Raw genomic sequence first — 115,343 nt, 5'->3', positions numbered from 1 at the left:
GACTGCTGGCTGCGGATAATGTCGACGATGGCGTACACGGTCGACTGCTTCAGGCGCGCATCAAGCGGCAGCGCGATCTGGTCCACCTCGTCCATCAGGCCGCCGAACACCGAACCCTGGCCGCAGCCGGTGGTGACCACCTTCTTCGCGGTGCGTTCCTCGACGTCCTGGATGCCGTGGCGCGTGGTCACCGCCACCGCGTCGACCGACCAGTCGACCTGGATCGAGACCACGTCTTCCAGTCTGCGCACCAGGCGCTGGTTGCGCAGGTAGCCCAGGGTCAGCGCCTCCGGCGCGCCGCCCAGCGTCATCAGGGTGACGATCTCGCGCTTGTCGACGTACACCGTGAGCGGACGCTCGGCCGGGATCGCGATCGTCGAATGGCGCCCACGCTCGTCGACCGCCAGCACCTCCTGGGTCAGCCTGGCGTGCGCGGCCGACATGCGCGGCCGGTAAGGGGCGGCGTGCGCTGCTGCGGGAGAGACGTCACACGGGTTCATATTGTTAATTGTGCCACGCTTGGGGTTGGATGGCGCGTTCCCCTGAAGCGCCTGCTCAGCGGCGCCGCTTCTTCCAGTTGTAATCAGGCCCGGTGACGTCGACGCCGGGATGGCCGACCACGTCCGGATGCTCCGAACACATGGTCACGAAGCGCACGCCCTCGCCGCCGCGCTGGCGCTTGCGCAGCGCTTCCATGAAGCCCATCGCCTCCACCATCGCGGAGGTGTCGAACTGCTGCGCGTGCGGCGCGGCGCCGCCCTCGTCATCCAGCTCGGTCCAGTACACCATATACATTGCTTTCTCCCACTATGGTTCGGTTCACGATGGCGACGATTGTCGCCGCTTTGCCGCCGGTTTGGCGCACATGCAGCGGTTCGGAGCAGATAAATGCAGTTAAAGCCGGTTGAGTACCAGAAGGACCCGGAATATCCACAGTAAGTAGGACTTGTCCGAAAAACCAGTTTTATGTGGCCCACTTCACATAAGCAGCCGCAGCAGGCCATTAGGCTGCACCTGTGTTCATAACGCAGGTACAGCCTCATGAATATCCGTCAAGACTCCCAATCGGCCAACTCGCCGAATCCAGCATCCGACCTCGCACTCTGGGGCGGACTCGAATGCACCGTCAACCGGGTACGCGACAATTACTTCAGCCAGATGGACCGCAACGGCCACGCCGAGCGCCTGCAGGACATCGAACGCTTCGCCTCGCTCGGCATCCAGGCGATCCGCTATCCGGTGCTCTGGGAGCGCACCGCCCCCGATGGCGTCGACAAGGCCGACTGGTCGTGGTCCGACGAACGCCTGCCCGCCCTGCGCGCACTCGGGGTCAACCCGATCGTCGGCCTGGTCCACCACGGCAGCGGCCCGCGCCACACCAGCCTGGTCGACGAACAATTCCCCGAACTGCTGGCCGAGTACGCCGGCGCGGTGGCGGCCCGTTATCCCTGGGTCGAGTACTACACCCCGGTCAACGAGATCTGCACCACGGCGCGCTTCTCGGGCCTGAACGGGGTCTGGTATCCGCACGGCGACAGCGAAGCCACCTTCATCCGCGCCCTGCTCACCCAGTGCAAGGCGACCGTGCTGTCGATGCGCGCTATCCGGGCGGTCAACCCGGACGCCAAACTGGTCCAGACCGACGACCTGTCGAAGACCTACGGCACGCCCGAGATGGAAGAGATCAGCGGCTTCTTCAACGAGCGCCGCTGGCTGGCCTGGGATCTGCTGTGCGGGATGGTCGACGATGAACACAAGCTGTGGAACTACCTGCGCGAATCCGGCGCCACCGAGGACGAACTGCGCTGGTTCTGCGACAACCCCTGCCCGCCCGACGTGATGGGCGTGAACTACTACGTCACCAGCGAACGCTGGCTCGATCATCGGCCGGAGCGCTATCCGGAATCGCGCCGCCACGTGTACCGCGGCGTGCAGCACGCCGACATCGAGGCGCCGCGCGCGCTAGCCACGCCGACCCCGGGCATCGCGCCGCTGCTGGTCGAGACCTGGGAACGCTACGGCCTGCCGATCGCGATCACCGAAGCCCACATCGACGCCAACCGCGAAGACCAGCTGCGCTGGCTGGTCGAGATCTGGAACGCGGCGCTCAAGGCGCGCCAGCAGGGCGCCGACGTGCGCGCCGTCACCGTCTGGGCGCTGCTTGGCTCGTTCGACTGGAACTGCCTGGTGACCGAATGCCGCGGCTATTACGAACCTGGGCCGTTCGACGTTCGTGGCGCAGTGTTGGGCAATGCGCCGCGCCCGACCGCGGTGGCGACCCTGATGCGCGAGCTGGCCAGCAAGCGCCCGCTCAGCAACCCGGTGCTGCAGGGCGAAGGCTGGTGGCGCCGTCCGGGACGCTTCCTGTGCAAACCGGTGGCGACCCGCACTGCGGTGGCCGACCTCGCCGTGCGCAGCCAGTTCAAGTCGACCCACGTGCAGCCGATCCTGATCAGCGGCGCCAGCGGCACCCTGGGTTCGGCCTTCAAGCGCATCTGCGAAAAGCGCAACCTGGCCTGCCACGTGCTGACGCGCCAGGAGATGGACATCACCGACCCGGCCTCGGTGGAAGCGGCGATCGTGCGCTTCAAGCCGTGGGCCATCATCAATGCCGGCGGCTACGTGCGGGTGGACGAGGCCGAGGGTGACGAAGAGCGCTGCATGCGCGAGAACACGCTGGGGCCGACCGTGCTGGCGCTGGCCTGCATCCGCCACGCGCTGCGCTTCATGACCTTCTCGACCGACCTGGTGTTCGACGGCGCCAAGGACACGCCGTACCTGGAATCGGACCCGGTCAATCCGCTCGGCGCCTACGGCCGCAGCAAGCTCGAAGCCGAGCAGCGCGTGCTGGAAGCCGACCCGCAGGCGCTGGTGATCCGCACCAGTTCCTTCTTCGGGCCGTGGGACCAGCACAACTTCGTGACCCAGGCGCTGAACACGCTCGACATCGGCCAGCCGTTCCAGGCCGCGGGCGACGTGATGGTGTCGCCGACCTACGTGCCGGACCTGGTCAACGTCTCGCTCGACCTTCTGATCGACCGCGAGCGCGGCATCTGGCACCTGGCCAATGCCGACGCGGTGAGCTGGGCCGAGCTGGCGCGCCGCGCCTGCGCGGCGGCCGGGGTGTCGAGCGAGCGGCTGGAGGAAGTGTCTGCCGAATCGTTCGGCTACACGGCGCAGCGGCCGGCGTACAGCGCGCTGGGCAGCGAACGGGCGATGCTGCTGCCGCCGCTGGACGATGCGCTCAAGCGCTACGTGCTGGCGGTGCAGGAACAAGCCAACGAGGCAGGGAGCGAGCAGCCGGGAGAAGCGGCGCATTACGCCAGCTGATTGTTGCAGGAAGATTGTCTGTGATTGCCGCGCATGCCATCAAGCTGCGCGGCTTTTTTGCTTGCGTGCCGGCCGTCGGCTGGGAAAATCTTCGTTGGCTGATGAACGTCATCCCCGCGAAGGCGGGGATCCAAGTTCGTCGTTCAGCCGCTACGATTTGCGCTGGCGGTGCGGTGAACAACTTGGATTCCCGCCTTCGCGGGAATGACGTGCATAAGTTGCAGGTGCAAGGGGCGGACGACGAAGCGCATGGAGCGCATGGAGCGCGTGGAGCGCAGCGTTATTTGCTCTCGGCCGCGAACTGCAGGCGGTACAGGTTCGCATACATCCCGCCCCGCTCCAGCAGCTCGTCATGCGTCCCCTGTTCCATCACCTGCCCCGCCTCCATCACCACGATGCGGTCGGCCCGTTCGATGGTCGACAGGCGGTGCGCGATCACGATCGTGGTGCGCCCCGCCATCAGGGTGTCCAGCGCCGCCTGCACCGCGCGCTCGCTCTCGTTGTCCAGCGCCGACGTGGCTTCGTCCAGGATCAAGAGCGGCGCGTCCTTGTAGATCGCGCGCGCGATCGCCACGCGCTGGCGCTGGCCGCCCGACAGGCGCGAGCCGTTCTCGCCGATGCGGGTGTCGATGCCGTCCGGCAGGCGCGCCACGACGTCCATCAGGTGCGCGGCCTTGATCGCCGCGCCCAGGCGTTCGTAGTCGATCTTTTCCATGCCGTAGGCGATGTTCGCCGCCAGCGTGTCGTCGAACAGCACCACGTTCTGGCTCACCATCGCCAGCTGGCCGCGCAGGCTGGCCAAGGCGATGTCGTGATATGGCACGCCGTCGAGCAGCAGCCGCCCGGCTTCCGGATCGTAGAAGCGCGTCACCAGGTTCACGAACGTCGACTTGCCGCCGCCCGACACCCCCACCAGCGCCACCGTCTGCCCCGGCTGCACGTCGAGCGAGACGTTGTCGAGCGCGGTCGACGCCGCATTCGGATAGCGGAAGGTCACGTTCTCGAGCACCAGGTGGCCGCGCGCGCGGCCCAGGTCGCGGGTGCCGGTGTCGCGTTCCGGCTCGGCGTCGGTCAGGCCGAACACGGTTTCGGCGGCGGCGATCCCGCGCTGCATCGGGCCGTTCACCTCGGCCAGCGACTTCAGGGGCGTGAGCAGCATCAGCATCATGGTCACGAACTGGGTGAATTCGCCGACCGTCATGTCGGCCTGGATCGCCAGCACGATCACCAGGGAAAGCGCCAGCGAGGTGGCGATCTGGGTCACCGGCGTGGTGGCGGCGAAGGCCACCGTCATGCGCTGCGAAAAGCCGCGCAGCGCTTCGCTGCGCTGGTGGAAGCGCTGGCGTTCATACGCTTCGCCCGAGAACACGCGGATCACCTGGTGGCCGCGCGCGGCTTCTTCCACCACGCCGGTCATCTCGGCGGTGACGCGCTGGCTTTCGCGGTTCAGGTTGCGCAGGCGCTTGGTGGTCGTGCGCACGATCACGGCGGTGAGCGGCACCACGATGATCGCGACCAGGGTCAGCTTCCAGTTCAGGTACAGCAAGGTGCCCAGCAGGCCGATCACCACCAGCACGTCGCGCACGCAGGCCACGAACACCGACTGGATCATGTCCACCACCTGGCGCACGTCGTTGACCACGGTGTTGATGATCTTGCCCGTCGATTCATCCTGGTAGCGCGCCACCGGCAGGCGCAGCACGCGCTCGAAGGCCATGGCGCGCAGGTCGTTCAATACGCGCGACAGCACCCAGTTGTTGAAATAGGCGGTGGCGAAGGTGCCGATGCCGCGTAGGATGAAGATCGAAACCAGGATCAGCGGGATCCACCACAGGCTGAAGTCGACCTGCTCCTCGAAACCTTTATCCAGCAGCAGCTGCAGCGCCTTGCCCAGCAGCGGCTGGGTGGCGGCGGTGAGCGCCATCGCCAGCAGCGCCATCCAGGCGCGCGACTGGTACGGTTTGATGATCGCCAGCAGGCGTTTGACGATGACGTTGGTTTCCACGTTCTTGCCTTCGTTGGTTCAGTTCCGCGCCCACGCGCGCAGGCGCGCGGCGACTTGTTGCGGCGTGATCGACGCCATGCAGGTGCAGGTCGCCGCATCCTTGCAGCCGGCGCATTCCCGGCTGGCGCACAGCACTTCGGCGCGCGTGCCGAGCGGGCCCCAGCGGCCCGGATCCAGCGGTTTGATCGGCGGGAACAGGCCGAGGGTGCGAGTGCCCACTGCGGCCGACAAGTGCAGCGGCCCGGTGCTGCTCGCCACCAGGCCGTCGCAGGCGCCGATCAGGGCCAGCAGCCCGTCCAGATCGAGCTTGCCGCACACGTTCTCCACGTTCGGCAGCGAGAGCAAGTCCGGCGCCTGCTGCGCGATCAAGCTGCCTTCGGCCGCACTGCCGGTGACGAACAGGCGAATCTCCGGATCGGCCTGCAGTTCGCGCGCCAGCGCGGTGAAATGCGCAAGTGGCCACTCACGCCCGCTGCCGTTCGACTTCGGATGCAGGATGATGTGGCGCCGCCCGTCCTGCAGCAGCGCGTCGACCGCCGGCCGGCGCGGGGCTTCGAGGCCGTACAGGGCCGGCATCTCGTCCAGCTGCGGCACGTGCCCGATGCCCAGGGGTTTGAGCAGCAAGAAGTTCAGCTGCGCCTCGTGCAGGTTCGACTTGACGCGGCTGAAATGGGCCAGCCGGTTGCAGGTGAGCCAGTGGTACAGGCGGTGGCTGGTGCCGACCCGCTCGGGCACGCGCGCGCGTTTCGCCGCCTTGGCCAGTGCGCGGTTGGGGAAGGCGAAGATCACGGCGTCGTAGCCGCTGGCTGCGAAAAACGCTTCCGGCTCGCCTGCTTCCTCGATCGTGATCACGCGGTCGAGGAAGCGCGAATGGCGCATCGCCGGCGCCACGTAGGCGCGGCACAGCAGGTCGATGCGCGCCTGCGGGAAGCGCGTCTTCAGGTAGCCGGCCAGCGGCAGCGTCAGGACGACGTCGCCGATATTGTCGGTACGGCAGATCAGGATGCGGTCAGGTGGTCGCATGGCGTTCGTGCGAAGAAATGGAGGTGGCCGCCGCCGGCGTCTTCGCCGCCAGGCAGAAGCCGGTCAGGATGCAGATCGTGGTGGCATAGAAGGCCTTGGTCAGCATCAGCCAGAACATCACGTCGGTCAGGCCGAACACGATGAAGCAGATCACCAGCAGCAGCCCGGCCAGCGCCGGGGCGGCCGCCGCCGGCGGGCCGTGGCGCAGGGTGCGCATGAAGAACGCGAACGGCGCGCCGTAGATCAGCAGCAGGAAGCTCAGGTCGAGCAGGCCGCCGGTGGCCAGCGTGTTGAGCACGTCGTTGTGCGGGGTGCTGTAGATCAGCGCCAGCGACTTCTGGAGCCGCCCTTCGCGCTCGAGCGCCTGCAGTTCGTCGTGGAATTCGTCGCGGCCGACGCCAACCAGCGGGTGCTCGGCGATCATCATCGCCGACGCCTTCCACAGTTCGAGGCGGATGCCGACGTTGGTGCTGGCGTCGTTCAGGCTGTAATAGCGCTCGATGTCGGACACGGCGTCGGCCATCCTGCCGGCCACGCCGGTCTGCGGCACCAGGTAGGCGCCGACGCAGGCCGCCAGCACCAGGCCGACCGTGACCCGGATCGTCTTGCCGTGCATGTGGCTGCCGTATTTCAGCATCGGCCACAGCGCCACCAGCAGGCCAAGCCAGGCGCCGCGCGAGCCGGAGAACAGCGAGGCCAGCGCACCGCACAAGAGTCCCACCAGCGGCAGCCAGGCCAGGCGCGTGTTGCGCAATTCGTTGAGCGCGCAGAACGACATCACACCCATCGCCACCGCGATGTCGCCGAAGCTGATCGCATGGTGGGTGGCGCCCACCGCGCGGTCCTCGCCCAGCACGAACCACTGGTAGCCGCCGATCAGCGCCGCGCCGATGGTGCCCAGGCACAGGCCGATCCAGAACATGCGGATACTGGGTCGCAGCAAGCCGACGAAGCCGATGCAGCCGAGCGCGAACAGCAGCCGCGACGGCCCGTCGAGGGTGCCGGCGGAATCGCGGAACCACAGCATGCGCAGCACGCTCAGCAGGAAATAGCCGCCGAAGGCCAGCGCGATCCAGCGGATCTCGCGCGCGTGCGCGGCATAGAACGACGCCAGGCCGCGCCGCACCAGGAAGACCAGCGACAGCAGCACGATCAGCAGCGTCAGGTGCACGGCAAAGCTGGTGGTCAGGACCGCCGCGGGGAACAGCAGCATCAGCCAGCTCGCGGCCTGGTTGGCGCGGCCGATTGCGGGTGCAGGCACGGGCGCGGGCACGGGCACGGGCAATTCCGTCGTTATTGTTTCTGTCATTGAGTGAGCAACCGCGCTTGCCGCGTGTCGTGAAGTCAGGATTATAGTCGATGGCCCGCGCGGGCCGGACGCTGCGGCGCGAATGGCGCAGGCGGGAGCCGGGCCAGACGGCAGGCGCGCTGCCGCCGGGACACGACGATGACGGCCTGGCGCCGCGTGGCCCAGGCGGGAGGCGAAACCGGGAAGGCGAAGCGAATGGCGCGGTCAAGGAGACCGCGCCGGGGAACGGCGGATCAGGCCGCGATGAAATCGGCGGCGACAGGCTGCGCCACGCCCACCACCTGCACCGACGCCTGATCCTGCGGCACGCCGGCCCATGGAATGAATTCCATGCCGTCCGAAGTGCTGGCCAGGACCTGGGCCTTGTTTTCCACGCTGTCGCTGAATTCGAGCATGATCTGTTCGCGGCTCGAATCGTCGACCCGGGTCATCCAGTAGGCAAAGCCGTCGGCATCCGGCGCGCGGTTCAGCACGTTCTGGTACAGGCGCTCGAGGAACACCACGTCGCTCGGATTCTCGCCGTATTTCTGGTCGAATTCCGGCTGCCAGGTGAACTCGTGGGCGATCTGCTGCATCGAGGTGCCGTTGTCGAGACGATCCATCCAGTAACCCAGGCCGAACGCCTCGGGATCGCGCCCGAGCGCGGCCCGGTACAGGCGGAAGATCGAGGCCGCGCCTTCGTCGATCGCCTGCCAGCCATCGCTGAACTGCAAGCGCTCGACGTCGTACAGGCCGGTGACGCTGCCGTCGCTGTTGGTGATCGCATAGCCCCAGCTATCCTTGGCGATGGCGTAGTCGGCGCGCTCGCCCTGGAACACGGCGATGTCGATGCCCTTGCCGCCGCTGATGGCCAGGTTGCCCGCTTCCATGTTGAACGTGTCGGCGCCATCGGTGCCGATCCGGTCCATGGCGCTGTCCACCGTCAGCTGGATCTCGCGCACGCCGCTGGTGGCATTGCCGGCCGCATCCACCGACGCGGCATAGACCGTGTAGGCGCCGTCGGGCAGCGGTTTCGAATTGAGCTGCCAGGTACCGTCGGCGCGCACTTGCGCAGTGCCGATCTGGATGAAGTCGCCGTCGCGGTACAGTTCGATCCTGGTGCCGGCTTCGCCAGTGCCGTAGAACACCGGCATGTTGCCGCCTTCGCTCAGCGAGACGCGGACCGTGGGCGCCGACGGCGCGATCGAGTCGATATTGAATTTCACGACATTGCTGGCCGCCGAGACGTTGCCGGCCTCGTCAATGACCAGCGCACTGGCACTGTAGCCCATGCCGTCTTTCAGCGCGGCAGGCATCTTGGCGTTCCACATGCCGTTGGCGTCGGTCTTCACGGTGGCCACGATGCGGCCGTCGACGAACACCTGGACCGTCGAATTCAGTTCCGCGGAGCCGTAAATCGTCGGCACGTTGCCGCTCACGTAATCGTTGGCGTTCAGCGTCATTCCCACCACGGCCGGCGCCGGCGCAGTGGTGTCGACCACATTCGCGCGCTCCACGCTCATGTCGGCGAATTGCAGCACGTCGATATTGCGCAGGGTGGTCGTGCCTTGCACTGCATTCGATACCGCCAGGGCGCCGTCGGCCAGGTTGTTGATGGCATATGCGCTGCGCACCCCGTTGAATACGGCCGTGTCCCGGCCCGCTCCTCCGTCGATCATGTCTTTTCCTCCATTGCCTTGTAAAGTATCGTTGAATTCGGTGCCGATCAGTTCGTCATCCCCGCTGGTGCCGGTGAAGTAACGCCCTCCGGTGTTGCTGTTGATGCCAAGCTCGCCACGCAGGCCGTCGCCGCCGTACAGCCAGTTCAGCGCCGCGATGTCGTACGGGCTGTAGGTACTGTAAGGGCCGCCTTTGTGGGTGTACGACATCAGGGTGTTGCCGGTGTGATCCTCGTTGCGGTCCAGCGTGATTTGCGTTTCGCCATTTGCCTCGTAAAACGGATGCTTCAGGCCCAGCGCGTGGCCCAGCTCGTGCAGCAGCGTCTCGTAGCCGCTGCGTCCCGGCGTCAGATCTTGGGTGAGTGCACGGAACTCGACATTGTCCAGATAGACATAGGCGTTCGCGCTATAGCTGCTCAGGTTGTTGCCGTAGCTGCCGTAGTTGGCGCGCCAGCTCGCCAGGCCGACCGTGTTGTAGCCCTCGATATCGATGTTCGCCAGGTGAATCTGGGCCGCCGTGCCATTCGTGGTTTCCTGGAAAACGATGCCGGTGACCTGCTTCAGGTAGTCGAACGCGGTGCGCGTCGCCGCCTGCTGGGAAAACGAAAACATCTCTTGGCCCGTCACTCTCTCCTCGTTACCCGACGCCGTCGAAAAGGTGTAATACAGGACGTTCCCATAGGGATTGGTCAGGTAATTCCAATCCGGCCCCTTGTCCAACAGGGCGTCGATATGGTTCAGGCCCGATAACGGGGTAGTGGTGATGTCGGAAACGGTTGCCATTGCTGATGAGGGGGATTGCCGAAGAGAAAATGTTTTGAATAAAACGCTAATGAACAAGTATTTCTTGCTCGACAGTTCTAGTCAAATACGATTTTCAATCGTGCGCACCTCTTGCAAGCCCATCAAGGCTTGGACGCAACATTTTGTGAGAATGTTGTCGAGGTGATCAGAAACCGTGGCCGGCATTCCGTGTTGGACGGTGTGGCCCGCCTGCGACAGGGCGCCGCAGCGACGGCTGCGGCAAGACCGGCGTGCTGCCGGGCGCGCGAAAACAAGCCTGCTTGCTGGGGCTCAAGCACGGCTTGGCAAGCGAACATGGCGGATCAGGAACGGACGCGCCGGATCATGTGAGCATTGCGTTTTCGCTGTTTTGAGCCGCCATGCCAGAACCCACCCGCCCCTTGCGCGACCCGAGGCCCAACCTGGACGGATCACTGACGACCCATTCGGTCGCCACGCCGGTCGCCTTCAGGATACGAGGCGCCGTGTACGTCGGATCCCGGCGGGTCATTCCGGTGATGTTTGTTCCGGGAATGATGGGGACCAACCTGCGCGTGCGGCGCGATGTCGCGCTGCCTGAAAACCATCCGCTCGAGCCGGGCGAGGCCGCCTGGCGTCCGCCAAACGGCGACTACGACTCCTGGCATTACGCGGACCTCTGGAAAGAACGCAGTCCTGCGGTGCGCCAGATGATCCTTCACCCCGACCTGGTAGAAGTGGACGATGGCGGCGAACTCGATATCGACGCTTGCCGGCTGCATCCGGACGACATGCGCGAGCGCGGCTGGGGACAACTGTTCAACGGCGCTTACGGTCATTTGTTATATGAGCTGCAAAGCCACCTCGACCTGACGTTCCGCCACGACGCACTGGGAAAACGCCACGTGCGCAGCTACTGGAAAGACGTGATGCTGGCGATGCAGGGCGACACGCTGGCGCGCTGGGGCGTGCGCTCGGTCGCGCCGCTGACCGAAGCGGAACTGGAACGGTTCGCGCGCTACCAGTATCCGATTTATTGTTTCGGCTACAACTGGCTGCGATCGTGCGGCGAATCGGCGCAGCTGCTGCAGCGGCGGATAGAAACCATCATCGCCTGGTGGCAGGCGCGCAAGCACCAGTGCAGCAAGGTCATCCTGGTGACGCATTCGATGGGCGGGCTGGTCGCGCGCGCCTGCGCCAAGCGTATCCCCGACAAGATCGCCGGCGTAGTGCACGGCATGATGCCTGCGCTGGGAGCGCCGCTGGCTTATCGGCGCCTGGCGTGCGGAACCGAGTGCGACAACCCGGCGAATGGAATGCTCGATAACTACCGGGCCGGCAAGTTCGCCGATATCAGCGGCCGCACGACAGAGGAAACGACGCCGGTGCTGGCTGCATCGGTGGGTGCACTTGAACTGTTGCCGAATCATCTTTATCCGCGGCCGTGGCTGCATATCGGCGTAAAACATCGTTCCGGGTCAAAGGAAATATTGACCGAATATCTCCAGTTTCCAGGCGAAGCCGCGCCGAATCCCTACGATTTTTATCGAGACATGAAATCGTGGTATCGGCTCATCAATCCGGCATTGGTCGATCCCGCAAGGCTTTACGAGTCAAAGAAAAAAGATGCTCGCGCCGTTGTCAATGATGCCCTTTTGACTGCCGAGCACTTTCATCGCTGGCTCGGCGATTATTATCATCCAACGACTTTTGCTTATTATGGGCATGACCAAGAGCGACCGGCTTATAGCCATATCCATTGGTCTGCCCGGGTCCATCAGACCTCGACATCAGTTTCACTTACATCGCACGGCATTCAACGTGCGGGATATCTCGTGCACGATGCTGACGGCACACGGACGGTGGAAGTCGATGGCATGCACATCCTGAGTTTCTCAGTAGCGCCCCAGGATGCGAGTGGCGACGACACAGTGTCGCATCAGTCCGGCGCGGCTCCGGCAGGCAAGATCAAGCAATTATTCGCGGTGCGAGGGCACCGGCATCAAGACAGCTTCCGTGAACGCGATGCGCTGCTACTCACGCGCTATTGCATCGTCAAGATCGTCCAGGAGCTGGAACGGCATGAACCAAAAAAATGAAAGCGGCACGCGTTTTGTCGGCATCGTGGCCTTGGTATTGGGCCTGTCTATTGTCTACGCTTGGGGAAACAATGTGATGGATCGTTTCAAAGTCGCACGCCTGACCGACCCGATGCGTCCAGTCTGTGTCGGCCGTTATGTCATCGACCTGCCGGACAAGATGAAAGTCACTTATCGCAGTGTATTCCTGAATGGTTTCTGGATTTCCAACCGGCGCGAGTCGGAGTCAGCGTTTCATGCACGCGTGGCGCAGCGCGAGGCACAGATCAACGCGGAACAAAACACATCCGGGCTCGCAAGTATGGAAAAAGTCTCGACAGTCGATACCAATGGATTTACCGGAAAGACGTTCATATTTGGCCGAAAGTTCGGCTACTATTTCGAGGGACCGCTCCGGGTGGATTATTCCAATGTGGCAGCTGAAGCGTATGTTCACTCCCAAGGCATCAGCTTCAACATCATCACCGATGGCTACGACCCGGACCAGGTGCATGGCATCCACGAAGTCATCGCCCGCTTGCGCCTGATCGAACCCGGCACCCTCCCCACCACGCCCGGCTTCTGCCTCGGCCCCGCCATGTTCATCGACCCGATTCCCGCCGACTGGACCGAAGGCGTCGGCGTCTACGCAGGCTTCCCGGAGCATCCGGATCTGGCGCTATCGTTCTACACCCGGGCTGGACTGATCAACACGAACGGCGACCCGGGACGCCTGGCCCGCCACCAGCGCGTCTATGACGAGATGCCGCTGTGGCGAAAGGCGTTGACGCGGCGAATACGCCTGGGCGCGCGCGCCATCAATGGCGTGCAAGGCGAAGAAGTCATCCAGGTAAAAGGCGGCGCCGGCCACACCCACGTCTATTTCTTCGACTGGGAGCGCCTGGCCGACCCGCAGGACGTGATGCAACCGCAGATGCACCTCGAAATATCGACCGGCCATCGCCGCGACGGCCGCCGCAAGCCGGCCCCCAGCTTCCTGGGCGAACCAGCGCTGCTCGACCTGTGGCACACGATCTCGTCCTCGGTCCGGGTACGCCCGACCGCCGCGCCGGCATCGGCGCCATGACGGCCGGTGCGATGAGGACGATCAGTACTCGACCGCCACGTCCTTCGCCCCCAGCGTCAGCTCGAGCGCCTGCTTGAGCGTGTCCGACGGCGCCACCCGCCAGTCGTCGCCCAGCTGCATGATGAACGGGATGCCGTTCTTCTCCAGGCGCAGGCTGACCGGCATGCCGTCCTGCAGGCGGTGCGGCTGCAGCACCTCGGCGATCTTCGCCGGGCTCACCGTGGTGGCGAGGTCCATCTCCAGCTTGTGGCCATACTGGATGCGCGAAGCGGCGATGTCGAACACCTTCTCGGCGGTGATGCGCAGGCCGCCGTTGAAGCGGTCTTCCGACACCTTGCCGACCACCAGCAGGAATTCGTCTTCCTTGAGCGCGTGCTTGTTGGCCTCGGCCACCTCGCTATAGATCGTCACCTCGACCACGCCGGTCTTGTCGTCCAGCGCCACGATCAGGATCTTGCCGCGCTGGGTCATCTGGGTGCGCACGCCGGTGATCACGCCGCACAGCATGCGCGGGTCGCGCGACGGTTCCAGGTCCTTCAGTTTGGTCTTGGCGAAGCGCCGCACCTCGCCCGCGTACGAATCGAACATGTGGCCCGACAGGTAGTAGCCGAGCGCGATCTTCTCTTCCGACAGCTTCTGGCGGTCGGTCCACGGGGTCGCCTTGACGTACTCGGGCGGCGCCACCAGGTCCGAATCGTCGCCGCCGAACAGGCTGACCTGGTTGGCGGCGGCGGCGGCCTGGCCGGCCGCTTCCATCGCGAACGCGACCGAGGCCAGCAGAATCGCGCGGTCGACGCCGAAGCAGTCCATGGCGCCGGCGCGGATCAGGCTCTCGATGGTGCGGCGGTTGATCTGCTTGCGGTCGACGCGCTTGCAGAAGTCGAACAGGTCCTTGAACTTGCCGCCGTCAAGCCGCGCCGCGATGATGGCCTCGATCGCGCCCTGCCCCGCGCCCTTCACGCCACCCAGGCCGTAGCGGATCTGGCTCACCTGCTTGCCGGTCTTCGAGCGCGGCTCGCCTTCCGGGGTGAAGCGGAACTGCGATTCGTTGACGTCCGGCGGCAGAATCGTGAGCTTGCAGACTTCTTTCGCATCCTCGACCAGGATCTTGATCTTCTCGGTGTCTTCCATCGCCAGCGACATGTTGGCTGCCATGAACGCGGCGGTATGGTGCACCTTCAGGTAGGCGGTGTGGTACGACAGCAGCGCGTAGGCGGCCGCGTGCGACTTGTTGAAGCCGTAGCCCGCGAACTTTTCCATCAGGTCGAAGATCTCGTCGGCCTTCTCGGTCGACAGGCCGTCCTTGGCGGCGCCGGCGCGGAAGATCTCGCGGTGCTCGGCCATCTCTTCGGCCTTCTTCTTGCCCATCGCGCGGCGCAGCATGTCGGCGCCACCCAGCGAGTAGCCGCCCACGATCTGCGCCATCTGCATCACCTGCTCCTGGTAGACCATGATGCCGTAGGTCTCGGACAGGATCGACTCGGTGCGCGGATCGGGATAGTCGAACTTCTCGCCGTGCTTGCGCTTGCAGAAGTCGGGAATCAGGTCCATCGGGCCCGGGCGGTACAAGGCCACCAGCGCAATGATGTCCTCGAAGCGGTCGGGGCGCGCGTCCTTGAGCATGCCCTGCATGCCGCGCGATTCCAGCTGGAAGATCGCGACCGTCTTGGCCTCGGACAGCAGCTTGTACGACGCGCGGTCGTCCAGCGGCAGCGTCTCCAGGTTGAAGCCGGCGTCCTGCGGGTCGAGCGCGCGGATGTAGTTGACGGCGCGGTCGAGGATGGTCAGCGTGGTCAGGCCCAAAAAGTCGAACTTGACCAGGCCCACGGCCTCCACGTCGTCCTTGTCGTACTGCGACACCACGCCGGCGTCGCCGCCCTGGGTGTACAGCGGGCAGAAGTCGGTGAGTTTACCCGGCGCGATCAAGACGCCGCCGGCGTGCATGCCGATGCCGCGCGTGATGCCCTCGACCTGCTGCGCCAGGTCCAGCAGCTGTTTCACTTCTTCCTCGTTCTCGAGGCGTTCCTTGAGCAGCGGTTCTTCCTCGATCGCCTCGGCGATCGACACCGGCTTGCCCGGCTTGAACGGGATCAGCTTGGAGATGCCGTCGCAGAAGTTGTAGCCGAAATCGAGCACGCGGCCGACGTCGCGGATCGCGCCCTTGGCCGCCATGGTGCCGAAGGTGGCGATCTGCGACACCGCGTCGCGGCCGTACAGGTCCTTCACGTGCTGGATGACGAGTTCTCGCTTTTCCTGGCAGAAGTCGATGTCGAAGTCGGGCATCGAGACGCGTTCCGGATTCAGGAAACGCTCGAACAGCAGGTTGTATTTCAGCGGATCGAGGTCGGTGATCTTCAGCGCGTACGCGACCAGCGAGCCGGCGCCCGAGCCGCGGCCCGGGCCGATCGGCACGCCGTTGTTCTTGCCCCACTGGATAAACTCCGCCACGATCAGGAAGTAGCCCGGGAACTTCATCTTGATGATGGTGTTGTTCTCGAATTCCAGCCGTGCCTCGTAGCGCGGGCGCTCGGCTTCGCGCTTGGCCGGGTCCGGGAACAGCTGCAGCAGGCGCTCTTCCAGGCCCTTCTTGGTTTCGGCGACCAGGAACTCGTCGATGGTCATGCCCGGGGTCGGGAAGTTCGGCAGCTGCGGTTTACCGAGCGTCAGGGTGACGTTGCAGCGCTTGGCGATTTCGACCGAGTTGGCAAGCGCGCCCGGCAGGTCCTTGAACAGCTCCGCCATCTCGGCCTGCGACTTGAAGCACATGTTCTCGTTGAAGCGGCGCACGCGCTTGGCGTTGGCCAGCATCTCGCCTTCGGCGATACAGACGCGCGCTTCGTGGGCGATGAATTCGTGCTTTTCCAGGAACTGCACCGGGTGCGTGGCCACCACCGGCAGCCCGAGGCGGCCGGCCAGCGCCACCGAGTGGCGCACCTGCTGCTCCTGGTTCGGCTGGCCGGCGCGCTGGATCTCGATGTAGAAGTGGCCCGGGAAGATGCGCGCCCAGCGCTCGGCGTTGGCCTCGGCTTTCGGCAGGTCGCCGTTCTCGATCGCCTGGCCGACGTCGCCGAAGTGGGCGCCCGACAGCACGATCAGGGCGTTGTCCTGCGGTTCGTCCGGGTGCAGGGTCGACCTTGATGTGGCCAGCGCTTCGAGCCACTCGACGCGCAGCTCGGCGCGGCCTTTGTACTGGTTGGTGAGCCAGGCGCGCGCCAGCAGGTCGCACAGCTGCAGGTAGCCGGTGTGGTTCTTGGCCAGGATCAGCAGGCGGTGCGGCTTGTCGCGGTTGTCGTCGTTGGTGATCCAGGCATCGACCCCGACGATCGGCTTGACGCCCTTGCCGCGCGCCGCTTTATAGAAGCGCACCAGGCAGAAGGTATTGGCCAGGTCGGTCACGGCCAGCGCCGGCTGGTTGTCCTTGACCGCCGCCTTGACCAGGTCGTCGATGCGGACCAGGCCGTCGACGATGGAGTATTCGGAGTGGACGCGCAGGTGGGTGAAGGTCGGGGAAGTCATCCCGATATTTTACCTCGGCAGGCGCGCCGGCGGAGATTGGCACTGTCGTCATTACGCGACTTGGACACGATGCAAACGTGCCCCGGAGGCGGGCTGCGCGCCGGTTTCCCGGCCCTTGAAACCGCCGGGCTGGCGCAGGGTCTTATAATGCCGCTCACCGTATTCAACCGACCTGTTGCGCATGCCTACCCGTCCGTCTCACCAATTGCTGCTTGCCGTCCTGAGCGCGCCGGCCAACCTCCCGGACGGGTCAGCGCGCGCGCCGCATGTGCACATGGTCATGTTGCCGCCGGCGCAGCCGGATGGCGCACCAGCCCCCGCCCCGGCCGCGCCGCGCGCCGCGTCGCCGCTGCGCGCGCTGGCCCGGCCGCTGCTGTTGGCGGCGCGTCCCGTGCTGCGCAGTCCGCGCGTACGCCAGCTGGCGCTGCGCATCCTCAAGCGCTTCCCGACGCTGTACCAACGCGCCTACCGGATGGTGATGGCGTCCGGCAGCGCCGCGCCGGCCGCCGCCCGGGCCGGGGCCGACCACGTCGCCGCACTGTCGCCGCGCGCCAACGCCATCCTGCGCGCCCTGCGCACGCTGGACCGTGCAGAGCCCCGCGCCGACGGCAAACCGCGCCTGGCCTTCGTCGCACCGCTGCCGCCGCAGCGCAGCGGCATCGCCACCTACTCCACCGAACTGCTGATGGAGCTGACGGCGCATGCCGACATCGAGCTGGTCGCGGCCCAGGACGAGGTGCGCATGCCCCCCAGCCTGGCCCACCTGCCGCTGCGCAGCGCGGCCTGGTTCGACGAACATGGCGCCGGCTACGACCAGGTGCTCTACCAGCTCGGCAACAGCCCGCTGCACAGCCACATGTTCGCGTTAATGGCGCGCCATCCGGGCGTGGTGGTGCTGCACGACTTCTTCCTCGGCGGCGCGCTGGTGCACGCGCAGATGAGCGGCGCCGCGCCGCACGCGTGGCGCGAAGCGCTGTTCCACTCGCACGGCTACCTGGCAGTGCGCGCCAGCGAAGCGGCCGCCGCCAGCGGCCGGGGGCAGGTGCACAAGGACTGGCCGGCCAGCCTGCCGGTGCTCGAAGGCGCGACCCGCACCATCGTCCACTCGCAGCATGCGCGCCGGCTGGCGGCCGACTGGTACGGGCCGGGCGCAACCGGCCGCATCGACGTGATCCCGCACCCGCGCACGCCCCCCGAGACGCTGGACCGCGCCGCAGCGCGCGCGGCGCTCGGCATCGCACCTGATTGCTTTTTGGTGTGCAGCTTCGGCTTCGTCGCGCCGCATAAACTGACCCACGAACTGCTGCAGGCCTGGACCGATTCGAACCTGCACCGCGAGCGCGATTGCGCGCTGGTGCTGGTCGGCGCCAACCACGACAGCCCGTACGGCATGGAAGTCGAGGCGCTGATCCGCCGCGCCAGTCCGAACGCCAACATCCGCATCGCCGGCTGGACCGACGACGACACCTATCGCCAGTACCTGCAGGCGGCCGACGTCGGCGTCCAGCTGCGCACCAATGCCCAGGGCGAAAGCTCGGGCGCGGTGCTCGACTGCATGAACTACGGCCTGGCCACGATCGTCAACGCCAACGGCTCGATGGCCGAGTTCCCCGACGACGCGGTGTGGCGCCTGGCGGACGCGTTCGCGGTGGCCGAGCTGACGGCGGCGCTGGAACAACTGCGGCGCGATCCGGAACGGCGCCGGTTGTTGGGCCAACACGCGGTGGCGCTGCTCGACGCGTCGTTCCGCCCGGCCAAGTGCGCGCGCCAGTACCTGGACACGCTGACGCAGGCGCGCGCCGACACCGCTGCGCGCCACGCGGCCTGGCGCGCAGCGCTGGCGCGGGCGGCGCCGCAGGACGAAGCGGCGTTGCAGCGCCTGGCCGCCACGCTGGCCGACGCCGAAGCGGCGCGCCAGCCCGGCACGCGGCGCCAGCTGCTGGTCGACGTCAGCGAGTGCGTCCGGCCCGGCGCCGCGTTCGATGCGCTGACGGCGGCCCAGCTGCGCGAACTGCTGGCGCAGGACAGCGCCGGCCTGCGCGTGGAGCCGGTGTATCTCGACACCACCGCTGACCCGCCGCGCTACCGTCAGGGGCGCAACGCGGCCGGACGCCTGCTGGGCCTGGGCTGGCCCGTGCAGGACGAGCCGGTGCTCGACGTGCATGCCGGCGACATCTTTTACGCGCCGGATGCGGCCGCGCCCGCGCTGGCCGCGGCAGCGCAAGCCGGCCTGCTGGCCGCCTGGCGCGCGCGCGGCGTGACGGTCAACCTGCTGGTGCGCGCGCCGGGCGACGCCGAGGCCGCGCGCACCATCGGCGCCGATCGCCTGCTGTGCGGGTCGGATGCGGTGGCGCGCGCGCTGCAGCAACAGGCATGAAGCGGGGTTTGCCGTTTTACGACAGCATCGCCTGTGAATTGTCGCGAACGTGCCTGCAAGTGACGGTCAGCCGCCGCGGCTGACTTATAATATCGCCCTGTCTTTTCTCCAGCCTTTGCAAGGCCACACGACCATGTCTTCCGAAATCCAATACGTCAACATCGCCGCCTATAAATTCATCACGCTCGACAACCTGGAAGAATTGCGCCCGCAATACCAGGACCTGTGCAACGAGCTGGGTCTGAAGGGCACCGTGCTGCTGACGCCGGAAGGCATCAATATGTTCCTGTCGGGTACGCGCGAGCACATCGACCAATACCTGGCCTGGGTGCGCAGCGACGCCCGCCTGGCCGACCTGGAATGGAAAGAAAGCCTGTCGAACGAACAGTCGCACAAGCGCATGCTGGTCAAGATCAAGAAAGAGATCATCACCATGCGCATGCCGCTGATCAAGCCGGAACTCGGCCGCGCCCCGGTGGTCGAAGCGCGCACGCTCAAGCGCTGGCTCGACCAGGGCCATGACGACGACGGCGTCGAGGTGGTCATGATGGAAACCCGCAATGCCTTCGAAGTCGATGTCGGCACCTTCAACAACACGCTCGACTACCGCATCGACAAGTTCACCGAGTTCCCGGCGGTCGCCGCCCAGCACAAGGACGAGCTGGCCGGCAAGACCGTAGTCACCTTCTGCACCGGCGGCATCCGCTGCGAGAAAGCCGCGATCCACATGAAGGAAATCGGCTACGACCGCGTGTTCCAGCTCGAAGGCGGCATCCTCAAGTATTTCGAGGAAGTCGGGGGCGACCACTACTCGGGCGACTGCTTCGTGTTCGACTACCGCACCGCACTCAATCCGAAGCTGGAACCGACCGAGACCGCCCAGTGCTTCGCCTGCCGCGCCGTGGTGACGCCGCGCCAGCAGCTCTCGCCCGACTACGTGGTGGGCGTGTCGTGCCCGCATTGCGCGGGCAAGGGTACCAATGGCGCCGGCCATCCGGAAAACAGCGGCGTCGCCGCCGGCTGATTCCCGGGATCCAATGACAATGCCCCGGGCTGCTCACGCGGCCCGGGGCATTTTTTCATCCTCGGATACGGGGCGCTGCCCTGCCCCGTCAATCCTGACCGACCAGCAGCCTGCGCAAACGCGTGAACAAGCCGGCCGACGGCAGCGCCGGCTGCGGCAGCGGCTCTTGCGACTCTTGCAGCGACTGCGGCGCGGCCGCGGCCACCGGCTCGACGCGTGGCTCGCGATACTGCGCACCGGCTTCGAACAGCATCAGGCCGAGCGCGCGCTGGTCACCGCTGCCGTCGGCGCCGCCAGGCACGAAGGTCGGCGACAGCAGATCGATGCGGTACAGCTTGCCGGCCTCGAAGTTCAACGCCAGCTCCGCCGTGCTCACTTCGTTCTGCGTTGCGTGGAAGGTCACGCGCTGCACGACCTCCGAAACCCGGTTGCTGCCCCGGTCGAGTTCGCGCAGTTCGACCGTCAGCGGCGACGAGGAATCGTGCACGCTCAGATACCGCAGCGACAGGGTATTGGCGCTGTGGCGCGCCAGGAAATACATCCAGCCCTGGCCATTTGACCAGCGGCCGCCGATGCCGTTTGCTTCCGGCTCGAATGGGTACCAGCCGCGGCCGAACTTGTCGATGCGCGCAGCCTCGGCGCCGGCCGCTTCCGGGTCGAACACGAACATATTGCCCTGGCAGCGCCGGCACACTTCGGTCTGCATCGAATCCTTGGCGATCGCCTGGCGCTCCGGGCTGCGCAGCAGTTCGACCACCGAGGTGTCACGCAGGTTGGGCAGCTTCATCTCGCCTTCGTAGTCCAGGCAGCACAGCGACAGCTGGCCGTCGGCGAGCATCGAGACGTTGTGCGCCATCGAGCAGTCCAGCGCTTCCTCGCGCTCTTCGACATAGACGATCGATTCCTTCGGCAAGAACGTCTTCATGAACGATTCTTCCTTGGTCCACAGGCCGAAGTTCTTGAACCGGATGAAGCAGTTGGGGGCGAACATATAGCCCCAGAACTGGTCTTCGGTCAGGTCGGGTGCATTCTCCGGCACGTCGGCACGGGTCGCGGCCAGATGGTTGCGGGCAATCTGTTCTCCGTACTTGTCCAGGGAGCGCGCCTGCTCGGCGGCATACTGCTCCGGGAATTCCTCGCGCAGTTGCGCCGAGAACGCTTCGAACCGGTCCAGCATGCCGCGGATGAACGCGTCCTTGTCTTCGGATGCGAACGGATCCCACATATCGAGCTCGACGTCGGACTGGATGGTGGAATCGGCGCGCATGTTCGAGGTCGACGTCACGTGCACTTCGACGCGCGACTGGCTGCCGTTCGCGAACTTCTCGCGCAGCGCCGGGAAGATGCGGTCGAAATATTCTTCGTAGCTCAGCTTGTCGTAGCCGCGCAGGCGCTTGTACGAATCTTCGGTCGGCGTTTGCAGGCTGAGCACCAGCGCGACGTTATCGTGCTGGAAGATCGACTGCGCGCGCTGCTGGTCCAGGATCGAGATATTGCTGATCAGGTAAACCTCGATGCCGTACTGCTCGCACAGGTCGATGTATTTGTAGACCTTCTTGTTCAACAAGGGCTCGCCCAGGACATTGAACTGGATCGGCCGCTTGATGTCCAGGTCGCGCACCTGTTCGATGAAACGCACCGCCAGTTCGTCGTCGGCATTGGTGCGTTCTTTTTTCAGGTAGTCGGACGGACAGAAGGTGCAATGCATATTGCAGTGATTGGTCAGCTCCAGGAAAAATACGTCTGGCTGAATGATCCAGTCATTTACCGGCGCCGGCTTTTGTTCCGTCGTTGGCAGGGGCGTATCCTTACGCGGCGTCTCGGGATGGATTGGTATGTGGATCATGTAGGAGCGGATATCGTCGGCGGTGAACCCGAAAATTATACCAGCGGTATGCACCCGCCACGGCGCATCGCCGACGGCCGATGACGCGCCGCGGCCTGGAATCAAAGCGCCCGCCGTGCCAGTACGAGCGCGAGAAATGACATGCGCGCTCCATTAAAACAAACACCCCGGCCGCGCGATGCGGCCAGGGCGTTTATCGAGGACAACAATCGATTCAGCGCGCCACGCCCAATGCCTGCAGCAGCGGCAGGCGCGCTTCGGCGAATTTGGCGGCCTGCTTGCCGAGTTCTTCCAGTTGATGCGCCGGCGAATCGACCGGCTTGCCTTCAATCAGAATGCGCTGGTTCTGCGATTCCAGCAGCGCCGACGCAAACCTGGCCCATTCCTGCGGCTCGCTGCTTCCACCTTCCCTCGCCAGCAGGAACAGCTGCTCCAGGCGCGGCACCAGCACGCCGCCGCCGGTCACCGGCGAGGCCAGGTAATTCATGTCGGTGGAATAGCGCGCCTGGCGGCACAGCCGCGCATTGATGGCGTCGGTTTCCGGACGCGCCTTGCGGATCGCCTGTTCGTCCTGCACCGGGAAGATGGTCCCGTTGCCGGCCAGGATGATCAGCGCCTGCAGGATCTGGCTGATGGTGACGCCATGTCCAACCACGGCGCGCTCGATGTCGCTGACGTAGTGCGGCTGGTAGTCGCTCAAGGCGTCGAGGATGGGGCGGTAGACCTCCTCTTTCAGGTCGGCCTCCAGCAGCATGCCCTTGGCTTTCAGCACCACCTTGTCGAGCGGCGTGCCCAGCACGACCTGCTGCGCGCGCAGGCGCTCGGTCTGTTCCAGCGGGGTCAGGCGGCGCGCGCCGCGGATCCAGTAGTCACGCCGGAACCGCTGGTTCACCATGAAATCCTTGGCCGTCTCGCGGAACCCCTTGTCGGGAATCTCGTTGAGCAGTTTGACCTGGTCGCCGCTCAGGTTCAGGGCGTCGACGTGATCGAGGTAATGCGCCGATCCGGCAAAGCTGAGCTTGAGCGACTCCATCCAGTCGGCCATTTGCGAGAACGGCATCGGCATCCAGTCGCGATTGAAATACTCATGCGCCAGGTAGTTGCTTGGGTGGCTGCTCAGGCGCTTCAGGTGTTCGGTAACGGCCGGATTGGCGCGCCCGTACAGCGCACCGCTGTCGAGCACCTTGCCCGCGAATTCGAGCGAGGCCGCGATCCGCTTGCCGGTATCCAGGCCCGGCACCGCCAGGGTGTCGCTGAATCCGGTCAGCAGGTCGCGCAGCGGCGCCAGCGCCGCCCAGCCCGGCTGGGTGTTATAGCTGATGTAGAGCACCCCGCCGACCTTGAGTTTGCGCCGGATGAATTCGGCGATCACGGCGCGGTTGGCGTCCGAAATCCAGCTCCAGATGCCATGCAGGCTGATGAAATCGAAATCCGGCAGGTCGCTGCGGTTGCAGAAGGCATCGAATGCATCGTCGAAGATGCGCGCCGCCCGCGCCGGGTCGCCGGCCAGCTCTTTCGCAAACGCGGCCTGGGTCGGATTGAAGTCGGTGCCGAACCATTCGGTGGAAGAGGCAGCGCCATGGATGTTGATGCTCAGGCCCTGGCCGAACCCCAGTTCACAGGCAGTCCCGATTTCGGGGTAAGCGTAGCCGGCGTTCAGCAGCGCCAGCCGGGTGCGTAGGGGATTCAGTTCAGCGTAGTACCCGTATGTGTATTCCACATCCGTCATGTAACCGTCAGACCAAGCTTGCATGGCAATTCCTGTTCGTGTGAATAAATCAGTTCGTGCGGCAGATAGGTGCAACTGCAAACTTTATCATTTATTCATCGGGAATTTTGCTTGATCGCTAATTTTTCCGGTTCGGCGCTGCCATGAAAAACGGGCGCTGCAAGCGCCCGTCGAACCTTTTCGGCAACCGATCCGGTCAGCGGAAGTAAGCGGCGACTTCGCGCACAGCCTGCTCGTCGAGAGTGCCTGCATCCGCGCGCAGGCGCAGCAGGGCCAGCAGATAGCTGTAGCGGGCCTGGGCCAGGTCGCGCTGGCTGGTGTACAGCTGCTGTTGGGCGTTGAGCAGGTCGAGGTTAATGCGCACGCCGCCGGCGACGCTCTTCTCGGTCGCGACCATCAATTCCTTGCCCGAATCGACCGCCCGTTCCAGCGCATTGATCTTGGCCACGCTGTTGAGCACCAGGTCATACGACTTGCGCAGCTCGACCATGATGCGGTCGCTCTGGTAATCGAGCTCGGCGCGCGAACGTTCGAGATTCGCGGCCGCCTGGCGCGTGGTCGCGCTGATGGCGCCACCCTGGTAGATCGGGATGTTTACCTGCACGCCGACGGTGCGGTTGATCGAATCCTGGCGGTAGTTGGTCAGCGACGCCGCGTCGTCGCGGCTGTAGCCGGCGACCAAGTCGACCGTCGGGAAGTGCCCCGCCTTGTCGCGCTTGACCTGCAGGCGCGCGTTCTCGATCGCCAGCCGGCCCGCGGCCAGCAGCGGATTGCGCTCCTGCGCGATGGCGCGCCAGTCTTCGAACGATTTCAGCGGCAGATCCTGGAAGCGGAATTCGGTGCCGAGCTGGTCGAGCGTGCCCGGGTCCATGCCGATGATGCCGGCCAGCGTGTTGCGCATCGCCACTGCATTGTTCTGCGCCTCGACCAGTTGCGCTTCGGCCAGGTCCAGGCGCGCCTTGGTCTCGAGCATGTCGGTCTTGGTGCCCTCGCCTTTTTCGAACAGGCGGTTGTTGACCTTCATCTGCTCCATATACATGTCGCGCTGCACGCGCGAGAGCTCGACCTGGTCTTCGGCGAACAGGGCGTCGGCGTAGGCGCCGACCACGCGGATGATCACGTCGTTGGTATCGGACTCGAATTTCTTCGCGCCCTGCGCGGTTTGCACCTTGCCCTGGCGGTAGCGGAAGATCGCGTCCAGGTTCAGGATCGGCTGCTGCACCTGGATCGCCGACGAACGGCTGATGTAGCGCGGATACTCCAGCACCCTGTTGCCTGCCAGGTTGCAGCAGGTATTCGTATCGGCGATGTTGCGGTTGGCCCGGTAGCTGGCCGAGACCCGCGGCAGCAGCGCCGAACGTCCGAGAATCGCGTTTTCCTTGACCGACTCGTTCTCGTAATAGTTCATGCGATACTGAGGATCGTTCTTCAATGCCGCCTCATAGGCCTGCTGCAGGCTGACTGCGGCCGCATTGCCGGCGGCGAGCGCCAGCAATGAGGCAAGCAACAGTCCGCTGCAGCGCAGGACGCCCGGCTTTTTGATCGCTTGCGCCATGGTCAGTCCTCGCTCAACGACGAATGGCTGCGGTCCATCAGCGGCTTGAGCAGGTAGCTCATCATCGTGCGTTCGCCGGTCTTGACGAACATATCGACCGGCATGCCGGGACGGATGGTCATGTTGTGCTGGGCGATCATCTTCGCGCCTTCCGGCGACACCTTCACGCGCACGTGGTAGTACGGGGCGCCGGTGCGCTCGTCGACGCTGCGGTCGGCGGACACGGTTTCGACCACGCCCGGGATGTGCGGGGTCCGGTTGGCGTTGAATGCCGAGAAGATCAGCTCGGTCGGCAGGCCGTCGTAGATTTTGTCGACCAGGTTGACCGGCAGTTGGCCCTCGACGATCAGCGGATCGTCGGTCGGCACGATGTCCATCATCTTGAAGCCGGGCTGGACTACGCCGCCATTGGTGAACACGGCCAGGCCGACCACGGTGCCGCTGACCGGCGCCTTGACGTCGACATTGGACAGCTCGAACTGCTGGGCGCTCATGCGCGCGCCCTGGGCGCCGGCTTCGCGCTGGGTGTCGGCCAGGGTGGTGCGCACTTCCTTCTGGTATTCCTGAGTGCGCTGCGCCTTGCGCAGCGTCAGTTCCATTACCTGGCGCTGGGCGCGGCCGATACTGCCGATGTCCTCGGAGATCTCGCCCTGCAGCTGGGCATAGGTGCGCTCCAGGTCGAGCAGGCGGTTGCGCGCCACGTAGCCTTCCTTGGCCAGGTCGCGCATGCCGTCCAGCTGCTCTTTCAGAAAGCCTACCTGCGCCTTCTTGCTGTCGCGTGCTTCTTGCAAACCCTGGATCTGCACTTTCAGGCCGGCGATGTTTTCGTCGACACCGCCCAGCTCGCTCTGCAGCGATGCCTGGCGCGACGCCAGCAGCTGGTTTTGCAGTGCCATCATCTCGGCCACGCGCGCGTCGCCGGCATGGTCCGTCAACTCTTTCGGGAAGCGGATCGTCTTCTGGCCGGTCAGTTCGGCCATCAGGCGCGCTTCGGTGGCACGCGCGGTCAGGAATTGCGCTTCGGTGATGTCGTAACCGGCCTTGGCGGTGATCGGATTCATGCGCACCAGGACCTGTCCGGCCTTCACGGTGTCGCCATCCTTGACCAGGATTTCCTGGATCGTGCCGCCGGTCTGGTGCTGGACGCTCTTGCGGTTCGATTCCTTGGCCACGGTGCCCGACATCGGCACGCCCTTGTCGAGCGGCGCGAACGAGGCCCAGATCAGGAACCCGACCACGCCGAACAGCACGATCAGCCAGCCGATGCGCGCGTAAGAGCGCGCATCGGTATTCACGGTCAGCGGCGTGACGTCATGGCTGATGACTTCGCTGGCCGCATCCTTTTTTTCAATCAGCTTCATTACTTGCTTCCTTGTTCGGTCGTTGCCGCCATCGAGGCTGCCGCTTGCGCCTGCAACTGCGCCTGGCGCGCCTGCTGGGCTGCCTGCTGTTGTGCCTGGGCCTGCGCCTGTGCTTTCTGGTTCGCTTCCTGGAGCGCGGCCATCACCTGCTCGGTCGGACCGAACGCCTGGGCCACGCCATCGCGCAGCAGCAGCAATTTATTGGTGGCGCCGATGATGCTGGTGCGGTGCGTGATCAAGACTACGGTGCGGCCGCGGCGGCGCATGTCAAGCACGGCCTGGACCAGTGCATGTTCGCCCACTTCGTCGAGGTTCGAATTCGGTTCGTCGAGCACCATCAGGGCCGGGTCGCCATACATGGCGCGGGCCAGGCCCAGGCGCTGCTTCTGGCCGCCGGACAGGCCGGCACCGCCATCGCCCAGCGGCGTATCGTAGCCCTTCGGCAGGTGCAGGATCATGTCGTGCACGCCGGCGCGCTTGGCGGCCTCGACCACCTTCTCGGCATCGACTTCGCCGAAACGGGCGATGTTGTCGCTGACGGTGCCGCCGAACAGTTCGACGTCCTGCGGCAGGTAGCCGATGCTCGGGCCGAGTTCGCCCTTGTTCCAGCTGTAGATGTCGGCGCCGTCCAGGCGCACCTTGCCGCCGGCGGCCGGCCACACGCCGACCAGCAGGCGCGCCAGGGTCGACTTGCCGGAACCGGAAGGACCGATCACGCCCAGCGCGTCGCCAGGCACGATGCCGAACGACAGGCCGCGCAGCACGGCCTGGGTCGCGCCTGGCGGCGCCGCGGTCACGCTCTCGACGGTAACGGTGCCCTGTGGTTTCGGCAGTTCCATGCCGGCGCTGCGCTCCGGGTTGTCGTTGAGCAGTTTCGACAGACGGTCGTGGGCGCTGCGGGTGCTGCTCCACGACTTCCAGACGGCGATGACCTGCTGCACCGGAGCCAGTGCGCGGCCGATCAGGATCGATGCGGCGATCATCATGCCCGGGGTAATCCGGCCTTCGATCGCCAGCAGCGCGCCCAGGCCGAGCACCAGCGAGGTCAGTGAAGTCTGGAAGAACTTGGTGATAGAACTGATGACGCCGGCCTTCTGGCTGGCGGCGGCCTGCAGGTTGAGGAAACGGCTGTGCAGCTTGAACCAGCGGCTCATCAGGTTGGGCAGCATGCCCATCGATTCGATGACTTCGGCGTTGCGCAGGTTGTTGGTCGCAAGGTTGCCGGCGGCCAGCGACATGGTGTTGGCTTCGCCCAGCGGGCCGCGCGTGACGCGCTCGTTGATCACGGCCAGGATGATGAGGACGATCGTGCCGCACAGCGCGAACAGGCCGAGCCACGGCTCGAAGTAGAAGATCACCGCCAGGTAGAACGGGAACCACGGCGCGTCGAAGAACGCGAACAGTGCGTTACCGGTCAGGAACTGGCGCAGGTTGGTCAGGTCGGCCAACGCCTGCCCGGCATTGCCACCGGCTTTCTTGAGGTTCTGCTCGAACGCGGCGGTGTACACACGCTTGTTGAGCAGCATGTCGAACTTCGCGCCCACGCGCACCAGCACGAAGCTACGCATCATCTCCAGCGAAGACATCAAGAGATAGGCGCCGAGCATCATCAGCGTCAGCATCAACAGGGTGAATTCGTTGCGGCTTGCCAGCACGCGGTCGTAGACCTGCAGCATGTACAGGGAAGGGACCAGTGCCAGCAGGTTCGTGATGGCGCTGAAGACGCCGATGGTGATGAACGTGCTTTTGAAACCGCGCAGGGCTACCGCGATTTCACCCTTGGATTCAGTTAGTTTATTGAGCATTTTAGGCCGTCAAGGAGAAGGTGCTTGACCAACGGATTTTGTCCAGCATCAAGCAGAGCGGACATTATCGCCTAAAAACATAGAAAAATGTGACGAGCATCACATTTTGAATCAAGTTTCGTTGCGGTTCTGCATGGTACAGGCATGCTCAACGAGAAAAGGCCATGCTGTACAGCATGGCCTTCGGGACATCGTCGATCCTGGAGGGGCGTTACGTTATCCATTCGCGCCGAAACTCAGCCGGGGTGTTTTCCGCATTCGACAGCGCTGCAGAAGTTGGACTTGCCGCTCCATGAAACCATGTGATCGCTCACCTGGCGAAACTGGGATGCCACTTTTACATCGCGATGTACGGGAAAAACCCTGGCTCAGGGAGCCAGGGTTTGGGTATCGCAACCCCTTGCCGAGGCAAGGGGCATCTCCTGTGACGGAAATTAAGCTGCGTTCAGTGCCGAGACCAGCAGGTCCAGGTCGACAGCGGTACCGGTCAGCTTGATGACGACGTCATCGTTGCCCAGACCGTTTGCACCGGTGTCAGCGTAGATGTAAGTGTTGCCATCGTACTGGAACACAACGTGGTCAGCGGTGGTGCTCTGACCCAGGTTGGTCAGAACCAGACCGAAGGTGGTGCCCGTGACGTTCGCTGCCTTGGTGAAGGATGCGCCGTCAACCAGACCGCTGATCGAGATGCTGTCCGACGCCTCAGTATCCAGCAAACCAGCAGCGTCCTTAACCAGGCTGAAGCCTTCGATGGTGTCCATCTTCGCGTAGGTCGACGAAGTCGCGCTGAAGTTGATGACGTCGTGGCTAGCACCCAGCTTGATGGTTTCAGCAACGTTCGCGCTGGTGGTGTAGGTCAGGCCAGTGGTCACGTCCGAACCGCCGAAGGCAGCTTTGCCAGTCAGGCCGGTAGCATCAATGGTTGCCAGGGAACCGGTTGCACCGTTGACGACAACAGCGTTGCCGTTACCGGTCAGGGTCAGCGAGGTCAGGTTGCCCAGGTTGGTGGTCGCGCCGTCTTCGTCAGTAGCTTCGCTGGTGGTCAAGGTAAAGGTAGCGACTGCATCTTCCGTTGCGGTGTTGCTGGTGCGCTCGAAGACACTGTTGGTCAGGTTGACGGTCGCCGACTTCACGTCGCCGGTCAGCTCTGCGAACGTCGCGATACCATCCGTGTTCGAAGTAGCAGGGGTAGCTTTCACGTTCAGGGTGATCGAATCAGCGCGCGCGGTGACGGTCGCGTTGACTTGCTCGGTGCCTTCCTCTTCGCCTTCGCCAGCCTGAGCAGCAGTACCGCCAGTCACGTCGACGGTCAGCTTGCCAGCGTAGGTTGCATTAGCCGTTTCGGTAGCAGCAACATAGCCAGCAGCGGTCACGTCGACATCGCCAGCAGCGACCACGTTTTGCACGTCAGCCACTTTGGTGACGGTGCCGCCAGCAGCCGAGAACGAGAAGGTGCTGAATTGGTTCAGAACAGCTGCATCGACGCCGGTCACCAGGTTAGCGAACTTCAAGGTTTCGACGTTGGTCACGGTTGCCTTCAGGATCTCCAGATCCGAAGCAGCGATGGTGCTGTTGACGATCGAGAGGGTATCCTTGCCTTCGCCGCCGTTGACGATGTCGGTGGTGGTCAGCGCGCGGTTGAAAGTGATGGTGTCATCGCCTGCGCCAGCGTTGATGTTGACCTTCACGGCATCAGCAGCGACAGTGATCTTGTCGTTACCAGCACCCGAGTTGACGGTTGCGGTTTTACCAGCAGTCGTCAGACCAACAGTGAAGGTGTCATTGCCGGAACCGGTGGTGATGGTTTCGACAGCGGTGTAATTAACCGGCGCTTCAGCAGTGCCGCCATTTGCAATGGTAACGCCAGCAGTCGAACCCGAAGCGTCGATGGTTTTGAGCGAAGTAGCTTCCGACGATGCGTTGATGGTGGTTGCACCGGTCGCATTGATCTTCAGAGTTTCGACCAAGCCAGCAGCGGTGACGGTCGCAGCGCCACTACCGTTGATGGTAACGGTCTTGACTGCAGCACCACCCAGAGCAATAGCAGCGTTGCCGGTACCAGCAGCGTTGGAAGCGCCATTCAGCTGAACGGTTGCCGAAGTTGCGGTGCCGAAGTTGCCGGTGACGGCTGCTTCGGTTTTGCCCTGCACGCCCAGCGTCTTGCCGGCCAGGCCGTTGACGGTTGCGGTTGCACCGGTGGCGCCGACCAGATTGATGGTGGTCGAACCAGCGAAGTACGACGCATCAACAACTGCCAGAGTCGAAGGGGCATCGTCAACACCAGCTGCACCGATGTTGCTCACGCCGGTGATGTTGATGATTTCAACGTTCTTGACGGTTGCGGTGCTTGGCAGGACGGAACCTGCTTTGCCAACGATCAGGTTCAGGGTGTCGATGCCAGCGCCGCCGTCGATCACGTCGCCCGAGTTCAGGGTGCTCGTGCCGTTGTTGTCAGCAGCCGCATCAGCGCGAACCAGTGCGGTGATGGTGTCGTTAGCGTTGGTGCCAACGATGTTGTCAACGCCTTCGGTCAGGACCAGGTTCGAGATCGGCGCCGAACCGGTCACGATGCTGCTGATGGTCGAGTTGATGGTAGCTTGGTAAGCGGTGACGTTGGTCGACGAGTTCACGCCGCTCAGCAGGCCACGGCCGGCTGCAGCTGCTGCTTCGCCCGAGTAGGCGTTCAGTTCAGCTGGGGTGTCCAGGGCGGTGGTGAAGGCGGTAGCGACTGCAACCTTGTTGTTCACGGCTTGTGCATCCAGCAGGCCTTGAGCGGTGGTGTTGGTCAGCGCGCCCTGGGTGATGGCGGCAGCGGCGTTAGCCATGGTCACGGCGCCCGAGGTGATGGCTTCGACCCAGTAGTTGAAGCCTGGCAGGTCGGCTGGGCGGCCCAGGACGTTTTCGTAGATCGCGGCGACGAATTTCGAGATGCCGACTTGGGTGGTGTCGGTGCCGTACAGGGCGATCGACTCTTCCGAGCTGCTGAAGGTGTTCACCAGACGCGACAGGGCGGTGGTGCCGGCGCCGTCAGCCTGCACGGCAGCTTGCACTTCGGCGAAGGTCTTCGGTGCGCCCATTGCGTCGAGCTGGGCCGAGAAATTCTGCAGGCCATAGTAGTCAGCCGGACGGCCGAAGTACGAGATGTACAGTTGTTGGACTACGGCGGTGTAATCTTGAGCTGCCATGATGTTTGAATCCTTTAAAGATTGTGGTTGAGTCTGCTGCTGGACAGTACAGTAGGCAATGTCCAGACGGCTATTGCAGAACTGCGAAGTATATTGCCAGATCACGAAATTAGCGTTGTGACGGCCATCACAAAACAGAAGTTTTTTACTCTCTTAATACAACTTTTTTACAAATTCTTTCAAATAATCACCGACTTTTGATGCAAATCTTTCTAAATTCAGCGCCCCCACAACGTGGCGCCGCTGATTACGACACCGGGGTTTGCATAGTTTTTAAAGATATATCCTGCCTGGTCGGCTTTCGCGCCGCCGAGATAACCGCGGATGATCGTCTCCGAGCGATTGTCTTCGTAAAGCATGCCTTTATCTGTAATGACACCGCTACCGGCGACACCGGCACGATCGCCATCGGCATTCACCGTCAGTGACGTGGCAAACGTTCGTTTCGCGAAATCCATATTCAGCTGGCCCGATTCGATTGTCGCGAAACGCTCACCATCCGAATTGGTCATGATTGCTTCGCCGCTCATCAATTTGAATGCCGCATTGCCTTCTTTCGGCATGACCAGCGCCGAATTACTCAAGCGCGTAATCGCATAAGGCCCGTAATAAGTAGCGATATCGACGTCGGCGTCGCCAATGCGTCCGGTCGCCGGAGCGCGGTTGAGCACTGCCTGCCAGCGACCCCAGAACACTTCCGGCACGGCGGGAACGGCCGCGATCGGCGGCTCGACGACCACATCAGGCGGCGGCTTGATGCCCGGATTCGTCACAGGCGGCAGCACCGGCACCGGTGTGGTCACCGGCGGCGGGGTGACAGGGCGCACGTTGCCGAGCGCCTGTTCCGAGCGCTGTGGATCCAGGTTCACCTGCGCCATCGGTACCGCCGGCGCCGCGGGCTTGACCGCCGGCTCGTCGCTACGCGGCTTTTCGGCCTGGTCGGGCGCCAGCGCGGGATTGGCCAGCAATTGCGGCATCGTGCTGCCGCGTTCCACTTGCAGCAGCATGCCGCCCTGGCCCGCGAACAACTCACGCGCATCGCGCCCTTCGCACGGACCGGTCCCGGTCGCGGAGCAATTGGCGCCGAAGCCACTCATCACCACGCCGCCCGACAGCACGGTCACGCGGGTGGTCTGCTGGTCGGTGAAGACCGTGAAGTCGGTGCCGCGCACGCCGATTGCCGCGACTGGCGTGTTGAAGCGGAAATTCTGGCGCGCCTGCTTGACGCCCTGCCCCGAGATCGTGCGGGCGACGCCGCGCACCAGCTCGAGCTTGACCTGGGTTTTGGAAGGATCCTTGTCGTCGATCGCATACGCCACGATGCGCGCCGTGCTGTTCGGACGCAGGATCAGGAAGCCGCTGTCCACCGTCTTGACATAGACATAACCGTCGGCCCCGGTGGACAGCTCGTCGCCCTCCTCCACCGCGGCGTCCTGGACGGCAGCGTGGCGGCCGAGCTGGGCCTGTCCGGTGACAAATACAACACGGCCGGCCTCCGCCGCCAGTGCGCCAGTCGACGCCAATAGCAGTGCGGCAGCCGCAGCGATTTTTTTGAACATACAATCCTCCATCCCTAGCATTGTCCGGGCTCAACAGATAAAATCTGTGATACCCGTCACAATTTACAATTCTTACACCTGTGCTCGCTACCGGCAAAATATTTCTTCTTGCAAATACAACCGGTACAATCCAGCCTTTCATTTCTCCCACACTTCCGGCCCCTCGTCCGCCCCGATGACCATCTCCAGCCTCTTGCGCACCAAGCTGCGCGATCCTGCCGCGCTGCGCGGCGTGATCGCCCTCGTCGCGCTCGTCATGGCTGGCTGGCTGCAGTGGCAAGGTGGAAGCATCCCAACCACCGCCCCCGACGAGTGGCTGCGCGACCGCCTGATCCAGTTGCAGGCTAGCGACACACCGGAACAACGGGTGCTGGTGATCGACATCGATGAAAGCAGCGTGGCGCAGATTCCCTGGCCATGGCCGCGTGCACGCATCGCCGACCTGGTCGAGCTGGCGCTGGCCGACGGCGCCAGCGGCGTCGCGCTCGACATCCTGATGGAAAAACCGGCCGATGCCGACGGCGACGTGCGCCTGGCGATGCTGGCCAGCCACGGCCCGCTGGTGCTGGCGCAAATGTTCGACTACCTGCACGCCGAGGCGCCGCTGGCGAGCGGACGCCTGGTCGGCGGTACGCCTGCCAACGGCGCCGGCGCCGCGCTGGCGGCGCGCGGCTACCTGGCCAACCACGGCGGCCTGGCCCAGGGCCGCTACGCCGGCAATATCGGCGTGCTGCCGGATTCCGACGGCACCTTGCGCCGCCTGCCCATGTTCACCAGCTACCAGGGCCGAGTCTATCCTACGCTCGCGCTCGCCTTACTTCAGTGTTGCGGCAGCGCGACAGGCGCATTGCCCCCTGTACGCGCGGTCGAGCGTGTGCCGTATGTGCGCGACTGGAGCGCCTACGAGGTGGTCAAGGCGGCCGACCTGCTGGCCGGCCGCATGCCGGCCGGCATGGCGCGCGGCCGGCTGGTGCTGATCGGCTCGTCGTCGCTGAGCATCGGCGACCGCGTGTCGACGCCGCTGGGCGCGTCCAGCGCCGGCTTGCTGGTCCATGCCTCGATGCTGACCTCGCTGCTTGACCGCCAGCAGGGCCTGGCGCCGGCGCCGCTGCCGGGCAAGGCGATCGCCTTCGGCTTCGTGCTGGCGGTGGTGCTGCTGACCGCCTATACGCTGCCGCGCATGTCGGCCGCCGCCAACGCGCTGCTGCTGGGCGCCAGCGCCCTGCTGTGGCTGGCCATCGCCTGGCTGCTGGCGCCGCGCGATCCGGACTTCGCGCCGGCCGCGCCGCTGCTGTGCTGCCTGTACCTGCTGGCGGTGGCGGTGCCGTTCCAGTGGGAGCTGGCGCAGCGCCGCTCGCGCCAGCTGCTCGGCACGTTGCGCCAGTACGTGGCTGGCGAGGTGGTGGACGAACTGCTGCGCAGCGACCTGAAGGATCCGCTGGCGCCGCGGCGCCTGGAAGTGACGACGCTGGTCGCCGACATGCAGGGCTATACCAGCCAGGTCGAGGCGCTGTCGCTGGAAGAAGCGTCGCGCCTGACCACCGAATTCCTGGAATGCCTGACGCGCCCGGTGCTGGCGCATCGCGGAACGCTCGACAAATACACCGGCGACGGCCTGGTGGCGTTCTGGGGCGCGCCGCTGCCGAACGCCGATCATGCCGACCTGGCGCTGGACGCGGCCGCGCGCATCCTGCACGAAGTGGCGCAGTTCTCGGCCCTGCGCGTGGCCGGCGGCCTGCCGCCGCTGCGCGTGCGCATCGGCATCGAGAGCGGGGTGGCGATGGCCGGCGACTACGGCACCGCCGCGCGCAGCATCTATACGGCGGTGGGCGACAGCGTGAATACGGCGGCGCGTCTGGAGCAGGCCGCGCGCGACTATCCGCACGACGTCATCATCGGCGAAGGCACCGCCGCGCTCACCCGGCGCCACCGCCTGCTGCTGCTGGACGAACGCCAGCTGCGCGGCAAGGGCCGCCCGACCCGCATCTATACCCTGGAGCGCAGCGCATGATGCGCCGGATCGTGGGCGCCGCGCTGGTCGCGGCAGGCTGGTCTTGCCAGGCGCTGGCGCAGGACGGCGTCGTGGCGACGTTGGCGGCGCCGGCGGTGGTCTCTACCGCCGTCGCGCCCGACAGCGCGCCGGGCCAGCAGGAAGAACTGTACCGCGAAGCATTGCGCGCGCTGGCCGAGGGCCGCCTCGAGGAAGCCGCCGCCATGCTGCAGCGCGTGATCGCCGCCGAACCGCGCCATGCCGGCGCCTGGCTCGACCTGGCGATCAGCCAGTGCGAGCTCGGCAATACGGCCGAGGCGGAACGTTTGTTTACCGGCCTGCAGCAGCGCTTCACCCTGCCGTCCGCGATTGCGGAAACGATCGCGCGCTACCGCGCCACCGGCTGCGGCCGGCCGGCGCCGCGCCAGGGCGGCGCCTGGCTGCTGGCGGCGACGCGCGGCCACGACGACAACGTCAACCAGGGCGCCAACGACCCGCGCTTCACCATCGGCACCGGCAGCGCCCAGACCGAATACGAGCTCGACCCGTCTTTCCTGCCGCAACAGGACAGCTTCAGCCAGCTGGCCGGTTCCTACGTGCGGCCGCTCGGCAGCGGCGGCAGCAGCGCCGTGGTCCAGGCCTACTCGCGCTGGCACGACACCCAGCGCAGCCAGGACACGGTGTCGCTGCTGGGCGCAGTCGAGCACACCTGGAAACCGGGCGGCTGGCGCCTGCGCGGCACCGCCGCGCTCGGCTACGTGACGCTGGACCGCACGCTCTACCAGCGCCAGCAGCAATTGCAGCTGCGCGCGACACCGTCGTGGAAGATGCCCGACAAGACCGAGTTCACGCTGTTGGGCAACCTCAGCCGCATGGAATATCCGACCCGCCCGGCCTATGACGGAACGATGGTCGAAGTCGGCGGCATCTTCGGCTACCGCGGCAAGCGCAACCTGACGCAGGCAACGCTGACGGGCATGCGCGACGACAGCCGCGATGGCCGCCCGGGAGGCGACCGCAATGGCTGGTTCGGCAGCCTGCAATGGTATGGCGAGGTGGCCAGCCGGCTGACGCTGGAAGGCGGCCTCACCTGGCAGCACTGGCGCAGCAAACAGCTGTACTCGCCCGGGCTGATCGAGACCCGGCGGCGCCAGGACACGGCGGCGCTGCGCTCGGCCGTCAACTGGCAATTACGGCCGCACTATGTTGCGGTGCTGGAATGGCGCGCCACACTCAACCGCGAGAATATCTCGCTGTTCCAATATAATAGCCATGCCCTGCAGCTGAGTTTGCGCTGGGATAATTTCTAACGCCAGGATTGGTGTACAAGCATTAGGCCGATATGTCCTGGGAATTGATCGTCTTCGTGGCGGCCGCTGGTGCGGTCGTCCTCGGATGCCTGCTGCCGGCACGCTGGCTTCCGCTGCTTCCGCATGACAAGTTGCTGCACTTCGTTGCATTCGCGGGACTGAGCACGCTCGCGCTGCTCATCGAGCCCGCCTGGGCCGGCCGCGTGCTGTGGCTGCTGGGTTTGCTGCTGGCCGGACTGGCCATCGAAATCCTGCAAAAACTGGTCCCCGGACGCAGTTTTTGCTGGCGCGACATGGGTGCGAATACCGCCGGCATCGCTGCCGCCACGCTGGTATTCGGGCTGATACAGGTGATTTGAGATACGCATGACATCCTCGACCAAACGCAAGAACGACCTCGAGAAAGAGCTCGCGCCCAGTCCCCTGGTACCGGACCCGGCTGCCGTGGCGGCCAACGAACCGGCCGCCCAGGAGCATGAGGTACAGATTCACCTGCGCAAGATTCCGCTGCTGGCCAACCTCAGCGAGGAAGACATGCAGCGGGTCAAGGCCAACCTGCGCATCCGCGAATACGCCAAACGCGACGTGGTGCTGCAGAAAGGCGCGCCCGGCGACAGCCTGCTGTTCCTGCTGAGCGGCTCGCTGCAGGTGATCGACGTCACCGAGGATGGGCGCGCGATTGGCCTGCGCATGCTGCAGCCGGGCGACTTCTTCGGCGAGATCGCCGTGATCAACGGCTCGATCCGTTCCGCTTCGGTGGTGGCGCTGACCCCGGTGCTGGTTGCCCTGCTGCCGCGCGCCATCGCGCTGCACATGTTTACCCACTCGCCGTCGGTGGCCAACCAGATGCTGCGCTTCCTGGCCGAGAAAGTGCAGCGCGATTCCGAATTCCGCGCCCTGCTCAGCATCCACAACACCTCGCGCCGCATCTTCACTTTCCTCAACCTGCTCAAGGAGCAGAAAGAAGGCGGCACCCAAGTGGTGGAAAACCTGCCGACCCACCAGGACATCGCCAACATGATCAATACCAGCCGCGAGACCGTCACCCGTGCGCTGCTGGCGCTGGTACAGCAGGGCATCATCGAAAAAGGCACACACCGCATCACCATCATCAAGCCGGACGAGCTGCAAAAGCTTATCCAAGGCAATAGCTGATCGACCGTAGCGGCGTTGGAACGGCCCGGGATGTCGCTCCCGAAACGGGCTGAAAATTACCGCCATGCAACAAGTAACAATTGGTAAGCGGTAAATTCCTAAACGTCATCATGTTATAATCGGCAACTTATTTTTCGGGTATTTTCCGAACAGGAACGCGCTCTGCGTTCCGATTCCCGATGTCATGATCAAGCTCCAACACCTATGATTTCCCGTTCCATGCTGGGCGGCGTATGGCGCTACCGCGGATTCATCGCCGGCAGCGTGCGCCGCGAATTCCAGGCCAAGTACCGCAACTCCCTGCTCGGCGCCGCCTGGACGGTGCTCAATCCGCTGGCCATGATCGTGGTCTATACCGTGATTTTCTCGCAGGTGATGGGTAATCGCCTGCCCGGCGGCACCGGCCAGTTTGCCTACAGCATCTACCTGTGCGCCGGCGTGCTGACCTGGGGCCTGTTCGCCGAGATCACCACCCGCGGCCAGAACGTGTTCCTCGAGAACGCCAACCTGATCAAGAAGCTGCAGTTCCCGCGCATCTGTCTGCCGATCGTGGTGGTGCTCAATGCGCTGGTCAATTTCGCCATCATCTTCGGCCTGTTCCTGGTGTTCCTGGTCGCCACCGGCGCCTTCCCGGGTTGGAGCTTCCTGGCCTTCCTGCCGGTGCTGGCGATCCAGATCCTGTTCTCGATCGGCCTGGCCATGGTGCTGGGCGTGCTCAACGTGTTCTTCCGCGACGTCGGCCAGTTCTTCACGATCCTGCTGCAATTCTGGTTCTGGTTCACCCCGGTGGTGTATCCAATAACCGCGCTGCCGGTCGAATTCCGGTCCTGGCTGGCGTGGAATCCGATGGCATCGGTGGTCCAGGCCTACCAGGGCATCTTGCTGCGCGGCGAACTGCCGCACTGGCAAAGCCTGATTCCGGTGAGCGTGCTGGCAGTGCTGCTGTGCGCGCTGGGGATGCAGCTGTTCCGCAAGCGCGCGGGTGAAATGGTGGATGAACTGTAATGGGCACGATCGACGTCAGCAACCTGGGCAAGGCCTATAAGCAATACGGTAACCGCTGGAGCCGCCTGGCAGAATGGATCATGCCGGGCAACAAGCCACGCCACAAGCTCAAGTGGGTACTCACCGACATCAACTTCCGCCTCAGTCCGGGCGACGCGGTCGGCATCATCGGCATCAACGGCGCCGGCAAGAGCACCCTGCTCAAGCTGATCACCGGCACCGCCCAGCCGACCACGGGCAGCGTCACCATCAGCGGGCGCGTCGCCGCCCTGCTCGAACTGGGCATGGGTTTCCATCCCGATTTCACCGGCCGCCAGAACGTGTTCATGGCCGGCCAGCTGCTCGGCCTGGGGGTCGACGAGATCGCCGAGCTGATGCCGCAGATCGAGTCGTTCGCCGAGATCGGCGACTACATCGACCAGCCGGTGCGGGTGTATTCGTCGGGCATGCAGATGCGCCTGGCGTTCAGCGTGGCCACCGTGCGCCGCCCGGACGTGTTGATCGTCGACGAGGCGCTGTCGGTGGGCGACGCCTATTTCCAGCACAAGAGTTTCGACCGCATCCGCCAGTTCCGCAAGCAGGGCACCACCCTGCTGATCGTCAGCCACGACCGCGCCGCCATGCAGTCGATCTGCGACCGCGCCATCCTGCTCGACGCCGGACGCCTGGCGATGCAGGGCACGCCCGAAGAAGTGATGGACTACTACAACGCCCTGATCGCCGAGCGCGAAGGCAGCACCGTGGAACAGGTGCGCACCGCCGAGGGCCGGGTCCAGACCACGTCCGGCAACGGCATGGCGCGGGTGCTCGAGGTGGCGCTGGAAAACGAGCACGGCCAGGTGATGGAAGTGATGAACGTGGGCGTGCCGGCCACCCTGCGGGTACGGGTCCAGGCCTATGCCGACCTGCCGCGCCTGGTGATGGGCTACATGATCAAGGACCGCCTGGGACACCAGATCTTCGGCACCAACACCCACCACCTGCAGCAGGCGATCACCGACGTGCGCGCCGGCGAGATCATCGAATATTACTTCCGCTTCCCGCTCAACCTGGGGCCGGGCAGCTATTCGATCACCACCGCCCTGACCAGCACCGAAACCCACCTGGGCGACAACTACGAATGGCGCGACCTGGTGGCGATCTTCGAGGTCCTGAACCTGACCCGCCTTCCCTTCCTCGGCACCAGCTGGCTGGAACCGCAACTGGAGATTCGGCGATGAGCCAAACATCGTTCTACCGCGCCTTCGAAGACCGCTACCGCGGTTCGCGCGAGACCATCAAGGAGCGCCTGCGCGCCTACGCCCCGTTCACCGCGCCGCTATTGCAGGCCGGCGCCCCCGCCCGCGCGCTCGATCTCGGCTGCGGACGCGGCGAATGGCTCGAGCTGCTGGGCGAGCAGGGCTTCGAAGCCCAGGGCGTGGACCTGGACGACGGCATGCTGGCCGCCTGCCGCGAGCGCGGCCTGGCGGCGCGCCACCAGGACGCCCTGGCCGCGCTGCGCGAGCAACCCGAAGGCAGCCTGGCGCTGGTGTCGGCGTTCCACCTGGTCGAGCACCTGCCGTTCGAACTGGTGCAGGACCTGATCGCCGACGCCCTGCGCGCGCTGCGCCCGGGCGGCCTGCTGATCATGGAAACGCCGAACCCGGAAAACCTCACCGTCGGCGCCACCAGCTTCTACCGCGATCCGACCCACGTGCGCCCGCTGCCGCCCGACCTGCTCGGCTTCGCCGCCGACCACGCCGGCTTCGCGCGCCAGCGCATCGTGCGCCTGCAGGAAGAAGCGCAGCTGCATACCGACGCGCCGCTGGGCGTGATCAACGTGCTGGAAGGGGTCAGCCCCGACTATGCGGTGGTGGCGCAAAAGACTGCTGCGGCCGAAACGCTGGCGCCGTTCGACGCCCCGTTCGACGCCGCCTGGGGCATCACCCTGGGCCGGCTGGCGCAGCGCTACGAAGACCAGCGCGCCGGGCAGCACGCCGAGATCCACCACATCCTGGCGCGCCTGGCGCGCCGCGACGAAGAGCTGGCGCAGGCAAGCGATATCCGGCTGGCGCAACTCGAACGCGCGCTGCACGAGCAGCGTGAAGCGCATGCGGCGCACCAGGAACTGCACGAGCAGCACCGGCGCCTGGCCGCCGAGCAGGAAGCGCGCATCGTGCGCGCCGAAGCGCATGCGGCCGAGATGTCGCAGCGCGTGGTCGACCTGCTCTCCAGCAGTTCGTGGCGCGTCACCGAACCGCTGCGGCGCGCGGCGACCTTGTACTACCGGGTGCGCAGCGCCCAGCGCGAAGGCCGCCTGGCCAGCGGCGCCAAGGCGCGCGCCAAGCGCCTGGTGCGGCGCGCCGGCGGCGCCGTGCTGCGCCGCCCGGGCCTGAAGCGCCTGGCGCGCGCCGCGCTGCGCCGGGTGCCGGCGCTGGAAGCGCGCCTGTACGCGCTGATGCTCGAGCGCGAAGCGGCGCCGGTGGTGCTGCAGGAACAAACGGGCGAGCTGTCGCCGCGCGCGGCGCGGGTGTACCGCCAACTGAAACAGGAACAAGCAAGGAAGACCCATGCGGATAGTGATTGACCTCCAGGGCGCGCAGTCGGAAAGCCGCTTCCGCGGCATCGGCCGCTATTCGCTGGCGCTGGCGCTGGGCGTGGCGCGCAACGCCGGCCGGCACGAAGTCTGGCTGCTGCTCAACGGCGCGCTGGGCGGCGCCATCGACGACCTGCGCCAGGCCTTCGCCGGCCTGGTGCCGCCGGAGCGCATCCGCGTGTTCGACGGCGCCGGCCACAGCGCCGAAGCGTATGCCGGCAACAGCCCGCGCGCGCGCGCCGGCGAACTGCTGCGCGAATACGCGCTGGCCCAGCTGCGTCCGGACGCGGTGCTGGTCACCAGCCTGTTCGAAGGCTTCGTCGACGACAGCCTGGTCTCGATCGGGCGCTTCGCCGACGGCGCCGGCACCGCGGCGGTGCTGTACGACCTGATTCCGTTCCTGAATCCGGAACAATACCTGCGCGACCCCGAACAGCGCGCCTACTACGAGCGCAAGGTCGCCTCGCTGCGCCGCGCCGGCCTGCTGCTGGCGATCTCGGACTATTCGCGCCAGGAAGCGATCGATGCGCTCGGCCTGGAGCCGGGGCGCGTGGTCTCGATCTCGACCGCCGTGGACGACAGCTTCTGCCCCGCTCCGGCCGAGATGACGGCCCAGCAGCGCGCCGAGCGCGAGGCGCACGTCGCCGCACTGCGCGCGCGCTTCGGCATCACCCGCGCCGCGCTGATGTGCGCGCCGGGCGGGTTCGATTCGCGCAAGAACATCGACGGCCTGGTGGCCGCCTACAGCATGCTGCCGGCGGCGCAGCGCGCGGCGCACCAGCTGGTCATCGCCGGCAAGGCCAACGACGCCGAGCGCCAGCGCCTGGCCGACCTGGCGCGGCGCCACGGCCTGGGGCCGGACGAACTGGTGTTCACCGGCTACGTCAGCGACGCCGACCTGATCGACCTGTACCGCGAAGCGGCGCTGTTCGTGTTCCCCTCGCTGCACGAAGGCTTCGGCCTGCCGGTGCTGGAAGCGATGGCCTGCGGCGCGCTGGTGATCGGCGCCGACAGCACCAGCATCCCGGAAGTGATCGGCAACCCGGAAGCCATGTTCGACGCGCGCGACCCGGGCGCGATCGCGGCCAAGATCGGCCAGGTGCTGGGCGACCCGGCGCTGCAGGCGCGCCTGCGCGAACACAACCTGGTCCAGCGCCGCAAGTTCAGCTGGGACGAAAGCGCGCGCCGCGCGCTGGCGGCGCTGGAAGCGCATGCCGCCGGCAACGCCCGGGATCCGGAACCGCAACTGGGACCGGAATGTGCGTCCAATGCCGGCGCCCGTCCGCGCATCGCCTTCCTGTCGCCGCTGCCGCCGGAACGCACCGGCATCGCCGACTACGCGGTGCGCGTGCTGCCCACGCTGCTGCCCTGGTTCGACGTCGAACTGGTCACCGACCAGGCCGAGGTGGCGCTGCCGCCGGAGCTGGCGCAGCTGCCGCGGCGGCCGCTGTCCTGGCTCGACGCCCACCCGCACTACTATCGCAACATCGTCTACCAGTTCGGCAACAGCCCGTTCCACAGCCACATGCTGGCGCTGCTGCAGCGCCATCCGGGCGTGGTGGTGTTGCACGACTACTTCCTGAGCAGCATGCTGGCCTACGAACAGGCCAGCGGCGCGATGCCGGGCGTCTGGACCCAGGCGCTGCTGCATTCGCACGGCTATGGCGCGGTGCAGGCCAGCCTGGGCGCGGACGGCATGGAGCGCGCCAAGCAGGACTACCCGTCCAACCTCGAGATCCTGCAGGACGCCAGCCACGTGATCGTGCACTCCGAGTATGCGCGCAGCCTGGCGCGCGACTGGATCGGGCCGGACGCCGGCGCCGACTGGAGCCAGGCGCAACTGCCGCGCGCGGTGCCGGAAGTGAACGACCGCGCCGCGGCGCGCCGCGCGCTGGGCATCGCCGACGACGAATTCGTGGTGTGTAACTTCGGCTTCGTGGCGCCGACCAAGCATTGCCTGGAGCTGCTCGACGCCTGGCTGGCCTCGTCGCTGCACCACGACCGCCGCTGCCGCCTGGTGTTCGTCGGCGAAAACCACGGCGGCGACTACGGCCGCCGGATCACCGACACCATCGCCGCCGCCGGCGCCCAGACCCGCGTGACGATCTCGGGCTGGACCTCGGACGAGGATTATTTCCGCTACGTGCAGGCGGCCGACATCGGCGTGCAGCTGCGCACCGGTTCGCGCGGCGAGACCTCGGGCACGGTGCTCGACTGCATGATCTACGGCCTGCCGGTGATCATCAACGCCAACGGCGCGATGGCCGAATTCCCGCACGACGCGGTGTGGATGCTGCCCGACGCGTTCGCGCGCGCGCAACTGGTCGAGGCGCTGGAAACGCTGCGCGGCGACGATGCGCGCCGGCTGGCGCTGGGCGCCGCCGGCTTCGCCCTGATGCGCCACCGCAACAGCCCGGAGCGCGTGGGCCGCATGTACAAGGAAGCGCTCGACCTGGCCGCGCGCAAGGACCGCAGCGGCCGCCAGGCCGTGCTGGGCGCCCTGCTCGACACCCCGGGCCTGGAGCGCGACGACGCCATGCTGCAGCGGCTGGCGCGCAGCGTGGCGCGCGCGCCCGATCCGCTGCAGCCGCGCCAGCTGCTGCTGGACGTCAGCACCATCGCCCGCAACGACCTCAAGACCGGCATCGAACGGGTGGTGCGCAAGCAGCTGCTGGAACTGCTCCAGCTGCGCGGCGCCGGCTACCGGATCGAGCCGGTGCGCTTCAGCGACGAAGGCGGCCAGCCGCATTACCGCTATGCGCGCAACTATTGCGCGCGCCTGCTCGGGATCGACGCCGTGCTGCAGGGCCCCGACCCGGTGGTCGACGTCCAGGCCGGCGACATCTTCTATTGCGCCGAGCTGTCGCCGCAGGTGGTGCTGGAATCGACCCGCGCGGGCCTGTACGCGGCCTGGCGCGCGCGCGGCGTGTCGATCAACTTCACGGTGCACGACCTGCTGCCGGTGCTGCGCCCGGAATTCTTCCCGCCGCACGCCGACCGCAGCCACGCGGCCTGGCTCGAATGCGTGGCCGCCGAGGCCGACCGCCTGATCTGCGTCTCGCGCGCGGTGCGCGACGACCTGGCCGCATGGCTGGCGGCGCACAACGTGGCGCGCCGTCCCGGCCAGCTGCTCACCGCCCTGCATTCGGGCGCCGATCTGGAAGTCAAGGCCACCGCCTCGGCAGCGGCGGCGCCGTCGGCGCTGGCGCAGCAGCTGGCGGCGCGTCCGACCTTCTTGATGGTCGGCACCATCGAGCCGCGCAAGGGCCACCTGCAGGCGCTGGAAGCGTTCGAGCAGCTGTGGGCCGACGGGCTCGACGCCAACCTGGTGATCGTCGGCCGCGAAGGCTGGACCCAGCTGGCCGACGCCGAGCGCCGCACCCTGCCGCGCATCGTCGCGCGCCTGCGCGCCAGCCCGGAACTGGGCCGCCGTTTGCTGTGGCTGGAAGGCCTGGACGACGACGCCCTGCAGCAGGTGTACCAGTCCAGCAGCTGCCTGCTGTTCCCGAGCGAAGGCGAAGGCTTCGGCCTGCCGCTGATCGAAGCGGCCCAGTACGGCCTGCCGCTGCTGGCGCGCGACATCCCGGTGTTCCGCGAAGTGGCCGGCGCCGGCGCCCATTATTTCTCCGGCCTGGACGGCGCCTCACTGGCCGGCGCGGTGCGCGAGTGGCTGGCGCTGCACGCCGAGGGCCGCCATCCGTCGTCGCAGGCGATGACCTGGATGACCTGGCAGGAACAGGCGCGCGCGCTGCTGGCGCTGCTGTCGGCGCCGCATGCTGCAGCTACGGCTACGGCGGCGGCGGAGCGCGGGCAATGACGCGCCAGGTCCCGCTCGACGCGCTGGGGCAGCCGGCGGCGCCCCCGGCGCGGCGCCCGGCGCCGGCCTGGTTCGCGCCCGACGGTTGGCCCGGCCTGCTGCTGGCCGCCCTGCTCGGACTCGGCTACGCCTGGTGGCTGTACTCCGGCGCCCTGCTGCGCGGCGATGCGCCGTTCTGGTGGCGCGACAACGCCGACATCACCCAGTACATCGCCGGCTTCAACGCCTTCGTCCACGAACCGTGGCACTGGCCGCTGCTGCGCCTGGATTCGCTCAACACGCCGGACGGCACCCTCGCCACCTTCCTCGACACCGCGCCGCTGTATGCGGCGCTGCTCAAGCTGTTCTACCCGGGCGCCGGCTACTGGAATCCGTACGGCTTCTGGATCGGGCTGTGCTTCACGCTGCAGGGCGTGGGCGCCTGGTGGATCTGCCGCGAAGCGCGCCTGCGCAGCTGGGCCGCGCTGGCGGCGCTGGCGCTGCTGCTGGCCAGCTTCCCGGCGCTGACCTTCCGCATCTCGCACACCAGCCTGATGTCGCAATGGATGCTGCTGTTCGCGCTCGCCATCTACGTGCGCGGCACGCGCCGCGGGCGCATCGCCACCGGCGCATGGATGGCGCTGCTGGTGTGCGGCTTCTACGTCAACATCTACCTGTTCGTGATGGCCTCGGCGATCTTTGGCGCCGACATCCTGCGCGATGTCAGGCGCGCCCCGGCCGGCCGCGCGGCGGCCCTGCGCGCGCTGCGCGCGCCGCTGGCGGTGTATGGACTGCTGTTCGCCACCATGTGGATCACCATGCTGCCGCTGCCCAACGGCGCCGGCGGGCGCGACTGGGGCTTCGGCTACTACTCGATGAACCTGCTGGCGCCGCTGCACGGCGGCCTGCTGCTGCAGTTCCCGCATCCGATCGCGCATGACGGCCAGGGCGAAGGCTACAACTACCTGGGCGTGTTCGTGCTGGCGCTGGCCGGCTGCGCGCTGGCGCTGCGCCGGCGTCACGACCCCGGTTTCTGGCGCCGCCACCGCGCGCTGCTGGGAGTGCTGGTGGCGCTGACGCTGTACGCGCTGTCGAACACGGTCCACCTCGGCAACGCCCAGCTGTTCACCCTGCACCTGCCGTCGGCGCTGGACGGCCTGACCTCGACCTTCCGCTCGTCCGGCCGCTTCTTCTGGCCGGTGGGCTACGCGGTGGTCGTGTTCGGCGTGCTCGGCGCCAGCCGCTACCTGCGCGCCGGCCCGGCGGCGGCGCTGCTGGCGGCCGTCGTGGTGCTGCAGTTCTGGGACCTGCGCGAACACAATGCGCGGGTGCGCGCCACCGTGGCGCAGGCCGGCGGCCATGCGATCGACCCGGCGCGCTGGAACGCCTTCCTCGGCCCCGGGGTCAAGGCGCTGCACCACTATCCGCCGTTCCGCTGCGGCCAGACCGCCGCCTCCAAGGCGCTGCTGCCGGTGATGGCCTACGCGGTGCAGCACGGTTATCCGCTCTCGACCGGCTACGTCGCGCGCGCCTCCAAGCCGTGCGACAACTACGGCGCCGAGATCGCGCGCCTGCCGGCCAGCACCGCCGTCTCGTTCGAGAAGCAGGCCTTCCCGCAGCAGGCCGACGCCGAACGCCTGATGGGCGCCGGCGCGGTCTGCAGCGACATGGACATCGTGTTCCTGTGCCGCCGCGGCACGCCGCCGGCGCCATGAACGTGCGCGCGGCACTGGCGCCGGCGCGGCCGGCGCATTCTTCGCATGCGGCAAATGCGCCGGCGGCGGCGCGCGACGACGCCCTGGACGGCATGCGCGCCGCCGCCACCCTGCTGGTGATCCTGATCCACGTCGGCGCCCAGGGCTTCGGCCGCCTGGGCGAGCGCCACTGGTGGGCGGTCAACGCCTGGGAAAGCATGGCGCGGGTGTCGGTGCCGCTGTTCTTCATGCTCACCGGCGCCCTGCTGCTGGCGCGCAGCCACACCGTGACGTCGCTCGGACGCCGCATCTGGCGCGTCGCGCTGCCGCTGGCGGCGTGGTCGGTGCTGTACCTGCTGTGGTTCCGCCACGCCGGCCAGCACCACGAGAACTGGCCGGCCCTGATCGTCGCCGGCCCCGTGGTCGGCCACCTGTGGTACCTGTACGCGCTGATCGGCGCCTATGTGTTCGTGCCGGTGCTGGCCGCGTTCCACCAGCATTCGAGCGTCTCCATCAAGCTGTTCTGCCTGCTGTTCTGGTTCATCGGCGCCACCCTGGTGCCGCTGGAAGTCACCTTCACCGCCGCCCGGACGGTCGGGGTCGACTGGGCGGTGCTGCCGCTGTACGCCGGCTACATGGCGCTCGGCGCCCTGCTCTACCACGGCCTGCCGGCGCTGCCCGGCGCGCGCCTGCGCGCCGGCGCCTGGCTGGGGTGGGCGCTTCTGAGCGCCGCGATCGCGCTGGCGACCTGGTGGCGCAGCGTGACGCTGGGCCAGTCCAACGAAACCTTCTACGTGTATGCCAGCCCGCTGGTGGCGCTGTCGAGCGTGGCCGCCTTCGTCGCCCTGCGCGCGCTGGGCGCGGCCTGGCTGCCGGCCGGCAGCCGGCGCCAGCGCGCGGTCGCCTGGTTCGCCGCCACCAGCTTCGGGGTCTACCTGGTCCACGTCTGGGTGCTGTTCGTGCTGGAAGGGTATGGCATCAACTACCGCTTCATCAATCCCTGGCTCGGCGTGCCCCTGCTGACCCTGGCCGCTGCGGCGCTGTCGGCGCTGCTGGTGGGGGTGTTGCAGGCGATTCCGCTGGTGCGGGCGATCGTTCCGCGCTGAGCACAAGGCGCGCACGGCGCGCTAGAATGGCCTGGCGCGCCGGCCCCACGCCGGCCCGCCATCCGATGCCTTGCGAGCGCACCGCCCTGTTTTTGTTCGCGCACCAGGACGACGAATTCGGCGTCCTGCAGCACATCGCCGACTACCGCCGCCATGGCGTGCGGGTGGCCTGCGCCTACCTCACCGACGGCCAGGCCAGGAGCGCGCGCGCGGCGCAGCGCAACGCCGAATCGCGCCGCGTACTGCAGCGCCTCGGGGTGGCGGCGCACGACATCGCCTTTGCCGGCGAAGCGCTCGGCATCGCCGACGCCTGCCTGCCGCTGCGCCTCGACTGCGCCCACGCCTGGATCGGCGCCTGGCTCGACCGCCACAGCGCGCCGGCCAGGCTGCACGTGCCGGCCTGGGAAGGCGGCCACCAGGACCATGACGCGCTGCACGCGGTGGCGGTGGAACTGGCGGCGGCGCGCGGCCTGCTGGGATCGACCTGGCAATATTCGCTGTACCACGGCGCCGGCCGGCGCGGACCGCTGCCGCGGGTGCTGGCGCCGCTGGCGGCCAACGGCGCGGCAAGCCTGCGTCCGATACCCTGGCGCGACCGCTGGCGCAACCTGCGCTGCTGCCTGGGCTACCCGTCGCAGCGCGCCACCTGGGCGCTGCTGTTCTGGCCGGTGGCGTGGCATTACCTGGCGTACGGGACCGAAGCGCTGCAGCCGGTGTCGCCGGCGCGCACCCGCGAACGCCCGCACGCAGGCGCCTTGTACTACGAGCGGCGCCGCTTCTTTTCCTGGCCACGCATGCAGGCCGCGCTGGCGTCGTGGCGCGCCGCCCTGCCGCCGCACTGAAGCGCGCACTCTGTGCGATCACGAACGGAGCGCCGCCACGCCGGTCGCTACAGTATTCCAGACACGGTGCTCGCATTCGCGAGCGGGCCGACATGCATTCCCCAAGGACAAGCAATGGTACTCGGACCGGACAAGGACGACGCGCTCAAGAAAACGCTCGACGTGCAGGGCGGCGGCCAGAGCATGGGCGTGCCCGCCGACGGCGAAATGGAAGGCAATTCGGTGCGTCCGATAGGCAGCGACGGCGTCAACCACTGGCAGTCGGGCTACATCGAACGCGACGGCCTGGACCAGCGCGGCAACATCTTCTTCGCCGCGGTCGAGATGACGCGCATGCCGATGCTGCTCACCGACCCGCGCCAGCACGACAACCCGATCGTGTTCGTCAACGGCGCCTTCCTCGACCTCACCGGCTACAAGGAAGAGCAGATCCTGGGCCGCAATTGCCGCTTCCTGCAAGGCCCCGACACCGACCGCGCCACCGTGGCCGAACTGCGCAAGGCGGTCGACGAACAGCGCGCGGCGGCGGTCGACCTGCTCAACTACAAGGCCGACGGCACGCCGTTCTGGAACGCCCTGTTCTTCGGCCCGATCTTCGACCAGGACGGCCAGATCCTGTACTTCTTCGCCTCGCAGATGGACATCTCCGAGCGCCGCTCGAGCCAGGATTCCTACCTGCAGGCGCAGAAGATGGAAGCGATCGGCCAACTCTCGGCCGGCATGGCGCACGACTTCAACAACCTGCTGCAAGTCGTCAACGGGAACCTCGAGGTGGCCTTGCTGGGCTTGAAGGACAATCCCCGCGCGAGCGAACCGATCCGGCGCGCCCAGCGCGCCACCATGCAGGCCGGCAAGCTCACCCAGCAGTTGCTGACCTTCGCGCGCAAGCAGCGCCTGGAAGCCCAGCGCCTCAGCCTGAACAGCCTGGTGGTCGAGTTCTCCGACATGCTGGTGCGCACGCTGGGCGACAAGATCGACCTGCGGCTCGACCTCAAGCCCGGCTTGCCGTCCTGCACGGTCGACCCGACCTATCTCGAGATGGCGCTATTGAACGTGGTGCTCAATGCGCGCGACGCCATGCCCGACGGCGGCGCCGTCACGGTCGGCACCGCCGTCCTGACGCCCGAGCGGCGCCACCTGCTCAAGCTGCGCGACGGCGACTACGTCTGCATCTGCGTGCACGACGAAGGCCAGGGCATGGCGCCCGAGATCCTGCGCCGCGCCACCGAACCGTTCTTCACCACCAAGGGCCCGGGCACCGGCCTTGGCCTGGCGATGGTGCACGGCTTCGTGCAGCAGTCGCACGGCCGGCTCGACATCGAAAGCGAACCCGGCAAGGGAACCCTGGTGCGCATGATCTTCCCGGTGACGCAGACGGCCGACGACGCCGGGCATGGTCCGGACGCCGGCGCGCCGCAAGCCGCAGCCACGCCGCAGCGCCGGCGCTGCCGCATCCTGGTGGTCGAGGACAACGACGACGTGCGCGAACTGGCCGAAAGCATGCTCGAGATGGCCGACTACGAGGTGCTGGCCGCGCCCAGCGGCGAACGCGCGCTCGGGATCCTGGAAAACGGCGAGCAGGTCGACCTGCTGTTCACCGACGTGATCATGCCCGGCGGGATGAACGGCCTGGAACTGATCGAGCGCGTGCACGCCAGGCGCCCCGGCCTGCCGGTGCTGGTGACCACCGGCTACATGGACGAACTGCCGGGGCGCAGCAAGCGCAGCGATCCGCTCGACGTACTGGCCAAGCCCTACCAGCACCAGGACCTGCTCGATCGGGTCAGCGCAGCGCTCAAGCGTGCGGCGTAGGGTTGGCCCAGGCGGCCCCGCGCTACGCCGCCGACGCGGTGATCGTTTGCGGCCAGATCATCCGGCCCGATATCGGAGCCCCCGACAATCACCGCGTCGGCGGCCGAGCCGCCAACCCTACGATCCCCATGAAAAAAACGGCGTGCAGTGCACGCCGTTTTTTTCGTTGTGAAGCTTACGCCTTGGGACCGCCACCCAGCAGGAAGGCCAGCTTCTGGCGCGCCGGCTTGGCCGACGCCACCGGGGCCGCCTCCGCCTCCTTGCGCGGCGCGCTGGCCGGCTCGTAGGGCTTGAGGAACCACGGATCGACCTTCTCGCGGCGCGACCCTGGACCCAGGCCGGTGCGCGGACCGCGCGCGCCGTAGCCGCCCGTTTCGTCGCCGCGGCGTGCACCGTTGCCGTTGCGGGCGTGGCTGTCGCGTGCGGCGGAGTCGCGCGGTCCGGCTTCACGTCCACCTTCGCGTCCACCTTCGCGGCCGCGGCTCGACGGCGCCACGAAGTTCGGCAGCTCGCCGCGCGCGATGGTCTGCTTGATCAGCTTTTCGATGTCCGCCAGCAGGCGCTCGTCCTTCTCGGAGTACACCGACAGCGCGTCGCCCGAGGCGCCGGCGCGGCCGGTGCGGCCGATGCGGTGCACGTAGTCTTCTGCGTTGTACGGCAGGTCGTAGTTGATCACCGCCGGCAGGTCCGAAATGTCGAGGCCGCGCGCGGCGACGTCGGTCGCCACCAGCACTTCGACGCTGCCGTTCTTGAACGCGTCCAGCGCCGCCATGCGTTCCTGCTGGGTCTTGTCGCCGTGGATCGCCGAGGCCTTGATGCCGCGCTTTTCCAGGTGGTTCGACAGGCGCGATGCGCCGATCTTGGTGTTCGAGAACACGATCACCTGCTTCATGTTGCGTTCGCGGATCAGGTGCTCGACCACGTCCTGCTTGTGCGCGTCCTCGACCTTGTACACGACCTGCGTGACGCGCTCGGCGGTGGCGTTGCTGCGCGCCACTTCGATCGTCAGCGGATTGTTGAGGAAGGTATTCGCCAGCTTCTTGATCTCGGGCGAGAAGGTGGCCGAGAACATCAGGTTCTGGCGCTGTTTCGGCAGCAGGTTGATGATGCGCTGCAGGTCGGGCAGGAAGCCCATGTCGAGCATGCGGTCGGCTTCGTCCATGACCAGCATCTGCACCTGGCCCAGGCTGATGTTCTTCTGTTCCACGTGGTCGAGCAGGCGGCCCGGGGTCGCGATCACGATCTCGACGCCGCGGCGCAGGATCTCGGTCTGCGGCTTCATGTCCATGCCGCCGAACACCACGGTGGCGCGCAGCGGAGTGTGCTTGGCGTAGGCCTTGACGTTGTCGGCCACCTGCACCGCCAGTTCGCGCGTCGGCACCAGCACCAGGGCGCGCACCGGGTGGCGCGCCGGCGACATGCTGGCGTTCGCATGCGGCATCAGGAGTTGCAGGATCGGCAGCGAGAAGCTGGCGGTCTTGCCGGTGCCGGTCTGGGCCGCGCCCATCACGTCGCGGCCTTGCAGCACCACGGGGATTGCCTGGGCCTGGATCGGGGTCGGGTGCTCGTAGCCCTGGTCGGCCAGCGCGCGGCCGATTTCCGGCGCCAGGCCGAAATCGGCGAAACGCACGGTGGGCGCCGGGGCGGGAGCCGCAGCAGCAGGAGCCACAGCAGCAGGTGCAGGGGCCGAAGCAGCAGCGGCAGCGACTGGAGCAGGAGCGGAAGCAACAGCGTCGGCGGCAGGCGCGGCCGGTGCGTCGACAGGAGCCGCGGCGAGTTCGTTGTTGTTCGGTGTATCAGACATAGTTTTCCAGGCGTTATTTCGTTCTGTTCTACGATCGGGCAGCTACTCCCGCCGTGGGTCGCGCTACGCGACACGGCAAGGGGCGACAACGGGGAGCCGGCGCACGCGCGGGGCGGTGCAGACCGGCGATCGGCCAGCGCGCCAGGCCCGGGACCAGGTCCGGCGGCGGCAGGCCGGAAGCGGCAGACCGTCGGCAAGCCGCTGAGTTGGCCGGTTGAGCGGACGTAGAGACACTTTTAGCGGGTGACACGATACCCGAAATCGGCACCACTGTATATGCTGTCCTGTTTTCCAGACAGTTTACCAAAAGAAACAACAAGCCACGGGGGATGCGCTCGTTGCTCTCATTGGCGCCAGCCGCGCTGCTTGGCCGCGCGCTCGGCGTCCGGATCGAGGGTGGCGCCGACAATGCGCTGCTCGATCGCCTCGCGCACCGCCGGCGGCGGGGTGCTGCCGTCGACGTAGGCGGCGCCGGCCTGGCCCAGCACCGGAATGGTCCAGCGCCCGCCGCTCAGGCAACCGAGGCCGGCGATGGTGTCGACCACGAAGCTGCGGCAATAACCGCCGTCGCGCGCCACGAAGGTGACGCCGATGCGCACCCCGCTGCCGGACGGCCCGGGGCTGGCCAGCTGGCCGTCGAGCGCCGCCACCAGCGGGCCGCGCGCGACCAGGGTGCCGTTGTCGTCGTCGAGCATGGCCAGGCCGGGATCGTGGCCCATCGTGCTCCAGCCGAGCGCGCCGGCGGCGGCGCCGACCACGAAGGCGGCGCCGATCGCCACCCAGTGGCGGCGGCACCAGTTGCTGTAGGCGACCTGCGGCGGCGGCGGCGCGCGCCCCGGGCGCAGGCTGTTCAGGTGCACCACCTTGGCCCCGCACGGCGGCGCCGCGTGGCTGCCGTGGCCGGCGTCCTCGCGCCGTTCGTGGCCGTTGGCCGAAACCCCGAACAGGCGGCTGCGGCCGGTGTGCTGGCGCGCCCTGCCCTCGGCGTCCTCGGCGCGGTGGCGCGCGCGGTGTTGTGCAATCCGGCTTGCCAGCACCGGGTCGGCGCGCATCGCCCGTTCCACCGCCGCCCGCGCCGGCTCGGCCAGTTCGCCGTGGATGTACGCGATCAGGAGGTCGTCCGAGAATCTCATGCTGGCGCCCGGTGGGTTGAGTGTCGGTGAGTGGCTAGGAGGTGATCAGGCCATGTTCGTCCAGCACGTCGTGCAGCAATTCGAGCCGGATCACGGGATTGTCGAGCATCAGCATATTATGCTTTTGCTGATTCGGCAGCGGCAGCAGCTCGCACCAGCGGTTGGCCACCCAGCCGCAATCGTCGAGCCGGAACGGCGGCTGCACCGGCCAGCGTCCCTGCGGCACATCGTGCAGCGAACCGAGGACGCGGTCAAGCGCGTCGGCGGCGCCCTGCAGCTCGGACGGGATGCGGATGCTGCGGTCGTCCTCGACCAGTTCGGCCTCGGCCATCCACAGGCCGTTGACGCGCTGCTCGGCGGTGACGACGTTGAAGCGCGAACCGCCGCGGCACAGCACCTGCAGCAGCCCGGGCGTGTCGGTGGTGGTCTCGGTGACCGAGGCCACGGTGCCGGAGGCAACGAAGCGTTCGCCGTCGGCGTCCGGGCGGCGCACCTCGTGGCCATGGGTCAGCAGCACCACGCCGAACGGCGTGTCGTCGGTCAGGCAGCGGCTGATCATGTCGAGGTAGCGCACCTCGAACACCTGCAGCGGCAAGACCCCGTCCGGAAACAATACCGTACTGAGCGGGAACAGTGGCATGGTAAGCGTCGACATGGCCCCATGATGACAGAATCGCCCGCATCGCGGGAGCACGATTGCCATCGGCACAAGTGGCCCGCGCCGGCCTGCGCCGGAGGCGGCGTCAGTCGTCGGGCGAACGCAGCGGCAGGTAGCGCAGCGACTGCGCCAGGTTGCCCAGGCGCCAGCGCAGCCGGCCCCAGCCGGGGCCGGGCGCGGCCAGCACCCGCACCGCCACCACCCCGCCCGCCACCGGCGGACAGGCGAACAGGTGGCTCCCTTCGTCCTCGAACGGCAGGCGCAGCTCGGCGCCGGCGGCCACCCGCAGCGGACCGAACACCACCGGCGCGCTGTCGCGGTTGCGCAGCAGCAGCACGTCGCGCACGCCGCGCGTCAGGCGGATCTCGGCCGGCACCGTCAGGCCGTCGCGCCGCGCGCCGGGCGGAAACTCGAGCAGCAACTCATGGCTGCCGCCACCCAGCGGCGCCAGCATGCTCCACAGCAAAAGCAGCGCGAGCGCTGCGGCGCCGGCGGACAGCGGCCAGTGGCGCAACAGCAGCGCGCTCACGCGCACGGCGCCGGCTGCATGCGGCGCGGCTGGCGTCCATGCCGCACGCATATTAAAATATTGCCCCGAGTAAACATTCAACGACCATGGTGAATTGAAAAATTCGCAAACGCGTGCGCCCTGTCATGACAAGGATGCGTATGCTACGAAAACTTCGGGCTTTCGATCAACCCCGCCGCCCCGGCTGCGCCAACTCCAGGGACATGCAGCAGACCACCCACCACACTCCCCCACCTGCATCTGCACCGCCGCCATCGTCGGAACGGCCCGGCGCCGGACAGGCGCCGCTGCTGCTGGCGCTGGCCGTGTTCGTGCTGGCGCTGGCGGTCACCTTCGTCGCCTGGTCCGGCGCCCGGCGCGAGGCCGACACCCAGCTGCGCCAGGCGTTCGAGTATCGCACGCGCGACATGAGCTACAGCATCGTGCGCCGCCTGGCGGTGTATGAACAGGTGCTGCGCGGCGCGCGCGGCTACCTGCGCGGCTCGGTCGACGTCAGCCGTGCCGGGTTCGGCGAGTATTACCGCCAGTTGCGCCTGGACCAGTCCTTCCCCGGCCTGGAAGCGCTCGGCATCGCCAGCGCCATGGGCCCGGGCGACGTCGCCGCGCACGAGGCGCGGGTGCGCGCCGAGGGCTTTCCCGAATACCGGGTGCAGCCGGGCGTGGAGGGGTCCGGTCAGCAACGCCCGCTGGTGACGGCGATCTCGCACATCGAGCCGTTCAGCGGACGCAACCTGCGCGCCTTCGGTTTCGACATGTACAGCGAGCCGGTGCGGCGCGCGGCGATGGCGGCCGCGCGCGACAGCGGCCAGGCCGCGCTCAGCGGTAAAGTCGTGCTGGTGCAGGAAGGCAGCGCCGGCACCGGATCGGGCTTTTTGATGTATCTGCCGGTGTACCGCACCGGCGCGCCGGTATGGAGCCGGGACCAGCGCCGCGCCGCCCTGCTCGGCTGGGTGTACGCGCCGTTCCGCATGGTCGACCTGATGCGCGGCGTGGGCGGCGTGGCGGCGTCCCAGCTCGAGGTCGCGGTGTACGACGGCGACACGGCCACGCCCGACGCCCTGCTGTACCGCCCGGCCGCGCAGCCGGGCCGGACCCGGGCGCCGCGCATGCGCACGGCGATCCCGGTCCTGATCGCCGGGCGCACCTGGACCGTCGAGATGACCTCCAGCCCGGAGCTGGAAGCGACCTACGACGGCGCCGGTCCGCGCCTGATCGCCGCCGCCGGCGTGCTGCTCGGCGGCCTGGTCAGCCTGGTGGTGTGGCTGCTGGCCGGCTCTCGCCGGCGCGCGCTGCAGCTGGCCCAGGGCATGACGCTCGAGCTGCGCGCGTCGCACGACCGCATCGCGGCCGAGCAGCGCCGCATCAAGGTGATCCTGGAGAACGCCTACGACGGCTTCGTCGCGCTCGACCGCCACGGGCGCATCACCGACTGGAACGCGCAGGCGACCCGCATCTTCGGGCTGACGGCGGAGGAAGCGATCGGGCAGGCGGCCGAGGTGCTGGCGCCGGAAGAGACCCGTGCCACGCTGCGCGCCGCCTTCGCCGCCTTCGCGCGCGGCGCTGCCAGCCCACTATTGGAAGGCCCGACCGAAGCCGAGGCGCTGCACCGCAGCGGGCGCCGCATCCCGGTCGAGCTGGCGGTGGCGCTGTTGCCGGGCAAGGCAGAGGACAAGGACGGCGCCGGCATCACCGTGTTCGTGCGCGACATCACGCCGCGGCGCGAGGCCGAGGCGCGCGAACAGCAGCGCCAGGCGCGCCTGGTGGAAGCGCGCCAGGCGCTGGACCGGGCCCAGAAGCTTGAGGCGGTCGGCAAGCTCACCGGCGGCGTGGCGCACGACTTCAACAACATCCTGCACATCATCAGCGCCAACGTGCAGCTGATGCTGCGCGCCGACGGCCCGCCGTCGCGCAAGCGCCTGCACAACATCCTCGACGCGGTCGAGCGCGGGTCGCGCCTGGCCGGCCAGCTGCTGGCCTTCGCGCGGCGCCAGCCGCTGCACCCGAGCGTGGTCGACGCCGGCCAGCTGCTCGAACGCAGCGACAGCCTGCTGCAGCGCGCCGCCGGCGACGGCGTGGTGCTGACCCGCAGCAGCCCGCCCGACCTGTGGCCGACCCTGGTCGATCCGAACCAGCTCGAGCATGTGCTGCTGAACCTGGTGATCAATGCGCGCGACGCGATGGAAGGGGGCGGGCGCATCGCGCTGCAGCTGGCCAACGTGACGGTCGAGCCGGGCCAGGCGCCGGGTTCCGCCGCCATCGCCGCCGCCGCCTCTCCCCTGCCGCCCGGCGCGGCCGAGCAGTTCGACGCCGAGATGGCGCCCGGCGACTACGTCGCGGTGGCGGTCAGCGACAACGGCCACGGCATGCCGCCCGACGTGATGGAACACGCGTTCGAGCCGTTCTTCACCACCAAGCCCGAGGGCAAGGGCACCGGCCTCGGCTTGTCGATGGCGCACGGCTTCGTGCGCCAGAGCGGCGGACACATCCGCCTGGCCAGCGCGCCGGGGGCCGGGACCACGGTGACGATCTATCTGCCGCGGCACGTGGCGCCGGAAGTGGCGGCGTTGCCGGAGCCGGTGGTGGGGGTGGCGCCGTGAGTCATTGCGACCAATGGGAGCGATGACGGTCTCTGGACCTTGCGGCCACGTTACGCCACCGTCGTCCGATAACTCCCCGACACCCGATTCCTGCCATGCGCCTTGGCGTCGTACATCGCCAGGTCGGCGCAGCGCAGCAGCGCCTCGCCGTCGCCGCCGCAGTCGGGATACAGCGCGTAGCCGAGGCTGCCCGAGATGTGCAGCGCCAGGTCGCCGTCCCGGAACGGCTGCTCGAGCTGCGCCAGGATGGTGACGGCGACCCGTTCGGCATCGGCCGCTTGCGCGCAGCGCGGCAGCAGCACCACGAATTCGTCGCCGCCGACCCGCGCCAGCGTGTCCGACGCGCGCAGCGCGCCGCGCACGCGCGCCGCCACCATGCGCAGCAGGCGGTCGCCGACCGCGTGGCCGTGGGTGTCGTTGACCGGCTTGAACTTGTCCAGGTCGAAGTAGATCAGGCCGACCTTGTGGCCTTCGCGCTGGGCAGCCAGGATCGCCTGGCGCAGGCGCTCCTCCAGCAGCGCGCGGTTGGGCAGGCCGGTGAGCGCGTCCTCGTGCGCCATGCGCCGCATCCGTTCTTCTTCCTGCTTGCGGGCGTCGATGTCGGAGAAGGTGCCGACCATGCGCAGCGGCTCGCCGCGTTCTCCGCGCTCGACCACGGTGCCGCGCGCCTCCATCCAGCGCCACTCGCCGTTGCGCAGCCGGATGCGGTGCTGGTACACGTAATCGGGCGTCGCGCCGGAAATATGGGCGCCCAGGGCGGCGCGGATAGCCTCGATTTCGTCCGGATGCAGCAGTTCGGCGATGCCCTTGTTGCCGAACCAGGAAATCTCGGCATGCTCGCTGTCGAGGATGCGCTGGGCGCTCGGCGACAGCGTCGCCATGCCGGTGGTGACGTCGCAATCCCAGACCCCGTCGCCGGCCGCGTTCAGGGCCAGCTTCCAGCGCGCCTCGGCCGCGGCCAGCGCCTTGAGCGCGCGCCGGCGCCGGTCGGCGGCGCCGATCGCCGCCCAGCCCAGCAGCGCCAGCACGACCGAGACCGTGACCCCGGCGCTGTTCATGACTGCGCGCTGCTGGGCGTAGCGCGCCCGCGCGTCCTGCACCGCCTGCCCCACCGTCACCACCAGGCCGTACTCGGGCAGGCGGCGCCAGGCATAGAAGCGCTCGATGCCGTCCAGCTGGCTGGCACGGCGGAAGGCGCCGCTGGCGGCGTCCGTCAACAGGAATGGCGCACCGGTCAGCTTGCGTCCCATGTCGAGGTTGCGCCCGCCCTGCGTATTGCGCGCGACCACGGTGCCGTCTTCGCGCACCAGGCTGACGGTGGTGTTGGGACCGAGGTCGATGCTGTCGTAAAAGCGCAGAAAATAGGCCGGCGGCACCGAGGCCGCGATCACGCCGCTCAAGCGCCCGGCGCCGTCGCGGATCGGGCGCGTCAGCTGCAGCGCCGGGCGGCCCGTGATGCGGCAGTGTTCGGGGCCGCCTACCGCCAGCAGGTCGTCGCCGCGGCCGCGGTGGATGCTGAACTGCGGCAGGTCGCCCAGCATCAGCCCGGCACGGGCCGTAGCAGCACCGGTGCTGGCCAGGCGCCCCGCGCCATCGGTGACGGCGATGCGCATCGGGACCCGGTCGCGCAGGTAGCGCGCATGGTCGGCCACCGCCTTGCCGAAGTCGGCCTGGTCGCGCTGCCAGGTGCCGCGCAGCTGCACCAGCGACAGGTCGACCACCGCCAGCGTCGCCCGCACTTCTTCGGCGAACGCGCGCGACAGGTTCTGGACATTGTTCTTGCTGCCGATTTCGGCCAGCTGGTCGAAGCGCGCCTGTTCCATCGCCACCAGGCTCCATACCACCGACAGCATCAGCGCCAGGTAGACGGCGAGCCGGCGCAGCACGCGGCCATGAAAATAACTGCCGAACGTGGCCACGATGGGATTGGACGAAGTCGAATGAGGCATTGGGAGGGTCGCCCGGTTCACGACCGGGGAAGGCACGGGGCGGCAATCGGAACGCGGCCGGGCGTGCGTTTGCGTCTCCTCTTGCTGCTGCCGCTACATAAAGCGGATGCGCCCGTCATAGGAAGCGGCTATTATACAGAAGTTGCTGATATGCACTAAATGTTGCTAATAATTATGCTTTTTATGCGAGACACATGCGGTTCATGCACAATCCATGCTGAATGCATGAGAGAGTAATCGGATCGTTCTGCGAATGCTAAAGTGATGCCATGAAACTGTTCTATAACGTGGCCGGAGTGCTGGCCGTCGTGCTCGGCATCCTCGGCATCTTCCTGCCGCTGCTGCCGACCACGCCCTTCCTGCTGCTGGCCTCGGCCTGCTTCGCGCGCGGCTCGCTACGCCTGCACCGCTGGCTGCTGTCGCACCCGGTGTTCGGCGATTACCTGGCCAACTTCGAGGCCGGACGCGGCATTCCCCTGAAGGGCAAGATCGTCGCCACCGTCATGCTGTGGGGCTCGATGCTGTGGTCGACCCGCCATTTCGACAGCGGCGCCATCCTGCTGCTGATGATCCTGATCGGGGTCTGCGTCAGCACCTACCTGTGGCGTTTCCTGCCGACGCTGCGCCTGCCGCCGAAGTCGGAACGCAAGCGGGCGCAGGCGGCGCTGCCGTCCGACAGCACCCGCCGCGACGGCGGCGCCTAGCCGCCTTTCAGCGCACGCTGCGCGCCAAAAATTCCAGCATGGCGGCCGCGATCTCGCGGCCGTGGGTTTCGATCGCGAAGTGGCCGGTGTCGAGGAAGCGCACCTCGGCGTTCGGATTGTCGCGTTTGAACGCTTCGGCGCCGGCCGGCGTGAAGAACGGATCGTTCCGGCCCCACATGGCCAGCAGCGGCGGCCGGTGGCGGCGGAAGTACTCGTGCAACTGCCCATACTGGCGGATGTTGCTGCCGTAGTCGAGCAGCAGGTCGAGCTGCGGTTCGACCCCGATGCGTTCGAGGTCGGCCGAGGTCAGCAGCCAGGCTTCCGGCGCCAGTAGCGCGGTGTCGCGCACCCCTTCGGTGTACTGCCACCGGATCATCTCGGGCGTGTTGAAGCGGCGCAGCGCTTCGCGGTTGGCCGGCGTCGGCTCGGCCCAGGCACGCCGCATGTCGGCCCAGCCCGCGCTCAAGCCCTCTTCGTAGCCGTTGCCGTTCTGGGTGAAGATTGCCGTGATCTTGCCGGGATTGTTGACCGCCAGGCGCCAGCCGACCGGCGCGCCGTAGTCGAACACGTAGATGGCATAGCGCTGCACGCCCTGGCGCACGGTGAAGGCGTCGATCACGGCGGCCAGGGCGTCGAAGGTGTAGTCGAAGCCGGCGCCCGGGGCGACGACGGTCTGGCCGAAGCCCGGCAGGTCGGGCGCCAGCACGTGGTAGTGGCGCGCCAGTTCGGGAATCAGTTCGCGGAACATGAACGACGAGGCGCCGAAGCCGTGCAGCAGCAGCACGGTGGGCGCGGCCGGCGAACCGGCTTCGCGGTAGAACAGGTCGACGCCGTCGAGGTGCGCCGTGCGGTAGCGGACCCGGGTGGCGTCGTCGCTGGCGGGTGCTGTGTCATGGGTTTGCATGCGTTCTCCTGTTGCGGTGGGAAGGTTGACGAATAACCCGTATAATTAATTTTTAGAGGTTACTTGCGGCGAGTATAAGCACGCGCCAAATAACCTGTCAATCTCATTTTTAGGGGTTGCTGAATGACGAACACGTCCACCAATACCGATGCCGCGCCGATACTGGCCGACCACCTGGCACTCGACCTGCTCAACACCGAAGCGCGCAAGGATGGCGCAACGGTCGATTACTGGCACGATGGCGCGGACGTGCTGCGCTGGCTGGCGCAGCATGGCGTGACCCTGGCGCCAGGAGTGCCGGCGCCTGCCCCTGCGCAACTGCTGGCGCAGGCAACGGCGCTGCGCACGCTGGCGCAGCGCCTGGTCACGGCGCGCCGCAATGGCGACGCGCTCGACACGGACGACACGAACGCCCTCAACGGCTACCTGCACGCCTGGCTGAGCGCGCCGTCGCTGGAACGCAATGCCGACGGCGCCCCCGTGCTGGCGCGGGTGACGCGCGCGGAGCCGCTCGCCGCCCTGCTCGGTCCGGTCGCGCAGGCGCTGGCGCAACTGCTGGCCGAAGGCGACTTCGGCCTGGTCAAGCAGTGCGAACATCCCGACTGCATCCTGTGGTTCTACGACCGCACCAAGGCCCACAGGCGGCGCTGGTGCAGCATGAGCACCTGCGGCAACCGCCACAAGGCAGCCCAGTTCCGCCTGAAAGCCGGCGCCGCCAAGTCCTGAGGCACAAGGGCCGGCCGGCGTTTTTCGGCAGCCTTCACCACCCGCGCCGTTTTTTGTACTATCATTAGTTACATGAAACGCGACAGCAAACTTTCTTCCGTGCTCCACGTGCTGCTGCACCTGGCGCACAGCGAGCGCCCGATGACGTCGGACCAGATGGCCGCCATGCTGGGCACCAACCCGGTGCTGGTGCGGCGCGTGCTGGCCGGCCTGCGCGAGCGCGGCTACATCAGTTCCGAACGCGGCCATGGCGGCGGCTGGTCGATCACCTGCGACCTGGCCACGGTCACCCTGCGCGACGTCTACGACGCGGTCGGCGCGCCGACCGTGTTCGCGATGGGCAACCGCAACGAGCACAGCGCCTGCCTGGTCGAGCAGGTGGTCAACGCCTCGCTGGCCGACGCCTTCGCCCAGGCCGAGGCGCTGCTGGTCGAGCGCCTGGGCCAGGTGACGCTGGCCGACCTGGCGCGCGACTTCAACGGCCGCTACGACCTTCACCTCTATGGAAAGCTCCAGCATGAACACGATCCGCAATGATTCCACACTGGACTTCGACGTCATCGTCATCGGCGGCAGCTACGCCGGCCTGTCGGGCGCGCTGCAACTGGCGCGCGCGCGGCGCCGCGTGCTGGTGGTCGACGCCGGCCAGCGCCGCAACCGCTTCGCCGGCGATTCGCACGGTTTCCTGACGCGCGACGGCCAGCCGGCGGCCGCCATCGCCGCCGAAGGCCGGGCCCAGCTGGCCGCCTATCCCACCGTGCGCTTCCACGACGGGATGGCGCTCGGCGCCCGGCCCGATGGCGAGGGCTTCAGCGTCGCGCTGGACGACGGCACGCTGGCAGGCGCCGCGCGCCTGCTGCTGGCCACCGGCGTGCGCGACGAGTTGCCGCCAATCCCGGGCCTGGCCGAGCGCTGGGGCAAGAGCGTGTTCCACTGTCCCTACTGCCACGGCTACGAGCTGGACGGAGGCCGGATCGGCGTGATCGCCAACGGTCCGATGTCGCTGCACCAGGCGCAGATGCTGCCGCACTGGGGCCGGGTGACGCTGTTCGCCAACGAGGTCTGCCCGCTCGACGCCGAGCAGCAGGCCGACCTGGACCGGCGCGGCGTGCAGGTCGAGCCTGCGCGCGTCGACCGCATCGAAGAGCGCGCCACCGTGATCCTGGCCGGCGGCCGGCGCCTGGAGATGGACGGCCTGTTCACCTTCGGCCGCCTGCACATGGCCAGCCCGGTCGCCGAAGGGCTCGGCTGCGCGCTGGACGACGGCCCGCTCGGCCCCTACATCCGCACCGACGACACGCGCCAGACCACGGTGCCGGGCGTGTTCGCCGCCGGCGACGCGATACGCAACGCCGGCAACGTGGCCATGGCGGTGGCCGACGGCGCCATGGCCGGCGTCGGCGTGCACCGCTCGCTGCTGTTCGGCGTGGCGCCGTTCAGCAAGCCCTGACGAAGCGCCCGCGCGCGTCGGCCGGATAGCGCATCGAGATCTCTTCGCGCTCGGGCACATAGCTGAGGTTGACCGAGCCGTCGCGCGACATGAACTGGTTGTCGCCGACCCGTTCGAGCGGCATGTCGCGGCGGCGGCCAAAGTCGATCCACAGGCGATGGTTGATCCGGTGCAGCGTCACGCGCTGGCCGTTGGACAACCGGTACTTTCCTTCCATCTGGTCGAGCACGTCGCTGCCGGTGGGAAGCGATTGCGGCGGCGTGCCGCGCAGGCACATACTGGCGCCGTCGACGCCGTCGGCCGCGGCGGCCAGGGGCGAAAGCAAGGTCAAGGCTGCGGCGGCCGTCAATGCGGCGGCGCCGGACATCATGGTGCGCATGGTCCCTCCTGGAAAAAGGTGGCGACCCGAGTCGTGACCCCGAGTCATGAAGTAGGGCATGGCCGCCCCGATGGCGGCTTTCCCGTCAGGTCAGACCACGGGGAGTAGCGCGAGTGCGCGGCCGGCGGCGGCGCGCGTGAGCCTTTTGAGAAGGCTCAAACAAGATCCGGGTCACGGCAGGCTGCGCCGCCATCCGGCGCCGTCGCGCATAATGGAGCGACTTCAACCCAGACACGCATCCATGGAAATCCTGTTCCTCGGCACCTCGGCCGGCACCCCGACCCGGCAACGCAATATGTCCGGCCTGGCGCTGCGCCTGCGCGGCGCGCGCCAGTGGGTGCTGGTCGATTGCGCCGAAGGCACCCAGCACCGCGTCCTGCGCACCCCGCTTTCCCTGATGAGCCTGCGCGCCGTGTTCATCACCCACCTGCACGGCGACCACTGCTACGGCCTGCCGGGCCTGCTGGCCAGCGCCGGCATGCTGGGCCGCAGCGAGCCGCTGACGATCGTCGGCCCGCCGCCGCTGCGCGCCATGATCGAGGCCATCATGGCGGCGAGCGAACTGACGCTGCCCTACCCGCTCACCTTTCTCACGCCGCACGAGCTGGAAGACCCGGCGCTGCTGCAGGACAGCCTGCCCGACCTGGCGGTCGAGGCGACCGCGCTGTCGCACCGCATCCCGTGCTGGGCCTACGGCTTCACCGAAAGCGCGCTCGAGCGGCGGCTGGACACCGACAAACTGCGCGCCGACGCCATTCCTTCGTCGGCGCTGTGGGGCGAACTGCAGCGCGGGCGCGACGTGACGCTGGAAGACGGGCGCCGCATCGCCGCCCACGACTACCTGCTGGCGCCGCGCCGCGCGCGCCGCATCGTGGTCGCCGGCGACAACGACAGGCCCGAACTGCTGGCCACCGCCGCGCACGGCGCCGACGTGCTGGTGCACGAAGCGACGTATACCGAAGAAGTCCTGCTCAAGGTCGGCCCCGGCCCGCAGCACAGTTCGGCGCTGCGGGTGGCGCGCTTCGCGCAGGGGGCCGGCGTGCGCAACCTGGTGCTGACCCACTTCAGCCCGCGCTACCAGGACGGCGGGCCACTGCCGCTGTCGCTGCTGGAAGACGAGGCGCGCGCCGAGTTCGACGGCCAGCTGGTGCTGGCGCGCGACCTCGATCACTACGTGCTGGATCGCACCGGGGAATTACGGCAGGCCGTGTGAGACGGCCGGCGCGCGGGCTTACTGGAACTTGAAGCCGGCCGGGCCGAGGCGCTCGATGTCGAACACTTCCGAGCGCCCGCTGCTGAGCATGATGCTGAACGGCGACGGACCGCGCGCCCCCAGGACCGGGTTCGGCAGCAGGCCGCCGAAGCCGCCGTGGCCGGACGCCGCCTGGCCGTCCTGGTCTGCGCCCTGCGCCAGCGATTCCAGCCGCGCATTCAGGGCTGCCACGGTGCCGCGCAAAGCGGCCAGCTGGCGCTCCTTTTCCTGCAATTGCGCCTCGTAGTTGGCGCACAGCGCGCGCAGGTCGTGCATGTCATGCTCGGCATCCAGGTGCAGGCGCTCGGCCAGCTCCTCGACCAGACTCTGCAACGTGTGCGCGGTCTGCTGGCGCTGCATGGCGGCATCGGGAGCTTCCGCCGCCAGCTCCTTCAGGTAACGGTGGATGGTCGACTTGGATCCCGTCCCCAGCGCCGTGCGCACGGCGTCGGCCGAGGGATGGCGTCCCTGCGCCAGCAATTCGTCGCGGCAGGCCCTGACCTGGGCCTTGCTCAATCCGGTGCGTGCCATGCGCGTCTCCTCAGGAACTGGCCTGGTTGACCAGGCCCGCGTTCTGGCTGCGGTTCAGCTTCGGATGCACGACCGGGATGGTCAGCATGGTGCTGGCCACCGCCATCAGGAGCAGCGCGGTGAACATCTCGCTAGTGATGATGCCCTTGTCGAGCAGGATGTTGGCGAAGATGATCTCGATCAGGCCTTTGGTCTGCAGCAGCCAGCCGATGATGGTCGCTTCGCCGCGCTTCCAGCCCAGCGCACGGCCGGCGATGTGGGCGCCGGCCAGCTTGCCGCCGCAGGACGCGAACAGCAGCAGCCCGGCCACGAAGAACACCGAGTAGCCGCCCAGGTCCCACTTGGTGCGCAGGCCGGTGCTGAGGAAGAACACCGGCATCAGCACCAGCAGCACGTTCCTGAACAGGCTGTCGAGCTGCTCCTGCTCGAACCAGTCGGCGTCCATCACCACCCCGGCCAGGAAGGCGCCGACCATGTAGTGCAGCCCGGCCCAGTCGGCCCCGAAGGCGCAGGCGATGAGCCAGATCAGCGCCACGTACCAGCGGTCGCTCTTCGGCAGGCGCGCCATCAGGCGCCGGTACAGGAACGTGAGCAGCGTGAACCCGGCCAGGAAGCCGGCCTGGCGCCCCACCCGTTCCCAGTCGAGCATGATCAGCGCCAGCACGCCCCAGATCGCGACGTCGTCCAGGCTGGCGTAGCGCATGATGCGCTGGCCCATCGGCTGGCGCAGGATGCCGAGCTTTTCCATCAGCAGCACCAGCACCGGCAGCGCGGTCACGGCGCACGCCATGCCGATGCCGAGCGTGAACTGCCAGGTGGCGGCCCGCGGTCCCATCCAGCCCTGGTAGCCCACCAGCAACAGGGCCGCGCCGCAGCCGAACAGCAACGGCATGCTCAGCGACAGGCCGGCCGTGGTCACGCTCTCGCGCCGGTATTGCCACACTTTTTTCAGGTCGAGCTCGATCCCGGCCAGCATCACGAACAGCATCACGCCCCACCAGGCGATGCCGTTCAGGGTCTTGACCACGTCGGGGTTGAAGACGAAGGCGTGGTACTGCGGGAAGGCGGCGCCCAGCACGCCGGGGCCGAGCAGGATGCCCATGACAATCTGGACCACCACCAGCGGGGCGAAATAGTCGGTGCGTCCGAGGCGCCATAGCAGGTAGGGCGCCACGAAGATGAGCAGCATCGCGATCAGGAAGATCTCGGTCGTGTTCAAGGGTTGTCTCCGTTATCGTTATCGTTTTCAGGGTTACGTAATTACGTAACTTGACGAATAGTAACGTAGTTTTGAGACGGTGGGAACGGTTCCAACGGATTGAGGCAGCACCGGTAGCGGCCGCAGACGGGCGACGCCGACGAGGCCGACGCATATAATATTGCCATTGAAATCGCCAGCTGACGCCTGTGCCGTTTTATCCGGATACGGCGGCTCGGCGCGCTTACCGAATGAAAATCCGTTCCTACCTGCTACTGATGATCGGCGCCATCATCGTCCCGGTGTTCCTGCTGGCCGCGATCGCGCTGCGCACCCTGCTGCAGGCCGAGCGCGAAGCGGCGCTGCATACGCTCAGCGAAACCGCCAGCGCCACCGCCTGCTGGTCGACCGCGAACTGGGCAGCGCCGAAGCGGCGCTGCGGGTGCTGGCGCGCTCGCCGCACCTGGCCAGCGGCGACATGCAGGGCTTCTACCGCCACGCCACCAGCGCCGACCGTGGCGACGGCGGGCGCACCATCCTGTTCGCGCCCAGCGGCCAGCAGCTGATCAACACCGTGCAGCCGCTGGGCGCGCCGCTGCCGCCGCCGCCCGACTATGTGCGCACCCGCACGCGGCGCGTGATCGAGACGCAAAAGACTGTGGTCTCGGGCCTGATCAGCGGCGCCGTGCAAAAGATTCCCGTCACCACCGTCAACATCCCGGTGCCGCTCGACGGCGGCCGCCGCTACGTGCTGGCCTCGGTGTTCTCGCCCGATTATTTTTCGAAGGTGATCGCGCGCCGGGCGCTGGCGCCGGGCTGGAAGCTGTCGGTGGTCGACACCGAAGGCCACGTCATCGCGCGCAGCAACGAACCGGCGCGCTTCGGCCAGTTCGCCAATCCGGCGCTGATGCGCGCCGCGGCCGGGCGCGACGAAGGCCTGGCGCGCTACGACACGCGCGCCGGCGTGGACGCTTACCACGCCTTCTTCCGCTCGCCGATGTCGGGCTGGCTGGTGACGGTGTCGGTGCCGGCACGCGAGATCGAGGGCGTGGCGCAGCGCGCGGTGACGCTGGCCGCCGTCGGCATGCTGCTGGCCATGCTGTGCGCGGCCGCCGCCGCCGCCCTGTTCGGGCGCCGCCTGCTGCGCGCGATCCAAGACGCGGGCGGCTCGGCCGCCATGCTCAGCCGCGGCGAAGTGCCGTCCAGCGGCGCCAGCGGGATCGCCGAAGTCGACCGCCTGCAGCATGCGCTGCACGACGCCGGCGCCAAGCTGTCCCACGCCGCGGCCGAGCGCGCCGCCCTGCTGCAGCGCGAACAGGAAGCGCGGGTGCTGGCCGAGCAGCAGGTCGAGACGCGCGACAATTTCCTGGCCATGCTCAGCCACGAGCTGCGCAACCCGCTCAGCGGCATCGTCGGCGCCACCCAGCTGCTGCGCAGCGGGCCGGCCAGCGCGGCGCTGAAGGAGCGCGCCCACGACATCCTGCTACGCCAGAGCAAGCACCTGACCCGCATCGTCGACGACCTGCTGGACCTGGCGCGGCTGGCGCGCGGCAAGGTCGAACTCGACATGCGGCCGCTCGACCTGGCCGCCATGACCGGCGCCATCGTCGACGCGCTGCGTGTCGGTGGCCGGGTCGAGCACACGCTGCGCTGCCAGCTGGCGCCGGCCTGGATCCGCGGCGACGCCACGCGCATCGAACAGGTGATCGGCAACCTGGTGGGCAATGCGCTGAAGTACACCCCGGCCGGCGGCACGGTCGAGATCGCGCTGACCGCGAACGAGGACAGCGGCGAAGCCCGGCTGACGGTGCGCGACGACGGCATCGGCATCACGCCCGAGCTGCTGCCGCGCCTGTTCGACATCTTCGTGCAGGGCAAGGTGACGCTCGACCGCACCCAGGGCGGGCTGGGGATCGGGCTGTCGGTAGTGCGCAGCTTGGTGGCGCTGCACGGCGGGTCGATCGAGGCGGCCAGCGCCGGACCCGGCCAGGGCAGCACGTTCACGCTGCGCCTGCCGCTGCTGGCCGCGCAGGCTGGCGGCGCGGGCGACGGCGCGGCGCAGGCTGCGCCTGCCGGCGCTGCCGCGGCGGCGCGCCAGGCCGCGCCCGGCGACGCCACGGTGCTGCTGATCGAAGACAACGACGACGCGCGCACGGTGCTGGCGGCGCAGCTGGCGGCGGCCGGCTGCCGGGTGCTGGAAGCCGCCAACGGTGTCGATGGCATCGCGCTGGCGCGTCAGGCGCACCCGGCGCTGGCGATCGTCGACATCGGCCTGCCCGGGATGGACGGCTACCAGATCGCCGCCGCCCTGCGCGCCGAGCCGGCGCTGGCCCCGATGCGGCTGCTGGCGCTGACCGGCTACGGCCAGCCGGCGGACCGCACGCGCGCACTGGCGGCCGGCTTCGAGCGCCACTACGTCAAGCCGCTCAGGCCGGAGCAGCTGGAAGCGGTGCTGGAGGAATTGCATACGGGCGTAGAGTAGGGTTGGCCTAGGCGGCCTCGCGCTTCGCCGCCGACGCGGTGATAGTTTGCAGCAAGATCATCCGGCGAGAAAGCGGAGCCGATAACAATCGACGCGTCGGCGGCGCAGCCGCCAACCCTACGTTCCTCCGCCGCGCTAGCTGCACTGCAGTAATTTGCAGCGCGGTCATCCGGCGCGAAAGCGGAGCCGATAACAATCACCGCGTCGTCGGTGGAGCCGACGATTCCCCACCCCGCGGCAGCAGGTCGTGCACGATCTCGTGCAGGCGCTCGACCGACACCGGCTTGCCCAGGTGGGCCGAGAAGCCCGCGTCGCGCGCGCGCTGGATGTCGGCGTCGCGCCGCATGCCGCTCAGGGCGATCGCCGGTAGCCGGGCATGCTTCGGCATGGCGCGCACGCGGCGCAGGAATTCGTAGCCGTCGATCTCGGGCATCGACACGTCCGAGATCACCAGGTCGACTTCCTGCCGCTCGAGCACGGCCAGGCCCTCGAGCGCGCTGCCGGCTTCGAACACGGTGGCGCCGCTGGTCTCGAGCAGCGACTTGAACACCATCAGCATCTCTTCCATGTCGTCCACCACCAGGATGCGCAGCCCGGCCAGGTCGTCGCCGCCCTTGCCGGCGCCGGCGCCGTGCGGCGCGGCGCTGCTGTCGAACAGCGGCAGCCAGACGCTCATGCGCGCGCCCTTGCCGATGCCGCTTGACGCGGCCTCGATGCGCCCGCCGTGCAGCGCCACCAGCTCCTTCACCAGCGCCAGCCCGATCCCGAGGCCCCCCTTGCTGCGGGTGGTCACCGCCATGCTCTGGCCGTACATGTCGAACACGTGCGGCAGGAACGACGGCGCAATGCCCTGGCCGTTGTCGACCACGTCGATGCGCAGCGCTTCCGGCTCGCGCGCCAGGCGCACCTCGATGCGCCCGCCCTTGGGCGTGAACTTGACCGCATTGCTCAGCAGGTTCATCACCACCTGCTCGATGCGCACCACGTCGGCCAGCACCGGCAGGTTGTCGGCGCCGCCGGTGAATTCGATCGTGATGTCCTGCGCGGCCGGATCGTTGCGCGCCGCATCCACCATGCCCTGCAGCAGGGTGTCGAGCACCACCGGCGCCATCGTGAGCGACAGCTTGCCGGTGCGCACGCGCGACATGTCCATCAGGTCGTCGATGATCTTGGCCTGGCTCATCACCGAACTGCGGATGACGGTGGCGGCGCGCATGAAATTGGCCGAGCCGCGCAGTTCGGGCATGCGCGACAGCAGCTCGACGTTAATGTGGATCATGTTCAGCGGGTGGCGCAGCTCGTGCGACATCACGGCCAGGAACTCGTCCTTCAGCGCGGCCGCGTTCTCGGCGTCCGAGCGCTCGGCCTGTTCGCGGTTGAGGGCCTGCTCGCGCTCCTTGCCCTGGCGCTCGCGCGCGGTCTCGTCGCGCGCGATTTTCGCGTAGCCATAGAAGTCGCCATTGCGCAGCGGCGTGGTGACGCCGCTGCAGAAGAAGCGGCTGCCGTCCTTGCGCTGGTGCCAGCGCTCGTCCTCGGCGCGGCCGTCCTCGCGCGCGCGGCGCAATTCGTCCTGCGGCACGCCGGCGGCAACGTCCTCGGGCACGAACAGGCGTTCGGTATCCTGTCCCTGCATTTCGGCTTCGCTGTAGCCGAACAGGGTCTCGGCGCCCCTGTTCCAGCTGGTGACGCGCCCCTCTTCGTCCATCGTGATGATGGCGTAGTCCTTGGCGCTCTCGGCCACCATGCGCATGCGCGCCTCGCTGGCGCGCGCCTGCTCCTCGGCGTGGCGGCGGTCGGTGATGTCGAAGAAGGTCATCACCGCGCCTTCGATGCGGTCCTCGTTGGTGCGGTAGGGCAGCAGGCGCACGATGTAGCAGCGCCCTTCGTTGCTGCGCACCTCGCGCTCGACCATGCGCAGGGTGTCGAAGGTGGCGCTGACGTCCTCGGCCAGCTGGTCGTAGTCGAGCTTGTGTGTCAGGTCGAGCAGCGAACGGCCGACGTCGCTGGCAATGATGGAGAACAGGTCCACCGCGCGCGGCGTGAAACGCTTGATGCGCAGGCCGCTGTCGACGAAGATGGTGGCGATGTCGGTGGAGGCGATCAGGTTGTTGAGGTCGTCGTTGGCCTTGCCGGTCTCTTCGACCTTGACCTTGAGTTCGTAGTTGACCGTGACCAGTTCTTCGTTGACCGACTGCAGTTCTTCCTTGCTGGTTTCGAGTTCCTCGGTGGCCGAGCGCAGCTCTTCGTTGATCGCCTGCAGCTCTTCGTTCGAGGCGCGCAATTCTTCGGTGGAGATCTCGGAATACTCGATGGTTTCCTGCAGCTGCTCGCGCTTGCGCTGCAGCTCGGCCTCGAGCTGGGACAGCACCACGTCGTGGCTGCCGTTGGGGCGCGCCGGCGCGGCGGCGGCGGCGTCGGCCGTGCTTTGCTGGAACAGCACCAGGATGAAATCGTTCTCGGATTCTTCGTCGCGGAAGGCGCGCACCGACATCGCCAGCGTGACCGGTTCGGCGCTGGTGTCCAGTTCGAGCGGGCGGCAATCGACCCGCCCGCCGCTCTGCCCCACCTGGTACATGGCCGAACGCAGTTCGAGGCGCAGCTCGGGCAGCACCAGCGCCAGCAGGCTGCGCGACGGCTCGCCGCCGCCCATGCGCAGGTATTTGCCGGCCTGTTCGGACACGTGCACCAGGTTGCCCTCTCGGTCGACCACCACCGACGGCGGCGCGATCTCGGCCAGCGCGCGCTGGTGCAGGTCGGCATAGGTCGAGGTGCGCTTGCCCTGCAGCTTGGGCCGGCTGACCTCGGGCAGGCGCACGCCGTACAGGGCCGAGGACGGGTTCTGGTAGTGCAGCTGGCGGCCATTGACGCGGGCGCGGTAGATGCGGTTCTTCTTGTCGACCGGGATGAAATATTCGGACACCGATTCGGCCGACTCGGACGAGCCCAGGAACAGGTAGCCGCCCGGTTTCAAGGCGAAATGGAAAGTCTGCAGCACGCGCGCCTGGACCTCGCGGTTCAGGTAGATCAGCAGGTTGCGGCAACTGATCAGGTCCAGGCGCGAGAACGGCGGATCGCGCAGCAGGTTGTGCGAGGCGAACAGGATGCGGTCGCGCAGCGTCTTGCGGATGCGGTAGCGGCTGTCCTCGCGCTTGAAGTACTGGCGCAGGCGCGACGGGGCCACGTCGGTGACGATCGAAACCGGGTAGTTGCCGGCGCGCGCGGCGTCGATCGCGTGGTCGTCGATGTCCGAGGCGAACACCTGGAACTGCGGCGGCTGCTCGCTCAGGGCCGACTGGTCGGCCAGCAGCATCGCCATCGAATACGCTTCCTCGCCGCTGGCGCAGGCCGCGACCCAGACCCGCACTTCGTCGCCGGCGGCGCGGTCCTTGTACAGCTCGGGAATGATGTCGCGCTCGAGCGCTTCGAACGATTCGCGGTCGCGGAAGAAATTGGTGACGCCGATCAGCATGTCGTCGAGCAGCGCCTTGTTTTCGGCGACGTCGTTCTCGAGCAGGTCGCGGTAGTCGCACAGGATCGCCGTCTGGCGCACCTGCATGCGGCGCTCGATGCGGCGCAGCACGGTGGCGCGCTTGTAATGGCGGAAATCATGGCCGGTGCGGTTCAGCAGCGAGGCGATGATGTCGTGCAGCGCATCTTCGGCGCCGGGATCCTCGTCCGGGCCGTCCGGCTGCGGCACCGGGGTCTCGGCGTCGCCCGGCGCCGGCAGCCGGATGCGCTTGGCGTTGTCCCACAGGTCGATCAGCTTCTGCGGCATCTCGACCACCGGCATGACGAAGTCGACCGCGCCGGTGCGGATCGCCGCCAGCGGCATGCCGTCGTGCTCGGCGTCGCCCGGGCTTTGCACGATGGTCAGGCCGCCCTGCTCCTTGACCCGGGTGATGCCGACCGCGCCATCCGATCCGGTACCCGACAGCACGATCGCGATCGAACGCTCGCGATGCACCTGGGCCAGGGTACGGAAGAACAGGTCGATCGCCACGTGCTGGCCGCGCGGGCGCTGCAACTCCTCGACCAGCAGCAGGCCGTCCACCATCGACAGGTGCAGGTTGGGCGCGATCACGTACACGTGGCCGGGCTCGATCTGGACCCGCGAAGTGACCTGGACCACCGGCATGCGGGTGGCGCGCTGCAGGATCGCGGCCGCCGAGCTGGGGTGGCGCGGCGACAGGTGCAGGATTACGACGAAGGCCATTTCATGCGCGGAGGGCATGTTTTCGAACAGGCGCTGGAGGGCGGGCAAGCCGCCGGCCGAGGCGCCGATGCCGATGACCGGGAATTGCAGGGTGCTCGGGACGATACCCGGCTCAGTGGGTACGACGCTGCTCGTCACTGCAGGATCAGACATTCTCGCCTCTTCGAATCATTGAGTGGGAGTGTAGACGATCTGTTACTAGGTTTGGATGAAAAGTGAGAAAAATCACAACTTATTTCGTACGGCTGTGATACATGACTAGTTTTGTTGGAGGCATGCATCGAAAGAACGTTCTGATTCGTACATGCAGGGCGTTCTCGCACAGCGGGAGATGCCGGTGACGCCGCTTGGGATGAGGTGGCCGCGAGTGCGCCAACGCGGCGAGCTTTACGGCTCTTCGCTGAAGTCGGCCTTTGCCGCCAGCACGCGCCGGAGCGATGTGTCCGGGTCCAGGCCCGCCATGATCAGGTTGATGATCTCCTGCTTGTCGTGCTGCGTCACCTTGTCGCAGGCACTGCGGTGCGAGCAGAAATAGGCGTACCAGGCGACATCGGCCGGGCGCTCCTTGCGCGGTTTCAGGCGTGCCGGCACGGTGGCGCGTACGGTATCGGCGTAGGTGGTAATCGTTGGCCGGGCCGCGCTCCAGTCGACGGCGGCAACGGCGTGGCACTCGGCTTCCCATGCATCTGCATCCCCTGTGGCTGGGCGCATGGTGGCGCGGTTGACGGCGAGACAGGCCAGGTCGGGATGACCGTACGCCGCGCAAAAGCCGCTGACGAAGCGCAGCTTCATGCCGATCCCGACCGGGACGGCACGGCCGAGCGCAGCATCTTTCGGTTGCAGCTTGCGTGCCAGCGTCAGCAGATCGGTGTAGGTGATCGGGGCACCGTGCATGGCATGGGCATGGTGCGCCAGCGCGTCGAACACGCGCAGGCCGATGTCGATGTCGTTGAGCGTGAAGCCGGTGTTGGCTGCGATGGCACTGGTCATGGAATCTTGGTCAGGAAACGATGCGGGTGATTGTACAAGCCATCACGACCTGCCCCTGGAAAAACAGAAGGGGCTGTGGAATACCGCAACCCTTCAGGTCGATTCAGCCAGGTCGCGGGAGGCTCATGGCGATGCATGGCGGAAGTGAGCAAGGCGTGAGGAGGCCGCATGGCGAGCTGCCGCAGTTGACCACTTGCTGGCATACCTGCGGCTTATGGTGTTCGAGCAGCGGCACTCTTCTTGATATTGAGAGTACTGGCTCTTCGCTCGGCGTACATGCGCGATTCGAACCATGCGCAGACGCACAAACCATTGATATAGAACCAACAAAAAACTGACGATCACTATGTTTTAATAAAAACAACTCTGTGATGATGGACTTCCATTAACAAGGAGGCATCATGGCTGCTGACGCATATCTTCAAATTGACGGTATCAAAGGCGAGTCAATCGACAGCTCGCACCAAGGGTGGATCGAGCTAACGTTTACTCACTGGGGTGTAACGCAACCAACGGTGAGCGCCAAATCTACTGGCGGCGGCCATACGGCCGGCCACTGCGAGCACCGCACTATTTCGCTCACCAAACTTGCCGACCTGGCCTCGCCGCTTCTCATGAAGCACTGCTCAATGGGCAAAACCATTCCGAAGGCAAAGCTTGAATTCATGCGCGCGGATGGCGACGGCAAGCCAGTAAAGTATTACCAGGTCGAACTTGAGAATGTCCTGGTGTCTCACATGGATCAGATCATGCAGGATGGTGGCCTGCTCCAGGATGAAATCGGCTTGTGCTTCTCGAAGGTCAAATGGACATACACCCATCAAACGATCCGCGGTGGCACGAGCGGCAGTACGTCCGGCGGCTGGGATCTCGCGGCCAAGAAGTGCGTATAAGGAGCCGACCATGGTCGTGCCAATTCAGCCGAGGGGCGAGAAGGGGTGGTTTATGCTGCCTCAGGCGCCCGAGCAAGCGGGCTACTATGTTTATGGCAATGTAAGAGGTGTTGCCGGCACCGGCCACCTGGCGCAGTACGCGCACGCCAATATGTTGTCGGTGATCTTCTGGGTCGAGCGGGAGTGGCAGGCCGTCGATCACAGGAAATTTGGCATCGGAAATATTAGCGTCTCTGATGGTTCGAAATACGACCACGGTACACATATGAGCGGTATCGAAATGGATATCCGACCAGTTCGAAAAGACAAGGTAGTCGGTCCAACCGCAGGGTGCTCTTACCGTGACACCTCGATCTATGACCAAGCCGCGACGATCAAATTAGTCCGAATATTCTTAAAGCACCCCATGACGCGAACCATCCTCTTCAATGATCCAGAGGTGCAGAAGGCATGCGGGCCACGCGTAAAGTCTTGGAAGAAGCATGACGATCACCTGCATATTGCGATCAGGGAGAACCTATGCCCCCCCGCTTGATTCTTATCGTCGGAGCAATCATTTTATTGCCAGCTCAGGCCGCTGAGGGAACGAAGGAGAACCGGCGATATATGGCAAAGCCGCTGATGGGCGACTATTACGTGTACGGTGGAAGCTCTGGCGATTCCACCCCGCCGACATCGAACGACCGCAAAGTGTCTTTCATGCTGACAGGGCCGCTCGCGAAAGAACTGTTTGACCACATTGGTCGGGATTCAAAAGTCGAATGCAAGCCTAGTCCTGACTACCGGGAAAGACGTCGAAGCGACCTTACTTGTACGTGGACAAAGGCATATGGCCACTCCTGTTACTTCGGCATGGATGGTCAGACCGGGAAAAGCCTGGATGACTACGATTGTTGAAGTAGCTCGGCCATCCTCTTGTACTGCTCAAGACCAAGCTCAATACCGTTGCCTTCGGTTTGAATCGCTGCGGCCGTCGTGGAGGCCGATTAATGTAATTCAGACCAGGACAACGTGATCGCTCAATTGCTTGCTGGCCGTATATGACCGAGCTATGGTACTAAATCAGAAATGGACCAGAAACAAAAAAGGCTTACGCGGAAATTCGCGTAAGCCTTTGTTTTTAATGGTAGGCCTCCCGTGAGTCGAACACGGCACCAACGGATTATGAGTCCGCTGCTCTAACCAAGCATGAGCTAGAGGCCCAGAAACTGGAACGGTGGAAAATGAACTCGCCACCGGCTCACCGGCATGCTGCCGGACGAGCGAAGTGGCGAGAGCATATTGCTTTTACTACAGGTCCGTCAAGCGTGGACCGACAATCAGCTGCTGCCCTCGAGGAAGCTCTTCAGCTTGTCCGAACGCGACGGGTGACGCAGTTTACGCAGCGCCTTGGCCTCGATCTGGCGAATCCGCTCGCGCGTCACGTCGAACTGCTTGCCGACCTCTTCCAGCGTGTGGTCGGTCGACATCTCGATGCCGAAGCGCATGCGCAGCACCTTGGCTTCGCGCGGGGTCAGCGAGTCGAGCACGTCCTTCACCACGCCGCGCATCGAGGCGTGCAGCGCGGCGTCCGACGGCGCCAGCGTGTTGTTGTCCTCGATAAAATCGCCCAGATGCGAATCGTCGTCGTCACCGATCGGCGTTTCCATGGAAATCGGCTCTTTGGCGATTTTCATGATCTTGCGAATCTTATCTTCCGGCATTTCCATCTTGATGGCGAGCGTCGCCGGATCCGGTTCGGCGCCGGTCTCTTGCAGGATCTGGCGCGAGATCCGGTTCATCTTGTTGATCGTTTCGATCATGTGCACCGGAATACGGATCGTGCGCGCCTGGTCCGCGATCGAACGGGTGATCGCCTGGCGGATCCACCACGTGGCGTACGTCGAGAATTTATAACCGCGACGGTATTCGAACTTGTCCACCGCCTTCATCAGGCCGATATTGCCTTCCTGGATCAGGTCCAGGAACTGCAGGCCGCGGTTGGTGTACTTCTTGGCGATCGAGATCACCAGACGCAGGTTGGCCTCGGTCATCTCGCGCTTGGCCTTGCGCGCCTTCATTTCACCGGCCGCCATCTGGCGGTTGATGTTGCGCAGGTCAGGCAATGGCAGCACCACGCGCGCTTGCAGGTCGATCAGGCGTTGCTGCAGTTCCTTGATCGTCGGGATGTTGCGGCCCAGGATGGCGCTGTAGGCGTGGCCGGCGTTGACTTCGCCGTCGACCCATTCCAGGTTCGTCTCATTGCCCGGGAACACCTTGATGAAGTGGGCGCGCGGCATGCCGCAGCGGTTCACCGCAACGTCGAGAATCTGCTTCTCGATGTGGCGCACTTCGTCGACCTGGCCGCGCAGCGTATCGCACAGCTTCTCGACCACTTTCGCCGTGAAGCGGATGCCCAGCAGCTCGTTCGAGATCGATTCCTGCGCCTTGACGTAGGCCTTGCTGTTGTAACCGTCCTTTTCGAACGCCTTGCGCATCTTCTCGAACTGCTGAGAAATCTCGCCGAACTTGCCGAGGGCCGATTGCTTGAGGGCTTCGAGTTGCTCGGCCGAGTAGCCGGCGGCGCCGGAGCTGCTCGAGGCTTCTTCTTCCTCTTCTTCCTCTTCTTCCTCGGCCTCGTCATCCTCTTCGTCGTCGGAATCGGTGGTGGTCGGGGCGACCGCGGTCGGCGAGGTCTGCTCGTCCTCTTCCGGATCGACCATGCCGTCGACGATTTCGTCGATCTTGATCTCGTCGCGCTCGATCCTGGCGGCGGCGTCGATGATCTCGGCGATGGTGACCGGGCAGGCGGAAATGGCCTGGATCATGTCGCGCAGGCCGTCTTCGATGCGCTTGGCGATCTCGATCTCGCCTTCGCGCGTCAGCAGTTCTACGGAACCCATCTCGCGCATGTACATGCGCACCGGATCGGTGGTGCGGCCGAAATCGGAGTCGACCGTCGACAGCGCCGCTTCGGCGGCAGCCTCGGCTTCGTCGTCGCTGGTAGCGTTCGGAACACTGTCGGACAGCAGCAGCGTCTCGGCATCGGGCGCGTGTTCGTACACGGCGATGCCCATGTCGTTGAAGGTGCCGATGATGCCTTCGATCGCTTCCGGATCGACAATGTTCTCAGGCAGGTGGTCGTTGATCTCGGAGTACGTGAGGAAGCCGCGCTCCTTGCCCGACTTGATCAGGGCCTTGAGCTTGTTGCGGCGCAGCTCGAGTTCTTCTTCGCTGGCCTCGGTATCGGACGAGAACGCGTCCTTGAGCAGCGCCTTTTCCTTGGCCTTGCGGTCCTTGGCCTTGGCCTTGTCCGCAGCCTTCAGTTCGGCGCGCTCGACCGCGTTCAGTGCGGCGATCTCATCGTTCTCGGGGGTGAATTCTTTGGGCTTGCGGCCACGGCGTCCCGGTACCTTGACGGTCGGCAGGACATAGCCGGACGTGTCGATCGCAGCCAGTGCGGCTGCATCGGTCGTCTGGCTGACAGGCGCTGGGTTCGCCGTACGAACCTCGGCCTTGTCTTGCGATTTATCCACCTTGGCGGCGGCGGACGCTCTCGTGGTTTTTACAGCCACTTTGGTTTCGGGTTTCTTGGTTGGCACAGGCGCTTTCGATGTCACAACGACGAACTTTACGATGGTTAAAGATAAAGTTTTGTTACCTTACATCTCCTGCAGGCACAAATCTATGGCCCCGCTAACTGAAACACGACGCATGCAATTGAACCAAAAATGGTTTCAACAGTTGCAATAGTTAGCGTTTTATTATAGCACGCACCCCTTTTTTTTCCAGTTGCGGACGCCTGCCCATCCATGGCGGATGAGACCGGTTTTGAAGGCGATCATCGGGGTGTCATCTCTGCGGCAGCCTCGCGGGCCAGGAGGTCCTGCTCAGCGACGATCTCGCGGTAGCGGGTGCTTACCTGATCTGGGGTCAGTCCCGCAGAAAACAACTGGTTAAGTTCTTGTTTTAACGAGTCCATCTTGATTTGACGTACCGCACTGAGCAGCACAATGCGGTCGGAATCGGCATCGTTTTCCGGTTCCGCGGCGATCTCGGCGATCATGTCGTCGTACTCGGTCGTCACCTCGCGCAACTGTTGCGACAACGCCGCAAAGGTGCCGGCTTCGCCCAGCGCCTGTGCCGTTTCGACCAGATGGCGCAAGCGCTCGCTCGATTCTTCGCCGAAATGGTCGAACGCCGCCAGCGCCTGTTCGTCGAGCGCCAGCGCCAGGTGCGGATGGGCCACCAGGATGCGCAGCATCTTCAGTTCCAGGCCGACCGGCTGCGGCCGGCCCTGGCGCGGCGGCGCGCGTTTTACGGCGGCCACCGGCTTGGACAATTCGAACAGGCTTTCGATCTCGGCCGGAGTCGACTGGGTCATGCTGGCCAGGCCGCGCACGATCTGCAGGCGCAGGCTGGTCGGCGACATTGCCTGCAGCAGCGGCCGGGCTTCGAACTGGGCGTGGGCGCGGCCTTCCGGTGAATCGAGGTCATGTTCCTGGGTCACTTCGCGCAGCAGGAATTGCGACAGCGGCATGGCGTCGGCGATCTCTTGCTCGAAGGCTTCGGCGCCGCGTTCGCGCACGAAGCTGTCCGGGTCGTGCTCCTGCGGCAGGAACAGGAACTTGATGGTCTTGTCGTCGCCCACCTGCGGCAGGCAGGCCTCGAGCGCGCGGCGTGCGGCCTTGCGCCCGGCGCGGTCGCCGTCGAAGCTGAAGATCACGGTGTCGGTCTGGCGCAGCAGCTTTTGCACGTGGGTACTGGTGCAGGCGGTGCCGAGCGTGGCGACCGCTTGCGGGAAGCCGAGCTGGGCCAGCGCGACCACGTCCATATAGCCTTCGGTCACCAGCACGTAGCCAGCGTCGCGGATCGCTTGGCGCGCCTCGAACAGGCCGTACAGTTCCAGGCCTTTCTGGAACAGCGGCGTTTCGGGCGAGTTCAGGTATTTCGGCTCGCCGCCATCCATCACCCGGCCGCCGAAGCCGATCACCTGGCCCTTGGTGTTACGGATCGGGAACATCACGCGCTCGCGGAAGCGGTCATAGCGCTTGTGACGGTTGCCCTCTTCGTCGACCTTGTCGATCACCAGGCCGGACTCGACCAGCACGTGGGCGTCGTAATCGGGGAACACGCTGCGCAGGCTGTCCCAGCCGGAAGGCGCGTAGCCCATGGCGAAGCGGGCGGCCACTTCGCCGGTCAGGCCGCGTTTCTTGAGGTAGCCGATGGCGTTGGGGGCGTCACGCAGCTGGGCACGGTAGAAGTTGCAGGCTTGCGTCAGGGCGTCGGTCAACGCCAGCGATTGCGCCTGCTGGGCGGCGCGCTGGGCCGGCGGGATCTTGTCGTCGTTGTCCGGCACGATCATGCCGACGTTCTGGGCCAGGTCCTTGACCGCGTCGACGAAGCCCATGCCCGAGTACTCGATCAGGAAGCCGATCGCGGTGCCGTGGGCGCCGCAGCCGAAGCAGTGATAGAACTGCTTGGTCGGGCTGACCGTGAAGCTGGGCGACTTTTCGTTGTGGAACGGGCACAGGCCCATGAAGTTGGCCCCGCCCTTTTTCAGCTGGACGTAGCGGCCGACGATGTCGACGATGTCGACACGGTTAAGCAAATCGGTGATGAATGTTTGCGGGATCACTTTGGCGTTACTCAGTGTTTGTCCGGGTTCAGACTATACCGCAGGGCTCGCTGCAAGTTGATGTGCAACAAGTTGCGAACGAGGATGGGTCCGCTGTAGGTGGTGGTGGCTGTCGGTGTTGTTTAGTTGGCGTTGGAGAAATCGCCGAGGCCGGCTCACCATCTAACTCAAATCAACGTCGTTCCCGCGGAGGCGGGAACCCAAGTTTGTTTGCGCGCCACTAAACGCGAACATAATGGTTGAGTGACGAAACTTGGGTCCCCGCCTGCGCGGGGACGACGGTTTCAGAGCTGACGAATAATATTGCTAACGCTGCTCGCCGAGCAACGCATCTTACGCGCCGGCCAGCGCTTTCTTGACCAGCGCGGACACCAAGGTCATGTCGGCACGGCCTGCCAGCTTCGGCTTGAGCACGCCCATCAGCTTGCCCATGTCGCCCGGACCGGCGGCGCCGGTGGCGGCGACCGCAGCAGCGACTTCGGCGGCGATTTCCTCGTCCGACAGGCCGGCCGGCATGTAGGTCGACAGGATCGCCAGTTCGGCTTTCTCGATCTCGGCCAGGTCGGCACGGCCGCCGGCTTCGAACTGGGTGATCGAATCCTTGCGCTGCTTGATCATCTTTTCGATCACGGCCAGCACCTGGGTGTCGTTCAGCTCGGTCTGTTCGTCGAGTTCCTTGCGCTTGACTTCGGCAATGATCAGGCGCACCGCTGCCAGGCGGCCGCTTTCCTTGGCGCGCATTGCCGCTTTCATGTCGTCGGTCAGTTGTTCTTTCAAGCTCATGGGATCTCCGTATTAGATGAATGGGGCTGCAAAATCATACTGAAATGCATGCAATAGAATGCACGCAATAAGTTGCAGCCAAACGACAAAACCCGCTGCGGCGATACCGGAGCGGGCTTGCGGACGTCAGCGACTCGCCGGGACAGGCAATGCCGTCACCGGGTCTTGGCCGGCTGGACTGTCTTAGTACAGTTTCTTCGGCAGTTGCTGGCTGCGGATGCGCTTGTAGTGGCGCTTCACTGCAGCGGCCAGCTTGCGCTTGCGCTCAGCGGTTGGCTTTTCGTAGAACTCGCGAGCGCGCAGTTCCGTCAGCAGACCGGTCTTTTCGATGGTGCGCTTGAAGCGACGCATTGCGACTTCAAACGGCTCGTTTTCTTTAAGGCGGATAGTGGTCATGTAAAAAATTCAAACCGTTGGATTTAGGGAAGAACGAAATTCTAGCAGCATTTCAAGCCCAGTGGAAGCTTTTATCAAGATGTGATCCATTTGCCACATCGGCAATTCTCACGTTGCCGCCAGCGCCAGGCCGGCCGCCACGCCCGAGGCCCAGGCCCACTGGAAGTTGTAGCCGCCCAGCCAGCCGGTGACGTCGACCGTCTCGCCGACGAAATATAAACCTGGCACTTTATTCGCCATCATGGTCTGCTGCGACAGCTCGCGCGTGTCGACGCCGCCCAGCGTGACCTCGGCCTTTTTATACCCTTCCGAGCCGGTTGGGACGATGGCCCAGCGGTTGATGGCGTCGCCCAGCTTGCGCAGTTTGGCGTCGGCCATGTCGGCCAGACGCGCATCCGGCTCGAAACCATTTGCCGTCAGCAAGCCCTCGGCCAGGCGCGCCGGCAGCCATTGCGCCAGCACATTGCCCAGCTGTTTCTTTTCGCTCTTCTTCAGGCCGATCAGGGTTTCGGCCACGTCCATTTCGGGCAGCAGGTCGATCATGATCGGCGTACCCGGCTGCCAGTAGCTGGAAATCTGCAGGATCGCCGGACCGGACAGGCCGCGGTGGGTGAACAGCAAGTCTTCGCGGAAATGACCACGCACTGAACCCTTGCCTTTGCCGCTGCCGGTGCTCACTTCCACCTCCAAAGCGATGCCGGCCAGCGGCACGAACGGCTGCCAGCTGGGACCGTCGAAGGTCAGCGGCACCAGGCCGGGACGGGTCTCGATGATCTTGAGGCCGAAGCCGCTGGCAATGCGGTAGCCGAGGTCGGTCGCGCCGATCTTCGGGATCGACAGGCCGCCGGTGGCGACCACGACATTGGCAACGTCAATCTCGCCATGGTCGGTCTCGACCACGAAGCCGGTATCGCTCTTGCGCACGCCGCCGACCTTGCACGGCATCCACCATTTCACGCCGCCCAGCTCGCATTCCGCGCGCAGCATGGTGATGATCTGCTCGCTCGAGTCATCGCAGAACAATTGCCCCTTGTGCTTTTCATGATGGGCGATGCGGTATTTCTTGACCAGGCCCAGGAAGTCCTGCGCCGTGTAGCGCGACAGCGCGCTCTTGCAGAAGTGCGGGTTCTGCGACAGGAAGTTCTGTGGGGCAGCGTTGATGTTGGTGAAGTTGCAGCGCCCGCCGCCCGAGATGCGGATCTTCTCGGCCAATTTCGTTGCATGGTCGAGCAGCACCACGCGCTTGCCGCCCTGCGCCGCCACGGCCGCGCACATCATGCCGGCCGCGCCCGCGCCGATTACCGCCACATCATATTGTTTTGCCATGCTGCCGTCTTCCTGGCGCTCGCGCGCTTGCCCAAACCCGCCATTGTAATCCGGCGGGCGGGTCGCAGTCAGCAGCTCAATTGCGCCCTGGCTGCAACTCAGGCCGGCAGCGGCTGCCGCTGGCGCAGCGCGCGCGCCACTTGCACGCAGTGCGCCACCTGGGTCGCAATCGAGGCCGGCACCGGCACTTCACCGCGCAGCGCGGCGCCGATCCACGCTGCGGTGGTGGCCGCGTCGCGTCCATCCGGTACGTCGGATTGCAGGTCGGTCGGCGCGTCGCGCTCGACCAGCAGCGTCTGCTGGCCTTCATGGAACCAGTCGATGCGCTGGGCGCGGTGCGGATGGGCCACGGTTTCGCCCTCGGTGCCGCGCATCAGGAAGGCGTCGCCGCGTTTTTCGTTGGCTGCTTCCACGAAATAAGCGCCCAGCGTTTCCAGCTACTCGGGGTGGGTGTACGACACCAGGCGCAGCGCCGGGCCGTCGAATGGCTGCAGGATCTTGACCAGGGTGTGGGTCGAGTTGCGCACGCCCAGCACGCGGCGCAGCGACAGCATGTGCGCCAGCTGCGGCGCCAGGCGCTCGATCGGGACGAAGGCCGGGCGCTGCGCGGCGAAAGCGTCCACGATATCGGCACTGGAACCGGCTTCGGCCAAGCCGAGCTCGGCCAGGATCTCGGCAGTGGTGACGCGGCCAGGATCGTTGCGCACGCCATGCACCAGCACCGGCACGCCTTCACGCGCCAGCAGCAAGGCCAGCAGCGGGGTCAGGTTGGCCAGCTTGCGTGCGCCGTTGTAGGTCGGGATCAAGACCGGAGCGAATTCGCCCGGCGGACCAGGCAGCGGCGCGAATGAAGCTTCGGCAGCGTCCATGAAGCCGGCCAGCTCGTCCACGGCTTCGCCCTTGATGCGCATCGCGAGCAGGATCGCGCCCAGTTCCAGGTCCGAGACCCGGCCCTGCAGCATGGCCTCATAGAGATTGCGGGCATCAATGCGCGACATGCTGCGCGCCCCTTTGACGCCGCGGCCGATTTCCTTGATGAAGGGTGCGGCTACAAAGCGCGTTTGATCTGTTTGGATATCGATAGTCATGGCAAAAGGATACACGGATACTGCGATGATACGGCTGCCATGTTAGCTAACGAACTAAGGCACTGTTTCGTGACGCCGCCTTACCAACTCCTTACCCTCCAAAGGGATCGACCTGCTTCTATTCTGTTCAACGATGGCAACGTGCTTATCCGTTGCCGCGATGACGAGCCCGAACGCAATAGGCTTCCCATCTTCCATAATTTCGGCACAAAAAAATCTTTGTTTTGAAACGACCTCACATCCTTTTTCGATGCGCTTTAAATAATTTTTAGCATCCCGCTTTCCCGCTCCTTGTCCTACCGCTACTGGCAAGATGAGAAAAAACGCGATCAAAATTGGCGTATAAAAAGTTATCAGTGAGCCGAAAATCGGAAGGGCAATGCTGAACGAGATCTGCCTAAGTCGACGAGCGTTCTTGACTTGAGCCTGGATCCGCTTCACCCACAAACGTTCTTCCAGCATCACCATCAGCAACACGACCACCATTATCAATATCCATGCAAGCAAGATCACACCAGCAACGGTGAAGTCCGAGAGCATTGGAGACAGAAGCGAAATAAATGATGAGAAGAAGGCATAAAAGGCAAAAATGAAATATCGAGCTGCATCCTGCGGGTAGATATCTGAATCGATGCCGAGGTCGTCAAGAAGAGTTTGGTGGTACACAACGCCTACTAGATACGCTGCCCACGTAAGTATAGAAAGAAATACTGTTCCATTCAGTATCCTCGCATAGGGCGACGGTAATGGTGTTGCAACAGCGTGTCGCTGAAGAGCTTGAGGGCGTCTGAATTTCATGAAGTAATGTAAATCCTAGTCAACTCAAGATTGTTCCACACCAAAGCGTACTAAACATCTGAATTGCATGCTAGTTGCGGCCAGGAAATTGATGTGCTAAAAATCCGCCTGCTCTCAGACCGACTGGCTCCTCAAGGATCTGTGCACGTGCAGCAATTTCCGTCTACACTGGTCAATCCACCAAGAGACTCCAAGACAGCATCATGATCAGCACGCCCGATATCGAAAACACCAACGTCAGCTCGTTCGCCCGCATGCCTACGCCGGTCGAGCTGCACGCCACCCTGCCGCTGAGCGACGCCGCCTTCGCCACCGTGATGGCCGGCCGCGCCACCCTGCGCAACATCCTCGACCGCAAGGACAAGCGCCTGTTCGTCGTGGTCGGTCCCTGCTCGATCCACGATCCCGAAGCCGGCCTCGACTATGCGCGGCGCCTGAAGGCGCTGCAGGAAGAAGTCAAGGACACCATGGTGCTGGTGATGCGCGTGTATTTCGAGAAGCCGCGCACCACCACCGGCTGGAAGGGTTATATCAACGATCCGTTCATGGACGATTCGTTCCGCGTCGACGTCGGCATGGAACGCGCGCGCCGCTTCCTGCTCGACGTGTGCGAGCTGGGTTTGCCGACCGCGACCGAGGCATTGGACCCGATCTCGCCACAATACCTGGGCGACCTGATCGCCTGGACTGCGATCGGCGCCCGCACCACCGAATCGCAGACCCACCGCGAGATGTCGTCCGGCCTGTCGACCCCGGTCGGCTTCAAGAACGGCACCGACGGCGACGTCAGCATCGCGGTGAACGCGGTGCTGTCCTCGTCCAGCCCGCACGCCTTCCTCGGCATCAACGACCAGGGCTCGGTGGCGATCGTGCGTACCAGCGGCAATGCCTACGGCCACGTGGTGCTGCGCGGTGGCGGCGGCCGGCCGAACTACGATTCGGTGTCGGTCACCATTGCCGAGCAGGCGCTGGAAAAGGCGAAATTGCCGGCCAACCTGGTGGTCGATTGCTCGCACGCCAACAGCTATAAAAAGCCGGAACTGCAGCCTCTGGTGATGTCGGACGTGATCCAGCAGATCCGCCACGGCAACCGCTCGCTGGTGGGCGTGATGATCGAATCGAACATCGTCAGCGGTGCTCAGTCGATTCCTGCGGATCTGTCGCAGCTGAAATACGGTTGCTCGGTGACCGATGGCTGCATCGGCTGGGAAGAAACCGCGGCAATGTTGCGCAGCGCGCATCAAGAATTGCTGCAACGTCCGTAAAAACGCAGCGCTCTCCCGGGAACGCTCGTTCCCGGGGTAAAATCTCCGGTTCCGCTCTCTTCCTCGGTAATCCCCCATGATCGTTCTCGGCGTCGAATCCTCCTGCGATGAAACCGGCTTTGCTCTGTATGACACCGAGCGTGGCCTGCTGTCCCATGCCCTGCACTCGCAGGTGGCCATGCATGAAGAGTATGGCGGCGTGGTGCCGGAACTTGCTTCGCGCGACCATATCCGGCGCGCCATTCCGCTGCTGGACGAGGTGCTGAACCGCGCCGCGATTCCGGCCTCGAATATCGACGCCATCGCCTATACCCAAGGTCCCGGCCTGGCCGGCGCGCTGCTGGTCGGCTCCTCGGTCGCCTGCAGCCTGGGGCTGGCGCTCGATAAACCGGTGCTGGGCGTGCACCACCTCGAAGGCCACCTGCTGTCGCCCCTGCTGGCCTCGGAGCGTCCCGAATTTCCGTTCCTGGCGCTGCTGGTGTCGGGCGGCCACACCCAGCTGATGCGCGTGGACGGCGTCGGCCGCTACACGCTGCTGGGCGAGACGCTCGATGACGCCGCCGGCGAAGCCTTCGACAAGTCGGCCAAGCTGCTGGGACTGGGTTACCCGGGCGGGCCGGCGATTTCGCGCCTGGCCGAGTTCGGCGACCCGAGCGCCTACACGCTGCCGCGGCCGATGCTGCACTCGAAGGACTTCAACTTCAGCTTCTCGGGTTTGAAGACTGCGGTGCTGACCGTGGTGAAGAACCACGAAGAAAAGGTAGTGGCGAACATCTGCGAGCAGGACAAGGCGAATATCGCGCGCGGCTTCGTCGATGCGATCGTCGACGTGCTGGTGGCCAAGTGCGTCAATGCGCTCAAGCACACCGGCCTGAAGCGCCTGGTGATCGCGGGCGGCGTCGGCGCCAACCGCCAGCTGCGCGCGGCGCTCGATGCGGCGGCCGTCAAGCGCAAATTCAAAGTCTATTATCCGGAGCTGGAATTCTGCACCGACAACGGCGCCATGATCGCCTTCGCCGGCGCCATGCGGCTGGAGCGCAATCCCGATCTGGCGCAGCGTGATTACGCTTTCAACGTGCGGCCGCGCTGGCCGCTCGACGAGCTCGAAGCCGCCTGAATGTCATCCGCATGACACCGCAATAGCGGGCGCGGCGCTGTCGATTTCGGCGAGTGGCGCCCCCTCTTTTCAGTGGCTTCGGCATTGAACTTGCCAGTCTGACACCGATCCTACCGTGTGACCGTCCCTTGCCAAACGGTGGCAATATCCCATGGTCAAGATTTACGGAGGTGAACAATGCGCGTTGTAAGCTGGAATATTCGTTGGGGTTGCGGCAAGGACGGACGAATACGGATCCATGCGATCATCGACGTGTTGCGGCGCCTGAATCCCGATGTAATCTGCCTGCAAGAAGTGGCTGCCAACCATCCCGAGCTCGAGGGCAGCGCCAGCGCCAACCAGTTCAAGCAACTTGCCGGCGCCTTCGGCGGCTACCATGCGATGGAGCATGCGCCGAGCGAAATCTACAAGAACAATGTCCCGCGCCTGTTTGGCAACCTGATCCTGTCGAAGTACCGTATTTCGCAGGTGCACCGCCACCTGCTGCCGTGGCCGGCCGATCCGGCGCATCCGGCCGGCATGCCGCGCGGCCTGCTGGAAACCGTGGTCGACGCCCCGGCCGGCAAGCTGCGCCTGCTGACCACACACCTGGAATATTATTCGCCGCCGCAGCGCATGGCGCAGGTGGCGCGCATCCGCGAACTGCACGCCGAAGCCTGCGCGCGGGCGCGCCTGTTCCAGCCCGATCCGAGCCTGGATGCGCCGTTCCAGCTGGGCTTCCGGCCCGGCTCGGCGATCCTGTGCGGCGATTTCAATCTGGCGCCCGACGCCGATGACTACGCGGCGCTGCTGGCGGCGCCCGAGCACGGCGCGCTGCCGCTGGTGGACGCCTGGCGCGTGCTGCACGGCGACGCGGTGCGCGCGCCGACCACCGGGCTGCACGGCTTCCCGTGGCCGGAGCGGCCCGAGTGCTACGACTACTTCTTCGTCACCGACGACCTGGCGCCGCGGCTGAAGGCGATCGACGTGCAGTCCGAGACGGCCGCCTCGGACCACCAGCCGCTGGTGCTGGAACTGATTTAAGACGCCGCAGCCGCCGGCGCCTCGTAGGCCGGAATCTCGCGCAGCGCACGCTCGAAGATCTCCGGCGGCTGGCCGCCCGAGATCAGGTGCTTCTGGTTGATGATCACCGCCGGCACCGACTTGATGCCGGCGCGCAGGAAGAACTGCTCGCGCTGGCGCACTTCGTCAGCGTACTCGTCCGACTTCAGGATGCGTTCGGCGACTTCGCGGTCCAGGCCGACGCTTTCCACCGTGCGCAGCAGCACGTCGTGGTTGCTCGGGTCTTCGCAGCGGGTGAAATAGGCTTCGAGCAGGGCTTGCTTGAGCTGGCGCTGGCTGCCTTCTTCCTCGGCCCACGATAGCAGGCGGTGCGCATCGAAGGTGTTGTAGATGCGGCCGCGCCGCTCCATGTCGAAAGTGAAGCCGACCGCGGCGCCGCGCGCGCGGATGGTTTCGCGGCTGGCGGCCTGCTGCTCGGCGGTGGCGCCATATTTCTGGGTCACGTGCTCGACGATGTCCTGGCCGTCCGGCCCCATGTCGGGATTGAGTTCGAAGGGCTGGAAATGCAGGTCGACCTTGACCTCTTCGCCCACCTTCAGCAGGGCTTGTTCCAGCGATTTCAAGCCGATCGCGCACCACGGGCACGAGACGTCCGACACGAAATCGATCCTGAGTTGCTTGCTCACAGCGCACCACCTTTCTGTCTTGCGCGGCGCACGCTGCGCCGCATTCAAGAGCTATGGTAACGCGTGACGGGATTTTCAGCGCGCGCCCGGCGGTTGGCGGCCGGGCGGCTGTGGAAAGTGCGGGATGAGCTGGCGTTATTTGGCTTTTTTGGCGCCCGCCGACTTGCTGCCGATCTTCGATTCCTTGCCGGCGATCAGGTTGCCGATATTGCTGCTGTGGCGCCAGATCAGCAGCGCGCTCATCACGATGACGGCGAACAGGATGCTGTCGGCGCCGAACAGCAGGCCATAGTACAGCGGCGCGAAGATCGACGCGATCAGCGCCGCCAGCGAGGAATAGCGGAAGGCGTAGGCGATGATCAGCCAGGTGGCCAGGGTCGCCAGGCCGAGCCAGACGTTGATGCCCAGCAGCACGCCGAGCGCGGTGGCCACGCCCTTGCCGCCGACGAAGCGGAAGAACACCGGCCACAGGTGGCCGAGGAAGACCGCGATCGCGACCAGCGCCACGCCGTCGTCGTCGATGCCGTACTGCGCGCCGAAGCGCACCGCCAGCCACACCGCCAGCCAGCCCTTGGCGGCATCGCCGATCAGGGTCGCGATCGCCGCCTTCTTGCTGCCGCTGCGCAGCACGTTGGTGGCGCCGGGATTCTTGGAACCGTAGGTGCGCGGATCGTTCAGGCCGAACGCGCGGCTCATCACGATCGCGAAGGAAATCGAGCCGAGCAGGTAGGCGGCAATGGTGGCAATCAGGGTATTCATCGGGTCTCTCTCGTGTGATCCGGAGCGCGCTTTTGCGCGTTGCTATGCAAGCTGCTTACGTGTGCAATCAGGTACTTACCGGAAATTGGTGCGTGAATATACACCATCGGGAGCGGGCGGCGAAAGCTACTCGGCCAGCGCGCATTGCACGGGCCGCGCCTTCAGCACCTCGACCAGCACGCGCGGATCGATCCCGATCAGGTAGCCGCGCCGGCCGCCGTTGATGTAGATCTTCTCCAACGCCAGGATGCTTTCTTCGACGTACACCGGCATCGCCTTGCGGATGCCGAACGGCGAAGTGCCGCCCACCAGGTAACCCGAATGGCGCTGCGCCACCTCAGGTTTACACGGCTCGACCGATTTGCAGGGGATAGCGCGCGCCAGGTTCTTGGTCGAGACCTTGCAGTCGCCGTGCATCAGCACGATCAGCGGACGCGCCGCTTCGTCCTGCATCACCAGGGTCTTGACCACGTCGTGTTCGGGCACGCCGAGCGCCTGCGACGACACCGCGGTGCCGCCGTGCTCTTCGTAGTCATAAGGATGCTCGGAAAACGCGACGCCGTGCCTGCGCAGGAACTGCGTCGCCGGTGTCTCTGACACGTGCTCTTTCTTTGCCATGCGTGGTACGCTAACTCTGAATAACAGGGGTTTCTATTATGCAGGAAGAAATACGGTTTGCCACCTTCAACACTTTCAACCTGGCCCCGCCCGGCGTCCGCCTGTATGACAACCTCGCGCCCACCACGCCCGAGGAATACGAGGCCAAGCTCGACTGGACAGCGCACCAGCTCGACCTGATCAATGCCGACGTGATCGGCTTCCAGGAAATCTTTTCGCAGAGCGTGCTGCGCGAAGTGCTGCGCCGTACCCGCCGCTACCGCGACGCCCACCACGTCGGCTTCGATCCCGATCCGCTGGCCGCGCGCCTGACGCCGAGCGTGGCGCTGGTGTCGCGCCTGCCGCTGGCCGAGCCGGGCTCGGCGCTGGGCATGTTCCCGTCCAACGTGGCGATGCCGCCCGGCAGCCGCGACCCGGACCGCTTCACGCGCGCGCCGCTGCACGCGGGCGTGATCGCGGCGCCCGGCGTGACGATCGACGTGGTGGTGGTGCACCTCAAGTCGCGCCGGCCCGACTACCGTTCCAGCGACAGCGGCGCCGATCCGCACCTGTATGCGCTGGCCTGCCTGCGCTCGCTGGTGCGGCGCGGCACCGAGGCCACCGCGCTGCGCGTGCTGCTCACCGAGATGGGCCACGCCAACCGCCGCCCGCGCATCGTGCTGGGCGACTTCAACGACGTCGCAGATTCGGTCACCACCGAGATCGTGCTGGGCGAAGGCACGCCGCCAGGCGAACGCCTGTACGACGCGGTGCAGGTGCAGCGCCGGCTCGACCACCAGCGCCACGTCGGCTTCTCGATTTTGCACGACACGCGCCACTCGACCATCGACCACATCCTGGTGTCGCCCGAATTCAATGCCGCGCTGCCGCAGGCGATCGGGGAAGTGGTGGATGTGGTGTACCTGAACGACCACCTGAACCTGGGTCTGCCCGAGGCGTCGGACCACGGGCAGGTGCTGGCGCGGATCAGGTTGTTCCAGCAGGGTGGCGAGCTGGACGCGGCGCTGGGATAATCTGGTACTAGGACACGTAGGGTTGGCGGCTATGCCGCCGACGCGTCGATTGTTATCGGTGCCAATGTCGTACCGGATGATATTGCGGCCAACGATCACCGCGTCGGCGGCGTAGCCGCCAACCCTACCATTGCAGCAATTGTTATCGTTTCCGGTATCGCGCCGGATGATTTCACGGCCAACGGTCGACGCGTGGACGGCATAGCCGTCCACCCTACACCCACTTACCCCGGATGCGGCGCCAGGTCCGGCTCGGCACTGGCGGCACTGGCCAGGAAGCCCTGGTAATCGTCGCAGCCATGGCGCCGCAGGAAATCGAGCTGGTCCGGCGTTTCCACGCCCTCCCCCACCACCCGCAACCGCAGGCTGCGCGCCACCGCAATGATGGCCGGCACCATGGCGGCGTCGACCGGGTCGTGGCCGGTGTCGCCCACGTAGCTGCGGTCGATCTTGAGCTTGGTGAGCGGGAAGCGCCGCAATGCTTCCAGGCTCGACAGGCCGGTGCCGAAGCGGTCCACGCTCAATTGCACGCCGCGCGCCCGTAGCGCCTGCGCTGTGGCGGCAAACGCCGCTTCGCTGCGGATCAGTGCATCCTCCGGAATTTCCAGGTCGAGCGATTGGGGCGCCAGGCTGGCCGTGGCCAGCGCGGCGTCGACCGCCGGCAACAAGCCGTCGTGCGCCAGCTGGGCGTCGGACAGGTTTACCGCCACCGCGACCGGATGGCCGGCATCCTGCCAGGCGCGCGCCTGGCGGCAGGCTTCGCGCAGCACCCATTCGCCGATCGGCACGATCAGGCCCGATGCTTCGGCTGCCGGCAAGAAATCGTGCGGCAGCAGCAGGCCGCGCTCGGGATGGCGCCAACGCAGCAGCGCCTCGACCGCGGTGACGCGCCCGCTCGCCACCTCGATCTCGGGCTGGTATTCGAGCACGAACTCGCCGCCGTCGAGCGCCTGGCGCAGGCGGTTTTCCAGTTCCACGCGCTCGACCACGTGCGCGTTCATCGCCGGGCTGAAAAAGCGGAAGGTGTCGCGCCCCTCCTGCTTGGCGTGATACATGGCCAGGTCGGCATGGTGCAGCAGGGTTTCGACCTCATCGCCGTCGTCCGGGCACAGCGCGATGCCGATCGAGGTCGACAGCGTCAAGGCCTGGCCGCCGATGTCGACCGGGCGCGCCACCGCCTGGGTCACGGCGCTGGCCACGTGGGCGGCCTGGTCGGCGCCCTTGATATCGGCCAGCAGCACCACGAATTCGTCGCCGCCCAGGCGGCTGATGGTGTCCACCGCGCGCACGCAGCCGCGCAGGCGGCCCGCCACTTCGCGCAGCACGATGTCGCCGGCCTGGTGGCCGTGGGTGTCGTTGACCGCCTTGAATTTGTCCAGGTCGAGGAACATGACGGCGAACTGCTCGTGCTGGCGGCGCCAGGTGGCCAGCGCCTGGTGCAGGCGGTCGAGGAACAGGATGCGGTTGGGCAGTCCGGTCAGGGCGTCGTGCTCGGCCTGGTGGCGCACCTGCGCTTCGGCGCGCTTGCGCTCGCTGATGTCGGACAGCATCGCCATATAGCTGCTGACGTCGCCGTGCGGGTCGCGGATCGCGGTCAGGGCGATGCGCACCGGATAGCGCTGGCCGTCGCGCCGCACGCCGGCCAGCTCGCCTTCCCAGTGGTCCTTGCCGTCCAGCTCGGCCCAGATGCGCTCGTAGAAGCCGTCGTCGGCGTCCCAGCCCAGGCTCGCCAGCGGCCGGCCGACGATCTGCTCGGGCGTATGGCCGGTGATGCCGGTGAAGGCGCCGTTGACGGCGCGCACGCGGTATTCGGCATCCATCATGATGATGGCGTCGCGCGCGTTCTGGAACACCTGGGCCGCCTGCTGCAGGTTGCTCTCGGCTTCCTTGCGCGCGGTGATGTCGACTTCCATGCAGAACACTTCCTGCATCACGCCGTCGTGCTTGATCGGATAGTGGCAGGAATACACCCAGTGGCGGCGGCCGGCGCTGGACTGCACCTGCCAGTCGAGTGCCGGCGGCGCCAGGCCGGTGTTCCAGATGTTGGCGATCGCCGCTTCGAACTCGTCCTGGCGCTCGATGTGCTGCACCAGCTGGCGGTAGGGCTGGCCGACCGCGGTCGCCGCCGGAATGCCGTACAACTGTTCGCTGGCGTGGTTCCAGAAGCGGATGACGCCGGCGCGGTCCATCGAGTGCACCGCCACCGCCGGCGCGAGTTCGAGCGCGGTGACGAAATGGTGCAGCCAGCCAAAGGCCGCGGGCCCGCGTCCGGGCGGATCGGATATATCCGGCGTCTCTTCGCTCACGGCAGGCCTTTCGATCTGAAATGAAGAGTGCTCAGATTGTTCAGACCGTCGAAGACGCCGTTAGTTCGATCAGGCGATGCTGGGACGCGCCGCCGTGCCGGCTTCGCGCTGTGGGTCGGCGGCGCCGGGCTCGGCTTGCTCCGCAGTTGCCTCTGCCTCCGCCGCATCCACCGCCTCGGCACCGTCGGCCGCCGGCGGCGCGTTCCTGGCGTCGAGCTTGCGCCTGGCCTTCTCCTCGGCCTTGCGTTTCTTCTCGAGTTCCCGCTGCCGCTTTTCATACTGGAAATTATTCCGTGCCATAGTCACCTCGCTGTGGTTGGTCGGGAGGACGCCGCTTTTTTCCACGGCCATTATGGACCAGCGCGGCGCGCGTGGCTTGCCCTAACCCCGGGGGTGGTGCTGGGCGTGCAGGTGCTTCAGACGCTCGCGCGCAACATGGGTATAGATCTGCGTGGTCGAAATGTCGGAGTGGCCCAACAACAATTGCACCACGCGCAGGTCGGCGCCGTGGTTGAGCAGGTGGGTGGCAAACGCATGGCGCAGCGTGTGCGGCGACAGCGGTCCCTGAATCCCCGCCTTCTGCGCATGTTTCTTGACCAGGATCCAGAACATCTGGCGCGTCATCGGTCCGCCGCGGCCGGTGACGAACAGGGCGTCGTCGACCTGGCCGTTGAGGATGATGCCGCGCGCGTCCGCCAGGTAGCGTTCCAGCCAGCGCCGCGCTTCCATGCCGAACGGCACCAGGCGCGTCTTGCTGCCCTTGCCGGTGATGCGCAGCACGCCGTCATTCAGGCTGACTTCGACCAGTTTCAGGGCCACCAGTTCCGACACCCGCAAGCCACTGGCATACATCAGTTCCAGCATGGTGCGCTCGCGCAAGCCGAGCGGTGTGGAGACATCGGGTGCGGCCAGCAAGGCCTCGACCTGGCCCTCGGTCAGGGTGCTGACCAGGCGCAGCGGCTGGCGCGCCGACGGCATGTTCAGGCACGGGTCTTCCGCGATCTGGCCGCGGCGCAAGGCCAGGCCATAGAAGCGCTTGAACACCGACAGCCGGCGATTCGCCGTGCTCGGGCGCGATTCGGGATGGCGTTCGGCGAAGTAGGCGGCCAGATCGTGCGGTCCCGCCGCCAACAGGCCGGCGCAGGCGGGACGCTTCGCCTCCAGCCAGCCGGCGAACAGGCGCAGGTCGCGCCGGTAGGCGTCCAGGGAATTCTTCGCAAGCCCCTGTTCCAGCCAGAGGGTGTCGCAGAATTCGTCGATCAGGGCCAGATTGCCTGTTGCTGCCATGGGCTCATTGCATGCGCGGTGGCGCCTTCGTGACGCAGCAGCCAGCGCTTTACCGACAGGTGGAAACCGTGCTCGTCGTCGTGGTTCGAGAAGCCGCCCAGGCCGCCCGCCGCCGTGACCCGGTGGCAGGGAACGATCAGGGGGAACCAGTTGGCGCCGCAGGCCTGGCCCACCGCGCGCGGATGCGATTCGAGCAGCCCGGCCAGCTGGCCGTAAGTGCGCACGCTGCCGCGCGGAATCGCATTGATGCGCTCCCACACCTTGCGCTGGAAGGCGGTGCCGACCGGCTGCAGCGGCAGGTCGAACGCGAAGTCGGCATCGACCAGATACCGCGCGACCTGGCGCGCGGCCAGCTCGGCAATCGCGTTATCGGGCGCCTTTTCGGCGAACGCGGGCGGCAGGTAGACCAGCTCGCGCACCTGCGCGTCGATCGTGCGGATGCCCAGCGCGCCAAACGGGGCGGGCACGATGGCGTTGAAGATGTCGATAGCGGGGTTGAGCTCGGCCTGGGGCTTCATGGTGGTTTTCCGTGCAGTGGCCGGGACAGTGAGCAGGACAGTCGATGATCCCGGCGGCGCAGCGCACATCTTAACGTCTGACAACACCGGGAACCAGTGTTTGGACCACGCGGGCGAAAAAAAAGCGCACCATCTGGTGCGCTCCAATTCGGGTCACGTTTGCGGCCATTCAGATGGCATTCTATAAAACGTGGTGTCTCCTCGAATGTCTCCGGTATGGATTACCGTTCTTTTGTGTTACTCCCCCAAAAATCGTTGCAATGCAATCGTTCTTGTCTATTTTTGCTTGTTCTGTACTCATGGACGCACCATGGCGGTGCGAACAGTCCCCATCATAACGCAAGTGCCATGAGAAAACGTATGTTTTCGACCACAAACACATAAAATTATTTTACTTATAAAGAAAACGCAATTAACACTTCATTGTCGATAGTCATCGGCTTGCCTCTGCGACAGACCTTAGCGCCCCACTTCGCGCAGGATCGCACGCACCGTGTCCTTGCCGATTCGATTTTCCATTTGTCCAACCACCGGCAGCATGGCGCGCCGCCATTCGGCCTGCTGGGCCGGCGACAAGGTATGGATGGTGGTGGTGCCGGCGGCGCGGATCTGTTCCATCGCTTCGTCGTTGGCGCGCTGGGCGATGGTCTTCTCGTAGGCGGTCGCTTCGCGCATGGCGCGCGCCAGCGTGGCGCGGATCCCGCCCGGCAGGCCGTTCCAGAACTTGCGGTTGACGATCACCGCATAGCCCAGGTAGCCGTGGTTGGACACGGTCAGGTGGCTCTGGGTCTCGTGCATGCGCTGGGTGTACATGTTCGAAGGCGTGTTCTCGGTGCCCTCCACCACCCCATCGCGCAGCGCCGGCGCCGCTTCCGAGAATGCCAGCACCTGCGGACGCGCGCCCAGCGCACGCATCTGGGCGTCCAGCACCTTGGAAGCCTGGATCCGCATGCGCAGGCCGCCGAAGTCGCGCGGCGCCAGCAGGGGTTTATTGGCCGACATGATCTTGAAGCCGTTGTCCCAGAAGGCCAGGCCGGTGATGCCCTTCGGCTCGAGTTTGCGCAGCAGGTCGGCGCCGATGCGGCCTTCCGTCACCTTGTACAGCGCCGCCTTGTCCGGGAAAATATAGGGCAGGTCGAACGCTTCGAATTCCTTCACGCCGAGCGGCGAGAACTTGGCCAGCGACGGCGCCAGCATCTGCACCGCGCCCAGTTGCAAAGCTTCGAGTTCCTCGCGGTCCTTGTACAGCTGGCTGTTGGGATAGACTTCGACCCGCACCTGGCCATTCGTCATGCGCTCGGCCAGTTCCTTGAAGCGTTCGGCGGCCATGCCCTTGGGCGTGTCGGGCGCCGTCACGTGGCTGAACTTGATGACGATCGGACCTTGCGCCCAGGCGGGCGCGGCGGCCAGGGCAGCGAGGACAGCGCATACGGACAACAGGACGCGGGCGGCCAGGACGGAAATCTGCATGACGGTTGGTTCTTCCTGATCAGACATTGCTATGCTGGAGGGCTGGGCTAAAAGCAGGCAACACTATGCGCCGCCACGCCCCGCGCGGCCATCGTGGACTTCCACAACAGCCCGACAGTTTAACCAAACCAGGACCCAGCATGACAATTCCCATCGACCCAAGCCTGCCGGAACAGCGCAGAAGTACGCGCCGCGCCTGGCGCTTCATGCGCTGGCTGGTGCCGATGCTGCTGGTGCTGCTGTTCCTGGCAGTGCTGATCTGGCTGCCATGGCAGGCGCGCCAGATGGAAAGCACCGAGCGCCAGGAACAGTTGATCGCCGATACGCTGTGGGTCGAGCAGACCCTGCGCTTCGAACTGGCGCGCAGCGAGGAAGCCTTGTCCGCGCTGGGCGCCGACCTGGTGGTGGCGCCGATGGCGCAGGCCAAGCTGCAGGCGCGCTTCACGCAGATGTTCAAGAACGGCCCGGAACTGGTGCGCGTGATCTGGAGCGATGCCGACGGCGCCGTGCTGGACACGCACGGCAGCGACCTGCCGGCTGCCGGCCTGCCCGACACCACCCTGCAGGCCGGCGAAATGGCGCGCTCGATGCGGCGCGGCCGCTACAGCGAGCCGTACGGCGCCACGCCCTCCACCCACGGCCTGATCGATTTCTATTTGCCCTTGTTTCGCAACGGCCAGTTCATGGGCAGCCTGGTGGCGACCTACAGCCTGCAGGTGCTGCTCGACGAAACCGTGCCCTGGTGGTTCGCCCAGGACAATGCGCTGTCCCTGCTCGACCGCAACGAGCTGACGGTGGCGCGGCGCGCCTCGGGCGGCCCGGGGCGCGGGGTGTACACCCACCAGCGCGAGCTCGACCTGCCCGGCGCCCAGCTGGTGCTGGCCACCGACAGCGTGAAAGGCGCCCCGCGCCTGCTGCCGAACCTGCTGGTCGGTTCGGTGATCATGCTGGCGCTCGGCCTGCTGCTGAGCCTGGCCGCGCTGTGGCGCCACATCTCGCGCACCCTGGCCGCAGAACGGGCGCTGCGCCAGCAGATGGCGTTTCGCACGGCGATGGAAAATTCCTTGCTGACCGGGCTGCGCGCGCGCGACCTGGAGGGCCGCGTCACCTACGTCAACCGCGCCTTCTGCCAGATCGTCGGCTTGCCGGCGGAAGAGCTGATCGGCAAGAAGCCGCCGATGGCCTATTGGGCGCCGGAAGCGACCGCCGAGTACGAGGAACGGTTCCAGGGCATTTTGTCGGGCAAGGTCACGCCGCAGTTCGAGACCGTGTTCCAACGTTCGGACGGCACCCGGGTGCCGGTGCTGGTGTTCGAGGCGCCGCTGGTCGAGCGCAACGGACGCCATACCGGCTGGATGAGTTCGGTGCTCGACATCACCGACCGCAAGCGGGTCGAGGAACTCAATCGCCAGCAGGAAGAAAAGCTGCAGGCCAGCGCGCGCCTGGCCACCATGGGCGAGCTGTCGTCGATGCTGGCGCACGAGCTGAACCAGCCGCTGGCGGCGATCTCGAGCTACACGGCGGGCGCCCTGAACCTGCTGGAACGGGCTGCGAGCAGCGGCGAGGAATTGAAACCGGGCATGCTGCGCCATCCGCTGGAACAGGCGCGCCAGCAGGCCCAGCGGGCCGGCCAGATCATCCGCAGCGTGCACGAGTTCGTCAAGAAGCGCGAACCGGTGCGCCAGGAAGTTCCGATCCGCACCGTGATCGACGGCGTGCGTGCGCTGGTGGAACTGCAGACGCGCCAAGCCGGCGTCGCCCTGCGCGTGCACATTCCGCCCGGCCTGCCGCCGGTGCTGGCCGACCGCCTGCTGCTGGAGCAGGTGCTCTTGAACCTGACCCGCAACGCGATCGAGGCGATGCAGGATACCCGGCCCGAGCAGCGCGTGCTGCGCATCGAGGCCGACCACGAGGACGGCCAGGTGACGGTGTCGGTGATCGACCGCGGCCACGGCATTTCGCCCGAAGTGGCCGAACGCCTGTTCTCGCCGTTCTACTCGACCAAGGCCGAAGGCATGGGCATGGGACTGTCGATCTGCCGCACCGCGATCGAGTTCCATGGCGGCACGCTGACCCACGCGCCGCACCCGTCCGGCGGCACCGTGTTCACCTTTTCGCTGCCGGCCCAAGCGGCGAGCCGGGCGCTGGGCTAAAATCCGTCCTCTGGCGCGTTTCGTATCCGGAACGCGCCGTTCATCACCACCAGCAACAACGAAGCGGGAGCGCGCACCTTGCCCATCCCGCTCCCTACGGAGACACGCATGCTGCACATCGTCGACGACGAAGACGTCATTCGGGATTCGCTCGCCTGGCTGGCGCAATCGCGCGGCCTGGCTGCGCGCGGCTATGCCGGCGGCCAGGAATTCCTGGATGCGGTCGGCACGCCCGACGAAAACGGCGACTGCGTGCTGCTCGACGTGCGCATGCCGGGCATGAACGGCATCGCCGTGTTCGATGGCCTGGTCCAGCGCGGCCTGCTGCCGGGCCTGCCCGTGATCTTCCTGACCGGCCACGGCGACGTGCCGATGGCGGTCGATTCGCTCAAGCGCGGCGCGTTCGATTTCTTCGAGAAACCGTTCAACGACAATGTCTTGATGGACCGGGTCGAAGAAGCGCTGGCGGCGTCGCGCAAGGCGGCCGCCTCGGCCGGCGTGCAGGCGCGCCTGGCCACGCTGTCGGCGCGCGAGCGCGAAGTGCTGGACCTGATCCTGGCCGGCATGATGAACAAGGTCGTGGCCGACAAGCTCGGTATCAGCATGCGCACGGTCGAGGTGCATCGGGCGCATATCTTCGACAAGATGCAGGTCAAGACGGCGGTCGAACTGGCCGGGCTGCTCAAATAACGCCCGATCGCTCTGCCTTTTCGCCGGCGCATGCTCTTGCGATCCGGCAGCCCATCCTTACCTGTTCCACATATTCCGCCCCGGCGCACGGACGCGCCGCGTCATTGCCGTTCCATGATGCCGCGCGCCAACGTGCCCTGCCGATCCGGGGAAGCCTTGTAAAATAAATTTGAACGCGCCGCGGCCACGCGCCGCGCTGCGCACTCTCTTTTAGGAACTCCGATGAACGAAAAGACAGTTGCAGACAAGATGTTTTTGAGGACAGCGAAGTCGATGCTGATCCTGAACGGGCAAGCCAATCCGAATGTCGCGGCCCAGATGCCGGCCGAGCTGGTGAAGGACGGCGACGGCCCGTTCGACGCGATCCTGATGTTCTGCATGCATCGCAAGGATCTCGAGCAATACCTGCCGGTGGCCAAGGAAAAACTGGGCGAGAAAGGGTCGCTGTGGATCGCTTACCTGAAGCAGACCGCCTCCAAGGCGACCGACATCAACCGCGATTCGATCAACGCTTACGCCAAGGAAAACGGCATCACCGGCGTGGCGATGATCTCGATCGACGGCGACTGGTCGGCGCTGCGCCTGAAGCGCATCGAACTGTGATGCGCACGTAGTTTGTTCACTGCACGTGGCGGGCCAGCGCCCAGGCCACGTGTTCGCGCACCAGTTCCGACGGGTGCGCACTCCGGGCCCGCAAGGCCGCCAAGATGTGCTCGTCGCCGCGTTTGGCGACAGCCGCATTGCCCAGTCCCACCGCCAGGTTGCGCAGCCAGCGCTCGTGGCCGATCCGGCGGATCGGGCTGCCTTCCATGCGGCGGTTGAATTCTTCCTCTTCCCAGCCGAACAGGGTGACCAGGTCGCCCTCGCCCAGGCCGTTGCGCTCGTCGAAGTCGGCAATCTGCGCCCGTTGCGCGAACTTGTTCCACGGACAAACCACCTGGCAATCGTCGCAGCCGTAGATGCGGTTGCCGATCAGCGGCCTGAATTCTTCCGGGATGCTGCCCTTCAGTTCGATCGTCAGGTAAGAAATACAGCGCCGCGCATCCAGCCGGCCGGGGCCGAGGATGGCGCCGGTCGGGCAGGCGTCGATGCAGGCGCTGCACCCGCCGCAATGGCGGCCGGTGGGCGGGTCGACCGGCAAGGGAATATCGACCAGGATCTCGCCGATGAAAAAGGTCGAGCCGGCCGAACGCGACAGCAGCAGCGTGTGCTTGCCGCGCCAGCCGAGGCCGGCCTTTTCGGCCAGCGGCAACTCCATCACCGGCGCCGAATCGGTGAAGGCGCGGTAGCCGAAGGGGCCGATCGCGCCCTGGATGCGTTCGGCCAGCGACTGCAGGCGGTTGCGCAGCACCTTGTGGTAGTCGCGGCCGCGGGCATAGACCGAGACCACGGCGGCGTCGGGATCCTCGTGGCGCCGGCGTTCCTGCGCGCGCCAGTCATCGGCGCGGCTATGCGGCAGGTAATCCATGCGCGCCACGATCGCGCGCACCGTGCCCGGCACCAGCTCCGCCGGGCGCGCACGCTTCATGCCGTGGCTTGCCATATAATCCATCTCGCCATGACACCCCGCGTCGAGCCAGGCTTGCAGGCCGGCTTCCAGGTGCGCCAGGTCGACGTCGGCGATGCGCACGTCGGCAAAGCCGAGCTCGAGGCCCCAGGCCTTGATGGCGCGCGCCAGCTCGGGTAGTTCGGCAATAAGATCTGGGGAAGTGGACATGGAAAGAAGACAACATCGCGGCGCATGACGCCGCACAACCCGTTATTTTATTCGATGCAGCCAATCAAAGCCGAATCCAAGCCACATCGTCGGCACTATCTTGCGGACGAGTCTGCCACGGCCGCCCTCGGCGCCGCGCTGGCCCGCGCCCTGCAGCCGGGGCTGGTGATCTACCTGCACGGCGACCTCGGCGCCGGCAAGACCGCGCTCACCCGCGCGCTGATCCATGCCGCAGGCCACGTCGGCACGGTGAAAAGCCCGACCTATACGCTTTCCGAGCCGTACAAGGTGATGCTTGATGGCAAGCCACTGAACATCATCCATTACGACCTCTACCGCATGTCGAGCCCGGAAGAATTCCTGGATGCAGGCTTTCGCGAAGACTTCGACGGCCGCAACGTCTGTATCGTCGAGTGGCCGGAAAAAGGCGATCCGGTGTTGCCGCCGCCCGACGTGCACGTCCTGCTCAACGTTAGCGGACCCGGCCGTGAGGTAGAATTGCAGGCGTTGTCCGAATTGGGCCTGCTATGCCTCGACCGTCTCGTCTTCCCGCCGCTCTGAATCCCGCCGTCCCCGCCAACAAGCCAGGTTCGTCGCGCCGCCGCGTCCTGCTCAAAGCCGGCGGCACGCTGCTGCTGTCGGTTGTCGCGCCGCTGCCGGCGTTCGCCAACCAGATCCTCGGGGTCCGGGTGTGGCCCGCCGACGACTACACACGCGTCACGCTGGAAAACGACACCGACCTCAAGACCGAACACTTCCTGATTCCCGATCCGCCGCGCCTGGTGGTCGATATCGAGGGGCTGGGCCTGAGCAATACGCTGAAAAGCCTGGTCGCCAAGGTCGAGCCGAACGACCCGTACATCAAGCAGGTGCGGGTCGGCCAGAACCGCCCGAACGTGGTGCGCCTGGTGTTCGACCTGAAGGAAGAAGTCAAGCCGCAGGTGTTCACGCTGGCCCCGGTGGCCGGCTACCAGCACCGCCTGATCTTCGACCTGTACCCGATCAAGGAAGTCGATCCGATCGCGGCCATGATCGAAAAAGGCGACTGGAGCCCTGGTTCCACCACTGCCGTGGCCGAAAGCACGACCACGCTGGGCGACCCGGTGGCCGGCACGCCCCCGGTGCAGATCCCTACCCCGCCGCCGGTGGCGCCGCCGACCCGGCCGAACGCCGCGCCGGACGCGATCGCCAAACTCGAATCGGCCATGTCCGGCTTGCAGGGCACGCCGCCGGCGCAGCCGATCCAGCCGCCGCCGGCGCGTGGCAAGCCGACCGTGCCGACCCAGAAAGTGGCGCGCATGGTCACCATCGCGCTCGATCCGGGCCACGGCGGCGAAGACCCGGGCGCGATCGGCGCGCGCGGCAGCCGCGAGAAGGACATCGTGCTGGCGGTGGCCAAGCGCCTCAAGGCCAAGTTGGAGCAGATGCCGAACACGCGCGTGATGCTGACCCGCGACGGCGACTTTTTCGTGCCGCTGGGCAAGCGCGTGGAAAAGGCGCGCAAGGTCCAGGCCGACCTGTTCGTCTCGATCCACGCCGATGCCTGGATCAAGCCCGACGCGCGCGGCTCGTCGGTGTTCGTGCTGTCGGAAAAAGGCGCCAGCTCGAGCGCGGCGCGCTGGCTGGCCAACGACCAGAACCGGGCCGACCTGATCGGCGGCGCCCAGTTCGGCAGCAGCACCGACAAGCACCTGGCCAGCGTGCTGTTCGACCTGTCGACCACGGCCCAGATCAACGACAGCCTGAAGCTCGGCAAGGCCGTGCTGGGCGAGATCGGCGGCATCAACCGCCTGCACAAGGCCTCGGTCGAACAGGCCGGCTTTGCCGTGCTGAAAGCCCCGGACATCCCGTCCATCCTGGTCGAGACCGCCTTCATCTCGAATCCGCAGGAAGAAGCCAAGCTCAACGACGACGGCTACCAGGATCAATTGGCCGAAGCGATCACCAAGGGCATCCGCCGCTACTTCTCCGATAATCCGCCGATGGCCAAGAGCCGCCAGACCTGAACATGGAACACATCACCTTCGGACAATTGCCCGCCGTACGCATCACGGCGCCTGATGGCGCTGTGGCCGTGGTCACGCTGTATGGCGCGCATCTGGTGTCCTGGGTCGGCGCGGATGGTGGCGAGCGCATGTTCATGAGCCGGCGCTCATCGCTCGACGGCGGCCGTGCGATCCGCGGCGGCGTGCCGGTGATCTTTCCGCAGTTCGCCGAACAGGGCAGCGGCATGCGGCACGGCTTTGCACGCGTCAGCACCTGGCGCGCGATTGCCGACGGCGTCGACGATGGCGCCGCGTGGGCCGAATTCGCGCTGTCCGAATCTGACCTGGCGCCGGCACATGCCGCCGCCTGGCCGCACCAGTTCGCGCTGACGCTGCGCGTGACGGTGCAAGCCAACGAACTGCGCATGACGTTCACGGTGCACAACAACGGCGCCGCGCCCTTCCCGTTCGCGGCCGCGCTGCACACCTACCACCTGGTGCCGCACCTGGCCGACGTGCGCATCGACGGCGTCGAGCCGGGCACGCTGGCCATCGACGACAAGCTGGACCGGATCTACGCCGGCATCCAGGGCGCGATCACGCTGGCCACGCCGGCGCGCGTGCTGACGCTGGAACAGCAAGGGTTTACCGACGCGGTGGTCTGGAACCCGGGCGCGGCCGACACGGCGGCGCTGGCGGACATGGAAGACGACGAATACCAGCGCTTCGTCTGCATCGAACCGGCGCGGCTGCAGCAAGACGTCCTGGCCCCAGGCGCCAGCTGGGAAGGCCGCTACCGCATTTCCTGATCCACCGGCGTGGTGGCCGGGCTTGCTTCAATTTCGTTAGTGCAATGTAAAATTGCTACTCCGTATTGACTGCCATCCCAGGAGTTCCCATGCCCTCCGACCTGCGCGCCCTGGTCGTGTTTGCCGATTCCTCGCTGCACCGTTCCCGCATCAGCCGCCGCGTGCTGGAAGCCGTCGCCACCCTCCCCGGCGTCAAGGTACAAGACCTCTACCAGCTCTACCCCGACCTGTACATCGACGTGCGCCAGGAGCGCGAGCTGCTCGAGGCGGCGCCGCTGGTCGTGTTCATCTTCCAGCTCGGCTGGTATGCGATGCCGGCCCTGCTCAAGGAATGGTTCGACACCGTGTTCAAGCCCGAGTGGGCGCGCCGGCAGCCCGGCGGCCTGCACGGCAAGCATGCGCTGGCCGCGGTCGCCTGCGCCGACCTGCCGGACGACTACCGCGAAGGCGGCAAGCATGGCCGCCCGTTCGCCGCCTACCTGGCGCCGCTCGAACAGACCGTCGACGCCTGCGGCATGCATTGGCTGACGCCGCACGTGTTCTACGGCGCCGGCGCCGCCTCGGCCGAGGCGACGGATGCCCACGCCGCCGATCTGCGTGCGCTGCTGAGCCGATACATGGACAACGCCGAAGCGGGAGCGGGAGCTGAAGCAGGAGCGCACCGTGGAACATAACGTGCTGCTCAACGCCCTGATCTACCTGACCGCCGCCGTCCTGGTGGTGCCGGTCGCCAAACGCCTCGGCCTGGGCGCCGTGCTCGGCTACCTGCTGGCCGGCATCGCCATCGGCCCCTGGGGCCTGGGCCTGATCCGCGAAGTCGAGACCATCCTGCACTTCGCCGAATTCGGCGTGGTGCTGCTGCTGTTCGTGATCGGCCTGGAACTCGAACCCAAGCGCCTGTGGGCGCTGCGGCGCTCGATCTTCGGCTGGGGCACGGCCCAGGTGGCCGCGGTCACGGGGCTGCTGATGGCGGCGGCACTCTTGGGCGGCATCGGCTGGAAGATCGCGCTGATCGCGTCGCTCGGGCTGTCGCTGTCGTCCACGGCCATTGCGCTGACCACGATGCAGGAACGTAACCTGATCCCCACGCCGGCCGGCCAGGCCGGCTTCTCGATCCTGCTGTTCCAGGACATCGCCGCGATCCCGATGATCGCGCTGGTGCCGCTGCTGGGCGTGGCCGACAGCCATCCGGACGCCGGCTGGAGCGGCGTGCTCAAGGCGGTGGCCGTGATCGGCGGCCTGGTGCTGGCGGGCCGCTTCCTGATCCGTCCGGTGCTGCGCTTCATCGCGCGCACCGGCATGCGCGAGATCTTCACCGCCTTCGCCCTGTTGCTGGTGATCTCGATTTCGCTGCTGATGCAATGGGTCGGCATGTCGATGGCGCTGGGCGCCTTCATGGCCGGCGTGCTGCTGGCCGATTCCGAATACCGCCATGCGCTGGAAACCGACCTGGAACCGTTCAAGGGCTTGCTGCTGGGCCTGTTCTTCATCGCGGTCGGCATGTCGGCCGACTTCGGCGTGTTCCTGGCCCAGCCGTGGCGCATCGTGCTGATCGCACTGGCCTTCCTGGCGATCAAGCTGGCCGCGCTGTGGCTGCTGGCGCGCGCCTTCGGCATGCGCGGCCGCCAGCAACTGCTGTTCGCTTTCCTGCTGTCGCAAGGTGGCGAGTTCGCCTTCGTGGTCTTTGGCGCGGCCGCGGCGGCGCGCGTGTTCGATCCGCAGACGGCCTCGATCCTGGTGGTGGTGGTGGCGCTGTCGATGATGGCCACGCCGCTGCTGCTGATCCTGTTCGACCGCGTGCTCGAGCCGCGCTGGCGCCAGGGCAAGCGGCGCGACGACGACACGGTGGACGCGCGGCGCGACCACGTGATCGTGGCCGGCTTCGGCCGCTTCGGCCAGATCGTGGCGCGTCTGCTGCACGCCAACCAGGTGCCGCTGACCATGCTCGACCACGATCCGGACAACGTCGACACGCTGCGCGATTTCGGCTTCGAGGTGTATTACGGCGACGCCACCCGTATCGACCTGCTGCATGCGGCGGGCGCCGCAGAAGCGCGGGCGCTGGTGCTGGCGATCGACGGCATCGAAGACAGCCTCAGGCTGGCAGCCGCCGTGCGCGCCGAGTTTCCCGATTTGACCATCCTGGCGCGCGCCCGCAACGTGACGCATTACTACCAGTTGATGGACCTGGGGGTATCGGTGATCGAACGCGAGACCTTCGAAGCGGCGCTGATGCTGGGCCGGCGCGCGATGGAAGAGCTGGGCTTCGGGCCGTACTTTGCGCGCCAGGCGTCGATGCGGTTCCGTCAGCACAACCTCAAGAGCGTGCTCGAGGTGTACCCGTATTACAAAAATCGGGCCCAATATGTGTCAATGGCGCGGCGTGCGCGCGAGGAATTGCACGCCATGTTCGAGCGCGATTTCGTGGCCATGCAGCGCGCGCCAGAGGACGGCGACGACTAGCGCCGCGCCTGCTCAACCCTTACTGCGATTCCTTGATCATGCGGCCATTGCTCGGCTGGATAGGCCGCGCATTGAACGGATACAGCCGCGAGAACAGCGCCATCTGCTGCGGCGAGGCCGTCATCGGCTGCTTCATCACGATCCACAGCACGTTCTCGGTGCACGGCGGTTCGGTCAGCGAGCCCATGTAGGTGAAGTAATCGCGCCGTGCCGGCAGGATCTCATTCACGTCGAGCACGATCGACGGCGTCACCGTGGTCAGCTTTTCCAGCGGCAGGTTGTTCCACACGGTCTGGATCATCGGGTTGGCGATGCCGCGCTCGAGCAGCACCGCCAGCACGGCCAGCTTGCCGTCGTAGCTCTTGTGCACCATGTGCACCACCATCTCGGTGCCCTTGCCGTTGATGCGCTCTTCGCCCGGACGATGGAAGTGGAACTGCTGCAGTTCGTAGGTGGTGCCGCCCACGGTCAGGAAATTGCCGCCGGCAACGTTCACCTGGATCGTGTGGCCATTGTCGATCTCGTTGAACGAGCTCGGGTGGTAGTCGAAGGTCACCTGCTCCAGGTCGACCTTCAAGCCGTCGCGCAGGTCGATCGGCGACTGGCGGTTGCCGGTATTGCACGAGGCCCAAGCGGTATTGATCTTGGACCAGTTCTCCGGGCCAAACTCGCCTTCATAGGTCCAGTGGGTGCCGTTCTTCGGCTTGGCCGCTGCAGCGGTCGCGATGGCTGCCGCAGCGGCAGCCGCTTCGGCTTCCTTGCGGCGCTTCGCTTCATTGACCTTGCGCGCACGCGCAGCCTGCTCGGCGCGCAGGGCCTGCTTGGCGCGCAGTTCGGCCAGCTTCTCGGCGATGCGGACCGACAGGTCGACTTCGGCGTCGTCTTCCGACTTCGATGCGGCGGCAGCAGGCGAAGCGACGGCCGGGGTCGCCGCGGCAAGCTTCAGGTTCGGCTTGATCGAGGGGACGGCAGCGGCGGCGGCCTTGACGGCGTCGGCCGCTTTGTCCGACTTGGGAGCGGCTTCGCTCGCGGTCGCATTCGCGGCCGCCAGGGCCAGGCCGAAGGCGAAGGGGGCGATCAGGTTACGCATGGTGTTCCAATGAGTGGGCATACTCTCCCGTTATCGGAATCCAGGGGCGTAACTTGAGTGCGCTACAGCAACAAATGGTGAGAATTTGCCGGATCTGCGTATTCGAAAAGATATCCAAGACATTTCGGCAAGTCAAAAATGGCTTGGATTACAATCGCTCGGTTACCTCAGAGTGACCCAACAAACAATCAGGAGATCCGGGATGCAGGCACGTTCGACCACCCTTCACGCCGCCGCCGTCGGTGCGGCACTGCTCGCCATGTCCGGCGCCCACGCTGCAGCCAAGGCGGAAAAAGAATTGCCGCCCAAGCCCTCGGTGGCCGACGTGGTCAAGGCGTCCAAGGCGGCCGAATGGCGCCCGCTGGATCCGGACAACACGCTGTACATGGAACTGCCGACCGGCCGCGTCGTGATCGAACTGGCGCCCGCCTTCGCGCCGAACACGGCTGCCAACATCCGCGCCCTGGTGCGCGAGCGCTACTTCGACGGCCTGGCCATCATCCGCGCCCAGGACGGCTTCGTGGTGCAATGGGGCGACCCGGAAGCGGACAACCCCAACCCGAAACCGTTCAAGGCGGCGTCGACCGTGAAGGCCGAGTTCACCGCGCCGATCAAAGCGGCCGGCGCCTTCACCCGCCTGAAGGACGCCGACGTCTACGCGCCGCAGGTCGGCCACGTCAACGGCTTCCCGGCCGCGCGCGACCCGGCCAGGGGCGAAACCTGGATTCCGCACTGCTACGCCACGGTCGGCGTGGCGCGCGACAATGGATCGGACACCGGCAACGGCTCGCAGCTGTACACCGTGATCGGCCACGCACCGCGCCACCTGGACCGCAACATCACCGTAGTCGGCCGTGTGGTGTGGGGGATGCCGCTGCTGACTGTGGTCCCGCGCGGCACTGCGGCTGCCGGTTTCTACGACAAACCCGAGCAGCGCACGCCGATCACGGCCGTGCGTCTGGCCGCCGACGTGCCGCAAGAGCAGCGCAGCAAGCTCGAAGTGATGCGCACCGACAGCGCCTCGTATCAGGCGGTAGTGGAAGCGCAACGCAACCGCGGCGGCCCGTGGACGAAGCTCGCCGCCGGCCACATCGACGTATGCAATGCGCCGATTCCGGTGCGCGAGGTCGGGCTATAATCCGGGAATGAACGCCCCCGACTCGACCCGCCGTCCCATCCAGCAGCTCCCTGATCAGCTCATCTCCCAGATCGCCGCCGGCGAAGTGGTCGAACGGCCATCGGCCGTGGTCAAGGAATTGCTGGAAAACGCGCTCGACGCCGGCGCGACCCAGATCACCGTGCGCCTCGAGGAAGGCGGCGTCAAGCGCATCGCCATCACCGACAATGGCCGCGGCATCCCGCCCGAGGAATTGCCGCTGGCGCTGTCGCGCCACGCGACCTCGAAGATCGCGTCCTTGAAAGACCTGGAAAACGTCGGCACGCTCGGTTTTCGTGGCGAGGCGCTGGCCTCGATCGCCTCGGTGGCGGCGGTGCGCGTCACCTCGCGCACGCCCGATGCCCCGCATGCGTTCGAGATCGTCGGTTCGCACGAAGGCGTGGTGGCGCCGTCGTCGGGCGCCTTCGGCACCACCATCGACGTGCAGGACCTGTATTTCAACACCCCGGCGCGGCGCAAGTTTTTGAAGTCGGAACAGACCGAATACGGCCACTGCGCCGAGGTCGTGCGCCGCATCGCGCTGTCGCGGCCGGACGTGTCGTTCAGCCTGACCCACAACGGCCGCACCATCGACCACTGGAACGTCAGCGAGGACGCCAAGCGCAGCGCCCAGATCCTGGGAGGCGACTTTGCCGAGGCGCGCCTGCACCTGGACGAGTCGGCCGGCCCGTTGCGCCTGCACGGCTACGTCGGCTTGCCGACCGCCTCCAAGGCGCGCGCCGACGGCCAGTTCTTTTATGTGAACGGGCGCTTCGTGCGCGACAAGGTGCTGGTGCACGCGGTGCGCGCCGCCTACCAGGACGTGCTGCACGGCGACCGCTTCCCCTGCTACGTGCTGTCGCTCGACCTCGATCCGGCGCTGGTCGACGTCAACGTCCACCCATCCAAGATCGAGGTGCGCTTCCGCGACAGCCGCGCGGTGCACCAGTTCGTGTTCCATGCGGTGCAGCGCACGCTGGCGCAGACCTCGGCCACGGCGCACGGCAGCGTGCCGGCGCCGATCACGGCAGCCGAAGTGCGCCCGAGCGGCACGCCGCTGTGGCAACTGTCGCAAACGCCGGCGCAGGCGCCGATGCGGCCGCACCAGCAGACCTCGTTCGGCGCGCAGCTGGCGCCTGGCGTTCCGTCGACCTTCTCGCCGTCGCCGTTCGCGCCGGGAAGCCGCTGGGATGATCCGAGCGCGGGCGGCGGCGTGGCGCAGCGCACCGAGGCGTATGGCGCGCTGTTCGCGTCGAATGACAGCGAGCGCGTCCCGGCGCAGTCGGTACAGGAATCGTCCGCGCTGAACGTGCCGCTGTCGGCGTCGGACCGTCCACTGTCGAACGACGACTTCCCGCTCGGCTTTGCCCTGGCCCAGCTGCACGGCATCTACATCCTGGCCCAGAACACGCGCGGCCTGGTGCTGGTCGACATGCACGCGGCGCACGAGCGCATCCTGTACGAGCAGATCAAGAACGCGCTCGACGCCCAGGCCCGGGGCCAGGAAATGCAGGTGCAGTCGATGCTGATCCCGGTGACCTTCTACGCCGACGCGATCGAGGTCGCCACCGCGCAGGACCATGCCGACACATTGAAGACGCTCGGCTTCGACATCGCCGCGCTGTCGCCGACCACGCTGGCGGTGCGCAGCGTGCCGACGCTGCTGAAGAACGCCGACGCCCAGACGCTGGCGCGCGACGTGCTGCGCGACGTGCGCGAATACGGCGGCTCGCGCGTGCTGATCGAACGGCGCAACGAACTGCTCGGCACCCTCGCCTGCCACACGGCGGTGCGCGCCAACCGCATCCTCAGCGTGCCCGAAATGAACGCCCTGCTGCGCCAGATGGAAAGCACCGAGCGTGCCGACCAGTGCAACCACGGCCGCCCGACCTGGGTCCAACTCGAGATTTCCGCGCTCGACAAGCTGTTCCTGCGCGGCCAGTAATGAAGACGATGAACAAACCGTTGGCCGTGGCCATCATGGGCCCGACCGCGTCCGGCAAGACCGCCGCCGCCCTGCGTATCGCACAAGAACATCCGGTCGAGATCATCTCGGTCGATTCGGCCCTGGTATATCGCGGGATGGACATCGGCACCGCCAAGCCAAGCAGCGAAGAACTGGCCAGCGTGCCGCACCACCTGATCGACATCATCGACCCGCTCGACGCCTATTCCGTGGCCCAGTTCCGCGCCGACGCCATTCGCCTGGTGGGCGAGATCCAGGCGCGCGGCAAGCTGCCGCTGCTGGTGGGCGGCACGATGATGTACTTCAAGGGCCTGGTCGACGGCCTCGACGACCTGCCCGGCGCCGACCCGGAATTGCGCGCGGCGCTCGACCTTGAAGCGGCGCGCATCGGCTGGCCCGGCATGCACGCCAAGCTGCGCGAACTCGACCCGGTCACCGCCGACCGCCTGGCGCCGAACGACGCCCAGCGCATCAACCGCGCGCTGGAGATCATCCAACTCGCGGGCCAGCCGATGTCGGCGCTGCTGGCGAAACGCGCCAAGCCGGAGCTGCCGTTCGAGCTGGTCTCGTTCGCGCTGGAGCCGAACGACCGCGCCGTGCTGCACAAGCGCATCGCGCTGCGTTTCGACCAGATGCTGGGCACGCGCGACGATACCGGCCTGGTGGCCGAGGTGGCACGGCTGCGTGCGCGCGGCGACCTGTCGCCCGCGCTGCCGTCGATCCGCTGCGTCGGCTATCGCCAGACCTGGGATTACCTGGACGGCACGATCGACCGCAAGCAGCTGCGCGAGCTGGGCATCATCGCCACGCGCCAACTGGCCAAGCGCCAGGTGACCTGGCTGCGCGCGATGCCGGAGCGGATCGTGATCGACTGCCTGGGACCGGATCCGGCAGGGGCAATGCTGGCGCATCTGGCATCATTGAAGAAATAGCATCGTCACGAGAATTTTCCGCACAGAATTCGTCACGATCTTGACACGCAACCTGTCGCGCCCGATAATATCGGTCGTTGCGGTGATATAGCTCAGCTGGTTAGAGCACAGCACTCATAATGCTGGGGTCGGTGGTTCAAGTCCACCTATCACCACCAAGAATTCCAAGCGAATGGCTTGGCTCTCCAACGAGTCAGGCCATTTTGCTTTATCAGCTTCCGGTGATATAGCTCAGCTGGTTAGAGCACAGCACTCATAATGCTGGGGTCGGTGGTTCAAGTCCACCTATCACCACCAAGAATTCCAAGCGAATGGCTTGGCTCTCCAACGAGTCAGGCCATTTTGCTTTATCAGCTTCCGGTGATATAGCTCAGCTGGTTAGAGCACAGCACTCATAATGCTGGGGTCGGTGGTTCAAGTCCACCTATCACCACCAAGAATTCCAAGCGAATGGCTTGGCTCTCCAACGAGTCAGGCCATTTTGCTTTATCAGCTTCCGGTGATATAGCTCAGCTGGTTAGAGCACAGCACTCATAATGCTGGGGTCGGTGGTTCAAGTCCACCTATCACCACCACAATACCTGACGGCCCGGTTTTCGCGAACCGGGCCGTTTGTGTTTTCAGGCCGCCTGTTTCAAGCGCTCCTCTCCTTGTTTTTCCATTGCCACCGGCAGCAGCTGGGCGATGCCAAACGCCAGTTCGACCGCCGTGAATCCCAGGATCAGCCAGCTGGCGCCATGCGCAACCGCGTACAGCTGACAGGCAGCGAACAGGAAGCGCGCCAGCGCATCGTAGCGTCCATGCAGTACCTGCGTCGCGTGCAGGCGCAGCAGGGACCACACCACCACGACCGAACCCAGCAGGTTGGCCATCAGCACGTGCGCCGGCGCGAACGGCGGCACCTCGCCGGGCAGACCGGACTGCTGAGCCAGCGTCGACAGCACCCCATGCAGCAACATGAAGGTCCAGGGCGTGGCAAAACCGGCGGTGACGACCAGGTCATACCAGGCGCTCAGGCGCACGATCTTCAGGTAGCGGGCAGGCTGCATCGGACTTCTCCTTGATTGAAAAGCCCAGCGTAAAGCCTGGAGTACACTCCAGGGTCAAGCCTTCAGGGAGAAAACCATGCGGATCGGCGAACTGGCGCAGGCGACCGGCGTGAGCTGCGACACGCTGCGCTTCTATGAAAAACGGGGATTGATCCGGGCGCTGCGCGGCGCCAACGGCTACCGCCGCTATGCGCCCGAGACGGCGCAGCTGGTCGGCTACGTGCGCATGGCGCAGGGACTCGGCTTCAGCCTGGCCGAGATCGGGGAAAATTTGCCGGCGCTATGGGACAACCCGGCGCCGGACCAGGCGCTGGCGCGCCTGCTGGCCGACAAGGTGACGGTGATCGACGCCCGCATCGCCCAGCTGCAAGCGCTGCGCCAGGGTTTGCTGGAGCGCATCGAGCTAAGCTGCCCGCTGTCGGCCTGAGGGCTCGGCGCAGTGTGGCGCGCCGGCCCGGCGCTCAATGCTTCTTGCCGCCGCCCGAAATCTTGTTTTCGGTAGCCCAGGCGCGCTTTTCGGCTTCCTGCTTGCCGACGCCCTTCTTCTCGTAGCCTTCCTTGATGTGCTCGGCCTGACGCTTCTGCTTGTCGGTGTACGACGATTTATCCCCCTGCGGCATGACGACTCCTTTGGACAGACGAGGCGGCCCAATTGCCGGCTCGATGGCATCAGACTACACCGGCGCATGACAAGGTTTGGTGCGCCACTGCACGCACGAGCACGGTCTACTCGGCAGTGCATCACTTGCCGTCCGGCGCACGCCCGTCGAGCGCATGAACACCGGCACAGCACACGCCTCTTCGGATGCCGCCACCCCTGCCGCCTTGTTTTCGCCGCTGTCAGTACTGCATCCCCATGCATAATGAGAGAAATATTCTATTAAAAATAATTGCAGCATTCATGGCCAACATTCGGCGCTCTCTATACATTAACTTTTTCGCCTCGACCGGCGGCACGCTGATCCAGTTCGCCGTCAGCCTGGTGCTGGCGCGCATGCTAAGCCCCAGCGACATCGGGGTCTATTCCATGACCATCGTGCTCATAAATATCGCGCACGTTTTCCAGGATTTTGGCATAGGCAGTTATCTCCAAAGGGAAAAGGATCTGACGCAGGAAAAACTGCGCGCTGCCATGGGTGTGTTTTTTACGACATCGTGGTTGATGGCCGCAGCCATATATGCCAGCAGTGACTGGTTCGGCCGCTGGTTCAACGAACCGCAGATGGCGCCGGTGATGAAGATACTCGCCATCTGTTTCGCGCTCATCCCCTTCGCGTCCACCACCCATTCGCTGCTCACCCGCGAATTTGCCGCCACCAAACAGGCATGGGTATCGATCATCAGTACCGTTGTGTCAGCCGTTACTTGTCTTGGCCTCGCTCACTTGGGTTTTGGCACGGCCAGCATGGCCTGGGCCAATCTGGCCAATATCGTTACCTGCTGTCTTGCTTACATTCCTCTCCGGCCAGAATATCTTCCATGGCTACCCTCATTGCGGCATTGGCGCCGCGTCCTGCATTTCGGCATCGGGTCTCTGCTCACCAACTGTCTGGCCGCGACCAATCATTCGATTCCCGACATCCTCCTGGGTAAACTCGGCAATGCCACGCTGGTCGGTTTTTTCAGCCGGGCAAACTCGACCGTTACGATCTTTTTCCACATCGCCGGCAGTACGGCAAACTACGGCTCGGAGTCTTACCTGGCCCAGGCCCACCATCGTGGCGAGTGCGTTGGCGAATTGTTGAACAAGGCAACGACGCTGTTGACGGGTATCGCGTGGACAGCGTTTGCATTGACCTATGTTTTCAGCAAGGAGATCATTATCGTGCTATATGGCGAAAAATGGCTGCCGTCGGTTCCGGCAATGGACGGATTGTTGGTCGCTTGCGCCGTTGGAACGATCTTCAATTATTCTCCGGCTGCCATGAGCGCGATCGGCAAACCTCATCTGGCTGCGCTTCCTGTCGCGACGACCCTCTTGTCGCGCATTGCCTTCGCTCTTGCCCTGTTTGACGGCAGTATCTGGAGTTTTTCCTGGATCATCTGCGCTGCGACCATCGTTGCGACGCCCGTGCTGATTATCCAGCACCGCATCTATTTCCATCACGGGTTCGCCACGATGCTTGCTGCCTTATGGCCCAGTGCCGCTGTTGCGCTCATCTGCATGACAGGCGCAGCGATTCTGAAAATGTCCCTTCCCGCCTCGCTGGCACCGATGTCCGTTCTCCTGGTTTTGTTCCTGCCGCTGGCTTGCCTCTGGTATTGCGCGCTTCGAATGACGGGCCACCCGTTGACCGCCGAGATCCATGGAATAGCTGCCAGATTTCGCCCCGCTGTCGTACATGGGCAAAAGCAACACTGGTAATCCCCCCATTTTTAGAGCACGCTAAAAGTAGAG

89 protein-coding genes, 5 tRNA genes and 1 pseudogene (1 of these 95 running past the window's edge) are annotated in these 115,343 nt (G+C 66.0%); 50 read left to right on the top strand and 45 right to left on the bottom strand.

Annotated features, from left to right (window positions below; all coding sequences use genetic code 11):
* Both QPK27_RS00475 and QPK27_RS00470 read right to left on the bottom strand, forming a co-directional pair.
* A protein-coding gene (locus QPK27_RS00475; protein WP_374046989.1) for a formate dehydrogenase accessory sulfurtransferase FdhD crosses the window boundary here: on the bottom strand, positions 1 to 500 show its 5' portion. The gene continues 439 nt to the left of window position 1, outside the view; 500 of the gene's 939 nt are visible here — the first part of the coding sequence; its start codon is at positions 498 to 500; its stop codon lies beyond the left edge, outside the window.
* A gap of 55 nt (positions 501 to 555) precedes the next feature.
* Positions 556 to 795 carry a hypothetical protein gene (locus QPK27_RS00470; protein ID WP_290416233.1) on the bottom strand — a complete coding sequence of 80 codons (240 nt, stop codon included), beginning with the start codon at positions 793 to 795 and terminating at the stop codon, positions 556 to 558.
* Positions 796 to 1,041: 246 nt separating this feature from the next.
* Here QPK27_RS00470 and QPK27_RS00465 point away from each other — a divergent pair, with 246 nt between their 5' ends.
* On the top strand, positions 1,042 to 3,330 hold the full coding sequence (locus QPK27_RS00465; protein WP_290416232.1) for a family 1 glycosylhydrolase: 2,289 nt from the start codon (positions 1,042 to 1,044) through the stop codon (positions 3,328 to 3,330).
* A gap of 280 nt (positions 3,331 to 3,610) precedes the next feature.
* On the opposite strand, the gene msbA is transcribed toward QPK27_RS00465, so the two are convergent.
* The 4 genes from msbA to QPK27_RS00445 all read right to left on the bottom strand — a co-directional run bounded on the left by msbA (position 3,611) and on the right by QPK27_RS00445 (position 10,108).
* The gene (msbA, locus tag QPK27_RS00460; protein WP_290416231.1) at positions 3,611 to 5,335 is read right to left on the bottom strand and encodes a lipid A export permease/ATP-binding protein MsbA; all 1,725 of its coding nucleotides are present in this window, start codon (positions 5,333 to 5,335) and stop codon (positions 3,611 to 3,613) included.
* An 18-nt stretch (positions 5,336 to 5,353) separates the two neighbouring features.
* Positions 5,354 to 6,358 carry a glycosyltransferase family 9 protein gene (locus QPK27_RS00455; protein WP_290416230.1) on the bottom strand — a complete coding sequence of 335 codons (1,005 nt, stop codon included), beginning with the start codon at positions 6,356 to 6,358 and terminating at the stop codon, positions 5,354 to 5,356.
* A complete protein-coding gene (locus tag QPK27_RS25395; protein ID WP_290416229.1) occupies positions 6,345 to 7,619 on the bottom strand; it encodes an O-antigen ligase family protein in 1,275 nt (424 codons plus the stop codon). The genes QPK27_RS00455 and QPK27_RS25395 overlap by 14 nt, the downstream gene beginning before the upstream one ends.
* A 281-nt stretch (positions 7,620 to 7,900) precedes the next feature.
* A complete protein-coding gene (locus QPK27_RS00445) occupies positions 7,901 to 10,108 on the bottom strand; it encodes a DUF4214 domain-containing protein (protein WP_290416228.1) in 2,208 nt (735 codons plus the stop codon).
* 380 nt (positions 10,109 to 10,488) lie between these two features.
* Here QPK27_RS00445 and QPK27_RS00440 point away from each other — a divergent pair, with 380 nt between their 5' ends.
* Both QPK27_RS00440 and QPK27_RS00435 read left to right on the top strand, forming a co-directional pair.
* Positions 10,489 to 12,186, top strand: coding sequence for a triacylglycerol lipase (locus QPK27_RS00440; RefSeq protein WP_290416227.1), 1,698 nt, complete (start codon positions 10,489 to 10,491; stop codon positions 12,184 to 12,186).
* Complete coding sequence (locus QPK27_RS00435) at positions 12,170 to 13,252, top strand: T6SS immunity protein Tli4 family protein (protein ID WP_290416226.1); 1,083 nt, start codon at positions 12,170 to 12,172, stop codon at positions 13,250 to 13,252. The genes QPK27_RS00440 and QPK27_RS00435 overlap by 17 nt, the downstream gene beginning before the upstream one ends.
* A 21-nt stretch (positions 13,253 to 13,273) precedes the next feature.
* Here QPK27_RS00435 and dnaE read toward each other — a convergent pair whose 3' ends face one another.
* Positions 13,274 to 16,768, bottom strand: coding sequence for a DNA polymerase III subunit alpha (dnaE, locus tag QPK27_RS00430; protein ID WP_290416225.1), 3,495 nt, complete (start codon positions 16,766 to 16,768; stop codon positions 13,274 to 13,276).
* 274 nt (positions 16,769 to 17,042) lie between these two features.
* Between dnaE and QPK27_RS00425 the strand changes: the two genes are divergently transcribed.
* The gene (locus QPK27_RS00425) at positions 17,043 to 19,145 is read left to right on the top strand and encodes a glycosyltransferase family 4 protein (RefSeq protein WP_290416224.1); all 2,103 of its coding nucleotides are present in this window, start codon (positions 17,043 to 17,045) and stop codon (positions 19,143 to 19,145) included.
* Positions 19,146 to 19,278: 133 nt separating this feature from the next.
* Complete coding sequence (locus tag QPK27_RS00420; protein WP_290416223.1) at positions 19,279 to 20,169, top strand: sulfurtransferase; 891 nt, start codon at positions 19,279 to 19,281, stop codon at positions 20,167 to 20,169.
* An 88-nt stretch (positions 20,170 to 20,257) separates the two neighbouring features.
* On the opposite strand, the gene QPK27_RS00415 is transcribed toward QPK27_RS00420, so the two are convergent.
* Positions 20,258 to 21,877: a radical SAM/SPASM domain-containing protein gene (locus QPK27_RS00415; protein WP_290416222.1), complete on the bottom strand. Its 1,620-nt coding sequence runs from the start codon at positions 21,875 to 21,877 to the stop codon at positions 20,258 to 20,260.
* Here QPK27_RS00415 and QPK27_RS00410 point away from each other — a divergent pair.
* On the top strand, positions 21,872 to 22,099 hold the full coding sequence (locus QPK27_RS00410; RefSeq protein WP_290416221.1) for a hypothetical protein: 228 nt from the start codon (positions 21,872 to 21,874) through the stop codon (positions 22,097 to 22,099). The two genes, QPK27_RS00415 and QPK27_RS00410, sit on opposite strands and share 6 nt — an antisense overlap.
* 130 nt (positions 22,100 to 22,229) lie before the next feature.
* Here the strand turns inward: QPK27_RS00410 and QPK27_RS00405 are convergent, their stop codons facing one another.
* The 6 genes from QPK27_RS00405 to QPK27_RS00380 all read right to left on the bottom strand — a co-directional run bounded on the left by QPK27_RS00405 (position 22,230) and on the right by QPK27_RS00380 (position 33,209).
* Complete coding sequence (locus QPK27_RS00405) at positions 22,230 to 23,768, bottom strand: class I SAM-dependent methyltransferase (protein WP_290416220.1); 1,539 nt, start codon at positions 23,766 to 23,768, stop codon at positions 22,230 to 22,232.
* 172 nt (positions 23,769 to 23,940) lie between these two features.
* The gene (locus tag QPK27_RS00400; protein ID WP_290416219.1) at positions 23,941 to 25,299 is read right to left on the bottom strand and encodes a TolC family outer membrane protein; all 1,359 of its coding nucleotides are present in this window, start codon (positions 25,297 to 25,299) and stop codon (positions 23,941 to 23,943) included.
* 2 nt (positions 25,300 to 25,301) lie between these two features.
* Entirely contained in the window at positions 25,302 to 26,660 is a 1,359-nt protein-coding gene (locus tag QPK27_RS00395; protein WP_290416218.1) for an HlyD family type I secretion periplasmic adaptor subunit, read from the bottom strand.
* Positions 26,660 to 28,465, bottom strand: a complete 1,806-nt coding sequence (locus tag QPK27_RS00390) for a type I secretion system permease/ATPase (RefSeq protein ID WP_290416217.1) — start codon at positions 28,463 to 28,465, stop codon at positions 26,660 to 26,662. Before QPK27_RS00390 ends, QPK27_RS00395 begins: the two co-directional genes overlap by 1 nt.
* 434 nt (positions 28,466 to 28,899) lie before the next feature.
* Complete coding sequence (locus QPK27_RS00385) at positions 28,900 to 31,650, bottom strand: DUF4214 domain-containing protein (protein WP_290416216.1); 2,751 nt, start codon at positions 31,648 to 31,650, stop codon at positions 28,900 to 28,902.
* Positions 31,651 to 31,868: 218 nt separating this feature from the next.
* On the bottom strand, positions 31,869 to 33,209 hold the full coding sequence (locus QPK27_RS00380) for a FecR family protein (protein ID WP_290416215.1): 1,341 nt from the start codon (positions 33,207 to 33,209) through the stop codon (positions 31,869 to 31,871).
* Positions 33,210 to 33,384: 175 nt separating this feature from the next.
* Here QPK27_RS00380 and QPK27_RS00375 point away from each other — a divergent pair, with 175 nt between their 5' ends.
* The 12 genes from QPK27_RS00375 to QPK27_RS00320 all read left to right on the top strand — a co-directional run bounded on the left by QPK27_RS00375 (position 33,385) and on the right by QPK27_RS00320 (position 50,494).
* Entirely contained in the window at positions 33,385 to 35,220 is a 1,836-nt protein-coding gene (locus QPK27_RS00375; RefSeq protein ID WP_290416214.1) for a CHASE2 domain-containing protein, read from the top strand.
* Entirely contained in the window at positions 35,217 to 36,509 is a 1,293-nt protein-coding gene (locus QPK27_RS00370; protein WP_290416213.1) for a tetratricopeptide repeat protein, read from the top strand. The genes QPK27_RS00375 and QPK27_RS00370 overlap by 4 nt, the downstream gene beginning before the upstream one ends.
* Before the next feature lie 32 nt (positions 36,510 to 36,541).
* The gene (locus tag QPK27_RS00365; RefSeq protein WP_290416212.1) at positions 36,542 to 36,868 is read left to right on the top strand and encodes a VanZ family protein; all 327 of its coding nucleotides are present in this window, start codon (positions 36,542 to 36,544) and stop codon (positions 36,866 to 36,868) included.
* Between the two features lie 7 nt (positions 36,869 to 36,875).
* Positions 36,876 to 37,664, top strand: coding sequence for a Crp/Fnr family transcriptional regulator (locus tag QPK27_RS00360; protein ID WP_290416211.1), 789 nt, complete (start codon positions 36,876 to 36,878; stop codon positions 37,662 to 37,664).
* A gap of 204 nt (positions 37,665 to 37,868) precedes the next feature.
* On the top strand, positions 37,869 to 38,669 hold the full coding sequence (locus tag QPK27_RS00355; RefSeq protein ID WP_290416210.1) for an ABC transporter permease: 801 nt from the start codon (positions 37,869 to 37,871) through the stop codon (positions 38,667 to 38,669).
* Positions 38,669 to 39,889, top strand: coding sequence for an ABC transporter ATP-binding protein (locus QPK27_RS00350; protein WP_290416209.1), 1,221 nt, complete (start codon positions 38,669 to 38,671; stop codon positions 39,887 to 39,889). The genes QPK27_RS00355 and QPK27_RS00350 overlap by 1 nt, the downstream gene beginning before the upstream one ends.
* Complete coding sequence (locus QPK27_RS00345) at positions 39,886 to 41,235, top strand: bifunctional 2-polyprenyl-6-hydroxyphenol methylase/3-demethylubiquinol 3-O-methyltransferase UbiG (RefSeq protein WP_290416208.1); 1,350 nt, start codon at positions 39,886 to 39,888, stop codon at positions 41,233 to 41,235. Before QPK27_RS00350 ends, QPK27_RS00345 begins: the two co-directional genes overlap by 4 nt.
* Positions 41,219 to 45,061, top strand: a complete 3,843-nt coding sequence (locus QPK27_RS00340) for a glycosyltransferase (RefSeq protein WP_290416207.1) — start codon at positions 41,219 to 41,221, stop codon at positions 45,059 to 45,061. The genes QPK27_RS00345 and QPK27_RS00340 overlap by 17 nt, the downstream gene beginning before the upstream one ends.
* A complete protein-coding gene (locus QPK27_RS00335; RefSeq protein WP_290416206.1) occupies positions 45,058 to 46,755 on the top strand; it encodes a DUF6311 domain-containing protein in 1,698 nt (565 codons plus the stop codon). Before QPK27_RS00340 ends, QPK27_RS00335 begins: the two co-directional genes overlap by 4 nt.
* Positions 46,725 to 47,840 (top strand): acyltransferase family protein, encoded by a 1,116-nt coding sequence (locus QPK27_RS00330; RefSeq protein WP_290416205.1) that lies wholly within the window; start codon positions 46,725 to 46,727, stop codon positions 47,838 to 47,840. Before QPK27_RS00335 ends, QPK27_RS00330 begins: the two co-directional genes overlap by 31 nt.
* 26 nt (positions 47,841 to 47,866) lie before the next feature.
* Positions 47,867 to 48,682: a PIG-L deacetylase family protein gene (locus QPK27_RS00325; protein ID WP_290416204.1), complete on the top strand. Its 816-nt coding sequence runs from the start codon at positions 47,867 to 47,869 to the stop codon at positions 48,680 to 48,682.
* A 114-nt stretch (positions 48,683 to 48,796) separates the two neighbouring features.
* On the top strand, positions 48,797 to 50,494 hold the full coding sequence (locus tag QPK27_RS00320; protein WP_290416203.1) for an ATP-binding protein: 1,698 nt from the start codon (positions 48,797 to 48,799) through the stop codon (positions 50,492 to 50,494).
* Between the two features lie 175 nt (positions 50,495 to 50,669).
* On the opposite strand, the gene QPK27_RS00315 is transcribed toward QPK27_RS00320, so the two are convergent.
* The 4 genes from QPK27_RS00315 to QPK27_RS00300 all read right to left on the bottom strand — a co-directional run bounded on the left by QPK27_RS00315 (position 50,670) and on the right by QPK27_RS00300 (position 54,669).
* Positions 50,670 to 52,298: a DEAD/DEAH box helicase gene (locus QPK27_RS00315; RefSeq protein ID WP_290416202.1), complete on the bottom strand. Its 1,629-nt coding sequence runs from the start codon at positions 52,296 to 52,298 to the stop codon at positions 50,670 to 50,672.
* A 344-nt stretch (positions 52,299 to 52,642) separates the two neighbouring features.
* Positions 52,643 to 53,431, bottom strand: coding sequence for a hypothetical protein (locus QPK27_RS00310; protein ID WP_290416201.1), 789 nt, complete (start codon positions 53,429 to 53,431; stop codon positions 52,643 to 52,645).
* A 34-nt stretch (positions 53,432 to 53,465) separates the two neighbouring features.
* Complete coding sequence (locus tag QPK27_RS00305) at positions 53,466 to 54,086, bottom strand: LON peptidase substrate-binding domain-containing protein (protein WP_290416200.1); 621 nt, start codon at positions 54,084 to 54,086, stop codon at positions 53,466 to 53,468.
* A gap of 88 nt (positions 54,087 to 54,174) precedes the next feature.
* Positions 54,175 to 54,669 (bottom strand): hypothetical protein, encoded by a 495-nt coding sequence (locus QPK27_RS00300; protein ID WP_290416199.1) that lies wholly within the window; start codon positions 54,667 to 54,669, stop codon positions 54,175 to 54,177.
* Positions 54,670 to 54,821: 152 nt separating this feature from the next.
* On the opposite strand from QPK27_RS00300, the gene QPK27_RS00295 reads away from it, so the two are divergent.
* Positions 54,822 to 57,215: a CHASE domain-containing protein gene (locus tag QPK27_RS00295; RefSeq protein ID WP_290416198.1), complete on the top strand. Its 2,394-nt coding sequence runs from the start codon at positions 54,822 to 54,824 to the stop codon at positions 57,213 to 57,215.
* A 50-nt stretch (positions 57,216 to 57,265) separates the two neighbouring features.
* On the opposite strand, the gene QPK27_RS00290 is transcribed toward QPK27_RS00295, so the two are convergent.
* Positions 57,266 to 59,164, bottom strand: coding sequence for a diguanylate cyclase domain-containing protein (locus QPK27_RS00290; protein WP_290416197.1), 1,899 nt, complete (start codon positions 59,162 to 59,164; stop codon positions 57,266 to 57,268).
* 269 nt (positions 59,165 to 59,433) lie between these two features.
* On the opposite strand from QPK27_RS00290, the gene QPK27_RS00285 reads away from it, so the two are divergent.
* Positions 59,434 to 59,868, top strand: a complete 435-nt coding sequence (locus QPK27_RS00285) for a YbaN family protein (RefSeq protein ID WP_290416196.1) — start codon at positions 59,434 to 59,436, stop codon at positions 59,866 to 59,868.
* 7 nt (positions 59,869 to 59,875) lie between these two features.
* On the opposite strand, the gene QPK27_RS00280 is transcribed toward QPK27_RS00285, so the two are convergent.
* Positions 59,876 to 60,772: an alpha/beta fold hydrolase gene (locus tag QPK27_RS00280; protein ID WP_290416195.1), complete on the bottom strand. Its 897-nt coding sequence runs from the start codon at positions 60,770 to 60,772 to the stop codon at positions 59,876 to 59,878.
* Between the two features lie 123 nt (positions 60,773 to 60,895).
* On the opposite strand from QPK27_RS00280, the gene QPK27_RS00275 reads away from it, so the two are divergent.
* From QPK27_RS00275 to QPK27_RS00265, 3 genes are all read left to right on the top strand, one after another.
* Positions 60,896 to 61,498 (top strand): ABATE domain-containing protein, encoded by a 603-nt coding sequence (locus QPK27_RS00275; protein WP_290416194.1) that lies wholly within the window; start codon positions 60,896 to 60,898, stop codon positions 61,496 to 61,498.
* A gap of 72 nt (positions 61,499 to 61,570) precedes the next feature.
* Positions 61,571 to 62,035, top strand: a complete 465-nt coding sequence (locus QPK27_RS00270; RefSeq protein ID WP_290416193.1) for an Rrf2 family transcriptional regulator — start codon at positions 61,571 to 61,573, stop codon at positions 62,033 to 62,035.
* Positions 62,016 to 62,948 (top strand): NAD(P)/FAD-dependent oxidoreductase, encoded by a 933-nt coding sequence (locus QPK27_RS00265; RefSeq protein WP_290416192.1) that lies wholly within the window; start codon positions 62,016 to 62,018, stop codon positions 62,946 to 62,948. The genes QPK27_RS00270 and QPK27_RS00265 overlap by 20 nt, the downstream gene beginning before the upstream one ends.
* On the opposite strand, the gene QPK27_RS00260 is transcribed toward QPK27_RS00265, so the two are convergent.
* Positions 62,935 to 63,327: a hypothetical protein gene (locus QPK27_RS00260; RefSeq protein WP_290416191.1), complete on the bottom strand. Its 393-nt coding sequence runs from the start codon at positions 63,325 to 63,327 to the stop codon at positions 62,935 to 62,937. The genes QPK27_RS00265 and QPK27_RS00260 overlap by 14 nt on opposite strands.
* A gap of 241 nt (positions 63,328 to 63,568) precedes the next feature.
* Between QPK27_RS00260 and QPK27_RS00255 the strand changes: the two genes are divergently transcribed.
* Entirely contained in the window at positions 63,569 to 64,540 is a 972-nt protein-coding gene (locus QPK27_RS00255; protein ID WP_290416190.1) for a ribonuclease Z, read from the top strand.
* An 18-nt stretch (positions 64,541 to 64,558) separates the two neighbouring features.
* Here QPK27_RS00255 and QPK27_RS00250 read toward each other — a convergent pair whose 3' ends face one another.
* Together QPK27_RS00250 and QPK27_RS00245 are read right to left on the bottom strand one after the other, a co-directional pair.
* Positions 64,559 to 65,110, bottom strand: a complete 552-nt coding sequence (locus tag QPK27_RS00250) for a DNA-binding protein (RefSeq protein WP_290416189.1) — start codon at positions 65,108 to 65,110, stop codon at positions 64,559 to 64,561.
* A gap of 10 nt (positions 65,111 to 65,120) precedes the next feature.
* Positions 65,121 to 66,329 (bottom strand): cation:proton antiporter, encoded by a 1,209-nt coding sequence (locus QPK27_RS00245; protein WP_290416188.1) that lies wholly within the window; start codon positions 66,327 to 66,329, stop codon positions 65,121 to 65,123.
* A 230-nt stretch (positions 66,330 to 66,559) separates the two neighbouring features.
* On the opposite strand from QPK27_RS00245, the gene QPK27_RS00240 reads away from it, so the two are divergent.
* Positions 66,560 to 66,874 carry a hypothetical protein gene (locus QPK27_RS00240; protein ID WP_290416187.1) on the top strand — a complete coding sequence of 105 codons (315 nt, stop codon included), beginning with the start codon at positions 66,560 to 66,562 and terminating at the stop codon, positions 66,872 to 66,874.
* On the top strand, positions 66,787 to 68,790 hold the full coding sequence (locus QPK27_RS00235; protein ID WP_308633367.1) for an ATP-binding protein: 2,004 nt from the start codon (positions 66,787 to 66,789) through the stop codon (positions 68,788 to 68,790). Before QPK27_RS00240 ends, QPK27_RS00235 begins: the two co-directional genes overlap by 88 nt.
* 196 nt (positions 68,791 to 68,986) lie before the next feature.
* Here the strand turns inward: QPK27_RS00235 and QPK27_RS00230 are convergent, their stop codons facing one another.
* Both QPK27_RS00230 and QPK27_RS00225 read right to left on the bottom strand, forming a co-directional pair.
* Complete coding sequence (locus QPK27_RS00230) at positions 68,987 to 73,156, bottom strand: CheR family methyltransferase (RefSeq protein WP_290416186.1); 4,170 nt, start codon at positions 73,154 to 73,156, stop codon at positions 68,987 to 68,989.
* A gap of 234 nt (positions 73,157 to 73,390) precedes the next feature.
* Positions 73,391 to 73,993, bottom strand: coding sequence for a hypothetical protein (locus tag QPK27_RS00225; RefSeq protein ID WP_290416185.1), 603 nt, complete (start codon positions 73,991 to 73,993; stop codon positions 73,391 to 73,393).
* Between the two features lie 401 nt (positions 73,994 to 74,394).
* Between QPK27_RS00225 and QPK27_RS00220 the strand changes: the two genes are divergently transcribed.
* The 3 genes from QPK27_RS00220 to QPK27_RS00210 are packed head-to-tail and all read left to right on the top strand — an operon-like array spanning position 74,395 to position 75,783.
* Complete coding sequence (locus QPK27_RS00220; RefSeq protein WP_290416184.1) at positions 74,395 to 74,886, top strand: type VI secretion system tube protein Hcp; 492 nt, start codon at positions 74,395 to 74,397, stop codon at positions 74,884 to 74,886.
* 10 nt (positions 74,887 to 74,896) lie between these two features.
* Positions 74,897 to 75,421 (top strand): hypothetical protein, encoded by a 525-nt coding sequence (locus tag QPK27_RS00215; protein WP_290416183.1) that lies wholly within the window; start codon positions 74,897 to 74,899, stop codon positions 75,419 to 75,421.
* Positions 75,406 to 75,783: a hypothetical protein gene (locus QPK27_RS00210; protein ID WP_290416182.1), complete on the top strand. Its 378-nt coding sequence runs from the start codon at positions 75,406 to 75,408 to the stop codon at positions 75,781 to 75,783. The genes QPK27_RS00215 and QPK27_RS00210 overlap by 16 nt, the downstream gene beginning before the upstream one ends.
* 227 nt (positions 75,784 to 76,010) lie before the next feature.
* Here the strand turns inward: QPK27_RS00210 and QPK27_RS00205 are convergent.
* The 8 genes and pseudogenes from QPK27_RS00205 to QPK27_RS00170 form a co-directional block, all read right to left on the bottom strand.
* Positions 76,011 to 76,089: transfer RNA gene (locus QPK27_RS00205), tRNA-Ile, on the bottom strand.
* A 116-nt stretch (positions 76,090 to 76,205) separates the two neighbouring features.
* The gene (gene rpoD / locus QPK27_RS00200) at positions 76,206 to 78,467 is read right to left on the bottom strand and encodes an RNA polymerase sigma factor RpoD (protein WP_290416181.1); all 2,262 of its coding nucleotides are present in this window, start codon (positions 78,465 to 78,467) and stop codon (positions 76,206 to 76,208) included.
* Between the two features lie 239 nt (positions 78,468 to 78,706).
* Positions 78,707 to 80,503 (bottom strand): DNA primase, encoded by a 1,797-nt coding sequence (dnaG, locus tag QPK27_RS00195; protein WP_290416180.1) that lies wholly within the window; start codon positions 80,501 to 80,503, stop codon positions 78,707 to 78,709.
* Between the two features lie 333 nt (positions 80,504 to 80,836).
* Positions 80,837 to 81,286: a GatB/YqeY domain-containing protein gene (locus tag QPK27_RS00190; protein WP_290416179.1), complete on the bottom strand. Its 450-nt coding sequence runs from the start codon at positions 81,284 to 81,286 to the stop codon at positions 80,837 to 80,839.
* Positions 81,287 to 81,469: 183 nt separating this feature from the next.
* Positions 81,470 to 81,682, bottom strand: a complete 213-nt coding sequence (gene rpsU / locus QPK27_RS00185) for a 30S ribosomal protein S21 (protein WP_005665410.1) — start codon at positions 81,680 to 81,682, stop codon at positions 81,470 to 81,472.
* Positions 81,683 to 81,790: 108 nt separating this feature from the next.
* Positions 81,791 to 83,008 (bottom strand): NAD(P)/FAD-dependent oxidoreductase, encoded by a 1,218-nt coding sequence (locus tag QPK27_RS00180; protein WP_290416178.1) that lies wholly within the window; start codon positions 83,006 to 83,008, stop codon positions 81,791 to 81,793.
* Between the two features lie 98 nt (positions 83,009 to 83,106).
* A pseudogene (ybiB, locus tag QPK27_RS00175) lies at positions 83,107 to 84,096 on the bottom strand (DNA-binding protein YbiB).
* Between the two features lie 54 nt (positions 84,097 to 84,150).
* Positions 84,151 to 84,894: a hypothetical protein gene (locus tag QPK27_RS00170; protein WP_290416177.1), complete on the bottom strand. Its 744-nt coding sequence runs from the start codon at positions 84,892 to 84,894 to the stop codon at positions 84,151 to 84,153.
* A gap of 203 nt (positions 84,895 to 85,097) precedes the next feature.
* Here QPK27_RS00170 and QPK27_RS00165 point away from each other — a divergent pair, with 203 nt between their 5' ends.
* From QPK27_RS00165 to QPK27_RS00155, 3 genes are all read left to right on the top strand, one after another.
* On the top strand, positions 85,098 to 86,159 hold the full coding sequence (locus tag QPK27_RS00165) for a 3-deoxy-7-phosphoheptulonate synthase (RefSeq protein WP_290416176.1): 1,062 nt from the start codon (positions 85,098 to 85,100) through the stop codon (positions 86,157 to 86,159).
* A gap of 76 nt (positions 86,160 to 86,235) precedes the next feature.
* The gene (gene tsaD / locus QPK27_RS00160) at positions 86,236 to 87,276 is read left to right on the top strand and encodes a tRNA (adenosine(37)-N6)-threonylcarbamoyltransferase complex transferase subunit TsaD (protein ID WP_290416175.1); all 1,041 of its coding nucleotides are present in this window, start codon (positions 86,236 to 86,238) and stop codon (positions 87,274 to 87,276) included.
* A gap of 177 nt (positions 87,277 to 87,453) precedes the next feature.
* The gene (locus tag QPK27_RS00155; protein ID WP_290416174.1) at positions 87,454 to 88,299 is read left to right on the top strand and encodes an endonuclease/exonuclease/phosphatase family protein; all 846 of its coding nucleotides are present in this window, start codon (positions 87,454 to 87,456) and stop codon (positions 88,297 to 88,299) included.
* Here the strand turns inward: QPK27_RS00155 and QPK27_RS00150 are convergent.
* From QPK27_RS00150 to ybaK, 3 genes are all read right to left on the bottom strand, one after another.
* Positions 88,296 to 88,964 (bottom strand): DsbA family oxidoreductase, encoded by a 669-nt coding sequence (locus tag QPK27_RS00150; protein WP_290416173.1) that lies wholly within the window; start codon positions 88,962 to 88,964, stop codon positions 88,296 to 88,298. The genes QPK27_RS00155 and QPK27_RS00150 overlap by 4 nt on opposite strands.
* Positions 88,965 to 89,099: 135 nt before the next feature.
* Positions 89,100 to 89,723, bottom strand: coding sequence for a glycerol-3-phosphate 1-O-acyltransferase PlsY (plsY, locus tag QPK27_RS00145; RefSeq protein WP_290416172.1), 624 nt, complete (start codon positions 89,721 to 89,723; stop codon positions 89,100 to 89,102).
* A 126-nt stretch (positions 89,724 to 89,849) separates the two neighbouring features.
* The gene (gene ybaK / locus QPK27_RS00140; RefSeq protein ID WP_290416171.1) at positions 89,850 to 90,341 is read right to left on the bottom strand and encodes a Cys-tRNA(Pro) deacylase; all 492 of its coding nucleotides are present in this window, start codon (positions 90,339 to 90,341) and stop codon (positions 89,850 to 89,852) included.
* Between the two features lie 38 nt (positions 90,342 to 90,379).
* Here ybaK and QPK27_RS00135 point away from each other — a divergent pair, with 38 nt between their 5' ends.
* On the top strand, positions 90,380 to 91,354 hold the full coding sequence (locus QPK27_RS00135) for an endonuclease/exonuclease/phosphatase family protein (protein WP_290416170.1): 975 nt from the start codon (positions 90,380 to 90,382) through the stop codon (positions 91,352 to 91,354).
* A gap of 224 nt (positions 91,355 to 91,578) precedes the next feature.
* Here QPK27_RS00135 and QPK27_RS00130 read toward each other — a convergent pair whose 3' ends face one another.
* The 5 genes from QPK27_RS00130 to QPK27_RS00110 all read right to left on the bottom strand — a co-directional run bounded on the left by QPK27_RS00130 (position 91,579) and on the right by QPK27_RS00110 (position 96,935).
* The gene (locus QPK27_RS00130) at positions 91,579 to 93,660 is read right to left on the bottom strand and encodes an EAL domain-containing protein (RefSeq protein ID WP_290416169.1); all 2,082 of its coding nucleotides are present in this window, start codon (positions 93,658 to 93,660) and stop codon (positions 91,579 to 91,581) included.
* 69 nt (positions 93,661 to 93,729) lie between these two features.
* Positions 93,730 to 94,011: a hypothetical protein gene (locus tag QPK27_RS00125; RefSeq protein WP_308633360.1), complete on the bottom strand. Its 282-nt coding sequence runs from the start codon at positions 94,009 to 94,011 to the stop codon at positions 93,730 to 93,732.
* Between the two features lie 30 nt (positions 94,012 to 94,041).
* The gene (gene xerD, locus QPK27_RS00120) at positions 94,042 to 94,947 is read right to left on the bottom strand and encodes a site-specific tyrosine recombinase XerD (RefSeq protein ID WP_290416168.1); all 906 of its coding nucleotides are present in this window, start codon (positions 94,945 to 94,947) and stop codon (positions 94,042 to 94,044) included.
* A complete protein-coding gene (locus QPK27_RS00115; protein WP_290416167.1) occupies positions 94,920 to 95,465 on the bottom strand; it encodes a methylated-DNA--[protein]-cysteine S-methyltransferase in 546 nt (181 codons plus the stop codon). Before QPK27_RS00115 ends, xerD begins: the two co-directional genes overlap by 28 nt.
* A gap of 459 nt (positions 95,466 to 95,924) precedes the next feature.
* On the bottom strand, positions 95,925 to 96,935 hold the full coding sequence (locus QPK27_RS00110; RefSeq protein WP_290416166.1) for a TRAP transporter substrate-binding protein: 1,011 nt from the start codon (positions 96,933 to 96,935) through the stop codon (positions 95,925 to 95,927).
* Between the two features lie 140 nt (positions 96,936 to 97,075).
* Between QPK27_RS00110 and QPK27_RS00105 the strand changes: the two genes are divergently transcribed.
* The 3 genes from QPK27_RS00105 to QPK27_RS00095 all read left to right on the top strand — a co-directional run bounded on the left by QPK27_RS00105 (position 97,076) and on the right by QPK27_RS00095 (position 100,381).
* Positions 97,076 to 99,088, top strand: coding sequence for a nitrogen regulation protein NR(II) (locus QPK27_RS00105; RefSeq protein ID WP_374046988.1), 2,013 nt, complete (start codon positions 97,076 to 97,078; stop codon positions 99,086 to 99,088).
* Between the two features lie 108 nt (positions 99,089 to 99,196).
* On the top strand, positions 99,197 to 99,778 hold the full coding sequence (locus QPK27_RS00100; protein WP_290416165.1) for a response regulator transcription factor: 582 nt from the start codon (positions 99,197 to 99,199) through the stop codon (positions 99,776 to 99,778).
* Positions 99,779 to 100,000: 222 nt separating this feature from the next.
* Complete coding sequence (locus QPK27_RS00095) at positions 100,001 to 100,381, top strand: DUF3052 family protein (protein ID WP_290416164.1); 381 nt, start codon at positions 100,001 to 100,003, stop codon at positions 100,379 to 100,381.
* Between the two features lie 16 nt (positions 100,382 to 100,397).
* Here the strand turns inward: QPK27_RS00095 and queG are convergent, their stop codons facing one another.
* Complete coding sequence (queG, locus tag QPK27_RS00090; protein ID WP_290416163.1) at positions 100,398 to 101,495, bottom strand: tRNA epoxyqueuosine(34) reductase QueG; 1,098 nt, start codon at positions 101,493 to 101,495, stop codon at positions 100,398 to 100,400.
* Positions 101,496 to 101,549: 54 nt separating this feature from the next.
* Here queG and tsaE point away from each other — a divergent pair, with 54 nt between their 5' ends.
* The 5 genes from tsaE to kefC all read left to right on the top strand — a co-directional run bounded on the left by tsaE (position 101,550) and on the right by kefC (position 106,752).
* The gene (gene tsaE / locus QPK27_RS00085; protein ID WP_290416594.1) at positions 101,550 to 102,056 is read left to right on the top strand and encodes a tRNA (adenosine(37)-N6)-threonylcarbamoyltransferase complex ATPase subunit type 1 TsaE; all 507 of its coding nucleotides are present in this window, start codon (positions 101,550 to 101,552) and stop codon (positions 102,054 to 102,056) included.
* Complete coding sequence (locus QPK27_RS00080) at positions 102,023 to 103,501, top strand: N-acetylmuramoyl-L-alanine amidase (RefSeq protein WP_290416162.1); 1,479 nt, start codon at positions 102,023 to 102,025, stop codon at positions 103,499 to 103,501. Before tsaE ends, QPK27_RS00080 begins: the two co-directional genes overlap by 34 nt.
* A 2-nt stretch (positions 103,502 to 103,503) precedes the next feature.
* Positions 103,504 to 104,289 (top strand): D-hexose-6-phosphate mutarotase, encoded by a 786-nt coding sequence (locus QPK27_RS00075; protein ID WP_290416161.1) that lies wholly within the window; start codon positions 103,504 to 103,506, stop codon positions 104,287 to 104,289.
* Between the two features lie 89 nt (positions 104,290 to 104,378).
* Entirely contained in the window at positions 104,379 to 104,963 is a 585-nt protein-coding gene (locus QPK27_RS00070; RefSeq protein WP_290416160.1) for an NAD(P)H-dependent oxidoreductase, read from the top strand.
* Complete coding sequence (gene kefC / locus QPK27_RS00065) at positions 104,953 to 106,752, top strand: glutathione-regulated potassium-efflux system protein KefC (protein WP_290416159.1); 1,800 nt, start codon at positions 104,953 to 104,955, stop codon at positions 106,750 to 106,752. The genes QPK27_RS00070 and kefC overlap by 11 nt, the downstream gene beginning before the upstream one ends.
* Before the next feature lie 19 nt (positions 106,753 to 106,771).
* On the opposite strand, the gene QPK27_RS00060 is transcribed toward kefC, so the two are convergent.
* Entirely contained in the window at positions 106,772 to 107,842 is a 1,071-nt protein-coding gene (locus QPK27_RS00060) for a carbonic anhydrase (RefSeq protein WP_290416158.1), read from the bottom strand.
* Between the two features lie 202 nt (positions 107,843 to 108,044).
* On the opposite strand from QPK27_RS00060, the gene QPK27_RS00055 reads away from it, so the two are divergent.
* The 7 genes from QPK27_RS00055 (at position 108,045) to QPK27_RS00025 (ending at position 112,471) form a co-directional block, all read left to right on the top strand.
* Complete coding sequence (locus QPK27_RS00055) at positions 108,045 to 108,980, top strand: peptidylprolyl isomerase (RefSeq protein WP_290416157.1); 936 nt, start codon at positions 108,045 to 108,047, stop codon at positions 108,978 to 108,980.
* A 7-nt stretch (positions 108,981 to 108,987) separates the two neighbouring features.
* Positions 108,988 to 110,943, top strand: a complete 1,956-nt coding sequence (mutL, locus tag QPK27_RS00050) for a DNA mismatch repair endonuclease MutL (RefSeq protein WP_290416156.1) — start codon at positions 108,988 to 108,990, stop codon at positions 110,941 to 110,943.
* Entirely contained in the window at positions 110,943 to 111,896 is a 954-nt protein-coding gene (gene miaA / locus QPK27_RS00045) for a tRNA (adenosine(37)-N6)-dimethylallyltransferase MiaA (RefSeq protein WP_374046987.1), read from the top strand. The genes mutL and miaA overlap by 1 nt, the downstream gene beginning before the upstream one ends.
* Positions 111,897 to 111,977: 81 nt before the next feature.
* A tRNA-Met gene (locus QPK27_RS00040) sits at positions 111,978 to 112,054 on the top strand.
* A gap of 62 nt (positions 112,055 to 112,116) precedes the next feature.
* Positions 112,117 to 112,193, top strand: a tRNA-Met gene (locus QPK27_RS00035).
* Between the two features lie 62 nt (positions 112,194 to 112,255).
* A tRNA-Met gene (locus tag QPK27_RS00030) sits at positions 112,256 to 112,332 on the top strand.
* 62 nt (positions 112,333 to 112,394) lie between these two features.
* Positions 112,395 to 112,471, top strand: a tRNA-Met gene (locus QPK27_RS00025).
* Positions 112,472 to 112,516: 45 nt separating this feature from the next.
* Here QPK27_RS00025 and QPK27_RS00020 read toward each other — a convergent pair.
* Positions 112,517 to 112,945 (bottom strand): hypothetical protein, encoded by a 429-nt coding sequence (locus QPK27_RS00020; protein ID WP_290416154.1) that lies wholly within the window; start codon positions 112,943 to 112,945, stop codon positions 112,517 to 112,519.
* A 76-nt stretch (positions 112,946 to 113,021) separates the two neighbouring features.
* On the opposite strand from QPK27_RS00020, the gene QPK27_RS00015 reads away from it, so the two are divergent.
* The gene (locus QPK27_RS00015; RefSeq protein ID WP_290416153.1) at positions 113,022 to 113,372 is read left to right on the top strand and encodes a MerR family transcriptional regulator; all 351 of its coding nucleotides are present in this window, start codon (positions 113,022 to 113,024) and stop codon (positions 113,370 to 113,372) included.
* A 34-nt stretch (positions 113,373 to 113,406) separates the two neighbouring features.
* Here QPK27_RS00015 and QPK27_RS00010 read toward each other — a convergent pair whose 3' ends face one another.
* A complete protein-coding gene (locus QPK27_RS00010; RefSeq protein WP_290416152.1) occupies positions 113,407 to 113,565 on the bottom strand; it encodes a hypothetical protein in 159 nt (52 codons plus the stop codon).
* Positions 113,566 to 113,846: 281 nt separating this feature from the next.
* Between QPK27_RS00010 and QPK27_RS00005 the strand changes: the two genes are divergently transcribed.
* Positions 113,847 to 115,310, top strand: coding sequence for an oligosaccharide flippase family protein (locus tag QPK27_RS00005; protein WP_290416151.1), 1,464 nt, complete (start codon positions 113,847 to 113,849; stop codon positions 115,308 to 115,310).
* Positions 115,311 to 115,343 lie beyond the last annotated feature (33 nt).

Source organism: Massilia sp. YIM B02443 (assembly GCF_030411955.1).
In the GTDB taxonomy this organism is placed as follows: domain Bacteria; phylum Pseudomonadota; class Gammaproteobacteria; order Burkholderiales; family Burkholderiaceae_D; genus Telluria.
The sequence above is the reverse complement of the archived record's forward strand: the minus strand, read 5'-3'. Positions and strand labels throughout refer to the sequence as shown.

Bases quoted from the DNA above. Each gene is read 5' to 3' on its own strand.
- QPK27_RS00470 (WP_290416233.1), bottom strand. From the start codon at position 795: ATGTATATGGTGTACTGGACCGAGCTGGATGACGAGGGCGGCGCCGCG.
- QPK27_RS00465 (WP_290416232.1), top strand. From the start codon at position 1,042: ATGAATATCCGTCAAGACTCCCAATCGGCCAACTCGCCGAATCCAGCA.
- QPK27_RS00455 (WP_290416230.1), bottom strand. From the start codon at position 6,358: ATGCGACCACCTGACCGCATCCTGATCTGCCGTACCGACAATATCGGC.
- QPK27_RS00445 (WP_290416228.1), bottom strand. From the start codon at position 10,108: ATGGCAACCGTTTCCGACATCACCACTACCCCGTTATCGGGCCTGAAC.
- QPK27_RS00440 (WP_290416227.1), top strand. From the start codon at position 10,489: ATGCCAGAACCCACCCGCCCCTTGCGCGACCCGAGGCCCAACCTGGAC.
- QPK27_RS00435 (WP_290416226.1), top strand. From the start codon at position 12,170: ATGAACCAAAAAAATGAAAGCGGCACGCGTTTTGTCGGCATCGTGGCC.
- dnaE (WP_290416225.1), bottom strand. From the start codon at position 16,768: ATGACTTCCCCGACCTTCACCCACCTGCGCGTCCACTCCGAATACTCC.
- QPK27_RS00425 (WP_290416224.1), top strand. From the start codon at position 17,043: ATGGTCATGTTGCCGCCGGCGCAGCCGGATGGCGCACCAGCCCCCGCC.
- QPK27_RS00420 (WP_290416223.1), top strand. From the start codon at position 19,279: ATGTCTTCCGAAATCCAATACGTCAACATCGCCGCCTATAAATTCATC.
- QPK27_RS00410 (WP_290416221.1), top strand. From the start codon at position 21,872: ATGCATATTGCAGTGATTGGTCAGCTCCAGGAAAAATACGTCTGGCTG.
- QPK27_RS00415 (WP_290416222.1), bottom strand. From the start codon at position 21,877: ATGCATTGCACCTTCTGTCCGTCCGACTACCTGAAAAAAGAACGCACC.
- QPK27_RS00405 (WP_290416220.1), bottom strand. From the start codon at position 23,768: ATGCAAGCTTGGTCTGACGGTTACATGACGGATGTGGAATACACATAC.
- QPK27_RS00400 (WP_290416219.1), bottom strand. From the start codon at position 25,299: ATGGCGCAAGCGATCAAAAAGCCGGGCGTCCTGCGCTGCAGCGGACTG.
- QPK27_RS00395 (WP_290416218.1), bottom strand. From the start codon at position 26,660: ATGAAGCTGATTGAAAAAAAGGATGCGGCCAGCGAAGTCATCAGCCAT.
- QPK27_RS00390 (WP_290416217.1), bottom strand. From the start codon at position 28,465: ATGCTCAATAAACTAACTGAATCCAAGGGTGAAATCGCGGTAGCCCTG.
- QPK27_RS00385 (WP_290416216.1), bottom strand. From the start codon at position 31,650: ATGGCAGCTCAAGATTACACCGCCGTAGTCCAACAACTGTACATCTCG.
- QPK27_RS00380 (WP_290416215.1), bottom strand. From the start codon at position 33,209: ATGTTCAAAAAAATCGCTGCGGCTGCCGCACTGCTATTGGCGTCGACT.
- QPK27_RS00375 (WP_290416214.1), top strand. From the start codon at position 33,385: ATGACCATCTCCAGCCTCTTGCGCACCAAGCTGCGCGATCCTGCCGCG.
- QPK27_RS00370 (WP_290416213.1), top strand. From the start codon at position 35,217: ATGATGCGCCGGATCGTGGGCGCCGCGCTGGTCGCGGCAGGCTGGTCT.
- QPK27_RS00365 (WP_290416212.1), top strand. From the start codon at position 36,542: ATGTCCTGGGAATTGATCGTCTTCGTGGCGGCCGCTGGTGCGGTCGTC.
- QPK27_RS00360 (WP_290416211.1), top strand. From the start codon at position 36,876: ATGACATCCTCGACCAAACGCAAGAACGACCTCGAGAAAGAGCTCGCG.
- QPK27_RS00355 (WP_290416210.1), top strand. From the start codon at position 37,869: ATGATTTCCCGTTCCATGCTGGGCGGCGTATGGCGCTACCGCGGATTC.
- QPK27_RS00350 (WP_290416209.1), top strand. From the start codon at position 38,669: ATGGGCACGATCGACGTCAGCAACCTGGGCAAGGCCTATAAGCAATAC.
- QPK27_RS00345 (WP_290416208.1), top strand. From the start codon at position 39,886: ATGAGCCAAACATCGTTCTACCGCGCCTTCGAAGACCGCTACCGCGGT.
- QPK27_RS00340 (WP_290416207.1), top strand. From the start codon at position 41,219: ATGCGGATAGTGATTGACCTCCAGGGCGCGCAGTCGGAAAGCCGCTTC.
- QPK27_RS00335 (WP_290416206.1), top strand. From the start codon at position 45,058: ATGACGCGCCAGGTCCCGCTCGACGCGCTGGGGCAGCCGGCGGCGCCC.
- QPK27_RS00325 (WP_290416204.1), top strand. From the start codon at position 47,867: ATGGCCTGGCGCGCCGGCCCCACGCCGGCCCGCCATCCGATGCCTTGC.
- QPK27_RS00320 (WP_290416203.1), top strand. From the start codon at position 48,797: ATGGTACTCGGACCGGACAAGGACGACGCGCTCAAGAAAACGCTCGAC.
- QPK27_RS00315 (WP_290416202.1), bottom strand. From the start codon at position 52,298: ATGTCTGATACACCGAACAACAACGAACTCGCCGCGGCTCCTGTCGAC.
- QPK27_RS00310 (WP_290416201.1), bottom strand. From the start codon at position 53,431: ATGAGATTCTCGGACGACCTCCTGATCGCGTACATCCACGGCGAACTG.
- QPK27_RS00305 (WP_290416200.1), bottom strand. From the start codon at position 54,086: ATGTCGACGCTTACCATGCCACTGTTCCCGCTCAGTACGGTATTGTTT.
- QPK27_RS00300 (WP_290416199.1), bottom strand. From the start codon at position 54,669: ATGCGTGCGGCATGGACGCCAGCCGCGCCGCATGCAGCCGGCGCCGTG.
- QPK27_RS00295 (WP_290416198.1), top strand. From the start codon at position 54,822: ATGCAGCAGACCACCCACCACACTCCCCCACCTGCATCTGCACCGCCG.
- QPK27_RS00290 (WP_290416197.1), bottom strand. From the start codon at position 59,164: ATGCCTCATTCGACTTCGTCCAATCCCATCGTGGCCACGTTCGGCAGT.
- QPK27_RS00285 (WP_290416196.1), top strand. From the start codon at position 59,434: ATGAAACTGTTCTATAACGTGGCCGGAGTGCTGGCCGTCGTGCTCGGC.
- QPK27_RS00280 (WP_290416195.1), bottom strand. From the start codon at position 60,772: ATGCAAACCCATGACACAGCACCCGCCAGCGACGACGCCACCCGGGTC.
- QPK27_RS00275 (WP_290416194.1), top strand. From the start codon at position 60,896: ATGACGAACACGTCCACCAATACCGATGCCGCGCCGATACTGGCCGAC.
- QPK27_RS00270 (WP_290416193.1), top strand. From the start codon at position 61,571: ATGAAACGCGACAGCAAACTTTCTTCCGTGCTCCACGTGCTGCTGCAC.
- QPK27_RS00265 (WP_290416192.1), top strand. From the start codon at position 62,016: ATGAACACGATCCGCAATGATTCCACACTGGACTTCGACGTCATCGTC.
- QPK27_RS00260 (WP_290416191.1), bottom strand. From the start codon at position 63,327: ATGCGCACCATGATGTCCGGCGCCGCCGCATTGACGGCCGCCGCAGCC.
- QPK27_RS00255 (WP_290416190.1), top strand. From the start codon at position 63,569: ATGGAAATCCTGTTCCTCGGCACCTCGGCCGGCACCCCGACCCGGCAA.
- QPK27_RS00250 (WP_290416189.1), bottom strand. From the start codon at position 65,110: ATGGCACGCACCGGATTGAGCAAGGCCCAGGTCAGGGCCTGCCGCGAC.
- QPK27_RS00240 (WP_290416187.1), top strand. From the start codon at position 66,560: ATGAAAATCCGTTCCTACCTGCTACTGATGATCGGCGCCATCATCGTC.
- QPK27_RS00235 (WP_308633367.1), top strand. From the start codon at position 66,787: ATGCAGGGCTTCTACCGCCACGCCACCAGCGCCGACCGTGGCGACGGC.
- QPK27_RS00230 (WP_290416186.1), bottom strand. From the start codon at position 73,156: ATGTCTGATCCTGCAGTGACGAGCAGCGTCGTACCCACTGAGCCGGGT.
- QPK27_RS00225 (WP_290416185.1), bottom strand. From the start codon at position 73,993: ATGACCAGTGCCATCGCAGCCAACACCGGCTTCACGCTCAACGACATC.
- QPK27_RS00220 (WP_290416184.1), top strand. From the start codon at position 74,395: ATGGCTGCTGACGCATATCTTCAAATTGACGGTATCAAAGGCGAGTCA.
- QPK27_RS00215 (WP_290416183.1), top strand. From the start codon at position 74,897: ATGGTCGTGCCAATTCAGCCGAGGGGCGAGAAGGGGTGGTTTATGCTG.
- QPK27_RS00210 (WP_290416182.1), top strand. From the start codon at position 75,406: ATGCCCCCCCGCTTGATTCTTATCGTCGGAGCAATCATTTTATTGCCA.
- QPK27_RS00190 (WP_290416179.1), bottom strand. From the start codon at position 81,286: ATGAGCTTGAAAGAACAACTGACCGACGACATGAAAGCGGCAATGCGC.
- rpsU (WP_005665410.1), bottom strand. From the start codon at position 81,682: ATGACCACTATCCGCCTTAAAGAAAACGAGCCGTTTGAAGTCGCAATG.
- QPK27_RS00180 (WP_290416178.1), bottom strand. From the start codon at position 83,008: ATGGCAAAACAATATGATGTGGCGGTAATCGGCGCGGGCGCGGCCGGC.
- QPK27_RS00170 (WP_290416177.1), bottom strand. From the start codon at position 84,894: ATGAAATTCAGACGCCCTCAAGCTCTTCAGCGACACGCTGTTGCAACA.
- QPK27_RS00165 (WP_290416176.1), top strand. From the start codon at position 85,098: ATGATCAGCACGCCCGATATCGAAAACACCAACGTCAGCTCGTTCGCC.
- tsaD (WP_290416175.1), top strand. From the start codon at position 86,236: ATGATCGTTCTCGGCGTCGAATCCTCCTGCGATGAAACCGGCTTTGCT.
- QPK27_RS00155 (WP_290416174.1), top strand. From the start codon at position 87,454: ATGCGCGTTGTAAGCTGGAATATTCGTTGGGGTTGCGGCAAGGACGGA.
- plsY (WP_290416172.1), bottom strand. From the start codon at position 89,723: ATGAATACCCTGATTGCCACCATTGCCGCCTACCTGCTCGGCTCGATT.
- ybaK (WP_290416171.1), bottom strand. From the start codon at position 90,341: ATGGCAAAGAAAGAGCACGTGTCAGAGACACCGGCGACGCAGTTCCTG.
- QPK27_RS00135 (WP_290416170.1), top strand. From the start codon at position 90,380: ATGCAGGAAGAAATACGGTTTGCCACCTTCAACACTTTCAACCTGGCC.
- QPK27_RS00125 (WP_308633360.1), bottom strand. From the start codon at position 94,011: ATGGCCGTGGAAAAAAGCGGCGTCCTCCCGACCAACCACAGCGAGGTG.
- xerD (WP_290416168.1), bottom strand. From the start codon at position 94,947: ATGGCAGCAACAGGCAATCTGGCCCTGATCGACGAATTCTGCGACACC.
- QPK27_RS00115 (WP_290416167.1), bottom strand. From the start codon at position 95,465: ATGAAGCCCCAGGCCGAGCTCAACCCCGCTATCGACATCTTCAACGCC.
- QPK27_RS00110 (WP_290416166.1), bottom strand. From the start codon at position 96,935: ATGCAGATTTCCGTCCTGGCCGCCCGCGTCCTGTTGTCCGTATGCGCT.
- QPK27_RS00105 (WP_374046988.1), top strand. From the start codon at position 97,076: ATGACAATTCCCATCGACCCAAGCCTGCCGGAACAGCGCAGAAGTACG.
- QPK27_RS00100 (WP_290416165.1), top strand. From the start codon at position 99,197: ATGCTGCACATCGTCGACGACGAAGACGTCATTCGGGATTCGCTCGCC.
- QPK27_RS00095 (WP_290416164.1), top strand. From the start codon at position 100,001: ATGAACGAAAAGACAGTTGCAGACAAGATGTTTTTGAGGACAGCGAAG.
- queG (WP_290416163.1), bottom strand. From the start codon at position 101,495: ATGTCCACTTCCCCAGATCTTATTGCCGAACTACCCGAGCTGGCGCGC.
- tsaE (WP_290416594.1), top strand. From the start codon at position 101,550: ATGCAGCCAATCAAAGCCGAATCCAAGCCACATCGTCGGCACTATCTT.
- QPK27_RS00080 (WP_290416162.1), top strand. From the start codon at position 102,023: ATGCCTCGACCGTCTCGTCTTCCCGCCGCTCTGAATCCCGCCGTCCCC.
- QPK27_RS00075 (WP_290416161.1), top strand. From the start codon at position 103,504: ATGGAACACATCACCTTCGGACAATTGCCCGCCGTACGCATCACGGCG.
- QPK27_RS00070 (WP_290416160.1), top strand. From the start codon at position 104,379: ATGCCCTCCGACCTGCGCGCCCTGGTCGTGTTTGCCGATTCCTCGCTG.
- QPK27_RS00060 (WP_290416158.1), bottom strand. From the start codon at position 107,842: ATGCGTAACCTGATCGCCCCCTTCGCCTTCGGCCTGGCCCTGGCGGCC.
- QPK27_RS00055 (WP_290416157.1), top strand. From the start codon at position 108,045: ATGCAGGCACGTTCGACCACCCTTCACGCCGCCGCCGTCGGTGCGGCA.
- mutL (WP_290416156.1), top strand. From the start codon at position 108,988: ATGAACGCCCCCGACTCGACCCGCCGTCCCATCCAGCAGCTCCCTGAT.
- miaA (WP_374046987.1), top strand. From the start codon at position 110,943: ATGAAGACGATGAACAAACCGTTGGCCGTGGCCATCATGGGCCCGACC.
- QPK27_RS00020 (WP_290416154.1), bottom strand. From the start codon at position 112,945: ATGCAGCCTGCCCGCTACCTGAAGATCGTGCGCCTGAGCGCCTGGTAT.
- QPK27_RS00015 (WP_290416153.1), top strand. From the start codon at position 113,022: ATGCGGATCGGCGAACTGGCGCAGGCGACCGGCGTGAGCTGCGACACG.
- QPK27_RS00010 (WP_290416152.1), bottom strand. From the start codon at position 113,565: ATGCCGCAGGGGGATAAATCGTCGTACACCGACAAGCAGAAGCGTCAG.
- QPK27_RS00005 (WP_290416151.1), top strand. From the start codon at position 113,847: ATGGCCAACATTCGGCGCTCTCTATACATTAACTTTTTCGCCTCGACC.